The sequence below is a fragment of the Microbacterium enclense genome (assembly GCF_001456955.1).
Taxonomy (GTDB): Bacteria; Actinomycetota; Actinomycetes; order Actinomycetales; family Microbacteriaceae; genus Microbacterium; species Microbacterium enclense.
Genome location: NZ_KQ758467.1, coordinates 1 through 113,948 on the forward strand (window position 1 = coordinate 1; position 113,948 = coordinate 113,948).

Sequence of the window (113,948 nt, forward strand, 5' to 3'; positions counted from 1 at the left end):
CCGGTGGGTATCCCCGTCGATGAGGCCCAGTTGCGCCGCATCGTCGAGGAGGAGATCACCGCCTACAAGCTGACGCCCGCCGTCCGCACCCGCGTGCGCGTCGAGCGTCCCGACACCAAGGAGTCCCGATGAATGCGACGCGTCGCGGTCTGAACCGCTTCGTCCTCTTCCTCGTCGCCGTCGTGCTGCTGGGCCTGGCGACCCTCGCCCTGCTGGTCGGGCTCGTCCCCGGCGGCACCGACACCTGGACCACCGTCATGGGCGGGTTCCAGGGCTGGCTCGAATCCCTCGGCCGGGAGTCCGCCGGGTGGGGTGCGGTCGCCGCGATCGTGGTGATCGCGATCGTCCTCATCGTCATCGCCTCCGCCGCCGTGCGCGGTCGCCGGCAGGCCGCGCTGCAGTCCACCGGCAGCGCGAATGCCGAAGGCCGCATCACCGTCACCGACGGGTTCGCGTCCGAGGCGCTGAAGAACGCCCTCGCCGAACGCGACGAGATTCTCTCCTCCCGCATCACCGCCGGCGAGGTGGGCCGCGAGTCGGTGCTGCACGTCGCCGTCACCCCGCGGCAGAACACCTCCCCCCGCGAGGTCGCCGCGCACGTCGACACCCTCGTCACCAACCTCGCCGCTCTCACCGGCCAGAACCTGCGCGCCTACATCTCCATCCACAGCGGCCTGCGCGCCAAACTCGCCCGCGAGAACACCCGCGTGCACTGACACCCCCACGAGGAGACGTCAATGACCACCATCGATGCCACCATCGAGCCACCCGATCTCGACGCCGCGGCGACCCTGGCCGCGACGGCGGCGGGCTCTGTCCCGGGCGTGCACGCGCTCGGCAGCCTGCTCGGTCGCGCCTCGGACGCCGTCCGCGAGCGGGTCGGGCTCGCGAGCACCGCGCCCGGCGTGAAGATCGACACCGACCGCGCCGACTCGGTCACCGCGACCGTCTCGCTCGTCGTGGACTACCCGCACAAGCTGCACGAGGTGTCCGACGCCGTGCGGGCGGCCGTGCGGTCGGCCCTCGAGCCGCTCGGACGCGGGACGATCGACGTGAACGTGGTGGTGACCGGCGTCTTCGGACCGTTCGACCGCGACGTGGTCGCGGAGGCGGAGGAGCGGGCGGATGCCATCGCTGCTCGCGCAACGGAGGTCGCCGACGACGTCAAGGACCGGACGGATGCCGCCGTGGCTCGCGCTCGCGAAGCGGCTGGTGACGTGAAGGATCGAACGGATGCCGCCGCGGCCCGCGCGTCCGAGACCGTCGACGACCTGAAAGCCCGCGGCGCGGCGGCCGTAGATGATGCCGCTGCCCGGTCGAAGGACGTCGCGGCCAGCGCTTCGGCGACCATCGATGCCGCGGTGTCCAAGACCAAAGACGTCGCCGCCGGCGCGGCAGCCGCGATCGACGAGACGGTTCAGGCCGCGCGCGAGCGCGTCGCCGCCGCCGACGCCGAGGTCGACATCGCCGCGGCGGACCGCGTGACCGACGGCCTCGAACCCGCGCGCCCCGCCGATGACTCGACCGTCGTCGACGCGACCGCCTCCCCGGCGGTCGACGAGCGTGGCGACGTGAGCGACGTCGTGGCGGAAGCGCTCGAGGACGCCGCGATCGACATCGCGATCGCTGCCGACGAGGTGCGCGCCGACGACAAGACCCCGGCGACCGACAGCGTGCAGTCGGTGGTGGAGGACGAGCGTCCCCGCCCCTGACAGCCCGTGACGAAAGGGCGCTCCGGCTTCGGCCGGGGCGCCCTTCGCCGTCTGCGACGGCGTTCCCCGTTATCGCTGACCCGTTCTGGATCCCCGCGCTGTTCGTCATGGCTCGCCTGACCGGACATGTTCTCACTCGTGCAGCGCAACGCGGGGTGAGCGAAGCTCTCATCAAACAGGTCGTGCAAAACGGGGTGCGAACGGCGGGTAACAAGGGCACGTCGGTGTTCACTCAAGGTTCTGGCAGGAACAAGATTCGAGTCGGTGTCGACAATAGAACGGGCGACATCATCACCGTGACGAAAGGCTGACTATGCGAATCACGTACGACGCAGACGCGGACGCCGCGTACATTGCGGTGGTCGATGATGTTCCTGCCGGGGCGGCGACTCAGCAGGTGCATTCCATTGCCACGCCTGGGGGTCGTGGCGAGGTCGTGCTCGACTTTGACGCGCATGACCGTCTTCTCGGAGTCGAGGTCCTCGGTGCGCGGGCGGTGCTCGCGCCGGAGGTGCTCGATATTGCATCCGCTCCCTGACCAGTGCTGACTCGAGGGCGCTCCGACTTCGGCCGGGGCGCCCTTCGTCGTGAGCAGATGGCCAGCTCGGAGCGGGCGCGGCGGAGCCGGTTGTGCGCCGCGGTCGTCGGCTGTGCGTGCATAACTCCCGCAGAACGGGCGACCCACCTTCGACCTCCCGCGGAATGACGCGGTGAGTGCCGTCCGCCGCTCGGGAGTTCCAGAGTTGTGTACGGCGCAGCCACGCCAGATCTGCGCCCGGCGCCCCGGCCCGACACCGGCGCCCCGACCCGGGACCGGTGTCCCTGCCCCGAGGAGCCGGCGCCCAGCCCGAGTCTGCGACGCCCGGCTCCGCGTCAGCCCGCCGTCGCGTTGTCGTAGGCGCGCTGCGCGGCGGCCTGCGCGTCGGCCAGCGCCTGCTCCGTCGTCTTGTCGCCGAGCAGCGCCGCGGTGATGGCGTTGTTGAGCTCGTTCTGGATGTCCTGCCCGGCGGGCGACGAGCCGAACGACTTCCCGTTCTCGACGACCTCGTAGTACGTCGAGATCACCTGGTCGAAGCCCGCGTCACCGGTCGGCACGACGAACTGCTCGCGGATCATCTCGTCGGCCTCGGGCGAGCCCGTGAACAGACCCGTGTTGAGTCCACCCTTGCCCTCGATGGTGGCCGCGCGTGCCGCGCCCGCGGCCATCCAGGCATCCGTCGAGGTCAGCTCCGTCATCCAGGCGCAGGCTGCGGCGGGGTTCTTCGCCCCCGCGGGGATCACGAATGCGGTACCCGAGGCGAGCGAGAACGGCTGGCCCTCGGCATCCCGGAACGGAACCGCCTGCAGCGAGATCTGGTCGCGGTAGGCGCCGAGCACGTTGGGGTACCACTGGTTCGCGACCTGCGCGCCGACCTGGTTCTGCACGAACTGGTTGGCGTCGCCGAAGGTGTCGAACGAGTCGGTGAAGCTCTTCACCGCGGCGTAGCCTCCCTGCGCGTCGGTGATCTGCTTGAGCGCGTCGATGCCCGCGGCGTTCGCGGGGTCGTCGAGCGTGGGCGTGCCGGTGTCGTCGGTGAGCTGTCCGCCCATGCCGAGCACCCAGAGTCCGCCCTGTCCGGTGGCGACGGGGTCGAAGCCGAGGCGGGTGGGGTTGCTGCCGGAGGCCTGGTAGATCTTCCCGATCGCCGTGAGCAGGCCGTCCATGTTCGACGTGTCGAACTCCTCGGGCGTGACGCCCGCCTCGTTCAGCACGTTCATGTTCAGCAGGATCGCCGGCGGCTGGTAGAACTGCGACACCGCATAGACGGCATCCTCGTACGTGACGTCGTCGACGACGTTCCGGTACCAGCGCTCGGTCGGGTTCACGCTCTTCGCCTCGAAGCATGCGTCGAGTGGCATGAGCAGTCCCTGCGCGGCATACGTGGTCACGTAGCGCCGGTCCATCTGCACGACGTCGGGAACGTCGCCGCTCGCGATACGGGTCGTGAACTTCTGGGCGTCGAAGGCCGTGGCATCCAGGGTCACCTCGACGTCGGCGAGCTGTTCGGCCGCGTAGTCGAGACGGGACTGGCCGACATCGTCGGCGTTCTCGAAGCCCCACGCGGCGAGGGTGCCGGCCGGCGCGGCCGAGAAGTCGACGTCGGCGGCCTGCTCTTCTGCGCCGCCGCCACCGCAGGCGGTGAGGAGGAGAGCGGATGCCGCGACCGCGGCGACACCGGCGAGGGAGCGCTTGCGCATGATGGGGTCCTTTCGAAACGGGGGGATCTCAGCCCTTGCGGCCTTGGGTGGCGACGCCTTCGACGAAGTACCGCTGGCCGAAGGCGAAGATGATGAGCATCGGGAGGGTGACCAGCAGCGACGCGACCATCACGTACTGGTAGTCGCCCTGTCCGCCCGCGCTGGGGCTGTACTTCGTCATGGCGTAGGCGATGCCGAGTGGGGCGGTGAACTCGTCGACGCTGCCGGCGTTCAAGTAGATGAGCGCCGCCTGCAGGTTGTTCCAGCTCGCCTGGAACTCGAACAGGAACACGATGATGAACGACGGGATCGACAGTGGCATCGCGATGCGCCAGAACAGGCCCCACGCGCTGCAGCCGTCGAGCCGCGCCGCCTCGAACAGCTCGCGGGGGACGCCGAGGAAGAACTGCCGCTGCAAGAAGATGTAGAAGGCGCTGCCGAAGAGGTTCATGCCCCACAGCGGCACCCAGGTGCCGAGCAGCCCGGTCTCTTTCCAGATGAGGTAGATCGGGATCATCGTCACCGCGCCCGGCAGCATCATCGTCGCCAGCACCAGGCCGAACAGCAGCCCGCGGCCGGGGAAGCGGAAGTATGCGAAGCCGAAGGCGACGACGGAGCTCATCACGGCGACGGTCGTGGCCGCCAACAGAGCGATCGCGACGCTGTTGAACATCCAGTTCAGCAGCGGCAGCTGGTTCCAGACCTCGGCGTAGTTGCCGGGGGTGAACGTCTTCGGGATGAGGGCGTTGTCGAACACCTCGCCGCGCGGCTTGAGGCTCGCCGCGAGCAGCCACGCGAAGGGGTAGAGGAACAGCAGCGCGAACAGCACCAGCACCGCCGCCAGGATGACCCGGCCCGCGAGCGTCTTCGGCTGACTGAGCGCCCGGCGCCACCGGGGCGGCCGGGCGGCGGAGGCCGCGAGCTCGGGACGGGCCTGAGCGACGCCCGGGGTCTGCAGGGTGTTCGTCATCAGCGGTCCCCCTCGTAGTAGACGAAGCGGTTGCCGAGGCGCACCTGCACGAGCGTGATAAGCAGGATGATGACGAACAGCAGCCACGCCATGGCCGCGGCGAAGCCGAAGTTGAACTGCCGGAACGCCTGCTGGAAGAGATAGATGGCGTAGAAGAGCGACGCCTCGGGCGAGGCGTTGCTCTGATCGCGCCAGAACAGCAGGTACGCCTGGTCGAACACCTGGAACGCCGCGATCGTCAGCACGATGACGTTGAAGAACATCGCGCCCGAGATCATCGGCAGCGTGATCGAGAAGAACCGGCGGACCGGCCCCGCGCCGTCGATCTGCGCGACCTCGTAGAGGTCGACGGGCACGTTCTTGATCGCCGCGAGGAAGATCACCATCGTGCCGCTGACGGTCCACAGCGCCATGATCACGATGCTCGGCTTCACCCATGCGGGGTCGACCAGCCACTGCGGACCCTGGATGCCGATGGCTCCGAGCGCCTGATTGATCGCGCCCGAGTTGCCGTTGAGCAACAGGAAGAACACCGCCGCGGTCGCCACGGCCGGCGTCATCTTCGGCAGGTAGTACAGCGTCCGGAAGATGCCCGCGCCCCGGCCGACGCGGCTCAGCAGCAGCGCGAGGAAGAGGGCGAAGGCGATCTCGAGCGGCACGGCCATCACGGCGTAGAACAGCGTGTTGCCGAGCGACACCGCCACGCGCGGGTCTTCGAACAGCTGCGCGTAGTTGCTCGCGCCGACCGGGCGCGCGGCGCCGGTGGCGAGGTTGTAGCTCGAGAACGAGATGACGAGGCTGTAGATCATCGCCCCGGCCGTGAAGATCAGGAACCCGAGGATCCAGGGCGAGATGAAGAGGTAGCCCGCGATCGCTTCGCGGCGGTTGTACTTGACCTTCTGGCGGGGAGGGCGGCGGTGCTTCCGGGGAGAGGCGGTGGTGTCGGCGTCGACGTCAGAGGTGGGGGAGAGGGTCACCGGTGCGGCCGGTCGGGGGCGGTGGCGTCGATCATGGGGGTCTCCTCTCGCGAGCGCCTTCGACATCGAGAAGCGCTTCGCCAGGGTCGAGAAGTGCTCCGAGAAGGTCCAGGGCATTGCCAAAGTCGCGGTGGAGTGGCATAAGCGGTTCGGGCCGTCACCGCGGCGCGGGGTCACCGTGTGAGGTGAGAGGCCGCGCTGAGCCGTGGTGGGGGAGGCGGCTCGACCACCGGAGGCTGCGACGGATCGCCGCGTGCGCGCGGCGGGGTCAGAGCGCACGCAGATAGCGCCGTGTCATCCACGCCTGTACGAGACGACCGAGCGGGGCGCCGACGTGGGTGAACCAGCGTCCGGGCCTCGAGAACGCGGCGATCTCGAACACGACCTCCCCCGACTCGCGCAGCGTCAGCGTGAACCTCTCCTCTCCGCGCTCGGGATGACCCGGCAACGTGCCGTACGCGAAACCCGCCGAGGTCGCCGTGCGCTCCGTCCACACCACGAGGCACGGGATACGGAAGCTCAGGATGCCGAGTCCCAGGCGCATCGTCACGCGGGTGCCGACGCGGAACGGCGTCTCGGATGCGTCGACGCGCGCGCCCGCCCGGCGCTGCGCCTCACCCGCGAGCAGCCGGTCGGCGGCGCGCTCGAAGTCGCCGCGGCCCTGCCCGATCACCCGGCGCGCCCGCACGTGGTGGTAACCGGCCGGCATGTCGCCGGCGGTCGCGCCGACCTCGTCATAGGTCAGCTCGTCCATGGGGCCACGGTAGCCGGGACCCGGCGTGGGGCGGGGCGGCATGCGGCGGGATGAGCGGAGGAGATATGGCGAAGGGAGGGCGTGGGAGCGCTCACGCATCCTCCGCTCGTCCCACATCCTCCCGCCATCACGCCCGCCGGCGATGTCGGCGCCCCCGCCTACGCTGGAGCCATGCCCGCCACCCTCGCCCGGAGCACCGCGTGATCGGCGTCGCCGACCATCTCGCCGCGGTTCTCGACGCCGTCGTGCCCTTCGCCGCCGAGCAGCGCGACGTCGCCGCGGCCCGCGGGCGGGTGCTGCGGCATCCGGTGTTCGCGGGGGTCGACGTGCCGGCCTTCGATTGTTCCGCGATGGACGGCTTCGCGGTGCGCGACCTCACCGCGCCCGCCACCCTGCGCGTGATCGCCGACCTGCCCGCCGGCACCGATCTCGACCCGCGCATGGATGCCGGTGATGCGGCGCGCATCATGACCGGGGCGCCCGTGCCGACCGATGCCACCGCGATCGTCCCGTTCGAAGACACCGAACGGGGTCTCGCCGGCGGTCTCGACCCGGTCTCGGTCCTCGCCGCGCCGCGCGGGCCCGGCGCGCACATCCGCCGTCGCGGCTCGGACGTGCGCGCGGGCGAGCTCGTCGTCGACGCCGGTAGCCGGCTGACCGCGATGAGGATCGGCGCGATCGCGGCATCCGGCATCGGCACCGTCTCGGTCTCGCGCGCCCCCCGGATCGCCGTCGTCTCGACCGGCTCCGAACTCGTCGCTCCGGGCTCCGGGCTGCGGCGTGGCCAGATCCCCGAGTCGAACAGCGTGCTGCTGGCGGGACTCGCCGAAGAGGCCGGGGCCGAGGTCGTGCTGCGCACGAGCGTCGGCGACGACGGCGACGGACCGCGCCAGGCGATCGCCGCAGCCGAAGCGGCCGGCGCCGACGTCGTCGTGTTCTCGGGCGGGGTGAGCGCGGGGGCGTACGAGGTCGTCAAGAACACGCTCGGCGACCTCATGCGCTTCGACCGCGTGCGCATGCAGCCGGGCAAGCCGCAGGGGTTCGGCCGCACGGCCGGCGGCATCCTGCTCTTCGGCCTCCCCGGCAACCCCGTGAGCGCCGCCGTGTCGTTCGAGCTCTTCGTGCGGCCGGCACTGCGCGCCCTCGAGGGCGACGCCGACCTGGGCCGCGAGACGGTGCGCGTCGCGCTCGCCGCCGGTCGTCGCGCCCGGCCCGACAGGGTGCAGTACGTGCCGGTGCACCTCGACCGCAGCGATCCCGCCCGCTGGACCGCCACGCCGACCGCGCACGGCACGCGCGGGTTGGGCGAGGCCGACGGGCTCGCCGTCATCCCGCCGGGCGAGCACGACCTCGTCGAGGGCAATGAAGTCACGGTGACCCGGTGGTGAGCGTCGACGCGATCCTGCTGGCCGGGGGCCGCGGGACGCGCGTCGGCGGCGCGATCAAGCCGCTGTTCGAGGTGAATGGGTCGACGCTGCTGGCGTCCGCGGTCGGCGCGGTGCGGGCGGGCGGCGCGGAGCGCGCCGTCGTCGCGGCGCCCGTGCTCGCCGAGGGACTCGACGTGCGGTGGGTTCGCGAAGACCCGCCCTTCGGCGGCCCGGTCGCCGCCATCGTCGCCGCTCTCGAAGAGGTGGATGCCGACGAGGTCTACGTCGTCGCCTGCGACCTGCCGACCGTCGACGCGGCGGTGGCGCTGCTGTCCGACCCGCTCCCGGCCGATGCCGACGGCGCGTGCCTCGACGACGGCCGGCCGCAGTGGCTCATCGGCCGCTACCGCACCGCGGCGCTGCGGGCAGTGGCATCCACCCTTCCCGACCGCGGGCGCGACGCGTCGATGCGGGCCCTGCTCGGTCGGCTGACCGTGCTGCCCGTGGCGGTCGACCCCGCGCTGACGCACGACGTCGACACGTGGGACGATCTGCGGAGAGCCCGAGGAGGAGCCATGACCGAACCCCGTACCCTGCCGCCCGAGGCGCTCAACGAGTGGAGCGCCGCGCTCGCCGAGCGTTTCGGCCTGGCCGAGGGCGACATCCCCATCTCGCTGGTGCTCGACCTCGCACGTGACGTCGCGAACGGTGTGGCGCGCCCCGCGGCCCCGCTCAGCGCGTTCGTCGCGGGACTCGTCGCCGGTCGCGCGGGCGGTTCACCCGCCGACACCGAGGCCGCCGTCGCCGCGGTGGTCGAGATGGCCCGCGGGTGGCAGGACCGCTGATCACCCGTGCCTGAGTGGCTCGTCGTCGTCGCCGGCGTGCTCCGTGTACGGTTGCCCACCCGTGCGCCCGTCAGCTCGGTGCCCCGATCACGTCGATCGCGAGCCCGGGCGCCGCGGCCTCCAGGCGAGAGTCGTTCGTCCACAACGCCGTGCACCCGGTCTGTCGGGCGACGGCCAGGTGCACGGCGTCCGCGGTCTGCAGGCCGCGATAGCGTGCACGCAGCATCGCCGCGTCGAGGAACGTGTCGGGCTCGACCGGCAGCAGTTCGAAAGCATCGAACGCACTCCACATGGTCAGCTGCGCCTGCGCGTCGCCGTCTCTCATCGGTCTCACCAGCGACTCGAGCATGACGAGCGGGCTCAGAGCGAGCGGGAGCTCCGCCGACGAGAGCACCGCGCGCGCCCTCTCCCCGAGGGCGTCGTCACGCTCGACCGCGTAGATGATGAGGCAACTGTCGACATAGATCACGCCCCGGCGGCTCGATTCTCGGCGACGATCGCGTCGATGTCCTCGACGGGTCGCGCGCGTTCGGGCGTGAGCGGGTGCTCGCGCAGCCAGGCTGCGAACGCGTTTCGCGGTCGCTCCGGTGCGTAATCCATCGGAACGATACGCGCCACCGGCACGCCGCGCCGGGCGATGGTGACCTCGATCCCCGACTCGACGTCGGCGATCAGCTTCGACAGGTTGTTCCTCGCCTCGAGGACGTTGTACATCATGGCGGCATCCTAGCCATCGACCTGGCTAGGAGGTGACTACCGTCCCACGTATTCACCCCGGGGTCGAAGTCGCATCGCCGGCTCCTCGTACTCCGCGGCGATGTGCGCGATCCACCCAGCGATGCGCCCCACGACGAAGATCGTGCTCGCCGCGTCATCCGGCAGACGAGCTCCGGATGCCAACGCCGCCAGCGCGAGATCGACGTTCGGCCGCAGCCGGGTGCGGTCGGCGACGACCTCGGCGAGGCGGTGCACGGCATCCATCGTCGCGTCCCCGTCGGGGAGCCCGGACAGGAGCGGGAAGAGCGCGTCGGCCCGATCGTCGACGCCCGGGTAGAGCGGGTGGCCGAAGCCGGGGATGCCATTGCCGTCGCGGAGAGCCTCCGCCAGCGCCCGCTCGGGCTCGAGGCCCCGGCGCACGCGGGTGAGCAGGCGCGCGGTGCGCGTTGCGGCGGAGATGTGCAGGGGGGAGTCGGCGGCCCCGAGGGCGGCACTGACGGCGGCGTATCCGTCGGCGCGGGCGGAGGCGGCGACGCGGGCGGCGAACGTCGACACGGCGAGATCGTGATCGATGAGCAGGACGAGGGCGGCGTTGACGGCGCCGTCCGCCGATGCCGGCGCACCCCAGGCGCGAGTCAGCGACCGCGCGATGTCGGGGTGCGGGTCGCCGCCGAGGGCGACGGGAAGACCCGTGAGCAGCGTCCACCCGATGCGGTGCAGCGTCGCCCGCGAGGTGTCGTGGCGCAGGGGATCGTCGGCAGCGAACCCGGTGACGGCCGCACGCAGGCGGTCCATGGCCCCCGCGTGCGGGGGGAGGGCCGCGACCATCTCGCGCGCGCTGCCGATGGCGGGGTCGGGGGCGTCGACACGCTCGGCGTCCCACAGCCACGCGACGACCTCGGCGAACGGACGGTCGATCAGATCGCGCGCCAGACGACCGCGGTACAGCAGTTCGCCGTCTTCGATGTCGGCGATGTCGGTTCGAACCACCCCCAGCGGCATCCCCGTGGTCGGGTGTGCCGGGGCGGGTGCGGCGGTCCGCCGGCGGCCTGCCGCGAACGCCTCGACCTCGAGCGCATCGAACGTCGAGCCGTGTGCGTCGCGCGCGCGGCGCAGGAGGCCGCGCGAGACGTAGGCGTAGACCGTCTCGGGCTTGACGCCGAGGCGGGCGGCGACCTGGGCGGCGGTGAGTCGGGGGAGAGGGGATGCCATCTTGATCCGATCAACGTTGACGGTGTGAGCGTCATGTTCGCACACTGAGCGCATGAGCGACCTGATCGATGTGCCCCGCGGACTCAACGGCGTCGTCGCGGCCGAGACGACCATCAGCGACGTGGACGGCGACGCCGGGTGGTACCACTACCGCGGCCACTCCGCGGTCGACCTCGCCCGCGACCGCTCCTTCGAAGACGTCTGGCATCTGCTCGTCGTCGGCGACCTGCCCGACGCCGCGCGCAGCGCCGCCTTCGCGGAGCGCATCGCCGTCGCACAGTCCGACCCACGGATGCCGGAACTCGTCGCCGCGGTCGCGACGCGCACCGACCGACCGCTCGCGGCTTTGCGCACGGTGTGGACGCTCGTGGCATCCGAGCGCCGTTCGCCCGCGCTGTTCGACCTCGACGAGGCGCAGCGGCTCGAGGAGGCGATCCGTTTCGCGGCGATCACGCCGATCGCCCTCGCGGGCGCGGCGGCGACCGGTGGCGGCGTCGTCGCGGACTACCTCCGGGCGGTGACGGGCCGGATCCCGGATGCCGCGCACGTGCACGCGCTCTCGGCCTACCTCATCGCGGCGATGGACCACGGCTTCAACGCCTCGACGTTCACGGCCCGGGTCATCGCGTCGACGGGGGCCGACATGGCATCCTGTCTCTCCGGCGCGCTCGGCGCGCTGTCGGGGCCGCTGCACGGAGGAGCCCCGGCCCGCGCACTCGACAGCCTCGACCGCGCGGGCGACGACCCCGAGCGGTGGATCGCCGGCGAGCTGGCTGCCGGGAGACGGCTCATGGGGTTCGGGCACGCGGTGTATCGCACGGCCGACCCGCGCTCGGAGCTTCTACGCGAGGTCGCGCGGGGGCTCGGCGGCGCGAGGGTCGCGCAGGCGTTGGCGTTCCAAGAAGAGGCCGAGCGGCAGCTGGCCCAGCGTCGGCCCCAGAGGCCGCTGCACGCGAACGTCGAGTTCTACGCCGCCGTCGTGATGGAGCAGTGCGGCATCCCCCGCGAGATGTACACGCCGACCTTCGCGCTGGCCCGCACGATCGGATGGACGGCGCACGTGCTCGAGCAGGCGCGTGATGCGAAGATCATCCGCCCGTCGGCGCGGTACGTGGGGGAAGGGTTCACGGGCTGAGAGAAGTCGCGCGCGACGACCGCGAAAACGAAGGCGTCGGTCGGTGGCAGGAACTCCCCGACGGTAGCCGCACGCCCGGGAAGCTCCGGCCCTCGCACCCCGGTGCCGCGGGCCCCGTTCCCGCCCACGGACGATCGGTCGGATGCCGCGGACGAACGGCCCGGCGCGCGCCGAGGCGTCGCGCGAGCATCGGAGGATGACCACCACCGCCCCCGTTCCCACGCCCGTCACCGGTCCGTCCGTCCTGCGGTACGGCGGCCTCATCGTCGTGATGCTGCTGAGCTTTCTGCTGGTCACCGCCGAGTTCCTGCCGAACGGGGTGCTCACCGAGATGGCCGCGTCGCTCGGTGTGACTCCGGGTCAGGCGGGCCAGACGGTCGCCGTCACCGCCCTGGCGGGTCTGCTCTTCGCCCCCACCGTCGGACTGCTGCTCCCCCGCCTCGACCGCCGCACGCTGCTGGTCGGCGCGGCCGCTGCGGCGACCGTGTCGAGTCTCGTGGTCGCCCTGGTGCCGAGTCTGCCGGCGATCCTCGTCGCGCGGTTCCTGCTGGGCGCCGCGATCAGCGCCTTCTGGTCCATGTCGATCACGGTCGCCGCGCGACTGGCGAGTCCCGACCGCATCGGGCGCGCCGTCATGTTCGGCTCCGCCGGCGTCTCCCTCGCGACGGTGGCCGGAGTTCCCCTCGGGGTCGCGCTGAGCGAGGCGCTCGATTGGCGCTCCGTCTTCCTGCTCGTCGCCGCGCTGACGGCTGCCATCGGCGTCGCGGTGCGCGTCGCGCTGCCGCCCGTTCCGCCGGCCGCCGCGTCGAGCCTCGGCATCCTGATCGACACCCTCCGGCGCCCGGGGGTGGGCAGCGGCATGATCGGCCACGTCCTGGTCGTACTCGGCCACTTCGTGGCGTACACCTACATCCGTCTCTCGCTCGAACGCATCCCGGATGTCGACGCGGGCACGATCGTGCTGATGCTCGCGCTGTTCGGCGCCGGCGGCCTCGTCGGCAACATCCTGGTGGGGATGATCGTCGACCGCGCCTTCGCACGTCTCGCCGTGGGAGGGCCGCTCGTCATCGCCGTCGCGATCGCGATCGTCCTGCTGCTCCCGGGGGCGGTGACGCTCGTCGCGGCCGCCGTGGCGGTGTGGGGCTTCTTCTTCGCGTCGTGGCTGATCATCGTCAACACCTGGGTCGGCCACCGCATGCCCGACCGGCTCGAGGCCGGCGGCAGCCTCATGGTCACCGGGTTCCAGCTCGGCATCGTGATCGCGGCGAGCGTGGGCGGCATCCTGGTCGATGCGACGAGCGTCATGACGGTGGATGCCATCGGCATCGCGCTCCTCGTCGTCGGGGCCCTGCTGTTCGGGTTGTCGCTGCGGGCCCCGCGTCCCGCGCGGGCCTGAGCCGAGCTGGCGGGTTCGGGGCGGATTCCGCCGGTCGGGGCAGGAATTTCCCGCCCCGATCGGCCGAATCCGCCCCAAACCCTGCACGAGCCGCCGCGCCCGCCTCGCGCCGCGGCGAGACAAGGCGCGGCGCCACGCCGAGGCCGCGAATCCGCGCCGGAGAAGCGTCAGCCGACGAGAGTCCGTCGGCCGGCTCGCCACGCCGACGGCGCCACGCCGGTGTGCCGTCGGAAGGCACGCCGGAAGCCTTCGTCGGAGGCATAGCCGAGGGCGCGCGACGTCTCCGACACCGGCGTTCCGGCATCCAGCAGCTGCTTCGCCCGGCGCATGCGCACCTCGGTCACGTGCGCCGCGGGCGACGTGCCGAAGACCTCGCGGAACCGTGCCGCGAAGACCGAACGCGACATCGCTCCCAGCGCCGCGAGCTGATCGATGCTCCACTCGCGTCCGGGATCCGCGTCGATCGCGGCGACGACACGAGCGAGGAACGGGTCATCGCTGCGCGGAGGCCACGTCGCGTCGCCGTCGCTCGAGGCCCACAGGCGCAGGGCCGTCAGCAGCACGGTCGTGACCATGAGCTTGCAGATGGTGTCGTCGCCGGTGCGCCCGCCGGTGTCGTGAGCGATGCCGAGGTGCGCGGCGAGTCCCGCGGCGGCGGGCTCCGCGTGCGCGAAGCCGCTGACGAACACCAGCGGTGGCAGCGCTCGCGTCTCGGCCGTCGGGGTCAGTTCGAGCGGGACGACGGTGACCTCGGCCCCCGACCGGGAAGCGAGCGCGAGGTCGTGGCATCCGAGCGACAGGAAGGCGTCGCCGGCGAGCAGCGTGCGCCCGCCGTCGACGGTGGTCGCCGTGCCCGCCGCCGCGTCGACCGTGCAGGCCGAGCGGTGGGTGGCCCCCGTGAGCTCGCCCGCCCGCACGTAGACGAGCGCGGCCGCCCCACGCGGCAGGATGAGGCGTTCGCCGACGGTCAACTCCTGCTGCCACCCGCGGCCGGGATGCACGTCGATCGTCGACAGGGCGCGTTCGAGAGCGGGCTCCGGCGTCATGTCACCGCGAACCGCGACGGTCCGGGCGATATTCCGCGACGCGCGGGGGCTCACCCGTGCCGTCACCCGGTGCTGCCTCAGTTCAGCAGTTCCAGCCCGCTGAAGAAGCCGATCGAGATCGACAGCAGCCCCGCCGCGACGCCCGCGATGAATCCGGCCGCGGCGAGCTCGCGCGCCATGCGGGCGTTCAGACTCAGGATGCCGCACACGAACGACACCCCCGCGAGCACCCACATGCCGATCTGGATCCACGCCAGGTTGTCGAGCTCCGAGATGGTGCTGGCCGTGACGACGAAGAGGTACCACGCGATGACGACCACGCCCGTGACGATCGCGACGACGGAGGCGACGCGCAGGTCGCCCTTGGGCGTCGGGGGCGGGGGCGGTTCGTCGCGCGGCGGCACGTCGATCGCCGGTTCCAGCGAATCGGGGAGATCGTCGTCTGCCATGCACCGATCCTCCCAGGTCGCGCGGCCGATCGGGGGGTGCGTTGCCGACGGGCGCGGGCTGTGCAGCGGTGCCTCCTCTCAGCCCCGCCCCCGCCCCACCCGCCTATGCTCCTCACGATGAGAACCATCGGAGTCGACCTCGCCGCCGCCGCCCCCGGCACCGCGCTCGCCGAGATCGTCTGGACCGACGACGCCGCTCGCCTGACGCGGCTCGAGATCGGAATGCAGGATGCCGACATCGTGGCATCCGTCTCCTCCGGCGACGCGTGGCTGGGTGTGGACTGTCCGCTGGGGTGGCCCGACGCCTTCGTCGACTTCATCCGGGCGCACCACGTCGAGCCATCGCTCGGATCCGTCGACGGGGGCGCCGACTGGCGACGGACGCTCGTCTATCGCCACACCGACCGCGTCGTGCGCGACCGCATCGGCCGCTGGCCGCTGAGCGTGTCGACCGACCGCCTCGGCGTGACGGCGTTGCGCGGCGCGGGCCTGACGTCTCGTCTCGCCGAGGCCGGCTTCCCTGTACACCGCGCGGCGGAAGGGCGCCTGTTCGAGGTCTACCCCGGCGGCTCGCTGCGGCTGTGGGGGTTCGACACGACGGGGTATCGAGTGGATGCCACGCGCCGCGCGATCCTGATCGACTCCCTGCGCGAGCGGGCCCCGTGGCTCGACCTCGGCGCCTTCCGTGCTCTCGCCGTGACCAAGGCCGACGCGTTCGACGCGGTCATCGCGGCGCTGTCGACGCGGGCCGGAGCGTTGGGGCTGTTCGAACCCCCGGCATCCGGAATGCTCGGGGTCGCCCGGCGCGAGGGGTGGGTCGTGCTGCCGGACGGTCCGCTCGAGGCGCTGATCGCGGCACGCTGAGGCCCGGCCGCTCCGGAATGCCCGTTCCCGGACCGCTGATCGCGAGGCTGCCTCTCGCCGCCGGTCGGTCGCACGCCGCAACCGGCCGGCCGCCGTCTCGCGGCGCCGGCATGCGCACCAGCGAACCGGTCGAGCCGCAAGGCTCCTTGTGCTCGCACTCGGAATGGCCTCTCATGGTCGACATGACCGAGGACGCGCAGACGATCAGCTCGAAGCAGTTCCACGACGCGGCCGGAGTGGCCGACTGGCGGGTCGTCAGTTCCGGTGTGCAGGCGGTCTTCCGTGCATCGTCGCTCCGTCACGCGGCGAGTCTCGTGGAGCCCGCATCCGCAGCGGCGGAGGAGCACGGCATCCTGCCCGACATCGACGTGCGGCCCGAGGCGGTCGTCGTGCGGGTGCCCCTGTGGGCGACCGGTGGGATCGCGCCCGCGGCTCCTCTCTTCGCGGCCGCGGTGTCGCAGGCGGCCGGCCGGCTCGGACTCCGCGCCGACCCGACCGCGGTACAGTCGCTGAGCATCTACGTCGCGCAGCACTCCGAGGCCGACGTGCGGCCGTTCTTCCTCGCTGTGCTCGGCTACGACCCCGTCGGCGAGACGGATGCCGTCGACCCCCTGCGCATCGCGCCCGATCTCGCGTTCAATCCCCTCACCGGCGACCGGCCGAAGCGCGGGCGCACCCACCTCGACGTGTTCGTCCCCGCCTCCGACGCGCAGGGACGAGTGGATGCTGCGCTCGCCGCGGGCGGCCGCCTGGTCGACGACTCGCAGGCGCCGGCGTACTGGAGCATCGCCTCGCCCGACAACCACGGCGTCGACATCGCGTCGTGGCTGGACACGGACGGGTGAGCGGTGCGCGATCGGGGTGCTCGGCGCGTGTTCACTCCACCGGGGCGGTGAAAGCGTCGAAGCTCAGCACGCCCGTGGCGAGGAAGAACGGCGCGGGCGGCGGCGGCCGGCGCCCGCGGCGTAGTCGGGTCAGGGCGAGTTCGAGCCACGATCGACGACGGCGTGTGCCGGTGACGAACACGGTGAGACGTCCCGCGCCATCGACGTGCGCGGCGGGATCGCACACTCCCGCGCCCATCCACGCCGGAACGTCCGGGGCGTCGGTGTCGAGGATCCTCTTGGGCTCGCTCCAGTCCGCCCTGTCGGGGGAGAGCCGCGGCGCCGACATCGCCCAGAGGCCCTGGGGCGGGTACGGCCGAGTCCCGTGCAGGTTCGTGCCCCTCGCGAGGATCATCAACCACCGTTCGCCCGTGCGCGTCAGTGCCACATCGAAGAAGCCCTCCGCCGAGGTGGCGAAGACACGAGGTTCACTCCAGTCGGTCACTCCGTCGGCGCTCGTCGCGCAGCGCAGCTCGTAATCGGGCTGCTCGCCGGGGGCCACCTCGTGCGGCGCCGCGAGGAACCACATCATGTGCCGTCCGGCGTCTCGCGCGACGCGGGGCTCGAGCAGGCTGGGCCTGCCTCCCGCGCCGCGAAGGAGCGGGTCACCGGTTCGGCGCCAGCGGCCGTCGAGGCGTTCGAGCACGCCGATGGCGTATGAGCTCCCCGCTCCCACGTGACGTCGGCCGCTGCGACCGGCGTAGTAGATGCGCTCCGGGTGGGTGTCCGTCGCGGGTAGATACGAGGGGGTGTGCATACCGCCGCCGTCCCAGGCCGACCGCGGCGGGTCCGGCGCGAGAGCGGCGGCGCGACCGCGTCTGTCGGTCCGCACTCGCCAGGACGCCTCCGCGAGCGACCCGTCGATCGACCCGTCGGCGACGTAGAGCCGATTGCGGAAGCTCGAAGAGTAGCCGCCCAGGTAGAGGCTGCGCGCCTCGCGGGTGACGACGACGTCGCCGCTGCCCACGCCGAGGAGACCCCTTGGCATCGGGCCGTCGACCATGTCCCACAGCACGCGACTCGAGAACGGCTGCTTCACGGGGGCACTCTACGCGCGCGGGTGCCAGAGCATGTCGACGTCGTCGACGTGTCTTGTCGTCGTGGATTCGCTCTGCTAATTTACAACCAAATGGTTGAACAACAGAGCGACGCCGACATCGACCGGGTCTTCCACGCCCTCGCCGATGCAACGCGGCGCGACATCGTGCGGCGCACGCTCGTGACCGAGCAGTCGGTGACGCAGCTCGCGGCGGCCTACGCGATGTCGTTCGCGGCGGTGTCGAAGCACATCGCCGTGCTCGCCGAGGCGCGGCTGATCACCAAGCGCGCGGAGGGGAGGGTGAGACTCGTGCGAGCCGATCCCGCCGCCCTTGCCCGAGCGCAAGAACTGCTGCGCTCGTACGAAGACCTCTGGCGCGGCCGCATCGACCGGCTCGACGCGCTCCTCGCGCAGCCCGACGCCCCGGCATCCACCGCCCGCCCGACCCGTGCCGCGCGGACCGCCGAGCCCGACGCCCCGGCATCCACCCCACCCACCGAGCCCTGAACCGACTAAGGAGTCCGTCATGCCCGTCACATCCGTCGAGAGCGACGCCGAAGCGCTCACCATGACCCTGGTCGCCGACTTTCCGGTCGGTCCCGAGCGCTTGTGGGCCGTGTTCACCGATCCGCGCCAGCTCGAGCGTTTCTGGGGTCCTCCGGGATGGCCGGCCACCTTCGACGCCTTCGACTTCCGCGTCGGCGGGCAGGCGAAGTACCACATGACCTCGCCGCAGGGAGAGCGGGCCGGCGGGGCGTGGGAGTTCACCGCGATCGACGAGCCCCGCGGCTTCGAGGCGATCGACTCGTTCGCCGACGAGAACGGCGACCCCATCGAGGGGATGCCGTCGATGCGCATGGTCTTCACCTTCGAGGCGACTCCCGATGGCTCGCGGCTCACGAACGTCAGCCACTTCGCCTCGGCCGACGCCCTCGAGCAGGTCGTGGCGATGGGGGCCGTCGAGGGCTCGACCCTCGCGATGAACCAGCTCGACGCCGTGCTCCTCGGCCTGCGCGAGTTCGCGCAGGGCAAGGGCACACAGCTCGAGATCCTCGACGATCAGCACGTGCGCATCACCCGGCTCATCGACGGCCCCCGTGCGCTCGTCTGGCGCGCGCACGTCGACCCCGACCTCATGCGGCAGTGGATGCTCGGCCCCGACGGCTGGCGCATGAGCGTCAGCGAGGTCGACGTCTCCGTCGGCGGGCGCTACCGCATCGCCTGGGAACCCGAGGCGGGCACCGAAGGCGAAGGCTTCGGCTTCGACGGCGAGACCCTGCTTATCGACGAGCCCCGACGCATCGTGCAGACCGAGCACATGACCGGCACCGACTACCCCTCCACCACGAACGACCTGTCGTTCTACGAGGAAGACGGCGCGACCCTCGTCACGCTCCTGATCGAGTATCCGGATGCCACCACTCGCGACATGGTGCTCGCCACCGGCATGGTCGACGGCATGGAGCAGAGCTTCGAGCGGATGGAACGCGTCGTCCTGGCGTGAGCCTGGCGGATGCCGCGGCGTCGCGGCCGCCTCCCCGCGACGCCTTCGTGACCGAGCCCGACCGCGGCGGCGCGTATCTCCTGCGAATCGCCGCCGAACCGCTGCGCGCGACGCGCGAGTGCGCGATCTGCAGGAGTTGTGCAGCGGACGGCGGCTGTCCCGGCGCCGCCGTGCGGCGCCGCCGACGTGGATCGCGGTGGGTGCCTGCCCGATCCCGGCGGCGCACAACTCCTGCACATCGCCGCGAAACCGACGCGCGTGTCGCCCGAGCGCGCATTCTGCAGGAGTTGTGCAGCGCGGCGACTGTCCCCGGGGTAGACGAGCAGCGAGTGAACGAGTGGGGCGGGGGAAGCGGTCAGGCGGGGGGGCTCACGCGCCGTAGCGACGGGGCCGATCGGCGTCAGACCGCCGGCGCCGCCCGCCGCACGAGCTCGCGGATCTTCTGCTCGACCTCGGCCGTCACCTCGAGCACCGCGAACGACACCGGCCATAAGGGGCCGTCGTCGAGCTGCGCCGTCTCGTCGAAGCTCACCGTGCCGTAGCGCGTCTTGAACTTCGACGCGGGCTGGTAGAACACGACGACCTTGCCGTCTTTCGCGTACGCCGGAAAGCCGTAGAACGTCTTCGGGTTCAGGTGCGGCGCCTCCTCGAGCACGATCACGTGCACGCGCTCGGCGATCGCGCGGTCGGCGCCCTCGAGCTTCTCGATCGCCTCGAGGCAGGCCTCGTTCTCCTTCTGCAGCTTCGCCAGGCCCTTCAGGCCCTTCATGGTCTTGAGCTCCTCGGCGCGCTGCTTCATCGCCGCGCGTTCTTCGTCGCTGAATCCGGTGGCCATGGCATCCGTCCTCTCGGGTCTCACGGCAGGGTAGCGCGCGTCGGGGCGGACGCATCCTCGGTGATGTGCGCAACCTCAGCCGGGTGCGGTCGTGGGCGACGGAGTTCGTGCACATCGCGGAGGTTGTGTGCGGCCAGCGCGCGGTCGATTTTCGGCGGCGCCGTCGGCACGGGGGCCGCAGGGTGTGCGCGCATCCTCGGTGATGTGCGCAACCTCAGCCGGGTCGGGTCGTGGGCGACGGAGTTTGTGCACATCGCGGAGGTTGTGCGCGGCCCCCGGCACGGAGGCTGTCCCACGCTCGCGCGTCCTCAGGCCTGCCGCAGCCCTTCCTCCAGCGCGACCCACGCCAGCATCGCGCACTTCACGCGCGCCGTGTACTTCGAGACGCCCGACAGGGCGGCGGCATCGGCGAAGCGCTCCTCGTCGAGGGGGATCTTGCCGCGCGAGCGCAGCGCCTCGCGGAACTCCCCGATCAGTGCCTCGACGTCGGCGCGTGGCATCCCGTCGTCTCCGCCGTCTTCCTGCAGCAGCGCGACGAGCATGGATGCCGACGACTGCGAGATCGAGCAGCCCGCGCCCTCCCAGGTGACGGATGCCACGCGGTCGCCGGCGACGTCGACGCGGAGGGTGATCTCGTCGCCGCAGATCGGGTTGCGCTGGTGCACGGTCGCGCTGTGGGCGCCCGGCTCGGCGAGACCGAAGCCACGACGGTTCTTCGCGTGATCGAGGATGAGCTCCTGGTAGAGCGATTCGAGACCGCTCATGCGTTGACTCCCGCCGTGCCCGCGCCGACGCCGGCCTCGGCGCCCGGAGCACCCGTCGGAGAGGCGACGCCGAAGAACCCGCGCACACCCGACACGGCGTCGAGGAACGTGTCGATCTCGGCCTGGGTCGTGTGGATCGCCGCGCTCGCGCGGACGGATGCCGTGATGCCGAACCGGCGGTGCAGCGGCTGCGCGCAGTGGTGTCCGACGCGCGCGGCGACGCCGCGGCTGTCGAGGAACTGCCCCACGTCGTGCGCATGGACTCCCTCGACGGTGAAGGCCTGCAGGGCGACACGGTCGGCGGCATCCGTGTCTCCGAGAAGGCGGATGCCGTCGATCGAGCGGAGTCCATCGCGCATGCGCTTCTCCAACGCCGCCTCGTGGGCGCGGGCTGCGTCGAGGTCGTGCGCACCGAGCCACCGCAATGCCGCCGCGAAGGCGACCGCCTGAGACACCGGCTGCGTACCGGGCTCGAAGCGCTGCGGCGGCGGCAGGTACTCCGCCTTGTCGAGGGTGACGGTCGTGATCATCGAGCCGCCGAAGGTGAAGGGCGGCAGCGACTCGAGCACCTCGTCGCGGCCCCAGAGGGCGCCGATGCCGTACGGACCGTGGATCTTGTGCCCCGAGAAGACGGCGAGATCGACCCCGGATGCCGGGAGGTCGAGCGCGAGGTGCGGCGCAGACTGGCACGCGTCGAGCACCGTCAACGCGCCGGCGCCGCGGGCGAGGGTCACGAGCTTGGCGACGGGGTTCACGATGCCGAGCACGTTCGACACGTGCGGGAAGGCGACGACCTTCGTGCGCTCGCCGATGAGGTCGGCGGCGGCGTGCATGTCGAGGGTGCCGTCGTCGAGCACGGGGATGTGGCGCAGGCGCGCGCCGGTGCGGGCCGCGAGTTCTTGCCAGGGGATGAGGTTGGCGTGATGCTCGGCCTCGGTCACGACGATCTCGTCGCCCTCGCGCAGGCGCCCGGCGTAGCCGAGCGACCCGGCGACGAGGTTGAGGCCGGCGGTGGCGCCGCTCGTCCAGACGAGCTGCTCGGGTTCGGCGCCGACGAACTCGGCGACGGTGACACGCGCGTCTTCGAACAGCTCGGTCGCCTCGGCGGCGAGCGTGTGCGCGCCGCGGTGAACGGCGGAGTTCGCGCGCTCGAGGAAGTCGCGTTCGGCGTCGAGCACGGCGCGCGGCTTCTGGCTCGTCGCGCCGGAGTCGAGATAGACGAGCGGGTGGCCGTCGATCTCGGTCTCGAGGATCGGGAAGTCGGCGCGCACGGCGTCGACGTCGAAGGGGAGTGTCACTGTTCCAGGCTACGCGTGATGAGCGCGGGCCGGCCGGGCCGGGTCTGTGCGCTCGACGTGCGGAATCCTGCGGCTCGTCACGGGGGACCGTGTTCGACACGGGGACGACGCCTCTCGCGCGGTCAGGTTGCCGTGGACCGCTGTCGTCCGGTCGCCTAGCGAGGAGCGCGCGGTGCCGGACTCCGGAGAAAGAGTGCGCGACCGCTTCGGGTGATGGTGAATGCGGTACCTCGAGGGCCGAATCTCCGGAGTTCGGCACGCTGGGTCGCGGTGAGCCTTCGCCGCCGGCCCTGTACGTGCTCGCGACCGAGTCTCCTGCCCCTGCTCGGATGGCGCGCCCTCGGTGGGTGAGCTGAGGCCTCTCCGCTCGACCGCTTCCGTCCTGCCCAACGCGCCTGACCAGGCGGGGTTCACCGTCCTGACCCGGCGAGGGTGCTGCGGGGGACGTGTCGCGCGCGTGGCCGGCAACGCTCCCGGCGGTGCGGCGGCACACGCGAACATGCCCTCGCGGATACTTCTTTGTTCTTGCAAATGTTGAATTCGTATTTGTGTGCCGACTCATCTGTCGTTATCGACGACTGGCGATCGAAATCGAAATGTCGCGGCAATTTTCATGCGTTAATCTGCCCCGCGTGAACGACGGTGGCAGTGCAGAAAAGACTCCTTCTCTCGATATGCTCATGCATATTCACGGGTGGCGCGCCCGGCGAAAGGGCGAGGGGTGGGAGATCGGACCGCGGGGCGCGCCCGTTTCCGTCCGACCCCGTTCCAAAGGGGCTTTCGACGTGATCGTCGGCGGCGAGAGCCTCGTTCTCCCCGATGAGCGCGCTGTCGTCGATTTCCTCTCGCAGGTCGCTCTCAACCGGGCGCGCGAAGGGTCGGCGCCGTCGTGAGGCGGGTGAAGTTCGAAACCGTTCATCCGCTTCCGCGGCCGCGAAAGAGGCGGACCCTCACGGTCGCTCCTCGCTACGAGCACATATATGTTGTGGGCTCGCGAAACCGGATGGGCGAAGATGAGGAGTTAACTCTTTTTCACAATCGGGGCTGCCGTGACTAGACCCTCCGTCGGATCGGAGCACGAGATACTCTGCGCGCATCTCTCGAGAAATCTCGCCGTCCAATTGCACAATGCACGCACGAGTATGGGGTACTCCCAAGAGGAGGCGGCTTTCATCGCCGGTATCGCGCCGCCCGCACTCGGCCGTATCGAGAGAGCGCGGTTTTCTCACTATCCATGGGCGAATCCCACGCTCGAGACGATGGTCCGCCTTCACTCGTCTTTGAACTTGAATCCCCACCGCTGGATTCGCCGCCTCCCCGGTGGTGACTCCACGACCGTGGATCGCTGACGGCCCCGTCGTGAAAGCACCAGCAGGAGGTCGATATGTGGCATCGCGGGTGAAGTCGCCCGGCGGATGGCGAGAGACAGCTGATCCCGGCCATCGGCGGGTGGGCGCGGCGCCGTCCCCCGCCGAGACCTGACCCGCGCTTCAGACCGCCAGCCGATACCCCATCCCCTGCTCGGTGAGCAGGTGCACCGGGTTCGAGGGGTCGGCCTCGAGTTTCTTGCGCAGCTGCGACATGTAGAGGCGCAGGTAGCCCGAGTCGGCGACCTGTTCGCTCGCCCAGATCTCCTTGAGCAGCGTCTGACGCGTCACGAGTGAGCCTGGGTTGCGGACGAGGAACTCCAACATCCGCCACTCCGTCGGAGTGAGGTGCACGCGGGTTCCCGCCCGCAACACCGCTTTGGCGGCCAGATCGACCTCGACGTCGCCGAAGCGGACGACCGACTCGCCGCTCGCGGGCACCGATCGCCGACCGTGCACCCGCAGGCGGGCCAGCAGCTCGTCGATCTGGAACGGTTTGGTGACGTAGTCGTCGGCGCCGGCGTCGAGGGCCTCCACCTTGTCGGCCGACCCCGTGCGACCCGAGACGACGATGATCGGCGCGGTCGTCCACCCACGTAGGGCCTCGATCACCTGCACCCCGTCGAGGTGCGGCATCCCGAGATCCAGCAAGACGATGTCGGGGTGGGACTGGGCCGCGAGGGTGATGGCCGCGGCGCCGTCGGCGGCGGCGACCACGTCGTAGCCGTGCGCGGCGAGGGTGATGCGCAGCGCGCGGACGAGCTGCGGGTCGTCGTCGGCGATCAGGATCTTCACGGGGCGTCCTCTCGGAATCGGGATGCCGCGGGCGCGCCGCCCGGCTCGGGTGGGGTGCGGTCGGCGGACACGGGCGGGCCGGATGCCGCGGTCCCCTCGCCTCGGGCCGCAGGCGAGCGGTCGTTGGTCACGGATCGCCCGAGCGGCGTCGTCGGCGTGGCCGAGCTCACCGTGTACGGATCACCCGCGGGCCGGTCGGCGGCCACCGGCAACGCCACGACCATAGTGAGCCCGCCGCCGGGGGTGTCCTCCGGCGTGAGCGTGCCGCCCATGCCCTCGGCGAAGCCGCGCGAGAGCGCGAGGCCCAGGCCGAGACCGGCGGTGTTGTCGGTGTCGCCCAGGCGCTGGAACGGCGAGAACATGTCGTCGCGGCGCTCCGCGGCGATCCCGGGGCCGTGGTCGATCACGCGAATCTCGGCGATGCCGCCCAGCCGGCTCGTCGCGATTCGCACGCGCTGCCCATCGGGGGTGTACCGGTCGGCGTTGGTCAGCACGTTCACGATCACGCGCTGCAACCGCACCGGGTCGGCGCGGAGCGCGGGCAGGTCGGGGTCGAGGGCGAGCTCGACGGCATCCGGGCCCAGCTTGAGTTCGTCGAGGGCGGCGAGCACGACCCCGGCGGCGTCCACTTCGGTCAGCGACACCGCAAGCACTCCGGCCTGCACACGACTCACGTCGAGCAGGTCGGTCACCAGCACCGACAGGGTCGCCAGGCTCTCGTCGGCGGTCTCGAGGAGCTCCCGGCGGTCGTCGTCGGAGAGGTTGTCGCCCGCGGCGCGGAGACCCCCGAGCGAGGCGACGGCGGCGGCGAGCGGGCGGCGCAGATCGTGGCTGACGGCCGACAGCAGGGCGCTTCGTACCTGATCCGTCTCGGCGAGGGCGCCGGCCTCGGCGGCCGTCTCGGCGAGGTCGGTGCGTTCGAGGGCGGCGGCGAGCTGCGCGACGACGACGTCGAGCAGGCGGCGCTCGCCGGCATCGAGATCCCGCCCGTGCAACTCGAGCACCGCGCGATCGGCGCCCACGGGAACACCCGTCGACCGGCCGTCGCGCACCGGCTCGCCGTCGGTGGCGAGCGTCGACCCATCGGATGCCACGAGCCGCACCCCCGCGAGACCGAACGCCTCGCGGGCGCGACTCACCAGCGCCGGCACGGCGCTCTCGCCCCGCAGGACGCTGCCCGCGACGGTGGCGAGCAGCTCGGCCTCGGCTGCGGCCCGGCGGGCGGCGCGGGCGCGACGGGCGGCCTGGTCGACGACGATGCTCACGAGCAGCGCGATGACCACGTACAGCCCCAGCGCGATCGCGTGCACGGGATCGCTGATGGTCACCGTGTACAGCGGCTCGATGAAGAGGAAATCGAGCGTGACCCCCGACAGCACCGCCGCGAACATCGCCGGCCAGATGCCGCCGATCAGCGCTACGACCACGACGAGCAGCTGGTACGCGAGCACGTCGGTGGTGATGGAGTCGTCGGAGCCCGTCGACAGCAGCAGCAGCGAGATGAGCGGCCCGCCGATGAGCGCGGTGACGAAGCCCAGGAGGCGACGCTTCGCGCTGAGCGCGGGGCCGGTGAGGCGCGGCAGGGTGAACCGTCCGCCGGCGCGGGCGTGATTGACGATGTGCACATCGATGTCGCCCGACAGGCGGATGACGGTCGCGCCGATGCCGGGGCCGGTGAGGGCCGCGGCCAGACGACCCCGGCGGCTCACGCCGATCACCAGCTGCGAGGCGTTCACCGAGCGGGCGAACTCGACCAGGGCGACGGCGGGGTCGTCGCCGACCACCTGGTGGTAGGTGCCGCCGAGCGTCTCGGCCAGCGCGCGCTGCTCTTCGAGCGAGCCGGGGGAGCCGCGACGCAGGCCGTCCTGCGTCGACACGTGCACGGCCACCAGCTCGCCGCCGGCCGAGCGCGCGGCGATGCGCGCGCCGCGACGCAGCAGCGTCTCGCCCTCGGGGCCGCCGGTCAGGGCGACGACCACGCGCTCGCGCGCCTGCCATGACCCCTCGATGCCGTGCTCCGAGCGGTACCGCTGCAGTGCGGAGTCGACCTCGTCGGCCAGCCACAGCAGCGCGAGTTCGCGCAGAGCCGTGAGATTGCCGAGGCGGAAGTAGTTCGACAGGGCCGCGTCGATCCGCTCCGCCGGATACACCGAGCCCGCCGCGAGCCTGTCGCGCAGCGACTGCGGGGCGAGGTCGACGACCTCGATCTGGTCGGCGGCGCGCACCACGGCATCCGGAACCGTCTCGCGCTGCGCGACCCCGGTGATCTTCTCGACCACGTCGTTGAGGGAGGCGATGTGCTGCACGTTCACCGTGGTGATGACGTCGATGCCGGCGGCGAGCAGCTCGTCGACGTCGTTCCAGCGCTTGTCGTTGCGGGAGCCGGGCGCATTGGTGTGCGCGAGCTCGTCGACGAGCGCGATTCGCGGATGCCGCCGGAGCACGGCATCCAGGTCCATCTCGTCGAGCGCGACCCCGCGGTGGGCAACGGCGCGGCGGGGGACGGTCTCGAGACCCGCGGCCTGGGCGGCGGTGGCGACGCGGCCGTGGGTCTCGACGATGGCGATGACCACGTCGTGCCCTTCGTCGCGGAGGCGGCGGCCCTCCTCGAGCATCTCGTACGTCTTGCCCACGCCGGGCGCCATGCCCAGCAGCACCCGGAGGCGCCCGCGCTTCACGCGTCCGCCCCCGCACTCGTGCGTCGGGAGGTCCCTGAGCCTGTCGAAGGGACCGGTGCCGAGAGGGTTCCGGTGGCTTCGACGGGCACAGCCACCTGGGTTGTTTGCTCAGCCACTTCCATCGCTCGCGAGGTTCCTGAGCCTGTCGAAGGGACCGGGACCCTCGCCGGTGCCGCGATGCACACGCGAACCCGCCGCCGCGCGGGAAGCGCGACGGCGGAAGGGGACGCGACGACGGGCATGTCAGCGATTCTCGTCGCTCAGAGGGCGTCGAGCGCGCGGTTGAGCTCGAACACGTTGACGCGCGGGTCGCCGAGGAAGCCGAGGTCGCGGGGCAGCGTGAGCTCGGTGACCAGCGCTTCGACGTCGGCGACAGGGATGCCACGGGCGTCGGCGATCCGCGCGACCTGGCGTTCGGCGTTCGCGACGGAGATGTCGGGATCGAGGCCCGAGCCCGAGGCGGTGACCGCATCGGCGGGGACCGTGCCCGAGCCGTTCAGCGCCTCGAAAGCGGAACGGTTCGCGGCGATCGAGTCGATGAGATCGGCGTTCTCGGGGCCGAGGTTCGAGCCCGTCGAGGCGGAGGAGTCGTAGCCGGCGGCGGACGGACGGGACTGGAAGTACTGCGGGAGCGCCTGTCCGTCGGCATCCTGGAACGATTGCCCGATCAGCGGGGAGCCGCTCACCGAGCCGTCGGCCGTGCGGACGAGCGACCCGTTCGCCTGGAACGGCAGGGCGACCTGACCGATCGCGGTGACCAGCAGCATGTAGCCGACGCCGAGCACAGCGGTGAAGACGAGCATCGCGCGGACGGCGACGCCGGCGGTACGCAGGGAGGCGCGCATGACGGGGCCTTTCAGAAGCCGGGGAGCAGGCTCACGACGAGGTCGATGAGCTTGATGCCGATGAAGGGGACGAGGACGCCGCCGAGCCCGTAGACGAGCAGGTTGCGGCTGAGGATGCTCGAGGCGCTGGCCGCGCGATACTTCACACCGCGCAGAGCCAGGGGGATGAGCACGATGATCACGATCGCGTTGAAGATGATGGCGCTGAGCACCGCGGATGCCGGTGACGACAACTGCATGATGTTCAGCACCGCGAGCCCGGGGAAGACCCCCATGAACATCGCCGGGATGATCGCGAAGTACTTCGCGATGTCGTTGGCGAGCGAGAAGGTCGTCAGGGCGCCGCGCGTGATGAGCAGCTGCTTGCCGATGCGCACGATGTCGATGAGTTTGGTCGGGTCGGAATCGAGGTCGACCATGTTGCCCGCCTCTTTGGCGGCGGAGGTGCCCGTGTTCATCGCCACGCCGACATCGGCTTGCGCGAGCGCGGGCGCGTCGTTCGTGCCGTCGCCGGTCATGGCGACGAGGTTGCCGCCCTCCTGCTCGCGCTGGATGAGGGCGAGCTTGTCTTCGGGCGTCGCCTCGGCGAGGTAGTCGTCGACGCCCGCCTCGGCGGCGATCGCCTTCGCGGTCAGGGGGTTGTCGCCCGTGATCATCACGGTGCGGATGCCCATTGCGCGCAGCTCCTCGAAACGCTCGCGCAGACCGTCTTTCACGACATCTTTGAGGTGGATGACGCCGAGCACACGGCCCTCGCCGGTAGGGGTCTCGGCGAAGGTGGCTGAGCCTGTCGAAGCCACCGGTTCTGCGCGGGTTCCGGTCCCGTCGATGGGCTCAGGGACCTCGGTGCGGGCGGAGGCGGCTGAGCTCGTCGAAGCCGCCGGGCCGTGCGTGGTGCCGGTCCCTTCGACGAGCTCAGGGACCTCGGTTGCGAGAGCGGTCGCTGAGCCTGTCGAAGCGTCCGCGGGGGTCCACGTCGCCACGACCAGGGGCGTGCCGCCGGACTGCGAGATGGCATCCGTCTCGCTCTGCAGCTGCGCGCGCAGCACCTCGGCAACGGGGGAGCCGGATGCCGCGAGCCAGGCCACCACGGCGGATGCGGCGCCCTTGCGTACCCGCGTGCCGTCGGCGAGGTCGAGGCCGCTCATGCGGGTCTGCGCCGTGAAGGGCACGGGCTCGGCGCCGCGGGGCATCTCGGCGACGATGCCCTGCGCGGCCGCGAGCTCGACCACCGAGACGCCCTCGGGCGTCGGATCGGCCTGCGACGACAGCGACGCGTACTCCGCAAGCAGCGCGGCCCCGACACCGTCGAGCGGTACGAACGCCGAGGCGCGGCGGTTGCCGTAGGTGATCGTGCCGGTCTTGTCGAGCAGCAGGGTCGTGACGTCTCCCGCGGCCTCGACCGCGCGCCCCGACATCGCCAGGACGTTGCGCTGCACCAGGCGGTCCATGCCGGCGATGCCGATCGCGCTCAGCAGCGCGCCGATGGTGGTGGGGATCAGGCAGACCAGGAGCGCCACGAGAACGGGGATCGACACCGGCGACTCGACAGGCTCAGGGACCACAGCGGAGGCGATCGGGTTGAGCACCAGTACGACCACGACGAACACGATCGACAGGCTCGCAAGCAGGATGTTCAGCGCGATTTCATTCGGTGTGCGCTGGCGCGACGCGCCCTCGACGAGAGCGATCATGCGATCGACGAACGTCTCTCCGGGCTTGGACGTGATCTTCACGACGATCCGGTCGCTGAGCACGCGGGTGCCGCCCGTGACCGCGCTGCGGTCGCCGCCCGACTCGCGCACGACCGGGGCCGACTCGCCCGTGATGGCGGATTCGTCGACGGTCGCGATGCCGTGCACGATGTCGCCGTCGCCGGGGATCAGCTCGCCCGTCTCGACGAGCACGATGTCGCCGACGCGGAGGTCGCCCGACGGGACGTCCTCGGTGGCCGCCCCGGATGCCGCGGGATCGTCGGCGGCGTAGGAAACCACCCGGCGGGCCGAGGTGGTCGTGCGCGTCTTGCGCAGGGTCGCGGCCTGTGCCTTGCCGCGGCCCTCGGCGACCGACTCGGCGATGTTCGCGAAGAACACGGTGAGCCACAGCCACACGGCGATGCCCCACGTGAAGCCGAACGGGAGCTGATCGGCGGCGGACCCGCTACCGGACGCTGAGCCCGTCGAAGCGTCGCCCAGGAACGGCTCCGCGACCGCGATCAGCGTTGTCAACGCCGCGCCCACCCACACGAGGAACATCACGGGGTTCCGCCACTGCGCGGCGGGGTCGAGCTTCTTCGCGGCGCCCGGGAGGGCGGCGACGATCTGCGCGGCGCTGAATGCGCGGCGGGGTCCTTCGGCAGGCTCGGGGGCCGCGTGGCGCGGAGCCGGGGCCGGCCCTTCGACGGGCTCGGGGACCGCGGGAGCGAGGGGTGTGGACATCAGAGCGCAAGTCCTTCGGCGAGGGGTCCGAGGGTGAGGACCGGGAAGTAGGTGAGGGCCGTGACGATCGCGGCCACGCCGGCGAGCAGACCCGCGAACTGCGGGCGGTGCGTCGGCAGGGTGCCGGCGGTGGCGGGCACGGCATCCTGGGCCGCCAGCGCCCCGGCGAGGGCCAGCACGAACACGATCGGCAGGAAGCGTCCGAGCAGCATGGCCACGGCGAGGGCCGTGTTGAACCACGGGGTGTTGGCGGTCAGACCCGCGAAAGCGGAGCCGTTGTTGTTCGCCGCCGAGGTGAAGGCGTACAGCACCTCGCTCAGGCCGTGCACGCCCGGGTTGAGTATCGAGGTGCCCTCGACATCGTCCCGGATGCCAGGAACGCCGAAGCTCAGCGCGGTGCCCGCGAGCACGAGGGTGGGCGTGACGAGGATGTACAGGCTGGCGAGCTTGATCTCCCTCGGGCCGATCTTCTTACCCAGATACTCCGGCGTGCGGCCGATCAGCAGACCGCCGACGAACACCGCGATCACGGCGAGGATCAGCATGCCGTACAGGCCCGAACCGACGCCGCCCGGTGCGATCTCGCCAAGCATCATGTTGAGCATCGGCATGCCGCCGCCCAGCGCCGTGTAGCTGTCGTGCATCGAGTTCACGGCCCCGGTCGAGGTCAGCGTGCTGGTGGAGCCGAACAGCGTCGAGCCGAAGATGCCGAACCGCACCTCCTTGCCTTCCATCGCGCCGCCCGCGAGCATCGGCGCGGTGCCGGCCCCGGCCATCTCGGCCCAGGTGAGCAGGGCGGTGGATGCCGCGAAGATCGCGGCCATCACACCGAGGATCGTGTAGCCCTGGTGGTCGTCGCCCACGATGCGGCCGAACGCGCGGGGGAGCGAGAACGGGATGACGAGCATCAGGAAGATCTGGAAGAGGTTCGTCCAGGGCGTCGGATTCTCGAACGGGTGCGCGGAGTTGACGTTGAAGATGCCGCCGCCGTTCGTGCCGAGCAGCTTGATCGCCTCCTGCGAGGCCGCCGGCCCACCCGGGATGGACTGGGCCGCGCCTGCGAGGGTCGTGGCATCCGTGAACCCGTTGAGATTCTGGATGACGCCGCCCGCCAGCAGCACGATCGCCGCGACGACCGAGACGGGCAGCAGCAGGCGGAAGGTGCCGCGCACGAGGTCGACCCAGAAGTTTCCGATCACGCCGCTGCGGCGGAAGGCGAAGCCGCGCACGAGGGCGACGGCGACGGCGATGCCGACGGCCGCGCTGACGAAGTTCTGCACGGTGAGGGCCGCGAACTGTGCGGTGTAACCGAGGGTGGTCTCACCGCCGTACGACTGCCAGTTGGTGTTGGTGACGAACGAGATCGCGGTGTTGAACGACAGTGCTTCGCCGGGGGCTTCGAGGCCGAGGGAGTACGGCAGCACCGTCTGCAGGCGCAGGAGGGCGTAGACGAGCACGACGCCGACGAACGAGAACAGCAGCACCGACCGCAGGTACGCCTGCCAGGTCTGGGCGCTGCGCGGGTCGACGCCGATCAGGCGGTAGGTGCCGCGCTCGACGACGAGATCGCGCTCGCCGGTGTAGATGCGGGCGATGTAGTCGCCGAGCGGGCGGTACGCCAGGCCGAGGGTGGTGATCAGGGTGAGGCTGGTCAGGACGATGGACCAGATGGTTCCGGCATCCATGTCAGAACTTCTCGGGGCGCACGAGCGCAACGACGAGATACACCACGGCGGCGACCGCGAGTGCGGCGGCGAGGATCGAGAAGAACATCACGGTCGCTCGACCCCGCTTCCCGCGGGGCGGGAGCGGCCCGGCGCGGAAGTGCGGGGCGACGAGGGGCGGGCTTCGGGCCCGAGCCGCTCGACCCCCTTGGCGACGAGCGCGACCAGCGCGAACAGCGCGACGGTCACGGCGAGGAAGACGACATCGAGCACGACGACTCCAGGTTCGGAGGTGTCCGCGGCGGACCGCGGGCGCCGCGGGGCGGCACGTGTGTCGATACAACTCCGCCGGGCCGTGGCATCCGGGCGTCCTTACGGTTTCCCTACGGCTCGCCGACGGACCCATACGGACTGCTGACGGGGTGGGTGCGACGAGGGCCGAGCACGACTCCTGCGGAGGAAGCCGCGAGAGCGGGCGAGCGCGTCGGAAGGGCCGATGTGCAGGAGTTGTGCCCGGGGTGACGGACCCGCGGCCGGCGCCGCGGCATGCCGGCGAGTCAGGGGCCGCGCCTCCGCCCGCGCCTGCCGGCGGAGCCGTCGGGCGGAGCGGCCGCCGCCGTCGGGCCGGTCGCCCGCACAACTCCTGCACAAAGCACCTCTCGGCGCGGCAGACGACCCGGATACCGGCACCTGCAGGAGTCGTGCGCGCGCCGCGGGGGAGCGAGGCGGCGCAAGATGGACACATGCCTGCATCCGACGACCCCGGTGTGCGGGTCTCGGCCGGGCTCGTGATCCCGGCGTCCGAGCTGTCGTGGCGGTTCTCGCGGTCGTCGGGTCCCGGAGGGCAGGGCGTGAACACCGCCGATTCCCGGGTGGAGCTGATGTGGGATGCCGCCTCGTCGGGCGCACTGACCCCGGTGCAGCGGCAGCGGATCGTCGAGCGGCTGGGCAACCGCCTGGTCGCCGGCGTGCTCACCATCGCGGCGTCGGAGCACCGCAACCAGCTGCGCAACCGCGACGCCGCGCGCGCCCGCCTCGCCGCGATCGTGGCCGAAGCGGTGCGTGCTCCGGCGCCTCCCCGCCGCGCGACGAAGCCGACGCGCGGCTCGACCGAGCGCCGCCTGCAGGCGAAGCAGCGTCGCACCGATGTCAAGCGGATGCGTCAGCGGCCGACCGACTGACGTCGGCTGCGTGGAGGCCACTCTCGGCCCCGGCGCGGGGCTCAGCCGGTCCTCAGCCGCGGGGCCCGGCCTCAGCCGCAGCGCCCGCCTCAGCCCGCCGCGCCGCCGTCCGCTCGGCGGCGGCGCACCTGCTCCTCGAGGTCGGCCAGGTGCATCTCGCGCTCCAGGTCGGCGATCTGCTGCTCCGTGCTCCGCGCATCGTGCGGGTGCGGTGCGGGCGAGGGGTCGGGCGTCTTCTGCCACCGCCGCGGGTCGCCGAATGTCATCGGCGTCGAGCGCTGCTCGTACTCGCGACCGAGCGTGAACCACAGGATCGAGCCGATCAGCGGCAGCAGCACGATGAAGAACACCCAGACGAACTTCGGCATGTGTTTGACCTGGTCGTCACGGCGGGTGATGGCATCGATGAGCGCGATCACCATGACGGTCAAGGTCAGCAGGGCGAGGATCGGCATGACATCCACCCTGGCGTGAGCACGCGGCGGTGTCCATGTTCGGTGCCGCGGGCGGCGCGTGCCGCGCTCCGGAGAGAAGGGCTGGCAGAGGCACGCCTCGGCCCTTTTCGGCCCGGTTCGCCGCGAGGTTCCGGAGCCCCGCACACCCCGGCCTGCGGCGGGGCGAGCGCGACCCAATATGCGGAACCGTGCACGACCGGCCCCGCAACGCCGACGCCCCCACCACGAGGGCGGGGGCGTCGGCGCGGATTCAGGATGCCGAGCCGGGCGGCGGCGTCTTCTTCCCGCGCGGGGCCGGGGCGTTGGCCACGGGCTGCCCGCCGCGCTGCTGGCCGGGGAGCGGCCGGGAACGGCGGCCGTAGATCAGCTCCGACGAGTCGAGCAGCCACGGCACGAGGGTGATGGTGACGCCATGCACGAGCATGAGCTGGTGCGCCAGACGCCGCGACCGGCGGTTGTGCAGGATCGACTCCCACCAGTGCCCCACGATGTACTGCGGCAAGTAGACGGTGACCACGGCGGAGCCGTTCTTCTCGCGGTACCGCTTGATGAACGCCGACACCGGCGAGGTGTACGTGCGGTAGGGCGAGTCGATGATGACGAGGGGGATGGGCACCTCGTGCTCGGCCCAGTCCTTCTGCAGCTTGGCCGACTCCTCCTCGGTGATCGCGACGTGCACGGCCAACGTCTTGTCGTGCTTGGCCGCGAGGGCGTAATCGATCGCCTTCGACGTGGGCTTCTGCAGGCGGTTGACCAGCACGATCGCGACGTCGCCCGACGAGCCGAAGTGCACCGTGTCATCCATCTGGATCTCGTGCTCGACATCGCGGTAGTACCGGTTCACGCCGACCATGAGCACGGCGAGGATCGGGATCGCGATGAACACCAGCCACGCGCCGTGGGTGAACTTGGTGACCGTGACGATCAGCAGCACGAGCACGGTCATGGCCGCGCCGAGCGAGTTGATCCACAGGCCCGAGATCGCCGACCGGCGCTCGATCGCGGCGGATTGCTGCTTCGCCGCCTCGGCCGGCAGGTCGCGAAGGCCCCGCAGCACGCGTCGCCAGTGCTTGACCATGCCGATCTGCCCGAGCGAGAACGACACGAACACACCGATGATGTAGAGCTGGATCAGCGTCGTGAGGTTGGCCTGGTACACGATCAGCACGCCGATGGCGACGATGCCGAGGATGATCATGCCGTTGGAGTACACGAGCCGGTCGCCGCGGGTGTTCAGCGCCTTGGGGGCGTAGCCGTCGCGGGCGAGAACGGCGCCCAGCAGCGGGAAGCCGTTGAACGCGGTGTTCGCGGCGAGCAGCAGCACGCACGCGGTCGCGGCCTGGATGACGAAGAAGAAGATGCTGCCCGCACCGAAGGTCGCGGCGGCGACCTGCGCCATGAGGCTCGGTTGCGGGTTGTTGACGCAGTCGAAGCCGATGAGGTGGCAGGGGTTCTCGGCGTAGTGCACCTTGGCGATCAGGGCGAGGGCGGTCAGACCGGCGAACAGCAGGATGGCGATGCCGCCCATGAGCGTCAGCGTGGTCTGGGCGTTGCGGATCTTCGGCATCCGGAACGCGGGCACGCCGTTCGACACGGCCTCCACGCCCGTCAGTGCCGAACAGCCGCTCGAGAACGCGCGCAGCACGAGCAGGATGAGGGCTGCCTGTGTGAGCGACTCCGCCTGCACGTCGTACTCCGCACTGGAGGCGACGGGCGCGTCGCCGGCGAGGGTGCGGATGAGGCCCACCACGATCATCACGGCGACGGAGCCGATGAAGAGGTACGTCGGGATCGCGAAGACGCTCGATGCCTCGCGCACGCCGCGGAGGTTCACGATCACGATCAGGATGACGAAGCCGACGGCGATCTCGACGCGGAACGGGTTCAATTCGGGCAGCGCCGAGATGATGTTGTCGACACCGGATGCCACCGACACGGCGACCGTGAGCACGTAGTCGACGAGCAGGGCCGCGGCGACGATGACGCCGGGGATCTCGCCGAGGTTCTTGCTCGCGACTTCGTAGTCGCCGCCGCCCGAGGGGTACGCCTTGATGAGCTGGCGGTAGCTCAGCACCACCACCACCAGCAGCAGCACGACCGCCACCGCGACCCACGGGCTGAGCGTCAGCAACGCGGTGCCGCCGATGAGCAGGATCATCAGCAGCTCCTGCGGGGCGTAGGCCACGGAGGAGAGGGCGTCGGAGGCGAAGATGGGCAGAGCCATCTTCTTCGGGAGGAGCTGTTCGTCGAGTTTCTCGGACGTCAGGGGCTCGCCGATCAGGATTCGTTTCGCGATCGGAGTCTCTTCGACGTCCCCGCGACTTTCGTCAGTCACGGCGCGCGACATTACGCGCACTGGGAGTTCTGCGCAATCCGGCGCGCTCGGCGTTCATCGGATGGTCGCTCGCGGGGAGAGAGGCGAGGTGGCTGAGCGTGCCGAGGGGTCGCTCCCGCGGATTGCGGGGGTGGCTTCGACAGGCTCAGCCACCGGGCTGAGGCTCAGCCACCGTGCCCGGGCTCAGCCACCGGGCTGAGGCTCAGCCGCCGCGCTCTGGCTCGGCCGTCGCGCTCAGCCGCGGCCGTCGCGCTCCGGCGCGGCCACCGCGCTCCGGCGCAGCCATCGCGCTCCGGCGCGGCCATCGCACAGGTTCAGACGCCGGTCGCGCGGGTGGTGATGAACGCCGCCAGCGCGTCGGCGCCCCCGTGATCGTGGGCGGTGACGGTGACGACCGCGTCGCCCGCGAACACGATGAGCTGGCCGTGCGCGCCGTGCAACCGCCAGCCGTCACCGGGGCCGTCCCACCCCGCGAGGGCGTAGCGGCGGTACCCGTCGGCGTCGCTGCCCGTGGGCACCCAGCCCGCGTGCATGGCATCCACGATCCCGGGCGAGACCAGGCGGCGGCCGTCGAATGCGCCGCGGTCGCGGATCAGCTGGCCGAGGCGCGCCATCTCGTCGGTGCGGAGGGCGATTCCTTCGCCGCCGAGCACGCGACCGAGGGGGCAGCGGCGCCACGAGACGTCGCCGAGGCCGAGGGGGGCGAACAGGCGGGGACGCAGGTACGCCTCGATGTCGCCGACCCGCTGAGCCAACGCGTGCATCGCGGTGTAGGTGCTGGCGTTGGAGTACTGGAAGACGCGACCGCGTGACGGTCGGGAGAGGAACTCGGCCGCGAGGTCGGGCCAGTCGGTCATCATCGTTTCGGAGTACGGGAAGTCGATGCCGCTGGTCATCGTCAGGAGATGCCGGAGCGTGAGGTCCCGGGTGGTGGGCAGCAGACCGCGCACCGGGGTGTCGAGGGTCACCAGCCCCTCACCGGCGGCGAGCCCCACGGCGAGCACGGCCACGGCCTTGGCGACGGAGTGGATCTCCTCCCGCTCATCGGGAGTCCACCGCCGGGTCGCGCTGTCGTCGCCCACCCGCACGTGCAGGCCGTGCGCGACGAAGTCCGTCTCGTCGATGCGGGCGGCGATCGTGTCTCGAAGCTCCTCGGCGCGGGTCATTCCCACAGTGTCTCCCGACGTGCGGGCGCTTCCCTAAGCTCGCGATGTGGACAACATCCTCGGATCCGGACTGCTCGCCGTGGGGGCGGGTGCCGTCGTCGCGGTGCTCGCGTTCGTCCCGTTCGTGGCGATCAGCTACCGCCGTCGCGGGGGTCTCACCCTCCTGCGCACCGCGGCATGGGCCGGTGCGGCGGTGTACTTCTGGGCGATCTGGACCTACACGCTCATTCCGCTTCCCGAGTCCGACGACTACCGCTGCCGCGGCGTGAATCTGCGGCCGTTCGAGTTCGTCGACGACATCCGCGCCGCCGTCGCCGTGTCGGGGCGCTATCTCACCGACCCCGTCGTGCTGCAGGTGGCGCTCAACGTGCTGCTGTTCCTGCCCCTCGGCTTCTTCCTGCGGGTGCTCGGGGGTCGTGGCATCCTGATCGCGGGCCTCGCCGGGCTGACGATCTCGGCGGTGATCGAGACGACGCAGCTCACGGGTGTCTGGGGCATCTTTCCGTGCGCCTACCGCGTCTTCGACGTCGACGACCTCATCGCCAACACGTCCGGGGCGTTGCTGGGGTCGGTGCTCGCGTTCGCCGTGCCGGCGCAGCACCGCGGAGTGCGGAAGACCCCGGATGCCGAGAAGCCCCGCCCGGTGACCCGTCGCCGTCGCGTGCTGGGCATCGTGTGCGACGTCGTGGGCATCTGGCTCGTCGGCTTCGCGGTCGGCGTCGTCGTGCAGGCGGTGATCAGCCTCGTCCTGGGGGAGGCGGCGACCTTCGCGACCGACGACGTCGCGTCGCTGGCCGGCACGGTGGTCTCGGCCGGGCTCTGGCTGGGCGTCGTGCTGACGACGGGACGCTCGATCGGCGACATCGCCACGCGGGTGCGCTTCACCGACGGCGTGCTGCCGCGGTGGGTGGCGCGCCCACTGCGCTTCCTCACGGGCGTCGGCGCGTACACCGTGCTCAGCGCCCTGCCCGCCCCGTGGTCGTCGACGGCGTTGGCGCTGGGCCTCGCGACCGTCGCGCTGCTGTTCGTCTGGAGGGACGGACGTGGACTCACCGGCTGGATCGGACGGCGCCGGCTCGTCGACGATCGCGCGGGTGTGGTGAGTCCGACGGTCGACCGCGGCACGGCGGTGCGACGACGCTGAGGAAGGCCGGTCGAACCCGCGGCGCGCCCGAACGCCGGACTGGTTCGACGTCGGTGCACCGGGGCCGAGGCGCCTGACCGTCCGCCTAGGCTGGAGGGGATGTCGTCGAGAGCAGGGCGCGCCACGCGCGTGGGTCGCGGTGTCGCCGCGGCCGCCGTGGCGACCTTCGTCGCGACGCTGTCGCACGCGGCGGTCGGGGGCGAGCTCCCGCCGTTCGCGAACATCGTCCTCGCGCTCTGCCTCGCCGCTCCCGTCTGCGTGATGCTCGCGGGACGGGCGCTGTCATGGGGGCGGCTCGCTGTCGCGGTGGTGATGAGTCAGGCGCTGTTCCATGCCCTGCTCGTGCTCGACCTGCAGGGCGGCGCGGTCGTCGGTGCGGGGCACCACGCGACGGCGGCGCTCCTGCAGGCAACTCCCGCGCACGCGCCGGCGGCCCATGCGGACTCGCCATGGATGTGGGCCGCGCACGCGCTCGCCGCCGTCGTCACGGTGCTCGCCGTCGGACGCGGAGAACAGGCGCTGCGCGCCGTCGCGCGATTCTTCGTGCGGGCGTTACGTGTTCTCCGCCCCGTGCGCGGTCTCGGACCGACGGATGCCGCGCCGCCCGCGCCCGCGCCCCTCTCGCTCCCGCGGGCGCTCACCGTGCTGTCGACGATGAGGCACCGGGGTCCGCCGCTCGCGGCGTGACATCCCGACCCTCATTCCTCGCGCTCGACGCCCCCTCGGCGTGCGCATATTCCGAAAGCAGCATCCATGTCTCGCAAGACCACTCTTCGTCGTGCCCTCGTGGGCCTGGCCGCCGGCGCCGCACTCGCGCTGGCCGCGCCCCTCGCGGCATCCGCCCACGTCACCGTCAACCCGAACACCGCCACCCCGGGCAGCTACGCCACGGTGAACTTCCGCGTGCCGACCGAATCGGAGACGGCATCCACCGTCAAGCTCGAGGTCACGCTCCCCACCGACACCCCGCTGAGCGCCGTGCTCGTGCAGCCCGTCCCCGGGTGGACCGCCACGGTCGAGAAGGGGGCGCTGCCGGCCCCGGTCGAGGTCGACGGCAACACCCTCACCGACGCTCCGCTGAAGATCGTGTGGCAGGCCGACCCGGGCGTCGGCATCGGTCAGGACCAGTTCCAGATCTTCTCGGCCGTGCTCGGCCCGGTGCCCGACACCGGTCACCTCGTGCTGCCGGCGGCGCAGACCTACTCCGACGGCGAGGTCGTCGACTGGGCGGCCACGCCCGACGAGGTCGCCGCCGATGACACGCTCGAGCCCGCCCCGGTGCTCTACGTCAACGACGCCCCGCCCACCGGCGAGCACAGCCACAGCCACGGAACCGCCTCCGCCGCGCCCGCGATGGAGGATGCCACGGCCGCGGCGCCCAGCGACTCGTCCGGCGTCGCGCTGGGTCTGAGCATCGCCGCGCTGGTGGTCGCCGCCGCCGGGGCGGTTCTCGGCGCCCTCGCCTTCGCCCGCCGTCCGAAGCGCGGCTGATCGTGGCCTCCCGCGATCTGGTCCGCCGGGCGCTGGCCGGGGCGGTGGTGGTCGCTGCGGCGCTGACCGCCGCCTTGGGCGGGGCATCCGCGGCATCCGCCCACGACTCGCTCGTGTCGTCGACGCCGGCCGAGGGCGACTCGGTCTCATCGCTGTCGGAGGTGCGTCTGGACTTCAGCGCCAACCTGCTCGGCGCCGACGGCGGCAACATCGTCATCGTCGTCGGTCCCGACGGGCGGCACTACGAGGGCGCCTGTGCGGAACTCGCGGGGCCCACCCTGACGGTGCCCGTCGCCCTCGGCGCGCCGGGGGAGTACTCGGTCGAGTGGCGGGCGGTGTCGTCGGACGGGCACCCGGTGTCGGGCGTCATCCCCTTCACGTCCACGGGTGAAAGCGTGTCGGCCGGTTCGGACGCGTCACCGTGCGCCAGCGCGAGCGGCGTCGCCGAGGCGGCCGAGCCCGACACCGCGGGCGGGATGTCGGGGCTGACCCTGGGCCTGGTGCTGGGCGGCGGCGTCGTGGTGCTCATCGGTGTGCTGATCGTCGTCATCCTGCGCACGCGCACGCGCGAGGACTGACCCGCGGATGCCATGACCCGGCGCTCTGCACGGGCGCCGGGTCATGCCTCGACAGCCCTCCATCACGTGCGACCTCAGCCGCCGACCCCCGGTCCGAAAGCGCTCACGTAGGCCCGGCGGAGCTCGTCCGTCGCCGGCCCGGTCAGGCATTCCGAGGCGAAACCACCGGTCGAGGCGACGAGGTAGGCGTGGCCGACGACGAACAGGTCGCCGCCTGTTTCGGGATCGCTCATCTGAGGGATCTCGGCGCTCGCGCCGGGATCACCCAGGAAGGTCGTCGTCACCGTGAGGGTCACGACACCGTCGTCGATTCTCGTCGCGGTGGCCTCGTAGGCCGTGTCGTTCGTGCGCAGAGCGGCATCCGACGGCGCGTCGCACGTGATGGCCCCGCCGGTGGGCCCGGGGGCCTGGACGGCCGGTGTCGCCACGAGGCCGGCGATGATGACGGCCCCGGCTGCCGTTGCGGCAGCGCCGAGAGAGGCGCCGGCGATGAGGAAGCGGGGGCGCCGGCGTCGTGAGGGGACGGGGTCGTCGCGCTCGGCCGCGGCGACGACGCGTCGGATGCGGGCGTCATCGAGCGGGGCGGAGGCGGCGCTCGGATCGGCGCGGCGCATGAGCGCTTTCAGGTCGTCATCCTCGGTCATCGTGCTCCTCCCTCCAGAGGTGCGGCGGGAAGAGGCGGGCAGACCGCCTCCATCTCTTGTCGGAGCTTCTTCTTGGCGCGGTGCAGACGAATGGTGGCGGCGTTCACCGACGCCTCGATGACGGTCGCGATCTCCTGCGGACCGAGCTCTTCCCACGCCCACAGTCTGAGCACTTCGGCGTCCGTTTTCGACAGGCGGGCGAGCGCGGCGCGGAGGCAGTCCTCCCGGGGGTCGGCGGTCGCGTCGAGAGCGGTCTCCGAGGGCGGATCCACGGTGATGATGCGGTCGACGACGCGCTTCTGCCGGCGCGCGGAACGCTCCGCGTTCCGCAAGCAATTGCGTGCGGTGACGTACAGCCAGGGCAGGGCGTCGTCGGGCACCTCATCGAACCGGCGCCACACCACGAGCATCGTCTCGGAGAAGACGTCATCTGCGGTCTGCGGGTCGGCGCGGCGGCGCAGGAATCGCAAGACGGCGTCTCCGTTCGCGCGGACGAAGGCCTCGTACGCCCGAGACCGTTCGAGGGAGTGATGGTGCACACGTCGATCATGTCCGACCGGCCGCTCATCTTTCGCGCCGACGGGCGAGAAGGTTTCGACGATCTCGGTGAAAGAGAGGACTCGGTGCCGGCCATGAACGGAGAAGGTGCGGCGTTCACGGACACCCCGCTCCGAAGAGACATGCGCCATTCACTCGGAGCATGCCGAATCGCGATAGCGTCCGTCGTCGCCCCCGCTGCGGCGCCTCAGCACCCTTCCGTCCCTCACCTGCAGAAAGTCATCCATGAAGACTCCCGTCGCCCTGCCCTCGTTCGCTGCGCTCGCGCTGCTCAGTGGGTTCCTGCTCTCGGGCTGTGCTGCACCGGCCACGCCCGTCGACGTCTCGTCCGCGTGCGCCTCCGTGTCGACCACGACGACTCCGCCGACGTGCGAACGCCCGTACGACACGGGGGTGTCCGTACGTATTCCCGAGACGGCGGCCGGTGCGGTCGGGGCCGTCGCGCGCGGGGGAGAGGTGTTCGTCACGAGCACGGGAGCCCGCCTCGCGATGAGCGACAGCGCGCGCGACCGCGTGCTGGAGGGCAACGCCTATGCGAGCACCATCTATCAGGCGCAGATCTCGAACGGCACGGTGACGGAGGTGACTCCGGTCCTGACCGTACCCTCCGGTGCCACACTCGCACGTGCCCTCGGCGGGGCCGTGCTCGTGGGAGAGATCACCCCGTACGCGGGCGCCGACGTCTATGACACCGCGGGGTCGCTTCCCGTGGTCGTGGCGCTCGACGCAGCAGCCACCGGTGACCTGTTGCACGGCACGATCGCGAATGCGACATCGGCCGTCGCTCTGAGCGATGGCACGTGCGCGCCCGCGCTGACGGCGGCGGGCTCCAAGAACCCACTCCAGGGCACCTTCACGTCGTCGCTGCAACTCTCCCGCGACCCCTCGATGCACACCTCGTTCGACGACGAGCTCGTCCTGCACTGGGCCGACTCCTCCAGCGGAATGGGTGCGGGGTTCTTCCCGTCTGTGGCGACCTTGATGGATGCCGATCCCTTGGCCGCCACCTGGGAGGTCGGCCAGCACGGCAATCCCGTCTCCGGACCCGGCCTCGTGCTCCAGCGATCGTCAGCCGCCATCGACACGGGACGCTCCTGTTCCTGAACCGCGGCCGCCGTCAGCCGTCACCGCCCTCATCGCCGGCGGCTTCCTGCCAGCGCGCCTTCCACGATGTTCCAGACGGGAGCCCTTCGTGGGAAGACCTCCCGCGGTGGGGCACGATCGAACAGAAAGATGCTGCACATGCACGTTCCCGTCTGGGGCACCAGCGGCCGATACATCCGTCTGCCTTCCCTCGTCCTCGCCGCGGTGATCCTGGGCGTGAGCGTGGTGGGCATGCGGACGGGGGAGTTCCGCGGCTCAGGTATGTACGACCTTCGCGCTCTGGCGCTCGGTCTGCTGCGCGTGGACGATCCCGCACTGCTCGTCGTCGTGCTCGTTGCCACCTTGTTGGTGTGCGGCTGGGCCGAACGGGTGATGGGCGGTGTGCGGATGCTGTTCGCCTTCGTCGGTGGCGGACTCATCGCATCGGTCGTCGGTGTGCTCGTGGGAGAGCTGGAGAGCACCGTTCTCACTGCCTTGCCGCTCAACTCGGAACCGACCGGTGGGGCGAACCCCGTCGCGGCGCTGCTCGTCGTCGCCATGGCCGCCAGCTGCTTCACGGACGCGCTCTGGCGCCGACGGATCCGCCTCCTCGGGGCACTGGTCGCCGTGACCCTCTTCCTCTACGCGGCCTCCGCGGGTGACCTCTACGCCGTGGTCGCACTCCCCGTGGGTATCGCCCTGGGCAGGCTGACCGGAGGAGCGAGGAGCACATCGGGTGTGCAACGCAGCTCGCATCACGAGACGCGGGTCCTGCTCGCGGCTCTGACGACCGTGGTCGCGGTGGGGCCGGTGATCGCCACCGTGTGGGGGACCGGCGCCGGATTGCTCTCCGCCTACGGGTGGCTGTCGTACGACCCGCTCGTGCTCGCCGGCGGAACGGTCTGCGTCCCGGGTTCGTTCGCCGTCCCCTGCCCGGACGGCGCCGCGTACGACGAACTCCAACCGAACGCCGGGTGGATCGCCGCGATACCGCTTGCGGTCCTGCTCGTCGCCGCATGGGGCATCCTGCGAGGAAGGCGGAGCGCCCTGTGGATCGCCATCGGGATGAACATCCTCCTGTGCGGTGGGATGACGTACGTCTTCGTCGCATCGGAGCCGGACACGCTCGCCCTCTTCGCTCAGGTGCAGGGCGTGGATGCCGCCTTCGTGTGGCAGACGCTCGTCGGCCTCGTGGTGGGGGCCATGGTTCCCCTGGGGGTCGCCGTCACCCTCTTCCTGTGTCGCCGCGCAGTGCCGGTCTCATCCACCCGCAGGGCGGAGAATATCTTCGTCTGCACGATCGTCGTGGCGGCCGCGGGGGTATCCCTTGCCACGCTCGCGGGCAGCCTCTCACTCTCGGGGGACTTCACTCCTCGGCCGAGCGTCGGAGAGATCGTGGGCGATCTCCCGATGCGATTGCTTCCCCCCTCCCTGATACCCGCTGCCGCCGTCACCTACGTCCCCGAGTCAGCGGCCGCGCAGGCCCTCTGGTACCTGCCGTCCCTCATCTTCTGGGCAGTGTGTGCGGGGGGCACCTTCCGTCTCATGGTCACCCCACAGGCGGTTCGCGGAGCCGACGACAGGGCCCGTGCCGACGAGATGGTGCGCCGAGGATGCAGCTCGCTGGGATTCATGGCGACGTGGCCGGGAAACCTGTACTGGTTCTGCGCAGACGCCGATGCGGCGATCGCGTATCGCGTGCACGGGCGCGTCGCCGTCACGCTCGGCGGAGCATTCGGAGCCGACCGCAACGATCCCCGCATCGGACACGCCTTCGTGGAGTTCTGCGGTCGGAACGGGTGGACCCCCGTCTTCTACAGCGTCGATCAGAGTTTCGCGGAGGCCCTCGCTCCGCTGCAGTGGCAGCGCGTCCGTGTCGCGGACGAAGCGACCATGGATCCGCAGTCGTGGACCCCGGCGGGCAAGAAGCGTCAGGACGTGCGAACGGCGACCAACCGCGCCCAGCGAGAGGAAGTACACGCGCAATGGATCACGTGGAACGAGCTGAGCGTCGTCGACCGGCTGCAGATCCGGGCGATCTCAGAAGCCTGGGTGGCCGACAAGACCATTCCGGAAATGGGGTTCACGCTCGGTAGCGTCGATGAGGCCGCCGACCCCGCCACGCGCCTGATGCTCGCGCGCGACGCAACAGGTCACATCGTCGCCGTCACGACGTGGATCCCCATCTTCGGCGCCAAGGGACTTTCCGGCTACGCGCTGGACGTCATGCGACGCCGACATGACGCCATGAACGGTGTGATGGAGTTCCTCATCGGCTCCGCCGTCGACGTCACCCGCGAAGAGGGCTGCACCGTTCTGAGCCTGTCGGGCTCTCCCCTGGCTCCGCACCGGGAGCAGCAGGTCGCGGCTCTGCCCGCGCTGGACCGCCTCCTGGAGATGCTGAGCGGCCTGCTCGAGCCCGCCTACGGCTTTCGGTCGCTCGCGAATTTCAAGAAGAAGTTCCAACCGGACTTCTCCCCCCTGTGGATGGTCTATCCCGATGCCGTCCAGCTGCCGGGCATCGCTCTGGCGCTTCTGCGCTGTTATGTCCCGGGCCTCAGCCTCACGCAGGCAGCGCGTGTCGCAGCGCGAGCCCGTACGTCATCGACGTGACCTGTGCCGTGCCGTTCCGTTCTGTGCCGCCCCGCGCCGGCGCCCGGCGGCGCGCGGGTTCCAGCCACGGCGATGCTCTCAGGAAATCTCGAGGAAAAACGGCCGGTTCGGCGAAAGAGCGGACGAGGTCCCGGCCATGAAACACATGTACGCCGCGATGCTCACTCGTTCACCCGGAACGGGGCGCGGTACCTCTGAAAGGTGCACCCCCATGCGCAAGCGAATCCTCACCGCCGTGACCGCCTCGATCCTCACCGCGGGCCTGCTGACCTCGGGCGCAGCAGCCTTCGCCGCCGCTCAGGACGACACCGGCGGCGGCGACGAGATCCCCTTCATCCACGGTGTCCCCACCCCCGATGAATACCTGGATGCCGACACCGACGCCGACGCCGGCACCTTCATCGAGGGTGTCCCCGCCCCGCTGATCGTCACCCCGGCGGAGCTCGCGAAAGGACCGATCACCCTCGAGCTCGGACAGGCGTTGATCGTCGTCCCGGATGCCGATCAGGACGGAGTCTGGAGCGGTACGGGCGGATCCGACGATGACACCGTCCTGCACTTCGAGGCCGCCGTCATCGGAGCGACAGACGACGATGCCTCCTTCAACGCCGGTTTCTCCGCCGAGAAGGCCGGCACGACCAAGGGATGGATCGCCGGGCCCGACGGGCAGCGCACCACCTTCGACGTCACGATCGCCGCGTCCTGACGATGCGCCTGGGGGCGACGGAACGGTCCGTCGGCCCCAGGCGCCTCCGGCGCCCGCGGGTCTACAGGTTCTGCCCCGGCACCGAGAACGTGTCGCACGCGTTCACGCCGGTGTCGTAACCGACATCGAACCACCGCGTGCGCTGCTCGCTCGAGCCGTGCGTGAAGCTCTCGGGGTTGACCACTCCGCCCGACTCTGCCTGGATGTGGTCGTCGCCCACGGCGGCTGCGGCCGAGAGGGCGTCGGTGATCTGCTGCGCCGTGGGCGGCTGGAGATAGGGCGTCCCGTTCTCGTCGACCTGCTCGCCCGCCGCGGCGACCCACGCCCCGGCGTAGCAGTCGGCCTGCAGCTCGGTGCGCACGCCGTTGCTGTCGGGTCCGGTGCCGTTGTTCGGGTACTGCTGCATCACGCCGGTGAGGTTCTGCACGTGGTGGCCGTACTCGTGCGCGAGCACGTAGAGCTGCGCGAGCGGACCGGCGGTCGTGTCGAACTGGTCGCGCAGGATCGAGAAGAACGTGGGGTCGACGAACACGGCCTCATCGGGCGGGCAGTAGAACGGGCCCGTCGAATTCGACGCCGTGCCGCACGAGCTCGACGTCGCCCGGTCGACGATGATCAGCTGCGGCTCGCGGTACCCGTCGAGGCGCTCGGCCCAGAACTGGTCGATGTTGAGCGACGCCGCAGCCAGGCGGCAGGCGTCGTCGCGGTTGGCATCCTGTCCGGTCTCGCAGCTGGCGATCTGCTCGCCGCCGGTCTGTGGGCTCGCCGGGGCCCCACCACCGACGAGACCGCTCAGGTCGGCTCCCGTGAACGCCTGGATCAGCAGCACCACGATCGCCCCGAGGCCGACCGTGCCGCCGCCGATGGCTGCCACGGTTCCACCTCGGCGCTTGGCGGTGTTCCCGCCGACGCGCGCATTGTCGTTGAATGTCACGACGGTCACGGTAGTCGTTCGATTTCTCGTCGCGACAGGGGCTGGACCGCAACGCGTTCTTCGGTATCGAATGGCGAGCCGAACCATCTCCACCGCGATTGCGGCACCTCGCGGGAGTGAGCCGAAACATCTCCTCTCCGGCGCCCCGTCGGCGCAGTCTCGGGCGTCCTGCGCAACCCCTCGGAGACACCACAAGGCGGGCGTAGCCTCGGCACCCGAGAAGCAGCGCGGCCCCGGCGTCCGCTCCTCGAGACGAGACACGGAGAATGCCATGCCAGTCACACGCCGTACCTTCCTCGCCGGAACCGGGGCGCTCGCGCTGCCCTTCGTCCTCGCGAGCTGCGGGTTCGTCCAGTCCGCCCCCGCCGAGAGACGCCAGGGCACGCTCACCTTCACCACCTGGGGAACGGATGCCGAGCTCGCGGGCTTCCGCGCCGCCATCGCCGCCTTCGAGGCCGCGAACGACGGCGTCACCGTCGAGCTCAACGCCGTGCCGTACGAGCAGATGTTCACCAACATCGACGCGCAGCTGCAGGCGGGGAACCCGCCCGACATCTTCCGCGTGCCGTACTACACGTTCGGCGCCTACGCCGGTCGCGGGCAGCTGCTCGATCTGAAGCCGCTGCTCTCGGCCGACCGCGAGAGCCAGTTCACGCCCCAGGCGTGGGCCGCCGTGCAGAACGGCGAGGGCACCTTCGGTCTTCCGCATCACACCGACACCTCGGCGATCCTCGTGAACCTCGACCTGTTCCGGCAGGCCGGCATCGACGCCTCAGAGATCCCCACCTCGGCGGAGGACGCCTGGACCTGGGACGAGCTCGACGCCCTCGGCGCGCGACTGCGCGCGGGCCTGCCCGCCGACCGCTGGCCGTGGGCCTACAACTGGCAGGGAAACGGCGTCACCCGCTGGCTCAGCCTGCTGTTCCAGTCCGACGGCGCCTTCCTCGAGTCCGATCAGAGGACCCCCGCGATCGACTCCGACGCCGCCCGACAGGCGGTGGAGTTCTCGAGCTCGTTCTTCACCAAGAACTACGTGCCCGCCAACAACACGATCGCCTCGTCGAGCTACGCGGCGGAGTCGTGGTTCTCGCAGTCGGTCGCGATGGTGTGGTCGGGAGCCTTCCAGATCCCGGATGCCGAGCAGACCGCCGACTTCGAATGGACGGCGACGTTCGCGCCGCGCAACGTGCGCGCCGGCAGCGACTTCGGTGGCAACGCGCTCGTCGCCACCGCGAACACGCAGCAACCGGAACTCGCGGCGGCCTTCCTCGAATTCGTCACGGATGCCGACCCCATGCGCGACTTCTGCCGCGCGGCATCCCTCCTCCCCACCCGCGTCGATCTGCTCACCGACGACCTCACCTTCGACGTGCGCCCCGATCTCGGACCCGTGTTCGCCGGCCAGGCGTCGCTGGTGCAGCCGCAGGACGTCGCGCAGGTCGCGAGCCCGTCGATGTCGGCGATCATCCCGGTGCTGAAGGAGCAGCTCGACCTCGCCTTCACCGGCGCCCAGGATGCCGCGACGACGGTGACCAACCTGCAGTCGGGGATCGGGGCGGCCACCGGTGGCTGACACCGCGGTCGCCGGGCCGCGCGTGTCGGGGCCGGGTCGTCCGGCGTCGGGGGAGCGGCTCCGCCCCCGCCGCCCCGGCGCCCGGCGCGAGACGCTCGCCGCGTACGGGTTCATCGCCCCGAACTACCTCCTGCTGCTGGTGTTCGTGCTGGTGCCGCTGGTGGGGGCGTTCCTCGTCAGCCTGCAGCGCACCGACGGCTTCGGCGCGGGCGCGTTCGCCGGTCTCGACAACTACGCGCGGCTCGTGAGCGACCCGCTGTTCTGGCGGGCGCTCGGCAACACCGTGCTGTTCACGCTGCTCGTGACGCCGCTGTCGATGCTCCTCGGCCTGATCGCGGCGACGCTGCTCAACGCGGCCCTGCCCGCCCGGCCGCTCTGGCGCTCGCTGCTGATCCTGCCGATGGCGGTGTCGGGTGTGGCGACCGCCCTGATCGGGGTGCTCGTGTTCGATCAGAACTCCGGCATCCTGAATCGCATCCTCACCGCCGTCGGGCTCTCGCCCGTGACCTGGCAGTCGGATGCCGTTCCGGCGTTCGCGACGATCGTGCTGGCGACGGTGTGGTGGCGCACGGGCTTCAACATGCTCATCTACCTCGCGGGGCTGCAGGGCATCGGCCCCGACCTGTACGAGGCGGCCACCCTCGACGGGGCGAACCGGTGGCAGCGCTTCCGCAACGTCACGGTGCCCCTACTGGGGCCGACGTCGTTCTTCCTCGTCGTGCTGAACGTGATCTTCTCGTTCCAGGTGTTCGACATCGTCTTCGTGCTCACCGGCGGAGGACCGGGAGGGGCGACCAGCGTGCTCGTCACCTACGCCTACGAGACGGGCTTCGTCACGCGCGACCAGGGGTACGCCGCGGCGATCGGCATGGTGCTGTTCGTCTTCGCGCTCGTGTTCGCCGCCGCGCAGTACCGCGCCAGCCGCACCAAGGACGTGGTCGAATGAGCGTCGACGAGCGGGTGGCATCCACCTCTCCCGTGGCCCCGCCGATCGCTCCGCCGAGGCGCTCCGCCCGCTCGCGGCGCGGAGGCGTCGTGCTGCGCACGATCATCGTCGCGGTGATCGGGCTGGCCGCGGTGTCGCCCCTGTACTGGATGCTCGCGGTCGCCTTCTCGTCACGCGCCGAGTTGCTCGGTGGGCGCGAGCTGCGGCTGTGGCCGCGCGATGTCACTCTCGAGAACTTCGAGCGGGTGTTCTCGTCGTTCCCGGTGGCGACGTGGTTCGGCAACTCGGTGGCGATCGCGGTGGTCGTGACGCTCATCTCGGTCACGACGAGCCTGCTCGCGGGCTACGCGTTCGCGCAGCTGCGCTTCTGCGGGTCGACGGCGCTGTTCTTCCTGGCGCTGGCGACCCTCGTGCTGCCGGTGCAGGTGATCATGGTGTCGCTGTTCCGCATCATCACCGCGACGGGGTTGTACGGCACCTACTGGGCGGTGATCCTGCCGGTCTCGGCGTCGGCGTTCGGGCTGTTCCTGGCACGGCAGTTCATGCTCGGCATCCCGCGCGAACTCATCGAGGCCGCGCGCCTCGACGGTGCGGGGCACCTGCAGACCTTCACGCGAGTCGTGCTGCCGCTGTCGAAGCCGCTCATCGCGGTGCTGGTGTTCATGAGCCTGCTGTCGTCGTGGAACGACTTCGCCTGGCCCCTCATCGCGCTGCGCGAGAACCGGCTGTTCACCCTGCCGATCGGCCTGCTGTACCTGCAGGGGCAGTTCGGCAGCGACTACGGCGCCACGATGGCGTATGCCCTGCTGAACGTCGTGCCGATCGCGATCGTGTTCCTCGTGTTCCAGCGGTACTTCGTGGCGGGCTTCGCGCGCAGCGGCATCAAGTGACCGGATGCCGGGTGCTCCCGGCGGCTTCGACGGGCTCAGCCACCGCGCCGGTGACCAGTGCGGAGGGGAGGTCCCTGAGCCTGTCGAAGGGGCCGGGGAGGGGGTTCGGTGGCTTCGACCGGCTCAGCCGGCGTCCGTGATCCCCCGGCGATCAGCCGAGGAATTCGCGCGCCGCGACCACGAGGTTCTCGACACCGCGATCGATCGTGGGCTGCATCAGCGGGGCGAAGAACGGCGAGTGGTTCGTCGGGATGTCACGCTCGATCGTGCCGCCGGCCAGGGCATCCGCGAAGGTCTGCGGATCGACGCCGCCCCAGAACCAGAAGACCAGGGGAGCGCCCGACTCGCGGGCGAACCACGACACGTCTTCGCTGCCGGTGAACATGCCCGGGTCGACGACCGAGGCCTCTCCGAACGAGCGCCGGAAGGCCGCGGTGAGGCGCGCCGTGGCATCCACGTCGTTGATGGTGGGCGGCAGGGTGTGGTCGGTGCTGATCGTGGGTTCCTGCTCAGCACCGGATGCCGAGGCCTCGGCGCGGATGATGCGCTCGACCTTGCTCATCACGCGCGCGCGGGCGGCGTCGTCGGGGTAGCGCAGGCTGAGTTCGAGCTTGGCCTCGGCAGGGATGATGTTGTTCTTCAGACCTGCGTGGATGGAGCCGACGGTGACGACCGCGACGTCGCGCGGGTCGACCTCGCGCGACACGACCGTCTGCAGGCGCATCACGGTCGCGGCCGCCATGACGACCGGGTCGATCGTCGAGTGGGGCCGTGAGCCGTGCCCACCGCGGCCGTGCAGCACCACGGTGAGACCGTCGGATGCCGCCATCTGGGTGCCCGGTCGCACGCCGATGACGCCGGCGGGAAGCGGCGTGACGTGCTGGCCGAGCACGATGTCGGGCGTGGGGTAGCGCTCGAGCACGCCGTCGGCGATCATCGCCTGCGAGCCCGCCCCGTACTCTTCGGCGGGCTGGAACACCGCCACGATCGTGCCCGACCACTCGTCGCGGGTGGCGACGAGCCGCTCGAGCGCGCCGATGAGCGCGGTCACGTGCATGTCGTGGCCGCACGCGTGCATGACGGGCACGGCGTTGCCGGCGGGGTCGGTGCCGCGGGCGGTGCTGGCATAGGCGAGGCCGGTCTGCTCCTCGACGGGAAGGCCGTCCATGTCGGCGCGCAGCCACACCACGGGCCCGTCGCCGTTGTCGATGCGCGTGACCACACCCGTGCGCCCGACGCCCTCTTCGACCTCGAGCCCCAGCTCGACGAGGTGTCGCGCGATGACACCGGCCGTGCGGGTCTCTTGGAACGACAGTTCGGGGTGGGCGTGCAGGTCGGTGTACAGGCTCTCGAGGTCGACGCTCATGCCCCGAGCCTAGTTCGCACCCCCGACGCCGGCGCGGGTTCGCGTGGCGTGACGGTCCGCCGCGGCGTCGGCGTCGCGGCGCCGAGACCCGTCGCGACACGGCGCAGGAGAATCGCCCCTCGGCGCCCGGGCGCCGCGCCGTCACCCGCCGCGCCTCGCACATCCCCTGCGTCGCGTCGCGTCGGCGCCGCGGTCACCCCAACCGCTACCTGATGCCGCGAGCGCCCGCAAGCCGTCCGATCCGGTCAGGTCCGGCGGCGAGGCTGACGGCATGACGACGACACACTTCGACTACCTCATCGTCGGCGGCGGGATGGTCGCCGACACCGCGGCCCGTGGCATCCGCGAGCTGGACGCCAACGGATCGATCGGCATCCTGAGCGACGACGTCGACGAGCCCTACACGCGCCCCGCCCTCAGCAAGAAGCTGTGGACCGACGACGAGTTCACGTGGGAGAAGGTGCCGCTCGGCACGAGCGACGACACCGGCGCCGACATCCGGTTGCGCACGCGCGCGACCGCGATCCGTCCCGATGCGCACGAGGTGGATGCCGACGACGAGACGTTCTCGTACGGCAAGCTCCTCATCGCCACCGGCGGAAAGCCCGTGCCCCTGCCCGTCGAGGATCACTCGAACGGCGCGCGGGCCCTGACGTTCCGCACCGCCGAGGACTACCGGCGTCTGCGCGCGCTCGCCGAAGAGGTCGACCGCGTCGCCGTCGTCGGCGGCGGCTACATCGGCTCCGAGCTCGCGGCCGCCCTCGTGCAGAACGACGTCGAGACCGTGCTCGTGCACACGGGCGCCGTGCTCGGCGACGCCGTGTTCCCCGCCGCCCTCGCCGAGCGCTTCGAGAAGCTCTTCCGCGACGCGGGCGTCGAGATCGTCGCGGGGTCGAAGGTCGCCGGCGGAGAGGTGGATGCCGCGGGCGCACGCCTCGAGCTCGACAACGGCGACGAGGTGCGGGCGGATGCCGTGGTGAGCGGTCTCGGTATCGAGGTCGCCACCGATCTGGCCGAGGCGGCCGGGCTGAAGGTCGACGACGGCGTCCACGTCGACGCGCAGCTGCGGGCGTCGGCCGACGACGTCTACGCCGCGGGCGACGTGGCCAGCTACCCCGACCGGCTCCTGGGCCGTCGCCGCGTCGAGCACGTCGACAACGCCAACGAGCAGGGCAAGGCCGCCGGCCGCAACCTTGCCGGCGCCGCCGAGCCGTACACGCACACGCCGTACTACTACTCCGCCGTCTTCGGCATCCGGTACGAGGCCGTCGGCACCCTGGACTCCTCGCTCGAGACCGTCGAGGACTGGATTGACGCCGATCGCGGCGTCGTCTACTACCTCGACCACGACCGGGTCGTCGGAGTGCTGCTGTGGAATGTCGAGGATGCACGGGATGCCGCCCGGTCGGTGCTCGCCGAATCGGACACGCTGACCCGCGACGACCTGGTCGGCCGCATCCGCTGAGCGCGGCGACGGTCGGGCTACCCTGGACGAACGCTGCAGACCGCGGCGAGCGAACTCAGGAGCACCCATGGCGGCCGCCGAACTGCGTCTCTCCCTCCCCGAGGACCGTGCGCGCGACGCAGTCGCGGGCGCCTTGACCGAACAGGGGTTCGACGTCGACGCGTCGTCCGCCGCGCTCGCCGCATCACGCGACGCCGACGGCGCCGCCGCGGCCGCCATCGACATCCACCTGTCGGAGGTTCCCGAAGGGACGCTCGCCGTCTTCGCCTCGGCGGGAGATGACGCCGACGCCCAGGAGGCCGCCCGCCTCATCGGAGCGCGGCTGGCGCAGCAGGGACTGCTCGCCTTCGCCGCGCCCGCGGCCGGTGCTCTGCCGCCGATCCCCGCGGCTCCGCTGACCGCGGGGTCGGCCGCACCCGCCCTGTCGGGGTACCCGGGCGCTTCCGCCACCGCGCTGGCCGATCGGCCGGTGGCTCCGGGGTCTGCGCAGACGCCGCGGACCAACGTGCTGGCGATCGTGGCCCTCGTGCTGGGTGTCATCGTCCCGGTCGCGGGCATCGTGACGGGCGCGGTGGCGCTGTCGCAGATCAAGCGCACCGGTGAGAAGGGTCGCGGTCTGGCCCTCGGCGGCATCGTGGCCGGCGGGGTGCTCACGCTCTTCCTCACGACCGTCGTCATCGGCGCTCTGCTGCTCTCGGCGTTCACCGCCGCGGGCCGGTCGGCCGACCCCTACGCACCGCCGGAGGAAGGGGGCGTGTCCGTCGCGCCCGACGAGCAGGCCCCGTTCGATCCTTCGGCCCTCGTCGTCGGCGCCTGCCTCGACGACCTGCCCGGCGGGTTCGTCACCTCCGACAACATCGTCGACTGCGCGGTGCCGCACTCCTACGAGGCCTTCGGCGGCTTCGACGTGCCGGGGTCGGCGTATCCCGGCGACGATGCGATCGAGGTCGCTGCGCTCGACGGCTGCGAGGCCGCCTACACCGGGTACGTCGGGGTGTCATACCAGGACTCACGGCTCGACTACTACTACGTGGGGCCGACCGAGCAGACGTGGGCCGTGGGCGACCGCGAGATCTTCTGCCTGCTCTACGACCCCGAGGTCGAGCAGACGACGGGGTCGCTGGCGGGCTCTGGACTCTGACGCCGGGGCGGCCGGGGCCGCGTCGTCCGAGTGGGCGATCGAGTGCTCGTCTCCGCCGTCAGGCGCGTCGCCCGTTCTCCCCGTCCGTCGTCGGCCACGCTCGTCGATGGGGTGCGCGTCGCACCCGCGCGCGTCGCCCGAGCGGGTGAATCGCCTCGTGAGATCAGGTGGCGACCCGTCCCTCTCGCGCGTACGGAGTGCGGCCCCGCACGTACCGTGAGCGGTGCCGCGCGTGGGCGCGGCATTCTTCCCGCGGAGGTACCCGATGGCCGATGCTGCGCCACTGTTGCTGAACGTGCCTGCCGACCGAGCGCGCGAGGTGGTCGCCACCACGCTGTCGGAGCAGGGGTTCGATGTGCGTCAGCGCGGCGGCATCCTCGAGGTCGAGCGCGATGCGCACCCGGTCGACGCTGGCGCGGTCGCATCACGGGTGACCTTTCTCGTGCGCATCGACGCGACGGCGGGCGGAAGCGTCGCCCATTTCGGCGAGGCCGGAGGCAGCGCCGTCGCCACCGCCGCCGCGCGGGTGGCCCGGGCGCGACTGGCCGAGCGGGGACTGGTGGCGGAGGGGGCGACGGATGCCGCTCCGCCGCTCCCGAGCGAGGACGCGGCGACCACCGACGAGCTCTCGCCCGCGCATTCGATCGTGTCCGCCTCCGGGTACACATCGACCGGCGGCGCGTCGACATCCTCGTCACGCGTCGCGGACTCGCCCTTCAGTGTGGTCGCGGTGCTCGCCTTCGTGCTCGGGTTCGTCGCCCCCGTGGGTGGCGTCGTCGCGGGCGTGTTCGCGCTCGGCATCCTGAGACGCACACGGGAACGCGGGCGCGGTCTCGCCGTCGCGGGGATCGCGGTCGGCGGGGCGCTGACGGTGCTGATGGGGGTCGTCGTCATCGCGAGTGTGTCGTGGTTGCTGGGCGCAACGCCTTCTGCGAGCACGGTGACGCTGCCGTCGCAGTCCGCGGCGAGCACGCCGCCTCCGTCGGAGGCGCCGACGCCGTCTCCCTCGGGGGCGTCCGCACCCGCCTTCGAGCCCCAGGTCGGCCAATGCTTCGCCCAGCGCGGCCGCGGCGAGGTCGGCGATGCCAGCCTCGTCGATTGCGCGACACCGCACACGTACGAGCTCTATGCCCGGTTCCCCGTGGCGGGCGAAGCGGACGTCTTCCCGGGAGACGAGGAGGTCGCGCACAGCGCCGAAGCCGGTTGCGTCGAGGCATTCGCCGGGTTCGTCGGCCGGGCCTACGACCGATCCGCACTGGACTACGTCTATTTGAGCCCCACCCGCAAGACCTGGGCCATCGGTGACCGCAGCGTGTCGTGCCTCGTCACCGACCCGGCCGGTCCGGTCACCGCGACCCTGCGCGACGCCGCGCGCTGAGACGCCGGACTCGACGCCTCGGGGGCGTCGCCCGGCGCGCTTCGAGGGCGCCGTGCCTCGAAGGCGTCGGACCCGTGCCCAGGGCGCCGTGCCTCGCGAGCTCCGCCCGGCGTGCGCCGTGGACGCCGGGCAAGGGGGGCGCCGCCCGGGTGCCGTCGTCAGTCGTGCGGCGCAGCGGTGGAGCCGCGGTCGACCAGCTCGAAAGGCAGCGTTCCCCGACCGGGTGCGGGCTGTGCGCCGTCGAGTGCGCTGAGCACGGCCTCGGCCGCGCGTTCTCCTTGACCGCGGGCGAACTGGTCGACGGTGGTCAGACCGAACCACCGTCCGAGCTCATGGCCGTCGACGCCGATGATGGAGACGTCGTCGGGTACACGCAGGCCGAGCTCGCGCGCGGCGAGGATGGCCCCGATCGCCATCTCGTCGGAGGCGGCGAACAGAGCCGTCGGGCGATCATCGCGCGCCAGCAGGCGCGCCGCCGCCCTCGAACCGCCGTCGATCGTGAAGTCGGCCGGTTCGACGTCGTACTGCGTGATCCCCGCCTCGGCGAGGGAGTCCTCGAATCCGCGGCGCCGCAGCGTCGGCACCGACGACGCCGCGTCGGTCACGGCATCCGCCCCGATGTGCGCCAGGCGGCGATGACCCAACCCGAGCAGGTGCGCCGTCGCCAGGCGACCGACGGCGAGGTCGTCGACGGTGAGCGTGGTCAGCAGGGGGTGGGGGCCGGCGATCGCGACGATCGGAACGCCGAGGCCGCGCAGCGACACCGACTCCTCGGCGTCCAGTTCGAGGGCGATGGTGATGACCGCGTCGATGCGGCGGCGCCGCAGATGGTCGTCGAACACCCGCCTCCGCTCGGCGGCGTCGGCGCTCACGCTGTAGAGCGTGATGTCGTAGCCGCGGCGCACGAGCGCGTCGGAGATCCCCGCGAGCACCGTGCTGAAGAACCATCGGTCGAGGAAGGGTACGACCACCCCGACCGCTCGCGTGCGCCCGGTCGCCAGACTCGACGCGGCGGCCGAGACGACGTAGCCGAGTCGGCCCGCGGCGGAGAGCACGCGGTCGCGCGTCGCCGTCGAGACGGCTCCGCGCCCGCTCAGCGCCCGCGAGACCGTGGCCGTCGACACGCCCGCCGCGCGCGCGACGTCGTCGATGCCGACCACGGTCTCGCAGGGGGATGCCGCGGCTTACGCCGCCGCGATCCAGACCGTCGTGTCGGTGGGGAGCCGGTGGCCGTCGAGCGGGCCGCTCGCCACGAGCACCTCGCCCGCGGGCAGCTCCACCGCATCGTCGCCGAGGTTGGCGATGACCGTGAGGCCGCCGTTGCGGAACGCCACCACGTCGTCGCCGAAGCCGTCGAGCCACTCGATGTCGCCCGCGCCGAGGTTGCGGCTGCGGCGCTCGGCCAACAGCGCGCGGTAGAGCGTCAGCGTCGATGCGGGGTCGTCGATCTGCACGTCGTGCGCGAGCTCGGCCCACTCCGCGGGCTGCGGCAGCCATGACTCGCCCGTGGTGTTGAAGCCGTACGCCGGGGCGTCCGCCGTCCACGGGATCGGCACGCGGCATCCGTCGCGCCCGTAGCGCTCGCCGTTCGTGCGGAACCACGTGGGGTCCTGACGGGCGTCATCGGGCAGGTCGATGACCTCGGGCAGGCCGAGCTCCTCCCCCTGGTAGAGGTAGGACGAGCCGGGGAGGGCGAGCATGAGCGAGGTCGCCGCGCGGGCGCGGTGCAGGCCCTTCACGGGGTCGGGCTGCCCCGGCGACTTCGGGCCGATGCCGGCGCCCTGCGGGTTCTCGGCCGTCAGCGCGAGGCGCGACGCGTGGCGCACGACGTCGTGGTTCGACAGCACCCACGTGCTGGGCGCGCCGACGGCGCCGTACTCCTCGAGCGACTCGGTGATCACGGCGCGCAGGGCCGCGGCATCCCATTTCGTCTCGAGGTAGTGGAAGTTGAACGCCTGGTGCATCTCGTCGGGCCGCACCCACAGGGCGGTCTGCTCGACCGTCGGCAGCCACGCCTCGGCGCAGAGGGCGCGGTCGCCGTCGTACGCGGCGAGCACCTCGTGCCACTCGCGCCACACGTCGTGCACGCCGGGCTGACCCCAGTACGGGACCTCCTCGGCGTCGCCGCCCATGGATCCGCCGTCGGGGTCGGGCGTGAAGTCGGGCAGGCCCTCGGCCTTGATCAGGCCGTGCGCCACGTCGACGCGGAAACCGTCGACGCCCCGGTCGAGCCAGAAGCGCAGGATGTCGCGGAACTCCGCGCGCACCTCCTCGTTGGTCCAGTCGAAGTCGGGCTGGCTCTCGTCGAAGATGTGCAGGTACCACTGCCCGGGGGTGCCGTCGGCCTCGGTCACGCGCCTCCACATGCCGCCGCCGAAGACGCTCTCCCAGTTGTTCGGGGGGAGTTCGCCGTTCTCGCCCTTGCCCTCGCGGAAGATGTAGCGCGCTCGCTCGGGGCTGCCGGGAGCCGCCTTCAGCGCCTCCTGGAACCACACGTGCTGATCGCTGGAGTGATTGGGCACGAGGTCGACGATGACCCGGATGCCACGCTCGTGCGCGGCGGCGAGCATCGCGTCGAAGTCGGCCAGGGTGCCGAAGATCGGGTCGACGTCGCGGTAGTCGGCGACGTCGTAACCCGCGTCTTTCTGCGGCGAGGTCTGGAAGGGGCTGAGCCAGATGGCATCCACCCCCAGGGTCTGCAGGTCGTCGAGGTGCGCGGTGACGCCGGGCAGGTCGCCCAGACCGTCGCCCGACGCGTCGGCGAACGAGCGGGGGTAGATCTGGTAGATGACGGCGGTGCGCCACCACTCCGAGCCGGGCGCCGAGGCGAGGTCGGTGCGCGCGTCTTCCTGCGTGAAAGTCATGCGGGCAACGTTAGTGCAAGCGCTTGCATACCTGTCAAGCACCCCCTCGCCGGCGCCGCCGTCGCCGCCGCCGCCCGCCGCTGTCGGCTGTCGCTGTCGCTGTCGCGGTCGCCGTCCGCCATCGGCGGTGAGTTGCGTCGTATGTTCGCGCGTCGTGCGTTCCGGCGAACACGTGGCGCAAGTCACGGCCAGGCCCCGTGCGGGGACGCGCCGGCGTTTCGGCCGTCGGCGGTGAGTTGCGTCGTGTGTTCGTTCGGGGTGCGTTCTGGTGGGCATACGGCGCAAGTCACGGCTGGGTACGGCCGGGGACGCACTGGCGTTTCGGCCGTCGGCGGTGAGTTGCGTCGTGTGTTCGTTCGGGGTGCGTTCCGGTGGGCATACGGCGCAAGTCACGGCTGGGCACGGCCGGGGACGCACTGGCGTTTCGGCCGTCGGCGGTGAGTTGCGTCGTATGTTCGTTCGGGGTGCGTTCTGGTGGGCATTTGGCGCAAGTCACGGCTGGGCACGGCCGGGGACGCGCCGGCGTTTCGGCCGTCAACGGTGAGTTGCGTCGTGTGTTCGTTCGGGGTGCGTTCCGGTGGGCATTCGGCGCAAGTCACGACTGCGGGCGGCCGGGCACGGCCGGGGACGCACTGGCGTTTCGGCCGTCGGCGGTGAGTTGCGTCGTGTGTTCGTTCGGGGTGCGTTCCGGTGGGCATACGGCGCAAGTCACGACTGGGGGGCGGGCGCCGCGGCGGGCGCGGGCGCGGGCGCGGGGGCGCGATCGGGCAGGGGCCCGACTGGGGGCGGGCGCCGCGGCGGGCGCGGGCGCGGGCGCGGGGGCGCGATCGGGCAGGGGCGCGGGCGCGGGGGCGCGGTTAGGCTGGGGCCGTGCCCGACGCCTCCGCCCTCACCCGCGCCGAATCGCTCATCACGAGCATCCCCGACTATCCGAAGCCCGGGATCATGTTCCGCGACATCACGCCGCTTCTGACGGATGCCGCGGCCCTGCGCACCGTCGTCGAGGCGCTGGTCGAGCCCTTCGAGGGGCGCTTCGACGCCGTCGCGGGGGTCGAGGCCCGCGGGTTCCTGCTCGCGGGGGCCGCCGCCATCGTCGCGAACGTGGGGCTCATGCCGATCCGCAAGGCCGGGAAGCTGCCCCGGCCGGCGGCCAGCGTCGAGTACGACCTCGAGTACGGCTCGGCGACGATCGAGATGCACGACGACAACGCCGCCGGCGCCCGCGTGCTGCTGCTCGACGACGTGCTCGCGACCGGAGGCACGTTGGCCGCGGGGCGGGAACTGCTCGAGGCGGTCGGCAGCGAGGTCATCGGCATCGCGACGTTGCTCGAGATCGACGGCCTCGGCGGTCGCCAGGCGCTCGGCGGCGACGTGCACGCGGTCTTCCGCGTCTGATCCCCGCGACCGCGGTCTTCCGCGTCTGACCCCGCGACCGTGGTCTTCCACGTCTGACCTCGCGACTGCGGTCTTCCACGTCTGATCTCCGCGACCGCGATGACGCGGTGGTCTGCGCAGGCTCAGCCGATCGTCGGAGCTCAGCACGGCACCGGGCGGCGAACGGCCGACCCAGCCGACCCGGGCGGCGAACGGCCGACCCGGCGCCCACGGATGCGGTGCGTGACTCCGACGATTCGCAGCGTGCCCGCCCGGGCCGCCTCGTGATCACGGGCGCGGCGGCGGCATCCACCGATCCTCCGGAGCCCGGCACAGCGCACCGCCCGTACGCGAACGCGGCACGCGAACGCGCGGGCCGTCACCGAGGCGGCGCCTCAGCCGGCGACCGCCGCTGTCAACCCGCTTCGTGACTGCTGCGCACCGAACCTACGGTCTGCGGAATGAGCACTGAGACCTCCGAGCCATCGACCCTCCGGCGCGGGATCGGCGGCCCGCTGCTGTTCGCATTCATCCTCGGCGACGTCCTCGGAGCCGGGATCTACGCGCTGATGGGCGTGCTGTCGGAGCGGGTCGGCGGCATGCTGTGGGCGCCCCTGCTGGCGGCCCTTCTGCTGGCCCTGCTGACCGCGGGGTCGTACGCCGAGTTGGTGACGAAGTATCCCCGGGCGGGCGGTGCCGCCGTGTTCGCGGAGCGGGCCTTCAAGAACAGACTCGTGTCGTTCCTGATCGGCTTCAGCATGCTGGCCGCGGGGGTCACGAGCGCCGCCGGGCTCTCGATCGCGTTCGCGGGCGAATACCTCTCGACCTTCGTCGACCTGCCCGTCATTCCCGTGGCCATCGTCTTCCTCGCCGTCGTCGCGGCGCTGAACGCCCGTGGCATCCGGGAATCCCTGGGGGCCAACGTCGTGATGACCGTGATCGAGGTCAGCGGCCTCGTCATCGTCATCGTGGTCGTCGGTGTCCTCCTCGGTGGCGGCGGCGGCGACGTCGCCCGGGTCGCACAGCCGCCGGAGGGGACCGGCGTCGCCACCGCGGTGCTCGCCGGCGCGATCATCGCCTACTACTCGTTCGTAGGGTTCGAGACCTCGGCCAACATGATCGAGGAGGTCAAGGAGCCGTCGAAAATGTACCCGCGGGCGCTGTTCGCCGCCCTCGGCACGGCGGGCCTCGTCTACGTGCTGGTCGGACTCGCCAGCAGCATCGCGCTGCCGCCCGAGGAGCTCGCGGCATCCAGCGGGCCGCTCCTCGCGGTCGTCGAAGCGAGCGGCGTCGGCGTTCCGTCGTGGCTGTTCAGCCTCATCGCGCTGATCGCCGTGGCGAACGGCGCGCTGCTCACGATGATCATGGCCAGCCGCTTGACCTACGGCATGGCCGAGCAGGGTCTGCTGCCGCGTGTGCTGTCGCGCGTGCTGCCGAATCGTCGCACGCCCTGGGTGGCGATCCTCGCCACGACCGTCGTCGCGATGCTGCTGACGCTGGTCGGCGATCTGAGCCTGCTGGCCGAGACGGTGGTGCTTCTGCTGCTGTTCGTCTTCCTCAGCGCCAATGTCTCGGTGCTCGTGCTGCGCCGCGACAGGGTCGAGCACGCGCACTTCCGCGTGTGGACCTTCGTGCCCGTGCTCGGCATCGCGTCGTGCCTGCTGCTGCTGAGTCAGCAGAGTCTCACCGTGTGGATCTTCGGCGCCGTGCTGCTCGCCATCGGTGTGGGCCTGTACTTCCTGGCGCGGTGGGGGCGCGCGCGGGGGGAGCGGACGGCGTCCGCGCAGCGGTGACGCGCGGCCCCGGGTCTCGGAGTCGGATCGTCGGGCGTCGGCCTCAGCGGTAGTGCGTGACCCACTGCCAGATCGCCGGGCGCCGCGGCGACGACGTGGTGCGGAGGAGGTCGACCGCCCGTAGCGCCGGGACCGGCTCGGAGACGGATGCCGCGGAGGCACGCTCGGCCCGCGCGACGCCGCCGTTCTCGCGGAGCTCCCCGGCGAGGCTCTCCACCTCCGCGGCGCTCGGCCGCGAGGCGGGGTCGGGATCGGTCATCGCCGTCAGCAGCGTGCGCCAGCCGTGCCCCAGGGTGGCGGGGATGTCGGGGTCGTACGCGAGGGGCGCGAGCACGAGTTCCTGGATCGGGCCACCGCGCAGCGGAGGCTCGCCGGTCAGCGCTTCGAGAGCCAGCAGCCCGAGGGCGTACACGTCGGACTCGGCCCGCGGCGGCTCTCCGCGCACCTGCTCCGGCGTCAGGTACGACGACGGTCGGCCGGGAGCGGGGGATGCCGGGTGTGCTCCGCCGAGATGCGTGATGTCGAAGTCGGTCAGCACAGGTGCGAAGGAGCCGTCGATGTCACGGCGAGGGCGCAGGAGCACATTCGATGAGGACACCCTGCCGTGGACGATGCCGACCCGGTGGATCATCGCCAGGGCCCCGGCCAGATCCTCCACGACGCCGGCCGCCGTACCCGGCGGGATCGGGCCTGCGGTCTCGATGCGGCTCGCGAGCGACGGTCCGGTGATGAACTCCATGATCACGTACGCATTGCCGTCGCCGATGACCTGGGCGTCGTAGAGCGTGACGAGAGAGGGATGGTCGAGCGCAGCGAGGGTTCTCGCGCCGGAGAGACGCCGGCGCCGCGTGCGATCCACGGGGAAGACGGCCACCGCGACGTCGCGGGCGAGGATGTCGTCGCGCGCACGGAACAGATGCCGAGCGCCGTCGCCGTCTCCGAGCGGCCCGGTCAGCCGGTACCGCCCCGCGAACACGTCGCCGAGGAAGGGCACCGGCCACGTGCCCCGGGGACGCCCGCGGCCGCGGTCGCGGGTGATCTGCTGACTCACACGATCGGGTCGCCGTTGTCGCGGGTGCGACGTGTGGTGACTCGTTCTCCGTTGGCGGGATCGACGGTCGTGCGCGTGGTCGAGTCGACCGAGCGGCGCCGCAGAAGGAAGACCAGGCTGAGGACGAAGATCAGCGCGCCCGCCGCCATGAGGATGTACCCGATCACGGTGAGGTCGGCGACGCCCCCGAGGTCGAGATCGACGGCGAAGGCCAGGATGGCTCCGATGACGAAGAGGGCGATGCCGCTTCCGATACCCATGAGGAATCCTTTCGAGGTGAGCCTGCGACGGAGTGCCGTGGGCCACCGTCCGTGTCGCTCAAACGGTACTGAGCTAACTATCTCGGCGCCGACCCGTGGCACGATGGCTGAGGGGGGTGCATAATGGACGATCTTCGCCGTCGGGCTGATGCTTTCGCCGCGCTCGGCGATCCCGGTCGCCTGCGCATCGTCGACCTGCTCTCGGTCGGCGACATGTCGCCCAGTGAGATCGCGGCCGCGCTCGGGATGAAGTCCAACCTCGTCGCGTTCCACGTCAACGTGCTGCAGGACCGCGGAATCGCGCGGCGCGTCCGATCGGAGTCCGACGGTCGCCGCAGCTATCTGCAGCTCATCCCCGAGGCGTTCTCGACGCTCGCGCTCGCCCCCCGCCCGGTCGAGGGTCGCGTCGTCTTCGTCTGCACCGCCAATTCCGCGCGGTCGCAGCTCGCGCAGGCCATCTGGGCCGACCACAGCTCCATCCCCGCCGCATCCGCGGGGACCGATCCCGGCGAACGGGTGAACCCGGGCGCCATCGCCGCCGCCCGCCGACACGGCATCCCGCTCGACGAGGCTGCCACGCCGCGGGCCCTCGGCGACGTCGCCGCAACGGGCGACTTCGTCATCAGCGTCTGCGACCACGCCCACGAGAAGCTGGCCGGGCGCGACGACGTGCACTGGTCGATCCGCGACCCGGCGCGCATCGGCAGCGTGGCGGCCTTCGATGACACGGTCGTCGAACTGCGCTCGCGCATCGCGCGCGTGGCGTCTCGGCTCACGGCGGCCTGACGAGACGAGGAAGAGCGGATGCCAACGGGCCCGGGCCGCGGGGTCCGGTCCCTTCGACGGGCTCAGGGACCTCGCGTGCGGGTGGGGCGTGGCGGGGTCCGGTCCCTTCGACGGGCTCAGGGACCTCGCGTGCGGGTGGGGGGCGGGCGGGGCCCGGTCCCTTCGACGGGCTCAGGGACCTCGGTGCTGCGGGCGCGCGGAGCCCGCGGGTTTCGGCGGCTGAGCCTGTCGAGCCCCGCGAGCCGCGCCAGGGCGCCGCGCTACAGGTCGAGCCCGAACGCCCGCAGGTCGAGGAACCGCCCCGGCTCCACCTCGATGGGATGCTCCCTCTCGGTGAGCCGGGAGAAGCCGAGCTTGAGGTACAGCGCGTGCGCGCCGAGCATCTCGGGGCCGCTGTTCATCACGACGCGGCGCGCGCCGCGACGGCGGGCCAGTGCGATCACATGGCGGGTGAGGGCCTCGCCCACCCCGCGTCCGCGGGCTTCGGGCGCCACGGCCAGCTGCCGGAAGTCGAGCTCGTCCTCCCGTGCCAGCGGCGACAGGCGTTCGCCGGGGCGGGGCACCCAGACGCTGCCGACGATCTCGTCGCCGTCGACGGCCACCCACACCTCGCCCTGCGCGACCCGGCCCTCGACGTCGGCGAGTGACACGAGGTAACCCTCCGAGAGACCCTCATAGCTGTGGCGATACGCCTCGGCGGTGAGCCGCCCGGCATCCGCGTACTCTTGCGGCGCGACGAGTCGGATGGTGAGCGACGAGACGGATGACGGGGCCATGGCATCCATTCTTCCCGCCGGGCCGGGCCGTGGGCCGGGCCGCTCTCCGGAAAGACGGCGCGTCAACGCGACAGTCGGGGCGGGAATCCCGGCCGGCCGCGTACATCGTCCGGAGCCGGGCACGGCGAACAGTCGGTGCGCACGCGCCCTGCCCCAGCCGCCTCAGCGCATCACGCTCGCACCCAGCTCGACGGGGCTGCCCTCGATGTTGCCGACGATGCCGCGGATGACGCCGGTGCCGTCCTCACGTCGGAGGCCCTCGTACCAGGCCTGCGTCGCGGCGACGTCGAAGGCGTGGGTCTCGTGCGCGCGCTTGCGGGCGCGCAGCACCAGGTCGCCCGCCCGCTCGGTGCGGATCCGCTCGTATCGCCGCAGCGAGTCCTCGACGCCGAGTGTCGAGGTGGCGAACACGATGCCCAGCGCGAAGCTGTCCTCGAGCGCCGAGCAGGCGCCCTGCCCGATGTCGGGCGCGGTGTTGTGCGCGGCGTCGCCGAGGATCGCCACGCGTCCGCGCACCCAGGTGTCGAAGGGGTCGATGTCCCAGATCTCCACGCGGTTCAGCGACTCGTCGGGGTCGATGCCGTCGAGCAACGCCCGCACTCCGGGCGCACCCCACGACCCGAAGGCGGCCTCGAGCGCCGCCACGCGATCCTCGACCACGCCGGAGGGACCGGGCACGTCGACGAAGAAGTAGAAGCGGTCGCCCGCGACGGGCATGACGGCGCACCGTTTGCCGTCGCCGACGTAGGTCGTCCACTGGTCCAGCGGGCCGATGCGCTCGTCGGCCGTCACCAGGCCGTTGTAGTTGACGTATCCCGAGTAGGAACGCTCGGGACGGATGCCGCTCGGCTCGGTGACGTAGTCGCGCACGATGGAGCGGGCGCCGTCGGCGCCGATCAGCAGGTCGGCGGTGTCGGTGGTGCCGTCGGCGAAGGTGGCGGTGACCGTCTCGCCGTCGTCGGCGATGTCGACCAGCTGCCTGCCGAGGCGGATGTTCGCGGCGCCCACGGCATCCATCATCAGCTGCTGCAGGTCGGCGCGCGCGACGGGATACGGCCGTTGGCCGGTCTGTTCGGTGACGGGGGAGAGGCTGAAGCGGCAGAGTTCCTCGCCGGTGTGTCCGTCGTAGTAGGCCATGTCGTCCATGCGACCGCCGAGGGCGGCGACCTGCGGGCCGAGGCCCAGCCAGTTGAGCACCTTCACGCCGTTCGACCACAGCGACAGCGCCGCCCCCACCGGGCGGTTCTCGCGCATGCGGTCGTACACGACGACCTCGTGGCCGAGCTTCTGCAGGGCCAGGGCGGCGGAGGTCCCGCCGACGCCGGCTCCGATGACGATGACCTTCATGGAGCGTCCTCCTCAGCTGCCGCGGTAGGTCGAGTAGGCGAACGGGCTGAGCAGCAGCGGCACGTGCAGGTGCGGTTCGCCCGAGACGGTGAAGGCGATCGTCGCGATCGGGTGGAACGACGCGACGCCGCGCGAGCGGAAGTAGGCTCCGGTCGCGAACGTCAGCGCGTAGTCGCCGTCGTCGAGCCGGTCGGGGCCGAGCGCGAGGCGGCCGTCGTGATCGGTCGTGCCCTCGGCGACGGGGGTGCCGTCGAGCATCGTCAACGACACGGTGACGCCGACCGCGGGCGTGCCGGCCGTGGCATCCAGGATGTGGGTCGTCAGGTGGGTCATGCGGTGCTTCCCGAGACGTGAGCGCCGTGCACGTCGTCGGCCGAGCGCCCGGTCATTCCGCGGGCTCCGGTTCGGCGGGGGCGTCGTCGGCGAAGGTCGTGCGCAGGCGCAGCAGCGCGATCTCGGCGAGTTGGCGGGTGGCCTCGATGGTCTCGGCGTCGGGGTCGTTCTCGAGCCGCCGCTCCAGCTCGGCGCGCATTTCGCCCGGTGTGCGTCCGGCGGCCCGGATCAGGAAGACGCGCCCGAAGCGCTCCTCGTACGCGGCGTTTCCCGCGGCGATCGCGGCGACGTCGTCATCGGCGGCTTCGGCCATCGAGCCCTGTTCGCGCTGGGATGCCGCGGCCTCGGCGCCGTCACCCGACACCTTCCCGCCGATGCGGGGGTGGGCGTGCAGCGCCGCCTCGAGATCCTGCGGCGACCAGGCTCCGGCGAGGTCGCCGGCATAGGAGGCGAGGGCGTCGACGTCGGCGTAGGGACGGCCGGCGACGACCGCGTCGACCCAGCCCGGGACGTCGGCCCACACGCGGGCCACGGCTGCGGCATCCGCGTCGTCGAGGGCATGGAAGTGCTGCAGGTGCATGTCGGTCAGGCTAGGGGTGCCGCGTTACGGGGCTGTGGCGGGATGTGTCGGCGATGTTGCTGTGGGGAACATTCCAGGCGGCCCGCGCCCTGATCGGCGGGGACCGGACTGGTTGGGATCCGCCGCCCGGCGTGCCGTTCGCGCTGCACGCGCCGGGCCGAGAGGTGATCGAGGTCACGAGAACAGGGGATGCCATGAGAACAGGGCGATTCGGCCGTTATCGGCCTGTTGCGGTGTCATGTCCTGTTCTCGTGACGCCGCATCGCGCGAGGCGGTGGCCGGGCGGCGAGCCGCGCGGTGGCCAGGCGGGGCGGGACGGGGCGCAGGGCGCGGGGGCGCAGGGCGGCGCGCCGCGCGTGGCCGGGCGGGGCGCCGGGCCCGACGTCAGGCGTGCACGATCAGCCAGTGCGCCACGGCATCCACTGCGCCGGTGTTGTGCAGGCGGTGGGGGACGGAGCAGGGGTAGCTGATGGCGTCACCGGCGCGCAGGATCACGCGCTCGGCCTCGAAGTCGATGGTGAGCTCGCCCGAGACGACGGTGCCGACCTCGTATCCCTCGTGGTGGAACAGTCCGTCGGCGCCGTGGGCCGAGGTGCCGGGCGGGTAGACCGACTCGAAGTAGTCGACGCCGGGGGCGGAGCCGGGCGTCAGCCGTCGGAACGAGACGCCGCTGTCGAGCACGATGTCGGGCGACTGTCCGGAGCGCTGCAGCGTGAAGCCCGAGGGCCCTGCGGGTTCGACGGGGCGATCGGATGCCGGGTCGAAGGCCGCGACGAGCGGAACGCCCAGGGCGTCGGTGATGGCGATGAGCCGCGAGACGCTCGGCTGCATCACGCCCCGTTCGATCTGCGAGACCGCGCTGGGGGAGATGCCGAGGGTCTTCGCGAGAGCGCGGGCGGAGAGGCCGCGCGCCTGACGCAGATCGCGGATGCGGGCGCCGACGGATGCCGAGGGCTCGGGCGCCGCGGCGCGATCGGCCTCGGGCGTCGCGTCGAGGTCGGGTCCGGGCTCCGGGTCGGAACCGGTCCCGACCGCCGCGACGGCGCGGATCTCGACGGCGTCTTCGGCGAGGGGCGGCTGCGGCATGCCCCGAGTCTAGGGAGGTGATCTGCGTGAAGGACCGACTTCACATGCCTGTTACATGAGCGAAACCACCGCGGACATGTGAACCCATAACTTCACATCAGAGCTCCACTCCGGCCGCGGACTCCACGTCGTGGCATCCATCGTCCTGAGAGGAAATGACGTGTCTTCCACCCCGCTCACCGGCCCCCACGATCTCGTGGAGGCCGCCGGCCACCCCCACGGGGGAGGCAACATGAAGCCCCACTACGACGAGCGCCTCGCCAACGAGGACCTCGCGCCGCTGCGGAAGCAGAAGTGGTCGAGCTACAACATCTTCGCGTTCTGGATGAGCGACGTGCACTCGGTCGGCGGCTACGTCACCGCGGGTTCGCTCTTCGCCCTCGGCCTGCAGTCGTGGCAGGTGTTCGTCGCCCTGATCGCCGGCATCGTCATCGTGCAGGTCTTCGCCAACATGGTCGCCAAGCCCAGCCAGAAGACGGGCGTGCCCTACCCCGTCATCAACCGCGTGGTCTTCGGCATCCGGGGGGCGAACATCCCCGCGATCATCCGCGGCCTGATCGCCATCGCCTGGTACGGGGTGCAGACCTTCCTCGCGGCGGAGTCGCTGAACATCATCTTCCTGAAGTTCGTGCCGGGTTCCGCGGCGCTGCTCGACGTCTCGTTCGCGGGGCTGTCGGCGCTCGGCTGGATCTCGTACGCGATCCTGTGGGTCGCGCAGTTCCTGCTGTTCTGGAACGGCATGGAGGTCATCCGCCGCTTCATCGACTGGGCCGGCCCCGCCGTCTACGTCGTCATGATCATCCTGGCCGTCTACCTCGTCTCGCAGGCCGGCGTCCAGAACATCTCGTTCACCCTCTCGACGACGCAGCTCGACTTCTGGGCGTCGATCCCGGTGATGTTCGCCGCGATCGCGCTGGTGGTGTCGTACTTCTCGGGCCCGATGCTGAACTTCGGCGACTTCGCCCGCTACGGCAAGAGCTTCGCGGCGGTGAAAAAGGGCAACTTCTGGGGCCTGCCGATCAACTTCATGTTCTTCTCGCTGCTGACCGTCATCACCGCCTCGGCCACCGTGCCGGTCTTCGGCGCGCTCATCACCGATCCGATCAAGACGGTCGAGCAGATCGACACGCCCTTCGCGATCCTGCTCGGCGGCCTGACCTTCGTCACCGCCACGGTCGGCATCAACATCGTCGCCAACTTCATCTCGCCCGCCTTCGACTTCTCCAACGTCGCCCCGAAGAAGATCTCGTGGCGCGCGGGCGGCATGATCGCCGCCGTCGGGTCGACGTTCCTCATGCCCTGGAACTGGTACTCCAACGCCGACGCCATCCACTACTCCCTCGGCGTTCTGGGCGCGCTGATCGGGCCCCTGTTCGGCATCCTGATCGCCGGGTACTACATCTCCGCCCGCCAGCGGGTGAAGGTCGACGCGATGTTCACGATGGACGCCGCGGGCCCCTACTGGTACCGCAACGGCTTCAACCCGAACGCCGTGAAGGCCGTCGTCGCCGCGGGCGTGCCGACCGTCGCGATCGCGATCTTCCCGAAGATGTTCGCCGACCTGGGCCTGTTCAACCTGTCGGCGATCAGCGACTACAGCTGGTTCATCGGCTGCGGCCTCGGGTACGTGCTGTTCCTGCTCTTCGAGCGTCTCGACCCCCGCATCCCGACGTTCGAGGGCGAGACCGAGGGCATCTCCGACGGCACCGCGGATGCCGCGGACGCCCCGACCGAGACCGAGGTCCCGGCGTTCGCGCAGTCGGCGCAGGACGCCGCGGCTCCGGTGCCGGGTTCGCTCGCGCCGTCGGCGCAGGACGCCGCGGCTCCGGTGCCGGGCTCGCTCGCGCCGTCGGCGCAGGACGCCGCGGCTCCGGTGCCGGGCTCCGGAGTGATGGCGCGGGAGGCGCAAGGTTCGCTCCCGCAGGCGGCCCAGGAGGTCGTCGTTCCGGAGCCCGGCACGTCGTCGCGACGCCGGCCGACCGCCGGAACCGCTCGCGAGGCGCTCGCGTGAGGATCCTGCTCATCAACCCCAACACCTCCCGGGCGATGACCGCGAAGATCGCGGACGCCGCCCGGGGGGTGGCGGGACCCGACGTGCTCATCGAAGCCGTGTGTCCCGCGAACGGCGCTGCGGCGATCGAGAGCCACACCGACGAGATCGCCGCGGCGGCCGCCGTGATCGAGGCGATCACGGCCGACCTCGCCAGCGCCGACCCCGCCGACGCCTACGTGATCGCGTGCTTCGGCGACCCCGGCCTCGACGCCGCGCGGGAGGTGGCCGAGGTCCCCGTGGTCGGCATCGCCGAGGCGGCGATGCACCTGGCCGCGGTGTCGGGCCGGCACTTCGGTGTCGTCACGACCCTCAGCCGCACCCTCGGCCGTGCTCACGACCTCGTCGCGCGGTACGGCATGGAGCGCTCCTGCGTGTCGCTCGCGGCGACCGGCATCCCGGTGCTCGACCTCGAGGACACCGGTTCCGAGGCGGTCTCGCTGATCGAGCGGCACGGCGCCGAGGCCGCCGCGGGCGGCGCCGACGTCATCGTGCTCGGCTGCGCCGGCATGGCCGACCTCTGCACCGAGCTGACGGCGCGCATCGGTGTGCCGGTCGTCGACGGGGTCGCGGCGGCGGTGGGCATGGCATCCGGAATGGTGCGCATGGGCCTCGGCACGAGCAAGCGCGACGAGTACGCGAAGCCGCCGAGGGCATTCGTCGCGGGCCTCGGTGCTCCGGCCGTTGCCGGCGCGGGTGCGCCGGTGGCGGCGGGCGTGGCGGGTGCGGCGGGTGCGGCGGTGGCGGCGGGCGTGCCGGTCGCTTCGACTGAGGGGCTTGGGGCGGGATCGGCCATTCGGGGCGGGAAATTTCCGCCCCAGGGTGCGGATGTCGCCCCGAACCCCCACGTCACGGTCGTCGGCTCGGCGGCATCGACGCCTCCTCCCCAGGCGGCGGATGCCGCGGTGTTCGCGTGAATGTTGATGACGGTTACATTGGCGAAACGAGGGACGCATAGCGTGAACGACATGAGCACACGGATCGCCGCACGACGGGTCTACCTCGACGGTGCGTTCACCGCCGCCACGGTCGTGATCGGCGACGGGGTCATCTCCGCCGTCGAACCGTTCGACGCGACGGCCGACACCGTGCTGCCCGGCGACGCCGTGCTGCTGCCCGGACTCGTCGACTCGCACGTGCACCTCGACGAACCCGGCCGCACCGAGTGGGAGGGCTTCGCCACGGGCACCGCCGCCGCGGCTGCCGGCGGCATCACCACGGTGGTCGACATGCCGCTGAACAGCTCACCCGTCACGACCTCCGTCGAAGCATTGGATGCCAAGCGCGCGGCCGCCGTGGGCAAGCTGGCGGTCGACGTGGCGTACTGGGGCGGCGCGGTCCCCGAGAATCTCGGGTCGCTCGGCGCGCTGGCCGCCGCGGGGGTCGTGGGTTTCAAATGCTTCCTGTCACCGAGCGGCATCGACGAGTTCGGGCACCTCGACGCGGACCAGCTCGAACGGTGCCTCGCCGAACTGGCGGAGTTCGACGGCCTGCTCATCGTGCACGCCGAAGACCCGGCGCACCTTCACGCCGACGGCGCTCTCGGCCCGCGCTACCGCGACTTCGAGGCCAGCCGCCCACCGCTCAGCGAACGCGCGGCCATCCGCCGAGTGATCGACGCGGCCGGGCGCACCGGTGCCCGCGCGCACATCGTGCACGTCTCCGACGGCGGTGCGCTCGACGACGTGCGCGCCGCGAAGGCCGAGGGCGTGCGCCTCACCATCGAGACCTGCCCGCACTACCTCACCCTCGATGCCGAAGACGTGCCCGACGGTGCCGGCGCGTTCAAGTGCTGCCCGCCCATCCGCGGCGGGAACAACCGCGATCTGCTCTGGGCGGGTGTCGTCGACGGCACGATCGATGCGATCGTGAGCGACCATTCCCCGGCCACCGTCGAGCTGAAGGGCAATCCCGACTTCGGCCTGGCCTGGGGCGGGATCGCGGGCCTGCAGACGGGGCTCTCGTCCGTTCACACGACCGCGCGCGAGCGGGGCCTGGCCTTCGAGACCCTTCTGCCGCTGTTCACGACGGGCCCGGCGCGCATCGCGGGCCTCGGCGGGCTCGGTGTCATCGAGCCCGGCGCTCCGGCTCACCTCGTCGCCTTCGCCCCCGATGAGACGTTCGTCGTGGATGCCGCGGCGCTCGAGTACCGCAACCCCGTCTCGCCGTGGCACGGCAAGACGCTCACCGGCGTGGTGCGCGAAACCTGGCTGCGGGGCGAGTCGACCTATCGTCGCGGTGCGCCCGTGACCGAGCGCGAGGGCCGAGAGATCCTGCGCGCACCCGCGGCGGTGCAGGCGTGAGCGCCGTGACGACGCCCGACCCCGGCGCCCAGCCCGCGGCACAGGTCGCTGAGCCTGTCCGGGAGCCCGGAACCCGAGTCGTCGCGGCGTCGGCGCAGGTCCCTGAGCCTGTCGAAGGGACCGGGACTCGCGTCTCGGGGGGTGGCTTCGACGGGCTCAGCCACCGTGGTTCGGTTGCAACCGAGGTCCCCGTCCCCATCCTGCAGCCCGGCGTCGGCCCGATCCCCGGCGGCCACTACCTCCGCGCCACGCCCGAGACGGTCCTGTGGGGCCGCCTGCCCTGCGCCCACGACGCCGCAGTGCTCGAGATCCGCTCGGGCGAGAGCGTCACATTCGACACCGTGAGCCACGAGGGCATCCTCGACGACCAGGGCAAAGACCCCGCCTCCTACTTCGCGAGCCACGGTGTGCCGCGCGACCAGGTGCTGGATGACGCCATCGAGATCGCGGCATCCGTTTCTCGAGACCCCTTCGCCGACGGTCCCCACGTGGTCGTCGGACCGGTGCACGTCGCCGGCGCCCGTCCGGGCGACCTGCTCAAGATCACGGTCGAGACGCTGGTTCCCCGCGTGCCGTACGGGGTCATCTCGAACCGCCATGGCAAGGGCGCACTCGTGGGCGAACTGCCGCGCGGCGAGCACAACGTCAGCGTGTTCGCCGCGGTCGCCGAGCGCGATGGCATCCTGCACGGCACCCTTCCGATCGTCGAGGGCGGCGAGCCGGTCGTGGCCTTCCCGCTGGCTCCGTTCCTCGGCACGATGGGCGTCGCGGTCGCCGGCGGCGAACGCCCGCACTCCGTGCCCCCGGGAACCCACGGCGGCAACATCGACATCAACCTGCTCGTCGAGGGCACGACGCTCTTCCTGCCCGTGCAGGTCGAGGGGGCGCTCGCGTACGTCGGCGATCCGCACTTCGCCCAGGGCGACGGCGAGGTCGCGCTCACCGCTCTCGAGGCGTCGCTGCGGGCCACGCTCCGCTTCGAGGTGATCCCCGCGGATGCCGCGCGCGCGGCGTTCGGCGAGGTCACCGGACCGCTGGTGCGCACCCCCGACTACCTCGTGCCCACCGGAATGGACCCCGACCTCGACGCCGCGATGCGCGCCTGCGTGCGTTCATCGCTCGCGCTGCTGCATGGCCGCTGGGGTGTCGACGAGCACCTCGGGTACGCCTACCTGAGCGCCGCGACCGACTTCGACATCTCGCAGGTCGTCGACATCGTCTCGGGCGTGCACGCGCGCATCCGCGAGGCCGATTTCGCGGCCGTGCCGTCGATGGAGCCGCGGGCGCTGGCATCCACCCCGTCGGCCGAGGGAGACGTCGAGTGAGCACCATCCCCACCGACCTGCGCGAGGCGTTCGAGGCCTACGAGCGCGCGATCGTCGCGAACGACCTCGACGCGCTCGACGCGTTCTTCGCGCCCGGACCCGACACGCTCCGCGGTGACACCGCCGGGCTTCTCGTCGGCCACGACGCCATCAGCGGGTTCCGCTCGCTGCGCGGCGGCGTCGCCCCGCGCGTGATCGCCGACATCCACTACCGGCCGCTCGGGCCCGACACCGCCCTGCTCATGTCGGTCTCGCAGTTCCGCGGCGGTGGGCGCGGTCTGCAGACGCAGGTGTGGCAGCAGATCGACGGGCAGTGGCTCATCACCGCCGCCCACGTGACCCCGCGCACGCCGCCGCTCGATCGCACGATCTGGCGCAGCGTCGGCGACCCCTTCCTGCAGGGCGCGTGGGAGGGTCCGCTCGAGGGCCTCACCGTCGCCGTCAAAGACCTCTTCGCCATCGCCGGCTTCCGCATCGGCGCGGGCAACCCGACCTACCTCGAGGAGGCCCGGCCCGAGAAGGCCACCGCCCCGGCGGTCGCCGACCTGCTGCGCGCCGGTGCGTCGCTGCGCGGCATCGCCCGCACCGACGAGTTCGCCTATTCCATCGCCGGCGACAACGCCCACTACGGCACTCCGCCCAACGGCGCGGTCGTCGGAGCCCTTCCCGGCGGATCGTCGAGCGGACCGGCATCCGCCGTCGCGCTCGGCCACGCCGACATCGGACTCGCGACCGACACGGCGGGGTCCATCCGCGTGCCCGCGTCGTACCAGGGCCTGTGGGGGCTGCGCACGACCCACGACCTGGTGCCGCGCCAGGGCATGCTGCCGCTCGCGCAGTCGTTCGACACGATCGGCTGGCTCACCCGCGACGGCGAGACGCTGCAGCGGGTCGCCGAGTGGTGCCTCAGCTACGACGGCTCCGCCTCGACCGAGAACGTCTACGGCGCGTCCGGCGACGACCTGCCGTGGCGCTTCCTCGTGCCCGACGAGATCCTCGACTGCGCCGATGCCGCCACCCGCGACGCGTTCTCGAAGCTGCTGGCCGGGCTCGCGGCATCCGATGACCCGCCGTCGTTCCGGGCTGTGCACACGGGTGACCTGGATGCCGGGTTCACGGCGTTCCGCACGGTGCAGGGCGCGGAGGCCTGGCGCAACGACGGCGAGTGGATGCGCGCGCACCCCGGGGTCGTGGGCCCAGGGGTCGCCGAACGCTTCCGCGCCGCCGCGCAGATCACCGCAGCCGACGAACTCGCCGCCCGGGAAGCACTCGACCCCATCGCCGCGCACCTCGCCGACCTCGTCGACGGTGCCGTGATGATCTTCCCCACCGTGCCCGGACCCGCGCCGCAGCGCACCGCCGACGTCGACGCCGTCCGCGCGGCGACCCTGCGCATGACCGCGCCCGCCGCCATCGCGGGGCTGCCCTCCCTCTCGGTGCCCCTGCTCACGGTCGACGGTGCCCCCGTCGGCGTCTGCCTCGTCTCTCGCGCGGGAACCGACATCGCCCTCGTGCGCCTCGCCCGCCGTCTCGCCGCCCTCGTGGCATCCGCCCGCTCTCGCACCATGGAGACCCCGTGACCCTGCCCCTCCCCGGCCCGATCGACCCGCCCGCCCGCCTGCTGATGGGCCCCGGCCCCATTTCGGCGTACCCCAGCGTGCTCCGCGCGATGGGGGCGCCGCTCGTCGGCCAGTACGACCCGTTCATGACGGCCACCATGAACGAGACGCAGGAGCTGTACCGGCGGGTGTGGGCGACCGAAAACGACGCCACCCTGCTCATCGACGGCACCTCACGCGCCGGCATCGAGGCCGCGATGCTGTCGCTGATCCGCCCCGGTGACCGCGTGCTCGTGCCGGTGTTCGGACGCTTCGGACACCTGCTCGCCGAGATCGCCGAGCGCGCGCTCGCCGAGGTGCACACGATGGAGGTGCCGTGGGGGCAGGTGTTCCCGGTGTCGGCGATCCGCGAGGCCGTCGAGCGGGTGAAGCCGCACCTCGTCGCCTGCGTGCAGGGCGATACGTCGACGACCATGCTGCAGCCGCTCGACGAGATCGGCGAGATCTGCCGCGCGCACGGCGCCCTCTTCTACACGGATGCCACGGCCTCGCTCGGCGGCAACCCGTTCGAGATGGACGCCTGGGGACTGGATGCCGCCACCGCGGGCCTGCAGAAGTGCCTCGGCGGGCCGTCGGGCTCGGCGCCGATCAGCCTGTCGGAGCGCGCGGTCGAGGTGGTGCGTTCGCGAGCCCGCGTGGAGGCCGGCATCCGCGAGGACGGCGACGCCGTGGCATCCGATTTCATCCGCTCGAACTACTTCGACCTCGCGATGATCCTCGACTACTGGGGGCCGCGGCGCCTGAACCACCACACCGAGGCGACGACCATGCTGTACGGCGCCCGCGAGTGCGCGCGGGTGCTGCTGCTCGAGGGCCGGGATGCCGTGATCGCGCGCCATCAGCTGCACGGCGACGCGATGCTCGCGGGCGTGCAGGGCCTCGGGCTCACCGTCTTCGGCGACGTGGCGCACAAGATGACGAACGTCGTCGCGGTCGAGATCCCCGAGGGCGTGACCGGCGACGCGGTGCGCGCCGAACTGCTGAGCGACTTCGGCATCGAGATCGGCACGTCGTTCGGACCGCTGCACGGCCGGGTCTGGCGCATCGGCACGATGGGCTACAACGCCCGCACCGACGCCGTGCTCACCACGCTCGCCGCCCTCGAGGCGGTGCTGCGCCGACACGGCGCGTCGGTGCCGGCCGGCGGCGGTGTCGAGGCGGCGCAGGGCGTGTACGCGGCGGCGCGGTCGTGATGCTCTCCGCCGCCCCTGCGCTCGCTTCCGCCGGGCTCCCTGGCGCTGCGCTCCTCGCGGCCGCTGCCCCTGACGACGCTGCCCTCGCCGCCCTTGCCTCCGCTGACTTGCGCCTCGTGCTCGCCCGGCGCCCGTCGCGGCGGGCAGACGCCGCAAGTCATCGTGCTCGTGCGGAGGTCGTTTCCGGTGACTTGCGCCTCGTGCTCGCCCGGCACCCGTCGCGGCGGGCAGACGCCGCAGGTCATCGTGCTCGTGCGGAGGTCGTTTCCGGTGACTTGCGTCTCGTGCTCGCCTCGCGCCCGTCGCGGCGGGCATACGCCGCAAGTCACCGGCGACGTGCGGGGACGCCGCAGCGCCCGCACGTTACGCGAGACGCCGGCGAGCGAGCGATCGAGCGGCGCGCATGACCACCGCCACCCGTCTGCAGGTCGCGCCCGAGCGCATCGCGTCGGCCGCCCGCCGCGTCATGGGTCGCTGCGAGGAGCTGGCGCGCGTCACGGCGAGCCCCGGCAGCATCACGCGCGTGTACCTCTCGCCCGAGCATGCGCGTGTGAACCGCCTCGCCGCCGAGTGGATGCGCGAGCTCGGCATGACCACTCGTCAGGATGCCGCGGGCAACCAGGTCGGACGCCTCGCCCCGGCCGGAGTCCCCGACGCCCCCGCCCTGCTCCTGGGCTCGCACCTCGACACGGTCCCCGACGCCGGGCGCTTCGACGGCATCGTCGGCGTGCTCATGGCGCTCGAGGTCGTGCGGCTCGTCCGTCGCGTCGACGACGAGGGCGCGGCATCCAGTCCTTTCCCGTTCGCGCTCGAGGTGATCGCCTTCAGCGACGAAGAGGGCACGCGGTTCGGCAAGGCGCTGCTCGGTTCCTCGGCCGTCGCCGGGGAGTGGGACGAGTCGTGGTGGGACCTGACGGATGCCGACGGCTACACGTTGCGCGAGGCGTTCCGCGAGTTCGGCCTCGACCCCGGCCGCATCGGCGAAGCGGCGCGGCGTCCCGAGCAGCTCGTCGGTTATCTCGAGGCGCACATCGAGCAGGGCCCCGAGCTGCACCGCAGCGGGCAGGCGCTCGCCGCGGTGTCGTCGATCGCGTCGGCGCGGCGCTTCCAGCTCGTCGTCGAGGGCGAGGCCCGTCACGCCGGCGGCACGCCCTACGACATGCGGCGCGACGCCCTGCTCGGCGCGAGCGAGGCCGCGCTCGCCGTCGAGCGGATCTGCCGCGGCGAGCACCACATCATCGGCACGGTCGGGCAGCTCGAGGCGTTCCCGGGCGCGGTGAACGTCGTGCCCGGCGAGGCGCACTTCTCGCTCGACCTGCGCGGCGAGTTCGACACCACCCGCGACCACACGTGGGACGAGATCTCGCACGAACTGGACGCCATCATGGGCCGGCGCGGACTGCGCTGGACGGCCCGCGAGGTGCACAGTGCCCCGGCCGTCTTCTGCGCGCCGCTGCTGCAAGACGTCGTGCGCGCGGGCATCGGCGGCGACGCCCCCACGCTCTTCAGCCGCGCCGGCCACGACGCCATGTCGATCGGCGCGATCACCGAGGTCGGCATGCTGTTCCTGCGCAACCCCGACGGCATCAGCCACCACCCCGACGAGGCCGTCACCACCGCCGACGTCGCGGCGGGCCTTCGCGCCTTCGCCGAGGCGGTGCTGCACCTGGGCGCGGAGCCCCGCTGATCCCGGGGCGGCGCACCAGCGAGGGCCACCGACCACGGACTGGACCTCGCCGCTCCCGCCCCCGCTCGAAGAGGATGGCTTCATGACCGACGCTCCCGGCATCCTGCACCTGCTCGCCTTCGCCGCCGAACCCGGCGGCGGCAACCCCGCGGGGGTCGTGCTCGACGCCACCGCGCTCGACGACGCGCAGATGCAGCGCATCGCGACCGACCTCGGACACCCCGAGACGGCATTCGTGACCGCCCGCGACGGCCGCCGCGTACAGGTGCGGTACTTCTCGCCCGATGACGAGGTTCCGTTCTGCGGGCACGCCACCATCGCGACGGCCGTCGCGCTCGCCGACGCCGACGGGCCCGGCGCGTTCGTGTTCGACACCGTCGCCGGGCGCGTCGACGTGACGACGGAACGGGGCGAAGGCGGACGCATCGTCGCCGGCTTCACCAGCGTCGAGCCCCACGTCATCGATCTCGAGCCCGAGGTCGCCGGCCGCCTCCTCGGCCTTCTGGGCCTGTCGGCCGACGACCTCGACGAACGGATGCCGCTGGCGCAGTCGTTCGCGGGCAACCTGCATCCGGTGGTCGCGGTGCGCGACCGGAGCACATTCGACACCTTCGGCTTCGAGCCCGCGCCGATGCGGGCCCTGCTCGACGAGCGCGGGTGGAAGGGCACGGTCATCGTGGTGCACGTCGACGGCGACCTCGTCGACGGCCTCGTCGCCGAGGCTCGCAACCTCTTCCCGGTCGGCGACATCACCGAGGATCCCGCGACGGGTTCCGCCGCCGCCTCGCTCGGCGCGTACCTGCGCGACCGTATCGGCTTGCCCGCACCGTTCCGCTTCACCGTCCGTCAGGGGCGGCACATCGGCCGGCCCAGCGTGCTCGAGGTGGAGGTTCCGCCGGTCGGTGGCATCCACGTCCGGGGCGGGGCGACGCCGCTCTGACCGCACGCACGACGGCACGACGGGCATCCGCGGGGTCGACTGCGGGGAGTGCCTCTCCCGACCTTCTGCTCGAGGGAGCGAACCGGTCCGGCTCGCGGGCTCGGCGGCCGGTGATGGTCGCGCTCTCAGCTGCGGCTGGTCTCGATTCGCATCACTCCCCGCCCGCCAACCTCCACACGCGATCCCGCGAGAACGGCAGCTCGTACCCCCGCCGCCCGAGCGCGCGCGACACGGCGTTGCCGATCGCCGCCCCCACGGGGTTGTAGGGCGACTCGCTCATCGACTTCGCGCCGAACGGTCCGAGGCTGTCGTCGGTCTCGGCGAAGTACACCTCGGTCTCGGGCACATCGGCGAACTGCGGCACCCGGTAGGTGCGGAACACGGGGTTCTGCACCACGCCGTCTTCGACGGACACCTCCTCGTACAACGCCCCGCCGAGTCCCTGCGCGGCGCCGCCCTCGACCTGCCCGCGGCACTGCGCCGGGTTGATGACGACGCCGGCATCGGCCGCTTGCACCGACTGCAGCACCTTCACGGTGCCCGTCTCGGGGTCGACCGCGACGCGCGCCGCGTGCACGTTGAACGCGAGCGAACGGAAGTCGCCGAACTCCGCCCCGTCGGCGGTGAGACCCTCGGTGGTCGCATACCCGGCGGGAGCGGCCGCGACGATCCGCTCCCACGTCACCGTCTCGCCACCCACACGGACCCCGGATGCCACGAGCTCGACATCCGTCTCGTCGAAGCCGGAGGTCGCCCGGCCGGCCACCTCGGTTTCGTCGGCGGGGAGGCCCGCGGCATCCCCTCCCGCCAGTTCCGACGCGATCTCGACCATCCGCCGCCGCAGCGCCGTGCAGGCGCCGAACAGCGCCTTGCCCGCGACGACCGTTCCGGCCGAGGCGAAGGCGCCGGTGTCGTGCCGCACCGCGTCGGTGTCGGCCGCCCACAGCTCGAGACGATCGAGGGGGGCGTCGAGCACGGTCGCGGCGATCTGCCGGTGCACGGTGGAGGTGCCGTTGCCGAACTCGGCCGTGCCCACCCGCAGCAGGTAGGTGCCGTCGGGTCGCAAGGTCGCGGTCGTGTGCGCGATGTGCCCGCGCGGGGCCATGGTCGCGATCATCGCCGCCGCCATCCCCTCGCCGACGAGCCAGCCCTCGGAGGCATCGACGCCGTTGCCGCGCTCGAGGGCGTTCTGCGCGAGGTCGAGGCACTGGTCGAGGCCGTAACTGCCCCAGATCAGGTCTTCCTCGTACTTCTCGTCGTCGTCGGGGTGCAACGGGTCGCCCTCGCGCACGGCGTTGATGCGGCGCAGGTCGAACGGGTCGATGCCCAGCTCGACGGCCAGGGCATCGAGCGCCGACTCGACCGCGAACACCACCTGCCCCAGGCCGTAGCCGCGGAACGCCCCCGACGGCGGGTTGTTCGTGTACACCGCTTCGGCGTCGATCCACTTCACGGGCACCCGGTAGAGCGTCGTCGACTCCGCGCACGAGTGGAACAGCACGCCGATGGCGTGATTGCCGTAGGCGCCGGTGTCGCTGAGCACGTCGAGCTTCATCGCGGTGAGGGTGCCCCCGGCATCCGATCCGAGGGTCACGCGCACGCGCATCGGATGCCGCAGCGACGCGCGAACGAACTGGTCGGTGCGCGAGAACTCATAGGCGACCGGCCGGCCGAGCTTCAGGACGGCCAGGGCCGTGAGGTCTTCGGTGAACAGCTCCTGCTTGCCGCCGAAGCCGCCGCCGACGCGGGACGCGAAGACGCGCACCCGGTCTCGGTCGAGGTCGAAGATGTGGGCCAGCTCGTTGCGCGCGAGGAACGGCACCTGCGTGGAGGACCGCACGACCAGTCGCCCGTCGTCGTCGAGCCATCCCACCGAGCCGTGCGTCTCGAGCGCCGCGTGGGTCACGCGTGACGAACGCCATTCGCCCGTCACGGTCGTGTGGCTGGCGGCGAGCGCCGCGTCGACGTCGCCGCCGTGGCCGGTGTGGAAGCCGGCGACGACGTTGCGCCCCGCTTCCATGACGCGCTCCTCGGGGGTGCGGTCGGGGTGCAGCAGCGGCGCGCCGGGCGCGCGCGCCTCGTCGGGATCGAAGACGGCGGGCAGCACGTCGTAGGCGACGACGACCGCACGGCATCCGGCATCCGCTGCCTCCGCCGTCTCGCCGACCACCGCGACGACGCGCTGTCCGACGTGGCGCACGACGTCGTCGAGCATGCGCGTGTCGTCGGGGTCGTCGGTGCGGTGCTCGTGGCGGCCGGTCGAGTAGCGCACGTCGGGCACGTCTCGGTGGGTGAAGACGGCCACGACGCCGGGGACGGCGAGGGCCGCGGCGGTGTCGATCGACACGATCCGCGCGTGGGCGTGCGGCGAGGTCACGACCCGCAGCACGAGCGGCGGGCCACCGGGGACGGGCTCGTCGAAGGTGAACGGTTCGCGGCCCTGCACGATGCGGCGCGCGGCCTCGGGAACGGTCGAGCTGCCGACCCGCCCCGCGCGCGCTCCTGCGTCATGACCGGCGCACGACCCCGCGGCGCCGTCGCCCGCGCACGACTCCTTCGGTTCGGCCCGAGCGGGGGCCGCGGACGTCTCAGCGTCGTGGCCGGTGCACGGCTCCTGCACGCCGGTCCGGTCGGGCGCGGGGGAGACCTCGAACGCCGCTTCTGCAGGAGTCGTGCGCACGGTCGCACAGGCTCCGCCCGTCTCGCGCACGGGCCCCAGCACCGACTGCCGGATGGCTTCGCGAATCGGCCGGTACCCGGTGCACCGGCAGAGATTGCCTTTCATGCGGCGGTCGAGGTCGCCGAGGTCGTCAGCGGTGAGGGTGGATGCCGTCACGCTCATGCCGGGCGTGCAGAAGCCGCACTGGAAGCCGAAGCCGTTCGCCAGCGCCTCCTGCACGGGATGCAGCTCGTCGCCGGGGGCGAGGCCCGCGGCGGTGGTGACGACGCGGCCGTCGAGACGCATCGCCGGGACGATGCACGAGTGCGTGGGCTCACCGTCGAGCAGCACGGAGCACGCCCCGCAGTCACCCGCGTCGCAGCCCTTCTTCACCTCGACGTGGCCGGTTTCGCGCAGGAGCGTGCGGGCGCACTGGCCCGGCTTCGGCTCCGCGTCGATGGGGATGCCGTTGACCTGGAATCTCACGCGATGGCTCCTCGCCGGGGGCTTCGTCGACGGTTGGTGTGCCGCGCTCCGGTGATCGTGTCGGGGTGGGGCGGGATGCGGTGCGCCACAGGCTTCGCGACGGCTGTTCTTCCGGATCGCGGCACGGCCTCGACCCGCCTCCGGCCCCGCCCGACCGCGCTCACGCCGCGACCTCGCGCGCGAAGCCCTGCCGCACGCGCTCCGCGAGCACGACGCTCACGCCGCGTCGCCAGTCGGCGCTTCCGAGCGGGTCGGTGTAGAACCCGGGGGCGCTGGCCACGGCATCCCGCAGCTCGCCCGCGCCGGGCAGGCGCCCGAACCGGATGACGCGGGGCCGACGCACCGCCGCGGTCACCACGAACACCGCGGCGCCGTCGGCGTCGACGCGGGCCGTGACGACCGCGCCCGAGCGGCCGAGCTCGGCCAGGGCGATCTTCTGCAGGGCGACGCGGCCGGTGAGGGCGCGCATCGGCACGTCGAGAGCTCGCAGCACCTCGCCCGGCGCCAGCGAGGTCGCCTGATTGTCGATGACGAGGTCGGCGACGGCGATCCGGCGCTCGCCGCCGTCGGGCGTCCACACCAGGGCCGTGGCATCCAGGGTCGAGAGCATCGCGATCATCGCCCCGGCGGCGAAGGCCTGGCAGACGTTGCCGCCGACGGTGGCGGTGTTCCAGATCTTGAAGGATGCCAACAGCGCGTCGGCCGAGGGACGCGCGAGGGCCAGCGACGTCCAGGCGGCGGGGGCCTCGTGCTCGACCCACGCCAGCAGGCGCGCGATGGTGCAGGTCGCGCCGATGCGCAGGCCGTCCTCGGTGAGCTCGAGGTCGGGCCAGCCGAGGGTGGTGAGGTCGACGAACCCGGTGGTCCCGGGCTGGGGCTCGCTCATCAGCCAGGTGCCGCCCGCGATGACGACCTCGCCGGGCGACAGTGCGAGGTCGTCGCGGGTGCGGGCCGAGCGGAACGAGGTGACGGTGGTGATGTCCATGCTCAGCCCGCCAGGATCCGGCCCGACCAGCGCCCGTCGGTGAGCGTGTACTGCTGGCGGACGCTCTGGCCGAGCATGTCACCGCGCCAGAAGGTCAGCGTGAGGGGGCGCAGGCGGAAGCCGGCCCACCGCTCGGGCGGGTCGAGCACCGGGTGGGCCTCGTCGAACTCGGCCCAGAGGTGCCGTCGGTCGTATGCGGGGAGGCGGGCGTTGTCGTGCGTGTTCAGCCAGGCCAGCAGTTGCAGGTAGCGCGAGCGCTGGCGGTAGATGTCTGCGGCGGCGGCGCGGCTCGTGCGCTCCACGATCCCCCGCACCGTCACCTGGCGGCCCAGTTCGGGCCATGCCACCGACATGGCCGCCACGGGGTTCGCGGCCAGTTCGGCGACCTTCTCGCTGCCCGAGTCGGTGTGGAAGTACAGGCCCGTGGCATCCCGATCGCTCACCAGCACGTGTCGGAGAGAAGGGATGCCGTCGCGGCCGATCGTCGAGAGCGCCGCGAGCGGACGCAGCTCGCTGTCGTGCGGCGGCAACCACCGAACGAGCAGTGCGAGGGGGTCGGCGACGAGCGCGTCGATGTCGTCGACGTCGGAACCGAACGACGTGCCGGCCGTGATCATGGGTACCTCCGGGAGGCTGCGGGTATCGCCGAGGGTACGGAGCGCGCGTTTCCGTGATGTTGCCGCTATGAACATTCGCCGAAACACAGCGTTCCTACACTCCCGCCATGACCCTGCTGCCCCTGATCGACGCGTGCCCGAAGCACATGGAGTACGGACCCTGCGGCGGCGTCGGCTTCGACGGCTCGTGCGAGATCGACGCCGCGCGCCGCTGCGCGTTCCTGCACCGTCCGACCGTGCCCTGGACGGGTGTCGACCGCTCGACGGTGCCGTCGCCGGCGCCCCGCACGACGGCGGCTCGTTCGACACTCGAGGCTCTCGGCACGGCAACCTGGGTCGTGGCCGACCTGCCGGCGCGGGCGCTGAGCGTGGCATCCATCGACGCGTGCGCGGGAGTGCTCGCCGGAGAGGTGGATGCCGTGCTCGCCGGCGACGCGGGAACCGCGCGGGTGCAGTTCCCGCCGGCCTACCGTGCGCACCTGCTGCAGCGGCGGGGGCTGCGGGTGTGGACGGGGCTCAACATGCGCGACCGCAATCGCGTGGCGATCGAGGGCGAGCTCGCGGCCCTCGCCGTCGAGGGGGTAGCCGGGGTGCACTGCGTCACCGGCGACCACACCCGCACCGGACACCGACCCGACGCGACGCCCGTGTTCGACCTCGACTCGACCGAGGCGAGCGCGCTCGCCCGGGCCGCGGGGCACGTGGTGTCGGTCGCGGCATCGCCCGCGGCCCCTCCCGTCGACCGCCGGGCGGCGCGACTCCGCGAGAAGCAGCGGGCGGGTGCCGACGTGTGCTTCGTCAACCACGCCGGCGGCGCGGGGCCTGTGCGCCGGTTCATCGACGAGGTGGGCGACGGCATCCGGTACATCCCGTGCGTGCCCGTCGTCGTCGACCACGCCTCGGCCGACCTGCTGGAGTCGTTCACGACGCTCGTGCTGCCCGAGGGGTTCATCGAGCGCATCCGCGGAACGCGTGACCCGCGCGCGGAGGGCATCGCTCAGGCCGTCGCGCTCGCGGAGCAGATGCTGGCGATCCCGGGCGTCGTCGGTGTCAATCTCTCGGGTGGTCGCGACGGCGCGGAGGAGTCGTTCGCGGAGGCGCTCGCGGAGGTGGCGCGCCGACTGCGGTGACCGGGGGCGGCGGGCACGGTGCGGCGCCGGGTCGGCCGGACGCGCCGGGTCGGCCGGACGCGCCGGGTCGGCCGGTTGCGGTGGCCGGGTCGAGCCGGGCCGCGCGGACCCTGCGGCCGCTGTGTGCCTCGCTCCGGAAATGCGGCGGTTGGCGGGCGGCGGTGGCGCGTGTTTTCGCGGGTCGGGACGGGGGTCGGGCGGTTTCTCCGGAGCCCGGCACGCGGTGGCGCCGGGTCGGCCTGTTGCGGTGGCGGCGCGGGTTGCCCGGTCAGGGTCGGTCTGGGCCGTGCGGGGTGCGATCGTGGCGCGGGGCGCGCGGCCGCTGTGTGCCTCGCTCCGGAGATTCGGCGGTCCGCGGGGCCGGTCGCCCGTGTTTTCGCGGTCCAGACTGGGGAGCCGGGCGGTTTCTCCGGAGCCTGGCACGCGAAAGCGCTGGACTGCCTGACACGCGAAAGCGCCGGACTGACTGGCACGCGAAAGCGCCGGCCCGCCCGGTCGCGGCGGCACCGGCCCGCCCCGGCACGCGCCAACGGCGGGCCCGGCCGGTCAGTGCATCAGCATCCCGCCGGTGACGTTGATCGCCTGACCGGTGAGGTAGGCACCGGCGGGTGACGCGAGGAAGTGGGTCACTCCGGCGACGTCCTCAGGTACCCCGAGTCGTCCCAACGGCGACTTCGCGCTCCATGCCGCGATGTCGGCCTCCGACCGCGTGTCGGCGCCCATGTCGGTGAGCACGTAGCCGGGGCAGACGGCGTTGACGGTGACGCCGTGGCATCCCCATTCCTGCGCCCCGGCGCGGGTGAGCGCGACGACCGCGGCCTTCGAGGCGGCGTAGTGGGCCTCGCCGCCGCCGCCGAGCTTCGCGGCCATGCTCGCGATGTTGACGATCGAACCGCCGCGCGCCTCGAGCATGACCGGGGCGACCGCCTGCATCGCGACGAGGGTCGCGCGGGCGTTGATGTCGAGCACGCGGTCCCAGTCGTCGACGGTGATGTCGAGCAGTGGGATGTGCTGGAAGATCCCGGCGCAGTTGACCAGCACGTCCGCCCCGCCGAGCATCGCGATGGCCTCGCCGACCGCGCGTCGCGTGTCGAGAGGATCACGCAGGTCGACGGCGACGAAGACGGATGCCGCAGCGGTGGGCTCCCGTCGGTCCAGCACCGCGACCCGGGCGCCGTCGGCGAGGAAGCGTTCGACGATGGCGGCGCCGATGCCGCCCGATCCGCCGGTCACGATGACGCGCTGAGACATGGCATCCCTTCTCCACAGGCGTCGGGTACGCCTCCAGCCGCACGCTACGGCCGCGGGTGATCGCGCGCGCGACACCGGTGTTTCCGCGGCGTAACGCTTGTGCGCCCGCGGCAGCTCGGCTGCGTGCGGTCTCGTACGCTCGGGTCTGCCGTCGTCGCCGTCAGCCCGATGCGACGCGGTGGATCCCCGACCCCCGACGCGAGAGAGACCCGCGTGACCGACGCCGTGCACCCCGCCATCACCGATCCCGCCGTGCGTGCGCACCTCGCGCGTCTCGCCGCGCAGGTGGGCACGATCCCCTCGGGAGCGACGGATGCCGAGGGCGATGACTCCGCAAGGGTCGCGGAACTGCGCGCGAACCCGTCGTGGGTGCGCCTCCCCGACGACGAGATCGTCGAGTCGATCGACATGGATGCCGACGGCCTCGCGCTGCGCCTGTACCGTCCGCGCGCCGGTCACCGCGGGACGCTCGTGTTCGCTCACGGCGGCGGCTGGGTCGCCGGCACCCTCGACAACAACGACGCCCTGTGCCGCGCGCTCGCCGCCGTGACCGGTACGCAGGTGCTGAGCGCGGACTATCGTCTGGCGCCCGAGCATCCGTTCCCGGCGGGACTCGACGACCTCGACCGCGCGCTGCGCTTCGCCGCGAGCGGGGCGGACGGCTTGGTCGATCCCGCTCTGCTGGGCGTCGCCGGACACAGCGCCGGCGGCAACCTGGCCGCCGCGCTCGCGTTGCGCTCGCGCGAGGGCCGCGCTCCCGGCATCCGGTGCCAGGTGCTGCTGTGTCCGGTGCTCGACGCGCCGGACCCCGACCGGCCGAGCTATCGCGCCCACACCGAGAACCTGCCGCTGACGGCGAAGGGGATGCAGTGGTACTGGCGGCTCTACGTGCAGGATGCCGGGGACTCGGCGGCGCGGTCCCTCGACGCGGCCCTGGCCGACGGCGCCGCGAGCCCGGTGCCCGGTGGAGCGACGGCCACGACGCGGGGAGGGTGTGGAACGGCTGCGATCGTCCCCGTCGAAGCCGCGCCGCTGCGCGCCCCCGACCTCGCCGGATCCGCCCCGGCGGTGATCGTCGCGGCCGCCGTCGACCCACTCTCGGACGAGGCCGAGGAATACGCCGACCGGCTCGCAGCATCCGGAGCCCCCGTCGAGTTCGTGCGGCGCGAGGGCGTGCCGCACCTGTTCCTCGTGTTCCCGTCGACGCCGGCGCGCGACGAGGTGCTGACGCAGATCGCTCCGGCCGTTCGCCGGGCGTTCGCCTGAGCGGCGCGCACCCTCGTCCCACTGGTGGTGGGTTGCGGGCTGCCGACCGGCCATTCGTGGGACGCGCACCGCGACAAGTGAGACGAGCAGGCCCGCAAACAACCCGCCCCACGCCCGGAACACCGCGGAAACACGCCATTGTTACCGTCATCAACATGTCGCTCCTGGTCACGAACGCACGTCTCATCACGGTACCCGCGGGCACCGACGACCCCGGCTACATCGAGCGCGGCTACATGCTCGTGCGAGACGGACGCATCGCCGCCATCGGCGCCGGCGACCCCGACCCGGGGATCACGGCCGACGAGATCCTCGACGTCGACGGCAAGTTCGTCGCGCCCGGCTTCGTGTCGTCGCACAGCCACCTCTTCACGAGCGGCTCGCGCGGCCTCGGCGTCGACCAGACGCTCTACGGCTGGTGCACGTCGATGTTCAGCGTGCTCAACAACGCCTCGCCCGACCAGATCTACTGGGCCACCCTGCACGGCTCGCTCGACTTCCTCGCCAACGGCGTGACCACGGCCTACAACTTCACCGACCCGCTGCTGCCCTGGGAGCCGATGGTCGAGGGCAAGCGCGCCGACGGCGGCGGCATCCTGCGCGATCACTCCTGGCACACCCGACAGGCCGACGGATGCCACGACGCGGGGCTCCGCTTCGTCGACTCGATCGCGCTGGATGCCACCGTCGGCACCGACGACGAGATCTTCGCCCGCTTCGAGGCCTCCCTCGACCACGTGCTCGCGATGAACCCCGACATCGCCCTCGGCGCCTCGATCATGGGACAGGTGCAGTGGTCGACCCGGCCCGACGCCGCCGAGATCGAGGTCGCCGTCATGGACCGCTTCGGCGTCACCAACCAGGCGCACTTCCTCGAGACGTACGAGGCGATCGAGCACCAGCAGACCAAGTTCCAGCTGTACAAGAACGCCGGCGCCCTGCGCCCCGGCATGATGTTCGGCCACTTCATCCAGACGACGCCCGAGATCATTCAGGATGCCGCCGCCGGCGGCGCCAGCATGTCGTGGCAGCCGGCGTCGAACGGACGTCTGGCGTCGGGCATCGCCCACGTGCCCGAAATGCTCGACCTCGGTATGAAGGTCGGCATGGGCCTCGACGATCAGGCCTGCACCGACGTCGCCGACCCGTGGCAGAACATGCGGATGGGCATGTTCATGCAGCGCGCCCGCACCCACGATCCGCTGTCGATGATGCCCGAGCGCGTGCTGCGCCTGCACACCCTCGGCGGGGCCGAGATCATGGGGGTCGACGACCGCGTCGGCAGCCTCGAGGTGGGTAAGTTCGCCGACTTCGTGGTGGTCGACCCGCGGCTGCCCGACGTCGGTCCGCTGTGGAACCCCGTGCGCAGCTACGTGCTGGCCTGCGGCCTGCGCAACCTGCAGCAGGTCTACGTCGGCGGCAAGCTCGTGAACGAGAACGGCGTCTCGACCAACCCGCTCGCCGCCGAGGCGACGCACGTGCTCCACGAGGAGCTGCCGGCCCTGGCCGAGGAGTTCGGCGTCATCCTCTGACCCGCTGCCCCTCGGGGCCGCCGCCCCAGCGGTTCCGACCCGCGCACAACGGCGGATGCCATGCCCGACCCGCCGCGCCCCGACCGTGCCGAGTGGGCGTGTCGTCGCCGAGACCGGCTCGTCTCGCGAGCCGAATGGCGGAGTTCGTGCCCGACACGCCGCCGTCGGCCGGCCCCGCACGGCGTGTCGGCGACGACTTCCGCCGTTGTGCACGCCCGGCCGGCCTTGGCTCAGCCCTCGCCGCGTCGCGCCACACGCAACAGCGCCTCACCCGCGATTGTGCACGTCCGGCACGCCTTGGCTCAGCCCTCGCCGCGTCGCCCCACCCGCAACAGCGCCTCACCCGCCGCGGCGACCGTCGCCGCACACGCGAGCGACACCGCGATGGTGATCAGCGCCGCGGCCGGGCCCGTGGCATCCAGAGCCGCCCCGGCGATCACGCCGCCGATGGGCACGCCGAGCGACATCGCCGCGGTCGGGTAGGCGAGTGTCTCGGTGACACGGCCCTCGGGGGCGCGAGCGGACGCCACGAGGATGCCCGACACCATCACCGGCGACACCGCCAGTCCGAGCAGCAGGATCACCCCGAACAACACCGGAGCCGAGCCCTGTGCGAAGGGCAGCCCTACGGCGACCGCGGCGGCCAGGGCCGCGAAGCCGATGTAGCGGGCCGCGGGCGAGAGCTTCCAGGTGCGCGCTCCCGTGACGACCGATCCGATCGCGATCGCCACGGCCAGGGCGCTGAAGGCCGGGCCCGCGAGCCAGGGTCGCTCGCTCATCTCGGCCCACCCGACCAGGCTGACGTCGAAGGCTCCGAACATCCCGCCGAGCGCGATGCAGGCCACGGCGATCGGAACCACGCCGGCCGGCGGCAGCACGATCCCGCGCCGTGGCCCCCGCGGCGCGGGCGCGGGCTGCGTCCCGCGTTGCGCGGCGAGCCACACGCCGCCGACGACGCCGAGCGCCAGCGACCCGAGCATCGCGATGGCCGGGTCGACAGCCGCGGCCACGGCGGTGATGGCCGGTGGCCCCGCGATGAAGACCATCTGGTCGGCGATGGTCTCGAGCGCCAGCGCGGGCGTGCGCTGCGCGGGCGGGGCGAGCACCGTCCACCGCGCGCGCACGGCCGAGGTCAGGTCGGGGGTCGACGCCCCCGTCGCGAGCGCGGCGACGAGCCAGGTCCAGAACGGCGCCCCCGTCAGCACGAGGGCGAGCAGGGCGGATGCCGCGAGCACGAGGCATCCGAGCGACACCACGATGACGCGCGCCTGGCCGTGCCGATCCATGCGCGACGACCACAGCGGGGCGGCGATCGCCATGCCGATCACGAGCGGGGCGACGACGATCCCGGCGGAGGCGAAGCTGCCGGTCGCGGCCGAGACGAGCAGGATGATGCCCAGCGACAGCGTCGCGCGGGGGAACCGCGCGAGGATGCCCGCCGCGACGAAGCTCCGCGCCCCCGGCAGGCGCAGCACCTGCCCGTAGGCCCGGATGCCAGAGGCCTCGGCCGTCTGGCTATTCACAGCATCTCCTCGCGCTCGCGTGCGACACAACGCAGGAGATCCGCCGACCACTCCGCCGCCGACGCCGCGAATACGTGGCGCCGCGAGCCGTCCTAAGAGGACTCCTGCGTCGTGTCGCGGTGACGCACGAGCCGTGGTCACCGCCGCTGCTGAGGGAGCGCAACCCGCTCGTGACGTTGTCACAGCGGTCCGACCGGACCGTACGCAGGAGAACCGCCGCCATTGCAGCGCGGAGCCGGCGTGATGACGGCCGCCGTGGCGCACATCTCCTGCGTTGTGTCGCGGGGCCGCCCGTTCCCCCGTCGGAGGCTCGGATCTGCAGGAGTCGTGCGCGCCGCGCCACCATCACGCGGTGTAGTCGAATCGGCTGATCTCCTCGAGCGCCTCGACGACGAACGACACGCTGTCCTCGAACATGCGCGCGCCGGCCTCGGCGTTTGCGCCGGTCGGGTCGCCGAGCACCCCCGTGGGACCGAAATCGTTCGACAGCCACCCGAACGTCACCGGCTTGGAGTTGAAGCCGATGTGGCGGAACTCGCCGATGTGCGCGGGCACCGTGGCGTGGAACTTCGCCGGGTCGACCAGCTCGGGACGCAGGTGCATGATCATGCTGGTCTCGCCGTAGCCGGCGTGAATGCCGGTGCCGTGCTCGTCGGGCGTGCCGTCGGTGCCGTCGAACGAGGGCACCCGTGCGGCCGGCATGAAGAACGTGCGCAGGCCGAAGCGGCGCCGCAGCTCGCGATTCGCCACGTTCAGCAGCGCGACGTTGCCGCCGTGGCCGTTGACGAACACCAGCGTCCGGGCTCGCGTGGTCAGCAGCGACCGCCCGATGTCGACGACCGTCTGCAGCATCGTCTCGGGTGTGAGCCACAGCGTGCCCGGCGCCCACGAGTGCTCGTCGGACTTCGTGATCGACAGCGTCGGCAGCTGCCAGACGTCGAGCCCCTGCGCCGCAGCGCGCGCGACGGCGGCCGTCGCGGCCGCCTCGGCGACGATGGCATCCGTCGCCAGGGGAAGGTGCGGGCCGTGATGCTCGATCGCACCGGTCGGCAGCACGACGATCGAGTCCTCGGTGAGGGCCTCGGCTGCGGCGGGGCCGCTGAGCTCTGCCAGAAGACGGCTCACGAGATGATCGCTCCCTTGCGTGCGCCCGTGTAGTCGGGGTTGAGCTTGCCGGGGTTCAGCAGCCCGTTCGGGTCGGTGACCCGGGCCGTCTCGATCGTCTGCTCGACGTTGAAGTCGACGTTCCACTGGTGCGGGTTGTGCACGCCGACGCCGATCGCGTTCAGCTCGGCGATGCCGCGGTACACGTCTTGTTCGCTGACGTAGGGCGCGGCGAGCATGCCGATGGGGAACGCCTTCGTCGACTCGATGTGCAGATGCGCGCCGGGGAAGACCGCCTCCACGGCATCGATGTCCTCGGCGAGCGGAGCGCCCGCGACCTCGAGGTGGAACACCTCGTGCGCCTGGCTCTTCTGGTACCACTCGATCGGGTGGTTGTAGCTGAGCATCGACAGCCGGATGCTGGCCTGCGGCCCCTCGCGCACGGCCTCCACGCGACCGCCCGCGCCCTCGATGATCGCGGTCACGGCGTCGACCTGGGCGGCATCCAGGATCACCCGCAGGCTCGACCGCCCCTCGGGGATGGCCTCGTCGGCGGGGAGGGATGCCGAGATCTCGGGTCCGTCGCCCGACACCAGACGCGGCGAGGGGGCGAGGTTGCCGATGGTCTGCACGACCGAGAGCGTGCCGGCGAAGTCGGGGAAGCTCGCCCACAGCCCGCGCCACTCGCGCAGCGGCTCGAGGCGCACGGTCGCGCGCACGATGACGCCCGCGGTGCCGTAGTTGTGCACGTACTTCTGGGCCTCGTCGCCCTCGACGTGGTGGATCTCGTCGCTGCCGTCGGCGTGCACGACGTCGAGGGCGGCGACGAAGCCGCGGTCATTGGAGCCGTACGCGATGGATCCGGTGCCGCCGGAGCCTCCCGAGAGGAACCCTCCGATGGTGGACTGCGCGGTCGAGGGGTACATCCACAGCGCCTGACCGGCTGCCCACGCGGCCTGTTCGAGCAGCACCATCGGGGTGCCCGCCTCGGCGGTGATGTAGCCGTCGCCGACCTCGACGATGGCCTTCGCGCGGGTGGTGTCGATGACGAGGCCGCCCTGCATCGGGATGGCCTGTCCGTAGTTGCCGGTGCCCTTGCCGCGCACGGTGACGGGAACACCGTGACGGGATGCCGCGGCCACGGCCGTGGCGATCTGCTCGGCGTTCGCGGCGAAGACGACGAGGTCGGCGAGGCCCAGCGGCAGCTGCGCCGCGATGATCGGCGACATCGGCGAGCCGTCGACGCTGGCGCGCTCGCGCACGCGCGGTTCGGTGCTGACGGCCGCGGGGCCGAGGAGGTCGAGCAATTCGTCTTCGAGGGAGAGGACGCGGGTGGCGGTGTCGCTCATGGGTGTGTCTCCGGATGGAACGGGTGGGGGCGGATGCCGGTGGTGCGGTGGGTGTCGGTCCCTTCGACGGGCTCAGGGACCTGGGTGGGTGCGGAGGTGGCTGAGCCTGTCGAAGCCGCCGGTGGTGCGGTGGGTGTCGGTCCCTTCGACGGGCTCAGGGACCCGGGTGCTGCTCGAGGCGGAACGATCCCACCGGACGGCCCGGCCCGCGCGAGGCGGACCGGGCCGAGCGGGTCAGAACGAGATCGACGTGTCGATGAACTCGTTCGTGTACAGGTCGGCGGGGGTGTAGCCGGCCGCGGGCGGGGTGCCCAGGTCGGTGTAGACCTTGCTCGCCTTCGTGAAGAAGTCGTCGAAGCGGCTCTCGTCGAAGTTGCCGTAGGTGGAGTCGGGGCCGTTGCCCACGAGGCCGAGGTCGACCTGCGTCTTGACGGAGTAGTCGGCGACGCCCTGCGTGTAGGTCCAGCCGGTGGCGTACTGGTCGACGAGCTCGAGGATGAGCGCGTTGGCCGCGGACGGGTCCTCGTAGTACGCGACGCCGGCCTTCTGCAGCACGGGCACGAGCTTGGTGAGGCAGGGCGACAGCTCGTCGAACTGGTCGGCCTTGACCGACATCGACGACTGGTACGTCTGCCATCCGGCGTCGTGGATGAGCGCGAAGTCGACGGGCTTGCCCCAGGCCGACACCTCGTTCTGGTACACGTACGGCTCGGCCGAGGCGAAGCCCTGCTGCATGTCCTTGCCGCCGGCGGCGACGAAGTTCGACGGGGTGCCGTCGTACGAGCCGTCGAGGATCGACGCGTCGGCGAGACCGGCGCTCTTGAGGTACTCGATGTAGGCCGAGCCGTCGAAGTAGCGCCACACGCCGCCGTTGGCGGAGAGGGCGCCCTTGACGTCATCCACCGTCTTGACGTCGGGGTAGGTCGCGGGGTCCCACATGACCATGGTGGGGCTGATGTCGAGCGGGGCGAAGACGGCCTTCGTGGGCGTGGTGCTCGACAGCTGGATCGCCTCGTCGGTGCTGACGTACCCCAGGGTGATCGCGTCGTCCTGGTACATCTGCGCCGAGACGGTCTGGAAGCCGATCGCGGGGCCGCCCGCGCGGATCTCGACGTTGACGCCGGTGTACTCGCCGTCCGACATCAGGGGACCGCTGACCGCCTTGGTGTTGGCGTCGATCGTGTAGTCGTCCTTGAGCAGCTCGTAGAGGTGACCGTGCTCGGCTTCGGGGTTCCAGTCGGTCTGGATGACGACGGTCGAGGGGCAGTCGGCCGAGAGGTCGACCGAGCCGATCTCCATGTCGGCGGCGGTGGGCGCCGTCTCCGCGGCGCTGCCGGCGCACGAGGTCAGGGTGAGGGCGATCGCGACGGCGCCGGTGACGGCGGTGCCGCGGACGAGAGTGGAGCGCTGCATGCTGGTTCGCTTTCTGTGACGGGGGTGGTGCTCTCGGGTGCGGGTGTTTCGGGTACGCCGGACACCGCCGCGTGCGCGCGCGGCGTCCGGAGGGGGCGGATCCCGGATGCCGCGCGGCTGGGCTCGCGGCATCCGGAGGGGAGGGTGCGGGTCAGAGGGTGCTGTCGTACCAGCGGCCGACGGCCACCTTCGACAGCCAGCCGAAGAAGGCGAAGATGGCGACGCCCAGCAGGCAGGCCGCGAGGATGGCGGCGAACAGCTCGGCGCTCTGCAGGCGCGACTGGTAGTTGGCGATGAGCGAGCCGATGCCCGGTTCGCCGCGGCGGAAGAAGTAGTCGCCGACGATCGCGCCGATCACCGAGAGTCCCGCGGAGGTGCGCATGCCGACGAAGATCGACGGGAGTGCGGCCGGGAGGGTGAGCTTGGTGAGCACCGTCCACTTGTTGGCCTTCTGCAGGCGGAACAGCTCGCGCTGAGACTTGTCGACCGACTGCAGGCCGAACAGGGTGTTCGACACCATCGGGAACAGGGCGATGAGCACGCAGACGATGACGCGGGCGAGGAACTCATAGCCGAACCAGAAGCCGACCAGCGGCACGAGGGCCAGGATCGGGATGCACTGGAGCATCACGGCGTAGGCGTAGGTGGAGCGTTCGACCCAGCGGGCCAGCGACATCGCGATGGCCCACCCGATGCCGAGCACCATGGCCACGAAGAGTCCCGTGAGCGCGACGCCGGTCGTGCGGAAGAGGGCGATCCAGATGTCGGCCCCGACCTGCGGGTCGAAGAAGCCGAGGGTGAACATCTCGTGGGGCATGGGCATGAGGAAGCCCTTGCCCGACGCGGCCAGCCCGATCGAGACGGCGTACCAGACGCCGAGCAGCACGACGAGCACGGCCAGCGGAGGTCCGATGACGGCGGCCCGGGCACCGAATCCGCGTCGGCCGGGGTTCACGCGGGCGCGCGGGGGCGTGGGCGGGGGAGTGGATGCCGTGGGCGCGGGCGACGGGGCGACGACCGGCTCTGCAGACGTGGTGCTCATGAGTGTCCTTCCCGAAGGGCGTGGGAGACCTCGCCGACGAGCTTCGCGTATTCCGCGGTGTAGCGGATCTCGGGGTCGCGGGGCATGTCGAAGGGGACCTCGAAGGTGTCGACGAGGTGGCCGGGGCGTCCCGACATCACGACGACCTTGGTGGAGAGGTAGATGGCCTCGGACACCGAGTGGGTGATGAAGAGGCCGCCGAACTTCTGCGCGACGAAGATCTTGATGAGTTCGTCGTTCAGGCGTTCGCGGGTGATCTCGTCGAGGGCTCCGAACGGCTCGTCGAACAGGAAGAGCTCGGGGTCGAGGGTGAGGGAGCGGGCGAGCGAGGCGCGCATCTTCATGCCGCCCGACATCTGCTTGGGCAGGTGCTTCTCGAAGCCCTTCAGCCCGACGAGGTCGATCGCCCACTGGGCCTTCGGCGTGCGCACGCGCTTGGGCTGCCAGTTCAGCTCGGCGAGCAGTTCGACGTTCGACTGCACGTCGCGCCAGGGCAGCAGCGTCGCGTCCTGGAAGACGTAGCCGATGCGATCGGTGTTGACGACGGCCGTGCCCTCGCTCGCGGTCTCGAGCCCCGACGCGATGCGCAGCAGGGTCGACTTTCCGCAGCCGGACGGGCCGACGACGCTGACGAACTCGCCGCGCGAGACGGTGAGATCGACGCCGGAGAGGGCGGTGGTGCCGTTGGGGAACGTCATGGCGACGTTGCGGAAGTCCAGGATCGGCGCGGTGGGATCCGCGACGGACACCGGGGCGGGAGAGGCCAAGGTCACGGGGCGCTCACTTTCCGTTGGGGGCGGGTTACGACGCCGTCGCGGGTGCGGCGGGGCGGAGGGGAACGGATGCCGCGGTCTCGGTCGAGACGGTGGTGCGGCTGACGAGGCGGCCGCGGTGGATCACGATGCGGTCGGCGCTGGCGAAGGCGACGGCGTCCCCCAGCGAGGCGGCTTTCACCGCGACGAGGTCGGCGCGGGCGCCGGCGACGGGACCGGCGAACGGCAGCCCCATGACATCGCGGGCGCCGACGGTCACGGCATCCATCGCGTCCTCCGGCGGCAGGTGGCCGGCACTGACGAGGAGCGAGGCGGTTTCGAGGTGGTCGCAGCGCCCGACGGGGTTGAACGGGTCGCGCACGTTGTCGGCGCCGGCCGCGACGCGCACACCGGCGGCCTTGAGCCGGCCGATCGGTGCGATGCCGCGGGGGACGGCCCGGTCCAGACCCCATCCCTGCAGGTACAGGTTGGTGATGGGCAGGGCGATGATCCCGATGTCGGCGGAGCGGATGCCGTCGGCGAGCGCGGTCAGGTCGGCCTCGGCCATCATGCTCAGGCGCACGCAGTGGCCCGCGGTGCGGGGGCGGTGCCAGCCCGTGACCTCGCGGGCGTAGGCGGCGAGGGTGTCTGCTCCCGCGAGGCTCTCGTCGGTGTGCAGGTCGAGGCCGACGTCGCGCCGGCGGGCGAGGGCGATGAGGCGCTCGAGGTCGGCGATCGGATCGTCGGCGAGGTGCGGCGCGCCGCCCACGAGGTCGACGCCCGCGTCGAGGGCCGCCTCGAACACGTCGTCGTCGACCGTGGGTCCGCCGAGGGCGACGAGTTCGATGTCCATGAGGCCCGCGAGCTCGTCGCGCAGGCGCACGAGGGCGCGCACGCCGGTCAGGGCGTCGGCGCCGCGGAGCAGGTCGACGTGCGTGCGCACCGCGGTGATCCCGGACGCCAGCATCCGCAGGGCCGTGGAGCGCGCCCGATCGAGCGTGTCGTCTTCATCGAGTGTCAGGGCGAAGGCGTGCCAGCTCTCGATCGCGTGCTCGAGATCGCCGAACGGGGGCTGGACGGCATCCCACGACTGCGACTTGTCGAGGTGCGCGTGAGGTTCCGCACCGGCCGCGGTGAGGAGGTAGCCGTCGAGGTCGAGCACGTCGCCGTCGGTGTCGGGGAGCGGGCTGCCCGCCGGAACGACCGCCAGCACCTCTTCGCCGTCGAGCGCGATGTCGACGACCGCGCCGGAGGCGAGGCGCGCGCCGCGCAGAGCGGCGATCGAGGCGGGTGGAGCGGCGGACACGGGGGCCTCCGGGAGGGCGAGAAGACAGGCGTCGAGACGGGAACCACGACAGCGGGGCGAGCCGCCGGAAGCGGCTGCGTCAGTGTTGGTGTGACCAACATCCGGCGATGCTCCGATGCTAGGAACCGCGCGTTTCCGCTGTATTTCCTCGGCGTGACCCTCGTGACAAAGTTGTCGGGGCGCGCTCTCGTGCTTCGTTCGCGTCGCGAGCCGCCGGCGGACGTCAGCGTCGGCGCGCGAAGATCTCCCGGGCATCGGCGTACACCGCGGCCACCCGGTCGACGTGCGTTGCGAAGTCGAGGGCGAGCGCGCTGTCGGCGGCGCCACGCGCCAGGCGATCGCGGAGTGCCGGGTCGAGGGCGAGACACCGCAGCGCCCCGGCGAGGGACTCCGGGTTCGCCCCCGTCGTGACGATTCCGTTCTCGCCGTCGCGGACGAACGACCCCGCCGCCTGCGGGGTGGCGATCACCGGTCGGCCCGAGAGCAGGCTCTCCGCGATGACGAGGCCGAACGTCTCGGGCCAGAGCGAGGGGAAGACCAGGGCCGTGGCCGACGCGATGAGGGCCGCCTTCGCGTCACCGTCGAGCCAGCCGGCATAGATGACACGGCCGGTCGCGGCGGCCCGCTCCACCGCCGACCGTTCCGGGCCGTCGCCGGCGATGACGAGCTCGGCGTCCACGCCGAGGAGCTCCCACGCCTGCAGTAGCAGCGTGACGCCCTTCGCCGCCTGGAGCTTGCCGAGGAAGACGAAGCGCGGGCGGACGGACGGCGTCATCGGCGGTAGTGCAGGAGCCGGTGCCGGCCACCCGTGCGGAAGCACACGCTGGTCGACTCCATCGCTCGGCATCCCGAGAGCGCGGTGGCGCGCGAGCGTCCGCTCGCTCGGGAACACGAGAACGGTGGCGCGGCGGGCGGCCGACCAGATGGCCCGCGCGCGGAGCCGCTGCACGTCGCCCAGATCGTCGGGCTCGCGGCCGTCGCGGATGGTCGTCGAGGTCGTGTCGACGAGGCAGTAGTCGTGCACCGTGTGGACCACCGGTGCGTGTCGCGCGCGCAGCGCCTGGGCGCCCAGTCCCTGGAAGCGATGAACGTGGACGACTCGCCCCGTCTTCTGCGCATCGAGCACGGAGGGCACCGGAGTCACGGCGCCGATCAGGTCGAGCGCGTGGAATGCGACCTTGGCGGCGGCTCCCCCGCCGTGCTGATCGGGGCGGTAGGGCCGGCGTACCCGCACCGAGCGGACGCGGATGCCGGCGCGTTGCGCCCGTTCCACCGTGCGGCGGTCCGTCCAACCCGTGACGATCTCGACGTCGGCGCCCCGGCGTACCTGCTCCGTCGCGAGCGCCAGGACGTACGACTCGGCGCCACCCAGGGGAGCGACCAAGCTGCTCTGCACGTGGGTGATGTCCACCGAGTGTCCCTTCTCGCGCGGGCGTTCGACCCGGCCGAACTCTACGGGCGCTCGCGCGGCCGCTCGTCGGCGGCGGCGAGCGGTGCTCGGGACTCCGCGACGCGCTCACCCGCCGGGGGAGGGGTGGCCGCGTTCGCCTTCACCCCCGGTGCGGGCGGTGTGCCGGAACGCCTCGCGAACGGTCGCCACCCGGAGAGTGGGAGCTCGTCGGAACCCACATCGACGGGAGGTCGCACGTGCGGATCGTCAGCGTCGCCCCCGTCGTGCCGTTCGATGGCATTCCGCACGCCGGAGGACACTACTTCCTGCGGCACGTGCGGGCCCTGCGCGCCCTGGGGCACGACGTCACCGTCGTCGCACCCGCCACCGCCGAGAACCGCGCGGCCGCGGCGAAGACGGCGGGGGAGTTCGCGAGCGTCCTCGTCGAGATCGCCGATGCGGCCCGCGGGCTGGGCCGCATGGGCGCCGTCGTCGAACGCCAGCAGCAGCGGTTCTTCCCCGTCCGGCCCGTCCGTCGGGTGCGGCGGGCGTTCATGTCGTCCGCCGAGGTGCACGCCCGCTTCTTCACCGCCGACGTGATCGAGTTCCAGTGGACGGAGACGGGGTGGCTCGGCCGGGGGATCACGACGCGCGCGCGGCGGATCGTGGTCGCCCACGACGTCCTGCTGCAGACGGCGGAGCGCTCCGTCGCCGCGGGCGGCGCGCCCTGGCATCCGCGTGCGCTGGTCGCCCGCTCGCGACTGCTGACCGTGCGTCGCGATGAGCGCCGGGTGTACGCCGACGCCGACGCGGTGCTCGTCTTCAGCGGAAAAGATGCCGCGATCGCCCGGCGAGCATCGCCTTCGGCGTCGGTCCACGTGGTGCGACCGCCCTTGGGCGAGCCGCTCGCGGCGACGAGGGTGTCCGTTCCGTCCGACGGCTCGGTGCTCTTCGTCGGCGCCTTCGACCGCTCCGTCAACGCCGAGGCGGCACTGTGGATCATGCAGGAGATCGCTCCCCGCGTGCACCGGCGGCATCCGGGAGCGGTGTTCGTCTTCGCCGGAGCCCACCCCACCGCCGAGATGGTGCGTGAGAGCGCGCGTCGGCCCGAGGCCGTGAAGGTGACCGGTCGCGTCGAGTCGCTCGAGCCGTTGTACGCCGGCGCGGCCGTCGCCCTGGTTCCGCTTCGAGCGGGGGCGGGCGTGAAGTTCAAGACCGTGGATGCCATGGTGCGGGGCATCCCCGTCGTGTCGACGTCGATCGGGGTCGAGGGGATCGTCGACGACTCGCTGTCGGTGTTCGCGGTCGCCGACGAGGCTGACTCGTTGGCCGCGGCGGTCTGCGCGGTCTTCGACGACGTGCCGGCGGCTCGGCGCCAGGCGGAGGCGATCCGACGCGTCGCCGTCGAGGAGTTCTCCGTCGACCGGTTCCGCCGTGCGTTGGCGGAGATCTACGGTCCCGCGAACGCTCCCGTCGAAAGGTGAGCCATGCCCGTCTCCTCCCCTCCGCGCGTCATCGGCGCCACGGTCACGTACGGCTCCCGTGCGGCCTCGTGCCTGGCGACGGTCGGCGCGATGCGCGCCGCGGGGGTCGTGGCCGTCGTCGTGGTCGACAACGGGTCGGTCGATGACGCGAGGCGGCAACTCGATGCGTACGCGCGAGCGCACGCACCCGTGGTGCGTTACCACCGTCTGGCGCGAAACGAGGGCTCTGCGCCTGCCTTCGGTTTCGCGATCGAGCGTGCCCTGGAGTCGGATGCCGACTACCTGTGGTTGCTCGACGACGACAACCTGCCGCACGGCGACGCGCTGGCGATCCTGTTGGCGGAGGAGCAGGCGATGCGCGCAGCCGGAATCGATCTGTGCGCTGTCGCGCCGACTCGCGCGCCCAGCGACGATCCTCGGGAGATCGCCGCGGTCCGTCGCGCGGAACAGGCCCGGGAGCAGCCCCGAGAGGACCGGTCGTTCGCGGGCGTGGAGTTCGCCCTGTTCGCCCGGCGCGCGCTCGAGCGGCTCGGGCTGCGGCGTCCGCGGATCTCGCGCGACGCGGCTGTCGTGACCTACGCGCCCTACGGCGGGCTGCTGGTGCGCCTCGACGTGCTGCGGCGGATCGGTCTCCCCGACGCCGACCTCGTCCTCTACGGCGACGACCTCGAGTACACGTCGCGCATCGTGCGCGCCGGGGGCTGCATCCGCCTGTCTGCTGAGGCGGTCGTGGTGGACCCCCGGGGAGGACGATGGATGCCGCCGGGCTTCGAGGTGCTCGCGATGTTCCGCTCCACCGATGACGCCCTGCTGTACTACTCGATGCGCAATCGCATCCACCGAGAGCTGCGGACGGGACGACGCCACTCCCTCGCGCGGTGGACGAACGCGGGACTCTTCTGGGCCCTGTGCCTCGTGTGCCTGGCGGTGACACGGCGGCCGCAGAAGCTGAGGGTGCTGGGCCGTGCGGCGGCGGACGCGTGGGCCGGCCGCCTCGGTCGACGCGTGGAGCTCGCCGGGTGAAGTCTCGTGGCCCCCTGGCCACCGGACGGGTGAACCCGGGAGTCGGCTCGTCACCGACTGACAGGACTGAGGTGCGAGAATCGTCGAGGCTTCTCGCCGTCCGCCCCGCCCGCCCCCGTCGTTCCGGAGACCCCCTGTCCGTCTCGCGCCCGGCTGACATCGCGCGCGGCCCCGGCACACCCACTCCGGTGCTGCTCGCCACGCAGTTGCTGTTCAACGTCGGCTTCTTCGCCGTCGTCCCTTTTCTCGCGCTGGTGCTGAGCGACGACTTCGCACTCGCCGCGGCCGCGGTCGGTCTGGTGCTCGGAGTGCGCACGTTCGCGCAGCAGGGCATGTTCCTCGTGGGCGGGGTGCTCGTCGATCGTTTCGGCGCGCGGCGCACGATCCTCACCGGCTGCGCGGTGCGCGTGCTCGGCTTCGCAACCCTGGCGATGTCGCTGCTCGCGCCGACGCCGCAGCTCGCGGCGTTCGTCGCCGGAACGGTGCTGACGGGGCTGGGCGGCGCCCTGTTCTCGCCGGGGATCAACGTCCTCGTCGCGGATGCCGAGCAGCGCCGCGCCCCCGCTCGATCCGGCACCCGCGCCTCGCTGTTCGCGTGGCTGAGCGTGGCGGGAGAGCTCGGGGCGGTCATGGGCCCCCTGGCCGGGGCGGCGCTGCTCGGGTGGGGGTTCGTCGTGGTCGCGTTCGCGGGCGCCGCGTTCTTCGTGCTCATCGGCGTGCTCCTCGCCGTCGCGCTCCCTGGGCGAGCGGCCTCCGGACCGGCGCGCGGCATCCACGGCCGGTGGTGGTCGCTGCGCGATCGCCGTTTCGTCGGCTTCTCGGCCCTGCACGCCGCCGACCTGCTCGCCTTCAACCAGCTCTATCTGGCGCTGCCGCTGCAGCTCGCTCGCGCCGACGGGGGCGCGGGTCTGGTGGCGCTGATGTTCGCGTGGGCGTCGGCCCTGACGCTGGTGCTGCAGCTGCCGGTGTCGCGGTGGTGCCTCCGACGGGGCGCCGCGCGTGCGCTGCGGAGCGGATACGTGGTCTCGGCCGCCGGCTTCGCCGTGGTCGCCGCATCCACGGTGCTCCCGCTCGACGCCGCCGCGCAGATCGTCGCGGTGTTCGTCGCCGCCGGGCTCGTGATCCTCGGGCACCTCACGACGAACCCCACCGCCCAGGGCCTCGCCCCGCGATTCGCGGGAGCTCTTCCCACCGGCTCGTTCTTCGGTCTGCTGTCGACCTGCGGCGGCATCGCCGTGCTCCTCGGCAACATCGCCGTCGGTGCTCTGCTCGGCTGGAGCGCCGCCCCTGCCGCCGCGTGGCTGCTCCTCGCCGCCCCACTCGTCGTCGCCGCGATCCTGGCACCGCCGCTCGCGGCATCCGCCGGACGGACGGGGTCTACAGCTCCAGAGTGATCCGCTCGCAGGCCGCCCGGGAGACGCACACCATCATCGTGCGGTTCGCCGCCTGCTCCTCCGGTGACAGCACCGAGTCGCGATGCTCGACGTCGCCGTCGACGACGGCGACCTCGCACGTGCCGCAGGTGCCGACGCGGCAGCTCGAGGGCACGATGGCGCCGGCCTCCTCGACCACGTCGAGCACCGATCGCTCGGGCGGCACCGTCACGGTCACCCCCGACAGCATGAGATCGACCTCGAACGGCTCCGTCCACACCGGCGGGCCCAGCACCTTGGCCTCGAACCGCTCGAGGTGCAGGCTCCCCCCGGGCCAGGCGGCCATGGCATCCTCGAGCCCTTCGAGCAGACGAGCGGGCCCGCACGCGTAGACGACGGTCCGGGCGACCGGGCTGCCGAAGCGCTCTCCGAGATCCAGGCGGCGCCCCTCGTCGGCGGCGTAGACCTCCACGCGCTCGCCATAACGCTCGGCGAGCTCGTCGACGAATGCCATCGTGGCCCGCGAGCGTCCGGCGTACAGCAGCGTCCAGGACGCCCCCGCGGCTTCGGCCGCCTCGATCATCGGCAGGATCGGGGTGATCCCGATGCCGCCCGCGACGAAGACGTACGTGCGGCCGGCCGTGGGCGCGAAGAGGAAGTGGTTCGCGGGCCCGCGCACGCGCAGCGGCGCCCCTTCGTGGGCGTTCTCATGCAGCCAGACCGAGCCCTCGCGCTCACGCAGCACGCCGATGCGCCAGGTGCCGCGCTCGGCGACCGAGCCGCACAGCGAATACTGCCGTTCGAGGCCGCCGGGGAGCACGACGTCGATGTGCGCGCCGGGCGACCAGTGCGGCAGGGTGCCGGTGACCCGCTCGAGGTCGAGCAGCACGATGCCGTCGGCGGCATCGCGCCGCGCGCGCACGACGACGTCGAACGTCACGCCCCCGCTCACGCGTCGACCTCCGCCCGGTCGTCGCCGCCGCCGTGCACGAGATCCTTCACGATCAGCAGGCGGTACGTCGTGCCGTCGGGGGAGTGCCATCGGTGCGGTGTGCCCGAACGACAGTAGATGGAGTCGCCGACCCGCAGGGTGCGCTCGCCGTAGACACCGAACGAGATGACGATCGAGCCCTCGAGCACGGTGAGGAACTCGTCCTCCTCATGAACGTAGTGGTCGCCCGGTACGGCGTTCGATCCGGTGAATTCGAGCGGCTCGAACCGGCGCGGCCCGGTGGCGAGCAGCCGCGCCGTGCCTTCGGCGTAGGGGCCGATCACGCCCTCGTCGGCCCCGACGAAGGAGGGACGCGTGTCCTGGTCGGTGCGCGGCGGCTCGGAGGCCGCGATGAGCTCGACCCGGCTCGTGCCGAGCGCGCGCGCGAGGCGTTCCAGGCTCGCCATGCTGGGGCGGGCGAGACCCCGCTCGAGCTGGCTCAGGAAGGGATGCGAGAGCGTCGCCGCCTCGGCGAGCTGGGTCAGTGTCAGCCCGCGCGCCTTCCGCAGGCCGCGCAGGTGGGCACCGAGCAGTTCGTCACCGGTGGGGGCGTCGTCGACATCGATCGCGGGGGCCATGGTGGTCATCGTCGCACTCTCTCGTACAGCTGGGCGACGATCTCATCCTCGTCGGCGGTGGTCAGTCGGCCCTCGTCGACGACGACGCGTCCGCCGACGATGACGGTGCGCGGCCGGCGGCCGGGAGAGGCCCAGAGCAGTCCTGCGACCGGATCGGCGACGCCGGCGTCGGCGACGCCCGAGACGTCCCACAGGCACAGGTCGGCGGCCGAACCGGGAGTGAGCCGCCCGAGCTCGGGGCGGCCCAGTCCGTCGGCGGAGCCGGCGGTGGCCATGTCGAGCACCTCGGATGCCGGCAGCTGCGGCCCCACGAGCGCCGAGACCTGCATCGCAAGGCGCGCGTCGGCGAGCAGGTGCCCCGCGTCGTTGCTGCCGCCGCCGCTGGTTCCGAGGCCCACGGCGAGCCCGGCGTCGCGCAGCCGACGCACCGGGGCGATGCCCCACCCCATCGGCACGTCGCAGCCGGGCGCGTGAGTGGCGGAGACCCCCGACGCGGCGAGGCGGGCGATCTCGTCATCGGTGACGTCGCAGAGGTGGGCGAGGGTGACGTCGGGACCGAGCCAGCCCCACTCCTCGAGCAGGTCGAGGGGCCGTGCGCCGTAGCGCTCGAGCGCGATCTCGACGTCGACGACCTCGTTCGCCTGCGTCCGCCGGCGCAAGCCGTGCTCGCGCGCGACCTCCCCCAGCAGGTCGAACGTCTCACGCGAATCGCTGTGCACGCCCGCCGGCCCGACGGCGACCTGCAGCATGCCGTCGCTCGAGACGCCGCCGTGGATTCCCGGGAGCAGGGCTCGCACGATGGCGTCGGCCGAGGCGGCGGCCTCCTGCGGGTCATCGCGCGCGGCGCCCCGCACGAACACCAGGCGCGCTCCGAGCGCAGCGGCGGCGTCGGCCGCGGCCCGTGCCATCCCTACCGTGTCGGCGCCGCACGGCCACGTGAGGTGGTGATCGGCGACGGTGGTCACTCCGCAGAGGAGGGCTTCTGCGAGGCCCGCGCGTGCGGCGAGACCGGTCAGTTCGGGGTCGACGCCCGCCTTCGTGTAGGCCGCGGCCATCGCGGGCAGCCACTCGCGCATCGGGATGCCACGGGTGCCCGGGAGCGTCCGGAACGCCGTCTGCAGCAGATGGTGGTGGGCGTTGACGAGACCGGCGGTGACGACGCACCCGGTGGCATCCATCTCGATGGCGTCGGTGAGATCGGCGGTCTCGACGATGACCCCGTCGACGCTCACGACGTCGCCGGTGCGCACGCGTCCGCCGCCGTCGACCACGGCCACCGCGCCGCGCACCACGAGAACGCTCACGCGGTCCTCACCGCGCAGGAGTCCGCGACGCGATGCAGGCCGGGCCGCCGCGACTCGCGCAGGGGCCGGGCGTCGGCGGCGTTCCGGGATGCCACGATCTCGGCGATCACCGACAGGGCGGTCTCTTCGGGGCTCGAGCCGCCCAGGTCGAGGCCGAGTGGGGAGTGCAGTCGCGAGAGCTCGGCATCCGTCACCCCTGCTGCTCGCAGCAGCTGCGCGCGGCGCGCGACGGTCGCCCGCGCGCCCATGGCGCCGACGAAGCCGACGGGCATCCGCAGCGCGGCGCGCAGGGCCGGCACGTCGAGACGTTCGTCGTGGGTCAGCACGCACACCGCGGTGCGGACGTCGGGGGCGGGAAGCTGCGCGAGGTAGTCGTGCGGGGCGGCGACGACGAGCTCGGACGCGTCGGGGAAGCGTTCGGGGGTGACCAGCAGGGCCCAGTCGTCGCAGACGGTGACGGCGAAGCCGGCCGCGGCTCCGAGCCGGCAGAGTGCGGCGGCGTGCTCGCCGGCGCCCAGGATGACGAGGCGGGGTGCCGCCGGGCGGTGCAGGTGCAGATCGCCGCCGTCGAGGGGCAGGTGCACCGCCGCTTCCCGGCCCGCGCGGGCGTCGACGAGCGCCGGCATCACACGCGCCGGGTCGAGGGGATAGGCCACGACATCGACGGCCCCTCCACAGGCCAGCCCCGCAGCGATGGGGGTCACGGTGCCGTCGTCGGTGAAGCCGAACCGTGCGCGCCGCACCGAGCCGGTGCGTAGAGCGTCGAGGCCCAGCATGACGGCGTCGTTCTCGACGCAGCCGCCCGAGATGGAGCCGATCACCCGGGCCCCACGGGTGACGGCGAGGGTGGCTCCGACCCCCCGTGGGGCGCTGCGGACCACGCGGGTCACCGTCACCGCCGCGACGGGCTCACCCGCCGCGAGCAGCGGCACCAGGTCGGCGGCCAGATCGAGCATGCACTCGACCGTAATCGGGGCATGTTTCGCGCGCGCTACGCTGTCGTCACCATGCCGGCCATCCCCTCCGACGCCCCCTGCGGGCTGGTGCTCGCCGCGGGCGCCGGGCGCCGGTTCGGCGGCCCGAAGGCGCTCGCTCGCACCGCCGCGGGGACGCCGTGGGTGGCCCTCGCCGCCCGCGCGCTGCGCGAGGGCGGGTGCAGCGAGGTTCTCGTGACGCTCGGCGCATCGGCCGACGAGGCGGTACCCCTCCTCCCCGGGGGTGTGACGGTGGTGCGCGTCCCCGACTGGCAGACGGGCGTGGCGGCCTCGGTGCGCGCGGGCATCGAGGCGGCGGCATGCGGGTCCGCTCCGGCGGTCGTGGTCCTTCCCGTCGACACCCCGGATGCCACGTCCTCCGCCGTGGCGCGACTCGCTCGTCGCGCAGCACGCGGGTCGCTCGCGTACGCCACCTACGACGACGCCCCCGGACATCCGGTCCTCATCGGCCGGGATCACTGGAGCGCCGTGGCCGCGTCGGTGCGCGGCGATGTCGGTGCTCGTCCGTATCTCGTGGCGGCGGGGGCGGATGCCGTCGAGTGCGGCGATCTGTGGTCGGGGGTCGACCGCGACGAGCGCTGAGGGCGCGCGCCTCTCGACGCGGCAGCGTCGTATGCGGCGAGTCGAAAAGCTGGCTATCTCGTCAGTCTCACGGTCCTGATGGCGAGAGCACGTGGCATCCATCACGACTCGATCACGCCCCGAACCTATTTTGTTGCACCTATGGACAAACCCCACCCGGAGGGATATTTTTTCGGAGCCGTCATAATCCGACGGATCGCAGAGCCGGGAACGACGACGTATCCGATCCGACGCCGGGGAGGGCGCGGGTACGACCACGGGGTCCCTGCCGTTCAGAGAGGAACGCAGTCACATGCTGAAGAAGATCATGACCGGTGCGGCCATCGCGGCGCTCGCCGTGGGGCTCGGAGCGTGCAGCTCCACCCGCCCGGCGGACGGCGGCAGCGATGCCGCCGGCGGCGCCACCGGCGAATGCAACGTCGGCATCGCGATGCCGACCCGCAGCCTCGAGCGCTGGATCAACGACGGCGAGCAGTTGCAGCAGAAGCTCACCGACGCCGGCTGCACCGTCGACCTGCAGTACGCCGACAACAAGACCGACCAGCAGATCAGCCAGATCCAGAACCAGATCTCGGGCGGAGCGAAGATCCTCGTCATCGCCGCGATCGACGGCTCCACCCTCGGCCCCGTGCTGGAAGAGGCGAAGTCGCAGAACGCCACCGTCATCGCCTACGACCGTCTCATCAACGGCAGCGAGAACGTCGACTACTACGCCACCTTCGACAACTACAAGGTCGGCACCCTGCAGGGGCAGTACATCGAGGAGCAGCTCGGCCTCAAGACGGGCGCGGGACCGTTCAATCTCGAGCCGTTCGCGGGCAGCCCCGACGACAACAACGCCAAGTTCTTCTTCGCCGGCGCGTGGGACGTGCTCCAGCCCTACGTCGAGAAGGGCCAGCTCGTGGTTCCCAGCGGCAAGTCGCCCGCGAACGACGACGCGTGGGCGTCGATCGGCATCCAGGGCTGGGCGTCCGACAAGGCGCAGTCCGAAATGGACAACCGCCTGTCGTCGTTCTACGGCGACGGCAAGAAGGTGAACGTGGTGCTCTCGCCCAACGACAGCCTCGCGATCGGCATCGAGGCGTCGCTCAAGTCCGCCGGCTACACCGCCGGCGCCGAGTACCCGGTCATCACGGGCCAGGATGCCGACAAGGCCAATGTCAAGGCGATCCTCGACGGCGCGCAGTCGATGACGGTCTGGAAGGACACCCGTGCCCTCGGCGACCGCGTATTCACGATGATCCAGGAGATCAAGGACGGCCAGGAGGTCGAGGTCAACGACACCGAGACCTACGACAACGGCAAGAAGGTCGTGCCCTCATACCTGCTGACCCCCGAGGTCGTCGTCAAGGATGACGTGCAGTCGAAGCTCATCGACTCCGGCTTCCTCTCGGCCTCCGACGTCGGTCTCTGATCCCTCACGGCTGGGCGGATCTCTGGTCCGCCCAGCCGCTCGATCCCGACGGAGGGACACTCCATGACCGAACCGATCCTGCGCATGTCGGGGATCTCCAAGTCCTTCAACGGCGTTCCGGCGCTCGCCGACGTGTCGATCGACGTCCACCGCGGCGAGGTCCACGCGATCTGCGGTGAGAACGGCGCCGGCAAGTCCACGCTGATGAAGGTGCTGAGCGGGGTCTACCCGGCCGGCAGCTTCGAGGGGACCATCACCCTCGAGGGTGAGCCGATGGCATTCCGCTCCATCAACGACAGCGAGGCCGCCGGCATCGTCATCATCCACCAGGAGCTGGCGCTGAGCCCGTACCTCTCGATCGCCGAGAACATCTTCCTCGGCAACGAGAAGTCGCGCCGCGGCGTCATCGACTGGAACGCCACCAACACCGCCGCGGCCGAGCTGCTCAAGCGGGTCGGGCTCCGCGAGAACCCCGCAACCAAGATCTTCGAGCTGGGCGTCGGCAAGCAGCAGCTCGTCGAGATCGCCAAGGCGCTCGCCAAAGAGGTCAAGCTCCTCATCCTCGACGAGCCGACGGCCGCTCTCAACGACGATGATTCCGCGCACCTGCTCGACCTGATCGACCAGCTGCGCACCCAGGGGATCACCTGCATCATCATCAGTCACAAGCTGAAGGAGGTGCTCCGCATCTCCGATCGCATCACGATCATCCGCGACGGCCGCACGATCGAGACGATGCACCGCTCCGATCCGGGCACGGACGAGGGGCGCATCATCCGCGCCATGGTCGGCCGCGACCTCAACAGCCTCTTCCCGCCGCGCGAGCCGGACATCGGCGAAGAGCTGTTCCGCGTCGAGAACTGGACCGTGCACCATCCCGTCGACACCGAGCGCGTCGTCATCGACGATGCCTCGTTCATGGTGCGTGCGGGGGAGATCGTCGGGTTCGCCGGTCTCATGGGCGCGGGTCGTACCGAGCTCGCCATGAGCATCTTCGGCCGCATGTACGGCACGGGGATCTCAGGGGAGGTCTACAAGAACGGCCGGCAGATCGACGTGAAGACGGTGGATGCCGCCATCAAGCACGGCATCGCCTACGCCACCGAGGACCGCAAGAAATACGGTCTCAACCTCATCGGCGACATTCAGGTCAACGTCTCGGCATCCGCCCTCGCCCGCCTCGCGCGCCTCGGCGTCGTCGACCGCCACCGCGAGTACAAGGTGGCCGACTCGTACCGCTACAAGATGAACATCAAGGCGCCCAGCGTCGCGGCCATCACCGGTCGCCTCTCCGGCGGGAACCAGCAGAAGGTCGTGTTGTCGAAGTGGATGTTCACCGGGCCCGACGTGCTCATCCTCGATGAGCCCACCCGCGGCATCGACGTCGGGGCGAAGTACGAGATCTACGGCATCATCAACGAGCTCGCGGCCCAGGGCAAGGCCGTGATCGTCATCTCGTCGGAGTTGCCCGAGGTCATCGGCCTCTCCGACCGCATCTACACCATCTCCGAGGGACGCATCACGGCCGAGGTCAGCCGCGACGACGCCACGCAGGAGACCCTCATGCGGCACATGACCGCCGGAAGGAACTGACAGACATGGCCACCGCATCCACCCAGACGGTCGAGGCGCCGACCCAACCGGGGCCGCGCCGCCGCGGCATCCTGGCTCGCATCAACTTCCGTCAGTTCGGCATCCTCGCCGCGCTGGTCATCATCATCGCTCTGTTCCAGGTGCTCACCGGCGGACGCCTGCTGCTCCCCGGGAACGTCAATAACCTGATCCAGCAGAACGCCTACGTGCTGATCCTCGCGATCGGCATGGTCATGGTGATCATCGCCGGCCACATCGACCTGTCGGTGGGCTCGGTCGTGGCCATGGTCGGTGCGATCGCGGCGATCGCCATGAACCAGTGGGGTGTGCCGTGGTACCTCGCGGTCGTGCTGTCGCTCGTCGTCGGCGCGATCGTCGGTGCGTGGCAGGGGTTCTGGGTCGCCTTCGTCGGCATCCCGGCCTTCATCGTGACGCTCGCGGGAATGCTGCTGTTCCGCGGCCTCACGCTCGTGCTGCTCACGGGCGGCACGATCAGCGGCCTCCCCGACGGCTTCACGGCCATCGGAGCCGGGTGGCTGCCGCCCGTGCTCGGCTATCTCGGCAATTGGGACGCGCTGACGCTCGCGCTCGGCGCCGTCGCCAGCGCCGCGCTGGTCGTGCAGCAGGTGCGCACCCGCGCGACGCTGCGCCGACTGGAGTTGCCGCGCGAGGTCGGATGGTCGTTCTGGGCGAAGAACATCGCGGCAGTGGTCGTCATCATGGCGGCGTCCTTCACCCTCGCGACCTACAACGGCACTCCGATCGTGCTGATCATCCTGGCGGTGCTGGTGCTCGCCTACACCTTCGTGCTCAACCGCACGACGTTCGGCCGGCACATCTACGCCATGGGCGGCAATCTGTTCGCCGCGGTGATGAGCGGTGTGAAGACGAAATGGGTCAACTTCTTCATCTTCGTCAACATGGGTGCTCTCGCCGGGCTCGCCGCCGTGGTCAGCACCGCGCGCGCGGGCAGCGCCGTCGCCGCGGCAGGTCAGAACTACGAACTGGATGCCATCGCGGCGGTGTTCATCGGCGGCGCGGCCGTGCAGGGCGGCATCGGCACCGTGGTCGGGGCCGTGGTCGGCGGCCTCGTGATGGGCGTGCTCAACATGGGTCTGTCGATCCTCAGCGTCGACGCGGCCTGGCAGATGGCCATCAAGGGGATCGTGCTGCTGCTCGCCGTCGCGTTCGACATCTTCAACAAGCGCCGCAACGGAGGTGTCTGAGCCGAGGGGGAGCGGCCGTGGGGCGCCGCTCCCTCTCATCGACGCCCGCGGGCGGGCCCTTCGCGTGTCGGCGTGCGTCGGACCCACACGGTGCTCGATGAGCGCAGTGGGATGATGGGGGAGGTGCGCCCCTCATGACCCCTGCTGTATTCGAGCCGGCAACGCCGCTCGCCCCGCCGGCCGGTCGTACGACGAACGACCTGATCCGTCAGCAGAACCTCTCGTCCGTCCTTTCGCTCGTCCACTCGAGGGGAGCGCTCTCACGCGCGCAGCTCGGCGCCACGACGGGCCTGAATCGCTCGACCGTGACGGGTCTGGTCATGGAGCTCACCGAGCTCGGCCTCGTGCGCGAGGCACCCGGCGGTGAACGCACGGGCAAGGTCGGTCGCCCGACCCTCGACATCGAGCCAGAAGACCACGTGGCCGCTCTCAGCGTTCGCGCCGAGCCGCTCGCGGTGACGGTGGCCCTCGTCGGGCTGGGCGGGGTCGTGCACGCGCGACTGCGTCACGACACGGCCGGCGCCCCCTCGCCGAAGCGCTTCGTGCAGATCGTGAGCTCGTCGGTCGAGGCGATGCGCGCCGACATCGACCGGCACTACCGCGTGGTCGGCGCGGGTCTGGCGGTGCCGGGACTGGTCAACGCCAACGGTTCCGTCCTCGTGTCGCCGACGCTCGGGTGGAAACGCGACCCGGTCTCAGCCCGTCTGAGCGATGAACTCGGGATGCCGGTGGCCGCGGGCAACGACGCCAGCATCGGCGCCCTCGCCGAGTCGCGTTTCGGCGTCGGGGTGGGCGTCGGCAATCTGCTCTACCTCGGCGGTGCCATGCATAGCATCGGCGGGGGCCTCATCATCGACGGCACTCTCCTGCGCGGCACCTCGGGCTACGCGGGCGAGCTCGGGCACACGGTCGTGGATCCGCGCGGGCGGGCCTGCGTCTGCGGCCGCCGCGGCTGCCTGGAGGCCGAGGTCAGCCTCGACATCCTCGAGCCGCTGCTGGGGCGACGCAAGCTCGACGAGGACGAACTCGACGTCGAACTGGGCGTCGCTCGCAGCCCCCGCGTGCTGGCGGAGGTCACGCGCCAGGTCGAGCTGCTCTCGGTGGCGCTGACGAACTTCGTCAACGCCTTCGCCCCCGAGACGGTCGTGCTCTCGGGCTACCTCGGCTGTCTGCTCTCGGTGAGCCGCGAACGACTGGCCGATGCGGTGCGCGTGCATCCACTGGGCGCCGAGGGGCGCACCATCCGGCTCGAACGCGCACACCTGCGCTCGCGACTCATGCTCGTCGGCCCGGCCGAGCTCGCCTTCGCCGACCTGCTGTCGAATCCCGCCGGCTTCCGCGGCTGACCTCGGGCGTCAGCGCACCGGGGTCGTGCCTCCCGGCGGCGTCGCGTCCCGCCGGCGTCGGGTCCCGCTTTCGAGTGTCAGACGCGCCGTCCAGAAGCCGCGCGATGCGGCGCGTCTCGAGGACAGGCGGACAGGCGGCGGGAGAAGGCGGATCCAGCGGGAGTCAACCGCCGATCACGACGTTCAGCGGTTCCTCGCCGGCGCGCAGGCGGTCGATCTGTCGGCGCAGCAAGCGGGCGATGCGGGGGCGCATGGCATCCGTCGCCCCTCCGACGTGCGGGGCGATGAGCACGCCCTCGAGGCTCCAGAGCGGATGGTCCGCGGGAAGGGGCTCGGGGTCGGTCACGTCGAGCGCCGCCCGGATGCGCCCGCGCCGCACGTGCGCCACGAGCGCATCGGTGTCGACGAGCGGGCCGCGGCCGACGTTGACGACGAGGGCGCCGTCGGGCAGTGCCGTCAGGGCCGCATCGTCGATGACGTGGCGCGTCGCGTCGCCGCCGGGCAGGGAGGCGATGAGGATGTCGGTCTCGGCGAGAACGTCGTCGAGCTTGCCGAGAGGGAAGACCTCGACGTCATCCTGCAGGCGGCCGTGCGAGGCGACGGCTCTCAGCTCCACCTCGAAAGGCTTCAGGCGCGCGGCGATCGCCCGGCCGACGCCGCCGAAGCCGAGCAGGGTGACCCGCTGGTCGGCGAGACCCGTCGCGCCGCCGCCGATCCACTCGCCGCGGTCCTGCGCGCGCACGAAGTCGGGCAGGCGGCGCTGCGCCGCGAGGGCGAGCGCCACGGCCAGCTCCGCGGTGGCGGTCTCATGCACGCTCGACGCGTTCGCGAAGACGAGGCCGTCCGGCAGGCGACCTTCGACGTTGTCGTAGCCGATGGACTGGCTCTGCACCAGGCCGACCTCGACCGTCGACAGCGCCTCGATCACGCCGTCCATCGACATGTACGGCGGCACGACCATGTCGAAACGGTCGCGCGGGGCGGCATCCTTCATGTCCCACACGACCACATCGACGCCCTCGGGGAGGGGCTGCAGGTCGCTTCGGAGCTGAGCGGTGGGCACGGACACGATGAGGGGGGTCTCGGAGGTCACGCGCTTCACGCTACCCGGGCGTCCGGGGGTGTGGGAGGGCGGTGCACAACGCAGGAGTTCTGTGCCACCCGGCGGCGACGGGCCCGCGGTGGTGCGGCCTCGGGCGGATCTCCTGCGTTGTGCCCGAGCCGCGGCGCACGGTGACCGACGGTCGCACTTCGCCCCGGCCGTCAGCCCAGGGCTATCGCCCTGCGGCCGCTGGCCCCGCCCGTCAGCCGATGGCGACGGCCGCGGACCGCCGCCCGATGTGCACTCCCACGGGGACGTCGTATGCGAGGTACTCCGCCAGCAGGGCGTCGGCGTCGCGCTGGAACAGTCGACGCGACAGCGCGGC

General features: G+C 71.7%; 104 protein-coding genes (1 of these 104 running past the window's edge). 50 read left to right on the top strand and 54 right to left on the bottom strand.

From position 1 onward, the window contains the following. Positions 1-128: 128 nt before the first annotated feature. From AS029_RS00010 to AS029_RS00020, 4 genes are all read left to right on the top strand, one after another. Positions 129-716 (top strand): hypothetical protein, encoded by a 588-nt coding sequence (locus AS029_RS00010; RefSeq protein ID WP_058230583.1) that lies wholly within the window; start codon positions 129-131, stop codon positions 714-716. A gap of 21 nt (positions 717-737) precedes the next feature. Next, a complete protein-coding gene (locus AS029_RS00015) occupies positions 738-1,712 on the top strand; it encodes an Asp23/Gls24 family envelope stress response protein (RefSeq protein ID WP_058230584.1) in 975 nt (324 codons plus the stop codon). Between the two features lie 107 nt (positions 1,713-1,819). Beyond that, complete coding sequence (locus AS029_RS17450; RefSeq protein ID WP_167345206.1) at positions 1,820-2,023, top strand: DUF4258 domain-containing protein; 204 nt, start codon at positions 1,820-1,822, stop codon at positions 2,021-2,023. 2 nt (positions 2,024-2,025) lie between these two features. Further along, complete coding sequence (locus tag AS029_RS00020) at positions 2,026-2,250, top strand: DUF2283 domain-containing protein (protein ID WP_058230585.1); 225 nt, start codon at positions 2,026-2,028, stop codon at positions 2,248-2,250. A gap of 335 nt (positions 2,251-2,585) precedes the next feature. Here the strand turns inward: AS029_RS00020 and AS029_RS00025 are convergent, their stop codons facing one another. The 4 genes from AS029_RS00025 to AS029_RS00040 all read right to left on the bottom strand — a co-directional run bounded on the left by AS029_RS00025 (position 2,586) and on the right by AS029_RS00040 (position 6,651). Continuing rightward, positions 2,586-3,950, bottom strand: a complete 1,365-nt coding sequence (locus AS029_RS00025; RefSeq protein WP_058230586.1) for an ABC transporter substrate-binding protein — start codon at positions 3,948-3,950, stop codon at positions 2,586-2,588. 28 nt (positions 3,951-3,978) lie between these two features. Continuing rightward, positions 3,979-4,920 (bottom strand): carbohydrate ABC transporter permease, encoded by a 942-nt coding sequence (locus tag AS029_RS00030; protein WP_058230587.1) that lies wholly within the window; start codon positions 4,918-4,920, stop codon positions 3,979-3,981. Next, a complete protein-coding gene (locus AS029_RS00035; RefSeq protein WP_228375837.1) occupies positions 4,920-6,014 on the bottom strand; it encodes a carbohydrate ABC transporter permease in 1,095 nt (364 codons plus the stop codon). The genes AS029_RS00030 and AS029_RS00035 overlap by 1 nt, the downstream gene beginning before the upstream one ends. Positions 6,015-6,165: 151 nt before the next feature. Beyond that, positions 6,166-6,651, bottom strand: coding sequence for a DUF1990 family protein (locus AS029_RS00040; protein WP_058230588.1), 486 nt, complete (start codon positions 6,649-6,651; stop codon positions 6,166-6,168). A 200-nt stretch (positions 6,652-6,851) separates the two neighbouring features. On the opposite strand from AS029_RS00040, the gene AS029_RS00045 reads away from it, so the two are divergent. Together AS029_RS00045 and AS029_RS00050 are read left to right on the top strand one after the other, a co-directional pair. Next, positions 6,852-8,039 (top strand): molybdopterin molybdotransferase MoeA, encoded by a 1,188-nt coding sequence (locus tag AS029_RS00045; RefSeq protein WP_058230589.1) that lies wholly within the window; start codon positions 6,852-6,854, stop codon positions 8,037-8,039. Then, a complete protein-coding gene (locus AS029_RS00050) occupies positions 8,033-8,863 on the top strand; it encodes an NTP transferase domain-containing protein (RefSeq protein ID WP_074615784.1) in 831 nt (276 codons plus the stop codon). The genes AS029_RS00045 and AS029_RS00050 overlap by 7 nt, the downstream gene beginning before the upstream one ends. Positions 8,864-8,933: 70 nt before the next feature. On the opposite strand, the gene AS029_RS00055 is transcribed toward AS029_RS00050, so the two are convergent. Genes AS029_RS00055 through AS029_RS00065 form a run of 3 tightly spaced genes read right to left on the bottom strand, consistent with a single transcriptional unit; the run spans position 8,934 to position 10,792 of the window. Next, complete coding sequence (locus AS029_RS00055; RefSeq protein WP_058230590.1) at positions 8,934-9,332, bottom strand: type II toxin-antitoxin system VapC family toxin; 399 nt, start codon at positions 9,330-9,332, stop codon at positions 8,934-8,936. Then, on the bottom strand, positions 9,329-9,580 hold the full coding sequence (locus tag AS029_RS00060; RefSeq protein ID WP_058230591.1) for a type II toxin-antitoxin system Phd/YefM family antitoxin: 252 nt from the start codon (positions 9,578-9,580) through the stop codon (positions 9,329-9,331). The genes AS029_RS00055 and AS029_RS00060 overlap by 4 nt, the downstream gene beginning before the upstream one ends. A 36-nt stretch (positions 9,581-9,616) precedes the next feature. Beyond that, positions 9,617-10,792 carry a citrate synthase gene (locus AS029_RS00065; RefSeq protein ID WP_058230592.1) on the bottom strand — a complete coding sequence of 392 codons (1,176 nt, stop codon included), beginning with the start codon at positions 10,790-10,792 and terminating at the stop codon, positions 9,617-9,619. Between the two features lie 52 nt (positions 10,793-10,844). Between AS029_RS00065 and AS029_RS00070 the strand changes: the two genes are divergently transcribed. Both AS029_RS00070 and AS029_RS00075 read left to right on the top strand, forming a co-directional pair. Next, positions 10,845-11,927, top strand: a complete 1,083-nt coding sequence (locus tag AS029_RS00070) for a citrate/2-methylcitrate synthase (protein ID WP_058230593.1) — start codon at positions 10,845-10,847, stop codon at positions 11,925-11,927. A 196-nt stretch (positions 11,928-12,123) separates the two neighbouring features. Continuing rightward, on the top strand, positions 12,124-13,323 hold the full coding sequence (locus AS029_RS00075) for an MFS transporter (protein ID WP_058230594.1): 1,200 nt from the start codon (positions 12,124-12,126) through the stop codon (positions 13,321-13,323). A gap of 167 nt (positions 13,324-13,490) precedes the next feature. On the opposite strand, the gene AS029_RS00080 is transcribed toward AS029_RS00075, so the two are convergent. Continuing rightward, the gene (locus AS029_RS00080) at positions 13,491-14,369 is read right to left on the bottom strand and encodes a helix-turn-helix transcriptional regulator (protein WP_058230595.1); all 879 of its coding nucleotides are present in this window, start codon (positions 14,367-14,369) and stop codon (positions 13,491-13,493) included. A gap of 77 nt (positions 14,370-14,446) precedes the next feature. After that, positions 14,447-14,818 (bottom strand): hypothetical protein, encoded by a 372-nt coding sequence (locus AS029_RS00085; protein ID WP_058230596.1) that lies wholly within the window; start codon positions 14,816-14,818, stop codon positions 14,447-14,449. Between the two features lie 117 nt (positions 14,819-14,935). Here AS029_RS00085 and AS029_RS00090 point away from each other — a divergent pair, with 117 nt between their 5' ends. Next, entirely contained in the window at positions 14,936-15,682 is a 747-nt protein-coding gene (locus AS029_RS00090) for a DUF429 domain-containing protein (RefSeq protein ID WP_058231148.1), read from the top strand. A gap of 182 nt (positions 15,683-15,864) precedes the next feature. Then, positions 15,865-16,527, top strand: coding sequence for a VOC family protein (locus AS029_RS00095; protein WP_228375838.1), 663 nt, complete (start codon positions 15,865-15,867; stop codon positions 16,525-16,527). Positions 16,528-16,558: 31 nt separating this feature from the next. Here AS029_RS00095 and AS029_RS00100 read toward each other — a convergent pair whose 3' ends face one another. Continuing rightward, complete coding sequence (locus AS029_RS00100; protein WP_217630050.1) at positions 16,559-17,605, bottom strand: hypothetical protein; 1,047 nt, start codon at positions 17,603-17,605, stop codon at positions 16,559-16,561. A gap of 90 nt (positions 17,606-17,695) precedes the next feature. Here AS029_RS00100 and AS029_RS00105 point away from each other — a divergent pair, with 90 nt between their 5' ends. Together AS029_RS00105 and AS029_RS00110 are read left to right on the top strand one after the other, a co-directional pair. Next, positions 17,696-18,112: an ArsR/SmtB family transcription factor gene (locus AS029_RS00105; protein WP_058230598.1), complete on the top strand. Its 417-nt coding sequence runs from the start codon at positions 17,696-17,698 to the stop codon at positions 18,110-18,112. A gap of 19 nt (positions 18,113-18,131) precedes the next feature. Further along, the gene (locus tag AS029_RS00110; RefSeq protein WP_058230599.1) at positions 18,132-19,109 is read left to right on the top strand and encodes an SRPBCC family protein; all 978 of its coding nucleotides are present in this window, start codon (positions 18,132-18,134) and stop codon (positions 19,107-19,109) included. Between the two features lie 400 nt (positions 19,110-19,509). Here the strand turns inward: AS029_RS00110 and AS029_RS00115 are convergent, their stop codons facing one another. From AS029_RS00115 to AS029_RS00125, 3 genes are all read right to left on the bottom strand, one after another. Beyond that, entirely contained in the window at positions 19,510-19,944 is a 435-nt protein-coding gene (locus tag AS029_RS00115) for an iron chaperone (RefSeq protein ID WP_058230600.1), read from the bottom strand. 308 nt (positions 19,945-20,252) lie between these two features. After that, on the bottom strand, positions 20,253-20,708 hold the full coding sequence (sufU, locus tag AS029_RS00120) for a Fe-S cluster assembly sulfur transfer protein SufU (RefSeq protein WP_058230601.1): 456 nt from the start codon (positions 20,706-20,708) through the stop codon (positions 20,253-20,255). Further along, positions 20,705-22,006 carry an aminotransferase class V-fold PLP-dependent enzyme gene (locus AS029_RS00125; protein WP_228375839.1) on the bottom strand — a complete coding sequence of 434 codons (1,302 nt, stop codon included), beginning with the start codon at positions 22,004-22,006 and terminating at the stop codon, positions 20,705-20,707. The genes sufU and AS029_RS00125 overlap by 4 nt, the downstream gene beginning before the upstream one ends. A 632-nt stretch (positions 22,007-22,638) precedes the next feature. Between AS029_RS00125 and AS029_RS17115 the strand changes: the two genes are divergently transcribed. Next, positions 22,639-22,899, top strand: a complete 261-nt coding sequence (locus AS029_RS17115) for a hypothetical protein (protein WP_139167972.1) — start codon at positions 22,639-22,641, stop codon at positions 22,897-22,899. 156 nt (positions 22,900-23,055) lie between these two features. Further along, the gene (locus AS029_RS18060; RefSeq protein ID WP_167345207.1) at positions 23,056-23,355 is read left to right on the top strand and encodes a helix-turn-helix domain-containing protein; all 300 of its coding nucleotides are present in this window, start codon (positions 23,056-23,058) and stop codon (positions 23,353-23,355) included. Between the two features lie 141 nt (positions 23,356-23,496). On the opposite strand, the gene AS029_RS00130 is transcribed toward AS029_RS18060, so the two are convergent. The 7 genes from AS029_RS00130 to AS029_RS17455 form a co-directional block, all read right to left on the bottom strand. Next, complete coding sequence (locus tag AS029_RS00130) at positions 23,497-24,168, bottom strand: response regulator (protein ID WP_058230602.1); 672 nt, start codon at positions 24,166-24,168, stop codon at positions 23,497-23,499. Next, entirely contained in the window at positions 24,165-26,846 is a 2,682-nt protein-coding gene (locus tag AS029_RS00135; RefSeq protein ID WP_082642069.1) for a DUF4118 domain-containing protein, read from the bottom strand. The genes AS029_RS00130 and AS029_RS00135 overlap by 4 nt, the downstream gene beginning before the upstream one ends. A gap of 260 nt (positions 26,847-27,106) precedes the next feature. After that, entirely contained in the window at positions 27,107-27,691 is a 585-nt protein-coding gene (gene kdpC, locus AS029_RS00140) for a potassium-transporting ATPase subunit KdpC (protein ID WP_058230603.1), read from the bottom strand. Positions 27,692-27,702: 11 nt separating this feature from the next. Continuing rightward, the gene (gene kdpB / locus AS029_RS00145; protein ID WP_058230604.1) at positions 27,703-30,129 is read right to left on the bottom strand and encodes a potassium-transporting ATPase subunit KdpB; all 2,427 of its coding nucleotides are present in this window, start codon (positions 30,127-30,129) and stop codon (positions 27,703-27,705) included. After that, complete coding sequence (gene kdpA, locus AS029_RS00150; protein WP_058230605.1) at positions 30,129-31,814, bottom strand: potassium-transporting ATPase subunit KdpA; 1,686 nt, start codon at positions 31,812-31,814, stop codon at positions 30,129-30,131. The genes kdpB and kdpA overlap by 1 nt, the downstream gene beginning before the upstream one ends. Position 31,815: 1 nt before the next feature. Beyond that, positions 31,816-31,902 carry a K(+)-transporting ATPase subunit F gene (kdpF, locus tag AS029_RS17120; protein ID WP_058230606.1) on the bottom strand — a complete coding sequence of 29 codons (87 nt, stop codon included), beginning with the start codon at positions 31,900-31,902 and terminating at the stop codon, positions 31,816-31,818. Next, the gene (locus AS029_RS17455; RefSeq protein ID WP_167345208.1) at positions 31,902-32,066 is read right to left on the bottom strand and encodes a hypothetical protein; all 165 of its coding nucleotides are present in this window, start codon (positions 32,064-32,066) and stop codon (positions 31,902-31,904) included. Before AS029_RS17455 ends, kdpF begins: the two co-directional genes overlap by 1 nt. A gap of 470 nt (positions 32,067-32,536) precedes the next feature. Between AS029_RS17455 and arfB the strand changes: the two genes are divergently transcribed. Then, on the top strand, positions 32,537-32,974 hold the full coding sequence (gene arfB / locus AS029_RS00160) for an alternative ribosome rescue aminoacyl-tRNA hydrolase ArfB (protein ID WP_058230607.1): 438 nt from the start codon (positions 32,537-32,539) through the stop codon (positions 32,972-32,974). A gap of 89 nt (positions 32,975-33,063) precedes the next feature. Here the strand turns inward: arfB and AS029_RS17960 are convergent, their stop codons facing one another. From AS029_RS17960 to AS029_RS00175, 3 genes are all read right to left on the bottom strand, one after another. Then, positions 33,064-33,429: a PLD nuclease N-terminal domain-containing protein gene (locus AS029_RS17960; protein WP_058230608.1), complete on the bottom strand. Its 366-nt coding sequence runs from the start codon at positions 33,427-33,429 to the stop codon at positions 33,064-33,066. Between the two features lie 250 nt (positions 33,430-33,679). After that, on the bottom strand, positions 33,680-35,776 hold the full coding sequence (locus AS029_RS00170) for an APC family permease (protein WP_058230609.1): 2,097 nt from the start codon (positions 35,774-35,776) through the stop codon (positions 33,680-33,682). Positions 35,777-36,078: 302 nt separating this feature from the next. After that, entirely contained in the window at positions 36,079-36,930 is an 852-nt protein-coding gene (locus AS029_RS00175) for a serine hydrolase domain-containing protein (protein ID WP_058230610.1), read from the bottom strand. Positions 36,931-36,976: 46 nt separating this feature from the next. Between AS029_RS00175 and AS029_RS00180 the strand changes: the two genes are divergently transcribed. The 4 genes from AS029_RS00180 (at position 36,977) to AS029_RS00195 (ending at position 40,143) form a co-directional block, all read left to right on the top strand. Then, positions 36,977-38,074 carry a VanZ family protein gene (locus AS029_RS00180; protein WP_058230611.1) on the top strand — a complete coding sequence of 366 codons (1,098 nt, stop codon included), beginning with the start codon at positions 36,977-36,979 and terminating at the stop codon, positions 38,072-38,074. Between the two features lie 99 nt (positions 38,075-38,173). Next, positions 38,174-38,761 (top strand): hypothetical protein, encoded by a 588-nt coding sequence (locus AS029_RS00185; protein ID WP_058230612.1) that lies wholly within the window; start codon positions 38,174-38,176, stop codon positions 38,759-38,761. Between the two features lie 66 nt (positions 38,762-38,827). After that, a complete protein-coding gene (locus AS029_RS00190; RefSeq protein ID WP_058230613.1) occupies positions 38,828-39,565 on the top strand; it encodes a YcnI family copper-binding membrane protein in 738 nt (245 codons plus the stop codon). Positions 39,566-39,567: 2 nt separating this feature from the next. Further along, the gene (locus AS029_RS00195) at positions 39,568-40,143 is read left to right on the top strand and encodes a copper resistance CopC family protein (protein WP_058230614.1); all 576 of its coding nucleotides are present in this window, start codon (positions 39,568-39,570) and stop codon (positions 40,141-40,143) included. Between the two features lie 74 nt (positions 40,144-40,217). Here the strand turns inward: AS029_RS00195 and AS029_RS00200 are convergent, their stop codons facing one another. Together AS029_RS00200 and AS029_RS00205 are read right to left on the bottom strand one after the other, a co-directional pair. Then, a complete protein-coding gene (locus AS029_RS00200; RefSeq protein ID WP_058230615.1) occupies positions 40,218-40,787 on the bottom strand; it encodes a hypothetical protein in 570 nt (189 codons plus the stop codon). Beyond that, complete coding sequence (locus tag AS029_RS00205; protein ID WP_058231150.1) at positions 40,784-41,326, bottom strand: RNA polymerase sigma factor; 543 nt, start codon at positions 41,324-41,326, stop codon at positions 40,784-40,786. The genes AS029_RS00200 and AS029_RS00205 overlap by 4 nt, the downstream gene beginning before the upstream one ends. Before the next feature lie 244 nt (positions 41,327-41,570). Between AS029_RS00205 and AS029_RS00210 the strand changes: the two genes are divergently transcribed. The 3 genes from AS029_RS00210 (at position 41,571) to AS029_RS17125 (ending at position 45,747) form a co-directional block, all read left to right on the top strand. Then, positions 41,571-42,449 carry a hypothetical protein gene (locus AS029_RS00210; protein WP_058230616.1) on the top strand — a complete coding sequence of 293 codons (879 nt, stop codon included), beginning with the start codon at positions 41,571-41,573 and terminating at the stop codon, positions 42,447-42,449. A gap of 138 nt (positions 42,450-42,587) precedes the next feature. After that, positions 42,588-45,041 (top strand): bifunctional lysylphosphatidylglycerol flippase/synthetase MprF, encoded by a 2,454-nt coding sequence (locus AS029_RS00215; protein WP_167345209.1) that lies wholly within the window; start codon positions 42,588-42,590, stop codon positions 45,039-45,041. A 211-nt stretch (positions 45,042-45,252) separates the two neighbouring features. Then, a complete protein-coding gene (locus AS029_RS17125; RefSeq protein WP_058230618.1) occupies positions 45,253-45,747 on the top strand; it encodes a hypothetical protein in 495 nt (164 codons plus the stop codon). Positions 45,748-45,808: 61 nt separating this feature from the next. Here AS029_RS17125 and ypfJ read toward each other — a convergent pair whose 3' ends face one another. Then, positions 45,809-46,681, bottom strand: coding sequence for a KPN_02809 family neutral zinc metallopeptidase (gene ypfJ, locus AS029_RS00225; RefSeq protein ID WP_058231151.1), 873 nt, complete (start codon positions 46,679-46,681; stop codon positions 45,809-45,811). Positions 46,682-46,952: 271 nt separating this feature from the next. On the opposite strand from ypfJ, the gene AS029_RS00230 reads away from it, so the two are divergent. Genes AS029_RS00230 through AS029_RS00240 form a run of 3 tightly spaced genes read left to right on the top strand, consistent with a single transcriptional unit; the run spans position 46,953 to position 50,090 of the window. Beyond that, positions 46,953-48,254: an ABC transporter substrate-binding protein gene (locus tag AS029_RS00230; protein ID WP_058230619.1), complete on the top strand. Its 1,302-nt coding sequence runs from the start codon at positions 46,953-46,955 to the stop codon at positions 48,252-48,254. Beyond that, a complete protein-coding gene (locus AS029_RS00235) occupies positions 48,247-49,200 on the top strand; it encodes a carbohydrate ABC transporter permease (protein WP_228375840.1) in 954 nt (317 codons plus the stop codon). The genes AS029_RS00230 and AS029_RS00235 overlap by 8 nt, the downstream gene beginning before the upstream one ends. Next, the gene (locus AS029_RS00240; protein ID WP_074615786.1) at positions 49,197-50,090 is read left to right on the top strand and encodes a carbohydrate ABC transporter permease; all 894 of its coding nucleotides are present in this window, start codon (positions 49,197-49,199) and stop codon (positions 50,088-50,090) included. Before AS029_RS00235 ends, AS029_RS00240 begins: the two co-directional genes overlap by 4 nt. A gap of 151 nt (positions 50,091-50,241) precedes the next feature. Here AS029_RS00240 and AS029_RS00245 read toward each other — a convergent pair whose 3' ends face one another. After that, positions 50,242-51,456, bottom strand: coding sequence for an amidohydrolase (locus AS029_RS00245; protein WP_058230620.1), 1,215 nt, complete (start codon positions 51,454-51,456; stop codon positions 50,242-50,244). Between the two features lie 271 nt (positions 51,457-51,727). Here AS029_RS00245 and AS029_RS00250 point away from each other — a divergent pair, with 271 nt between their 5' ends. The 3 genes from AS029_RS00250 to AS029_RS00260 all read left to right on the top strand — a co-directional run bounded on the left by AS029_RS00250 (position 51,728) and on the right by AS029_RS00260 (position 55,440). Beyond that, positions 51,728-52,921, top strand: coding sequence for an NAD(P)/FAD-dependent oxidoreductase (locus tag AS029_RS00250; protein WP_058230621.1), 1,194 nt, complete (start codon positions 51,728-51,730; stop codon positions 52,919-52,921). Positions 52,922-52,988: 67 nt separating this feature from the next. After that, complete coding sequence (locus AS029_RS00255) at positions 52,989-54,062, top strand: DUF4190 domain-containing protein (protein ID WP_058230622.1); 1,074 nt, start codon at positions 52,989-52,991, stop codon at positions 54,060-54,062. A 295-nt stretch (positions 54,063-54,357) separates the two neighbouring features. Beyond that, positions 54,358-55,440 carry a DUF4190 domain-containing protein gene (locus AS029_RS00260; RefSeq protein ID WP_167345210.1) on the top strand — a complete coding sequence of 361 codons (1,083 nt, stop codon included), beginning with the start codon at positions 54,358-54,360 and terminating at the stop codon, positions 55,438-55,440. Between the two features lie 158 nt (positions 55,441-55,598). Here AS029_RS00260 and AS029_RS00265 read toward each other — a convergent pair whose 3' ends face one another. After that, positions 55,599-56,600, bottom strand: coding sequence for a LacI family DNA-binding transcriptional regulator (locus AS029_RS00265; RefSeq protein ID WP_058230624.1), 1,002 nt, complete (start codon positions 56,598-56,600; stop codon positions 55,599-55,601). Positions 56,601-56,624: 24 nt separating this feature from the next. Beyond that, entirely contained in the window at positions 56,625-58,304 is a 1,680-nt protein-coding gene (locus AS029_RS00270; RefSeq protein WP_058230625.1) for a glycoside hydrolase family 13 protein, read from the bottom strand. A gap of 870 nt (positions 58,305-59,174) precedes the next feature. On the opposite strand from AS029_RS00270, the gene AS029_RS00275 reads away from it, so the two are divergent. Both AS029_RS00275 and AS029_RS00280 read left to right on the top strand, forming a co-directional pair. Further along, the gene (locus AS029_RS00275) at positions 59,175-59,699 is read left to right on the top strand and encodes an adenine phosphoribosyltransferase (RefSeq protein WP_058230626.1); all 525 of its coding nucleotides are present in this window, start codon (positions 59,175-59,177) and stop codon (positions 59,697-59,699) included. Positions 59,700-60,139: 440 nt separating this feature from the next. Beyond that, positions 60,140-61,471: an APC family permease gene (locus tag AS029_RS00280; protein ID WP_058230627.1), complete on the top strand. Its 1,332-nt coding sequence runs from the start codon at positions 60,140-60,142 to the stop codon at positions 61,469-61,471. 43 nt (positions 61,472-61,514) lie between these two features. Here AS029_RS00280 and AS029_RS00285 read toward each other — a convergent pair whose 3' ends face one another. Together AS029_RS00285 and AS029_RS00290 are read right to left on the bottom strand one after the other, a co-directional pair. Continuing rightward, a complete protein-coding gene (locus AS029_RS00285) occupies positions 61,515-62,522 on the bottom strand; it encodes a serine/threonine-protein kinase (protein WP_058230628.1) in 1,008 nt (335 codons plus the stop codon). Next, positions 62,519-62,782 (bottom strand): DUF6458 family protein, encoded by a 264-nt coding sequence (locus tag AS029_RS00290; protein WP_058230629.1) that lies wholly within the window; start codon positions 62,780-62,782, stop codon positions 62,519-62,521. Before AS029_RS00290 ends, AS029_RS00285 begins: the two co-directional genes overlap by 4 nt. A 123-nt stretch (positions 62,783-62,905) precedes the next feature. On the opposite strand from AS029_RS00290, the gene AS029_RS00295 reads away from it, so the two are divergent. Continuing rightward, positions 62,906-63,568 (top strand): arsenate reductase/protein-tyrosine-phosphatase family protein, encoded by a 663-nt coding sequence (locus tag AS029_RS00295; RefSeq protein ID WP_058230630.1) that lies wholly within the window; start codon positions 62,906-62,908, stop codon positions 63,566-63,568. Between the two features lie 260 nt (positions 63,569-63,828). Here AS029_RS00295 and AS029_RS00300 read toward each other — a convergent pair whose 3' ends face one another. The 5 genes from AS029_RS00300 to AS029_RS00320 all read right to left on the bottom strand — a co-directional run bounded on the left by AS029_RS00300 (position 63,829) and on the right by AS029_RS00320 (position 67,690). Then, the gene (locus AS029_RS00300; protein WP_058230631.1) at positions 63,829-64,344 is read right to left on the bottom strand and encodes a GNAT family N-acetyltransferase; all 516 of its coding nucleotides are present in this window, start codon (positions 64,342-64,344) and stop codon (positions 63,829-63,831) included. A 162-nt stretch (positions 64,345-64,506) separates the two neighbouring features. Next, entirely contained in the window at positions 64,507-65,691 is a 1,185-nt protein-coding gene (gene hpxO, locus AS029_RS00305) for an FAD-dependent urate hydroxylase HpxO (protein WP_058230632.1), read from the bottom strand. Between the two features lie 12 nt (positions 65,692-65,703). Beyond that, a complete protein-coding gene (gene uraH, locus AS029_RS00310; RefSeq protein ID WP_058230633.1) occupies positions 65,704-66,024 on the bottom strand; it encodes a hydroxyisourate hydrolase in 321 nt (106 codons plus the stop codon). 52 nt (positions 66,025-66,076) lie between these two features. Continuing rightward, on the bottom strand, positions 66,077-66,604 hold the full coding sequence (uraD, locus tag AS029_RS00315; protein WP_058230634.1) for a 2-oxo-4-hydroxy-4-carboxy-5-ureidoimidazoline decarboxylase: 528 nt from the start codon (positions 66,602-66,604) through the stop codon (positions 66,077-66,079). Positions 66,605-66,988: 384 nt separating this feature from the next. Next, complete coding sequence (locus tag AS029_RS00320) at positions 66,989-67,690, bottom strand: helix-turn-helix domain-containing protein (protein ID WP_074615787.1); 702 nt, start codon at positions 67,688-67,690, stop codon at positions 66,989-66,991. A gap of 160 nt (positions 67,691-67,850) precedes the next feature. On the opposite strand from AS029_RS00320, the gene AS029_RS00325 reads away from it, so the two are divergent. The 8 genes from AS029_RS00325 (at position 67,851) to AS029_RS00360 (ending at position 78,807) form a co-directional block, all read left to right on the top strand. After that, positions 67,851-69,701 (top strand): NCS1 family nucleobase:cation symporter-1, encoded by a 1,851-nt coding sequence (locus tag AS029_RS00325; RefSeq protein WP_058230635.1) that lies wholly within the window; start codon positions 67,851-67,853, stop codon positions 69,699-69,701. Continuing rightward, on the top strand, positions 69,698-70,657 hold the full coding sequence (locus AS029_RS00330; protein WP_228375841.1) for an aspartate/glutamate racemase family protein: 960 nt from the start codon (positions 69,698-69,700) through the stop codon (positions 70,655-70,657). The genes AS029_RS00325 and AS029_RS00330 overlap by 4 nt, the downstream gene beginning before the upstream one ends. A gap of 51 nt (positions 70,658-70,708) precedes the next feature. Continuing rightward, positions 70,709-72,043, top strand: a complete 1,335-nt coding sequence (gene allB / locus AS029_RS00335; RefSeq protein WP_167345211.1) for an allantoinase AllB — start codon at positions 70,709-70,711, stop codon at positions 72,041-72,043. A 197-nt stretch (positions 72,044-72,240) separates the two neighbouring features. Further along, entirely contained in the window at positions 72,241-73,368 is a 1,128-nt protein-coding gene (locus AS029_RS00340; protein ID WP_058231155.1) for an acetamidase/formamidase family protein, read from the top strand. Next, positions 73,365-74,948, top strand: a complete 1,584-nt coding sequence (locus AS029_RS00345; protein WP_228375842.1) for an AtzH-like domain-containing protein — start codon at positions 73,365-73,367, stop codon at positions 74,946-74,948. Before AS029_RS00340 ends, AS029_RS00345 begins: the two co-directional genes overlap by 4 nt. Before the next feature lie 44 nt (positions 74,949-74,992). Beyond that, positions 74,993-76,180 carry a pyridoxal-phosphate-dependent aminotransferase family protein gene (locus tag AS029_RS00350; protein ID WP_175456621.1) on the top strand — a complete coding sequence of 396 codons (1,188 nt, stop codon included), beginning with the start codon at positions 74,993-74,995 and terminating at the stop codon, positions 76,178-76,180. Positions 76,181-76,583: 403 nt separating this feature from the next. After that, positions 76,584-77,867: an allantoate amidohydrolase gene (locus tag AS029_RS00355; protein WP_058230638.1), complete on the top strand. Its 1,284-nt coding sequence runs from the start codon at positions 76,584-76,586 to the stop codon at positions 77,865-77,867. An 82-nt stretch (positions 77,868-77,949) separates the two neighbouring features. Beyond that, entirely contained in the window at positions 77,950-78,807 is an 858-nt protein-coding gene (locus AS029_RS00360; protein ID WP_058230639.1) for a PhzF family phenazine biosynthesis protein, read from the top strand. Positions 78,808-78,958: 151 nt separating this feature from the next. On the opposite strand, the gene AS029_RS00365 is transcribed toward AS029_RS00360, so the two are convergent. The 3 genes from AS029_RS00365 to AS029_RS00375 form a co-directional block, all read right to left on the bottom strand. Continuing rightward, a complete protein-coding gene (locus AS029_RS00365) occupies positions 78,959-81,952 on the bottom strand; it encodes a molybdopterin-dependent oxidoreductase (RefSeq protein ID WP_058230640.1) in 2,994 nt (997 codons plus the stop codon). A gap of 160 nt (positions 81,953-82,112) precedes the next feature. Then, positions 82,113-82,937, bottom strand: coding sequence for an FAD binding domain-containing protein (locus AS029_RS00370; RefSeq protein ID WP_058230641.1), 825 nt, complete (start codon positions 82,935-82,937; stop codon positions 82,113-82,115). A 2-nt stretch (positions 82,938-82,939) separates the two neighbouring features. Then, on the bottom strand, positions 82,940-83,554 hold the full coding sequence (locus AS029_RS00375; RefSeq protein WP_058230642.1) for a pyridoxine/pyridoxamine 5'-phosphate oxidase: 615 nt from the start codon (positions 83,552-83,554) through the stop codon (positions 82,940-82,942). A gap of 107 nt (positions 83,555-83,661) precedes the next feature. Between AS029_RS00375 and AS029_RS00380 the strand changes: the two genes are divergently transcribed. Continuing rightward, the gene (locus tag AS029_RS00380) at positions 83,662-84,684 is read left to right on the top strand and encodes a methylenetetrahydrofolate reductase C-terminal domain-containing protein (protein ID WP_058230643.1); all 1,023 of its coding nucleotides are present in this window, start codon (positions 83,662-83,664) and stop codon (positions 84,682-84,684) included. Between the two features lie 546 nt (positions 84,685-85,230). Here AS029_RS00380 and AS029_RS00385 read toward each other — a convergent pair. Further along, positions 85,231-85,935, bottom strand: a complete 705-nt coding sequence (locus tag AS029_RS00385; protein ID WP_058230644.1) for an SDR family NAD(P)-dependent oxidoreductase — start codon at positions 85,933-85,935, stop codon at positions 85,231-85,233. Positions 85,936-86,148: 213 nt separating this feature from the next. Here AS029_RS00385 and AS029_RS00390 point away from each other — a divergent pair, with 213 nt between their 5' ends. Both AS029_RS00390 and AS029_RS00395 read left to right on the top strand, forming a co-directional pair. Continuing rightward, positions 86,149-87,201, top strand: coding sequence for an alpha/beta hydrolase (locus AS029_RS00390; protein ID WP_058230645.1), 1,053 nt, complete (start codon positions 86,149-86,151; stop codon positions 87,199-87,201). Positions 87,202-87,356: 155 nt separating this feature from the next. Continuing rightward, the gene (locus AS029_RS00395; protein ID WP_058230646.1) at positions 87,357-88,733 is read left to right on the top strand and encodes an amidohydrolase family protein; all 1,377 of its coding nucleotides are present in this window, start codon (positions 87,357-87,359) and stop codon (positions 88,731-88,733) included. A 302-nt stretch (positions 88,734-89,035) separates the two neighbouring features. On the opposite strand, the gene AS029_RS00400 is transcribed toward AS029_RS00395, so the two are convergent. From AS029_RS00400 to AS029_RS00435, 8 genes are all read right to left on the bottom strand, one after another. Then, positions 89,036-90,256, bottom strand: a complete 1,221-nt coding sequence (locus tag AS029_RS00400; RefSeq protein WP_058230647.1) for an MFS transporter — start codon at positions 90,254-90,256, stop codon at positions 89,036-89,038. A 345-nt stretch (positions 90,257-90,601) separates the two neighbouring features. After that, positions 90,602-91,381 carry a creatininase family protein gene (locus tag AS029_RS00405; protein WP_058230648.1) on the bottom strand — a complete coding sequence of 260 codons (780 nt, stop codon included), beginning with the start codon at positions 91,379-91,381 and terminating at the stop codon, positions 90,602-90,604. Beyond that, positions 91,378-92,709 carry an FAD-binding oxidoreductase gene (locus AS029_RS00410; protein WP_058230649.1) on the bottom strand — a complete coding sequence of 444 codons (1,332 nt, stop codon included), beginning with the start codon at positions 92,707-92,709 and terminating at the stop codon, positions 91,378-91,380. The genes AS029_RS00405 and AS029_RS00410 overlap by 4 nt, the downstream gene beginning before the upstream one ends. A 234-nt stretch (positions 92,710-92,943) precedes the next feature. Further along, positions 92,944-94,122, bottom strand: coding sequence for a hypothetical protein (locus AS029_RS00415; RefSeq protein WP_058230650.1), 1,179 nt, complete (start codon positions 94,120-94,122; stop codon positions 92,944-92,946). A 151-nt stretch (positions 94,123-94,273) separates the two neighbouring features. Continuing rightward, positions 94,274-95,164 carry an ABC transporter permease gene (locus AS029_RS00420; RefSeq protein WP_058230651.1) on the bottom strand — a complete coding sequence of 297 codons (891 nt, stop codon included), beginning with the start codon at positions 95,162-95,164 and terminating at the stop codon, positions 94,274-94,276. Beyond that, entirely contained in the window at positions 95,161-95,937 is a 777-nt protein-coding gene (locus AS029_RS00425) for an ABC transporter ATP-binding protein (protein ID WP_186807439.1), read from the bottom strand. Before AS029_RS00425 ends, AS029_RS00420 begins: the two co-directional genes overlap by 4 nt. A gap of 28 nt (positions 95,938-95,965) precedes the next feature. Then, a complete protein-coding gene (locus AS029_RS00430; protein WP_058230652.1) occupies positions 95,966-97,222 on the bottom strand; it encodes an amidohydrolase family protein in 1,257 nt (418 codons plus the stop codon). A 223-nt stretch (positions 97,223-97,445) separates the two neighbouring features. Further along, positions 97,446-98,633 (bottom strand): glycosyltransferase, encoded by a 1,188-nt coding sequence (locus AS029_RS00435; RefSeq protein WP_058230653.1) that lies wholly within the window; start codon positions 98,631-98,633, stop codon positions 97,446-97,448. A gap of 236 nt (positions 98,634-98,869) precedes the next feature. Between AS029_RS00435 and AS029_RS00440 the strand changes: the two genes are divergently transcribed. The 3 genes from AS029_RS00440 to AS029_RS00450 all read left to right on the top strand — a co-directional run bounded on the left by AS029_RS00440 (position 98,870) and on the right by AS029_RS00450 (position 102,513). Further along, the gene (locus AS029_RS00440) at positions 98,870-100,096 is read left to right on the top strand and encodes a glycosyltransferase family 4 protein (RefSeq protein WP_058230654.1); all 1,227 of its coding nucleotides are present in this window, start codon (positions 98,870-98,872) and stop codon (positions 100,094-100,096) included. 3 nt (positions 100,097-100,099) lie between these two features. Further along, entirely contained in the window at positions 100,100-101,119 is a 1,020-nt protein-coding gene (locus tag AS029_RS00445) for a glycosyltransferase (RefSeq protein WP_058230655.1), read from the top strand. Positions 101,120-101,307: 188 nt separating this feature from the next. Further along, positions 101,308-102,513 carry an MFS transporter gene (locus AS029_RS00450; RefSeq protein WP_058230656.1) on the top strand — a complete coding sequence of 402 codons (1,206 nt, stop codon included), beginning with the start codon at positions 101,308-101,310 and terminating at the stop codon, positions 102,511-102,513. Here the strand turns inward: AS029_RS00450 and AS029_RS00455 are convergent. The 4 genes from AS029_RS00455 to AS029_RS00470 are packed head-to-tail and all read right to left on the bottom strand — an operon-like array spanning position 102,497 to position 106,321. Then, positions 102,497-103,444, bottom strand: coding sequence for a PDR/VanB family oxidoreductase (locus AS029_RS00455; protein ID WP_058230657.1), 948 nt, complete (start codon positions 103,442-103,444; stop codon positions 102,497-102,499). The genes AS029_RS00450 and AS029_RS00455 overlap by 17 nt on opposite strands. Further along, the gene (locus tag AS029_RS00460) at positions 103,441-104,070 is read right to left on the bottom strand and encodes a helix-turn-helix domain-containing protein (RefSeq protein WP_058230658.1); all 630 of its coding nucleotides are present in this window, start codon (positions 104,068-104,070) and stop codon (positions 103,441-103,443) included. Before AS029_RS00460 ends, AS029_RS00455 begins: the two co-directional genes overlap by 4 nt. Continuing rightward, positions 104,067-105,365 (bottom strand): amidohydrolase family protein, encoded by a 1,299-nt coding sequence (locus AS029_RS00465; RefSeq protein ID WP_058230659.1) that lies wholly within the window; start codon positions 105,363-105,365, stop codon positions 104,067-104,069. Before AS029_RS00465 ends, AS029_RS00460 begins: the two co-directional genes overlap by 4 nt. Next, the gene (locus AS029_RS00470) at positions 105,362-106,321 is read right to left on the bottom strand and encodes an XdhC family protein (RefSeq protein ID WP_058230660.1); all 960 of its coding nucleotides are present in this window, start codon (positions 106,319-106,321) and stop codon (positions 105,362-105,364) included. The genes AS029_RS00465 and AS029_RS00470 overlap by 4 nt, the downstream gene beginning before the upstream one ends. Positions 106,322-106,372: 51 nt before the next feature. On the opposite strand from AS029_RS00470, the gene AS029_RS00475 reads away from it, so the two are divergent. The 5 genes from AS029_RS00475 to AS029_RS00495 all read left to right on the top strand — a co-directional run bounded on the left by AS029_RS00475 (position 106,373) and on the right by AS029_RS00495 (position 112,521). Then, positions 106,373-106,942 carry a nucleotidyltransferase family protein gene (locus tag AS029_RS00475; protein ID WP_058231158.1) on the top strand — a complete coding sequence of 190 codons (570 nt, stop codon included), beginning with the start codon at positions 106,373-106,375 and terminating at the stop codon, positions 106,940-106,942. 292 nt (positions 106,943-107,234) lie between these two features. After that, positions 107,235-108,356, top strand: coding sequence for a multiple monosaccharide ABC transporter substrate-binding protein (gene chvE, locus AS029_RS00480; protein ID WP_058230661.1), 1,122 nt, complete (start codon positions 107,235-107,237; stop codon positions 108,354-108,356). A gap of 63 nt (positions 108,357-108,419) precedes the next feature. Then, positions 108,420-109,949, top strand: a complete 1,530-nt coding sequence (mmsA, locus tag AS029_RS00485) for a multiple monosaccharide ABC transporter ATP-binding protein (RefSeq protein WP_058230662.1) — start codon at positions 108,420-108,422, stop codon at positions 109,947-109,949. Positions 109,950-109,954: 5 nt separating this feature from the next. Then, a complete protein-coding gene (mmsB, locus tag AS029_RS00490) occupies positions 109,955-111,175 on the top strand; it encodes a multiple monosaccharide ABC transporter permease (protein WP_058230663.1) in 1,221 nt (406 codons plus the stop codon). A gap of 134 nt (positions 111,176-111,309) precedes the next feature. Further along, the gene (locus AS029_RS00495) at positions 111,310-112,521 is read left to right on the top strand and encodes an ROK family protein (RefSeq protein ID WP_058230664.1); all 1,212 of its coding nucleotides are present in this window, start codon (positions 111,310-111,312) and stop codon (positions 112,519-112,521) included. 163 nt (positions 112,522-112,684) lie between these two features. Here AS029_RS00495 and AS029_RS00500 read toward each other — a convergent pair whose 3' ends face one another. Further along, complete coding sequence (locus AS029_RS00500; protein WP_058230665.1) at positions 112,685-113,614, bottom strand: NAD(P)-dependent oxidoreductase; 930 nt, start codon at positions 113,612-113,614, stop codon at positions 112,685-112,687. A 211-nt stretch (positions 113,615-113,825) separates the two neighbouring features. Beyond that, on the bottom strand, positions 113,826-113,948 hold the 3' end of the coding sequence (locus tag AS029_RS00505; RefSeq protein ID WP_194293687.1) for an FAD-dependent oxidoreductase. The gene runs 1,317 nt beyond the window's last position; the window shows 123 of its 1,440 coding nt (coding positions 1,318-1,440); the start codon falls outside the window, past its right edge; the stop codon is at positions 113,826-113,828.

What these genes read in the sequence shown, in the direction of transcription:
- AS029_RS00250 (WP_058230621.1), top strand. Translation starts at nt 51,728, where the DNA reads ATGACGACGACACACTTCGACTACCTCATCGTCGGCGGCGGGATGGTC.
- AS029_RS00110 (WP_058230599.1), top strand. Translation starts at nt 18,132, where the DNA reads ATGCCCGTCACATCCGTCGAGAGCGACGCCGAAGCGCTCACCATGACC.
- AS029_RS00350 (WP_175456621.1), top strand. Translation starts at nt 74,993, where the DNA reads ATGGGCCCCGGCCCCATTTCGGCGTACCCCAGCGTGCTCCGCGCGATG.
- AS029_RS00060 (WP_058230591.1), bottom strand. Translation starts at nt 9,580, where the DNA reads ATGATGTACAACGTCCTCGAGGCGAGGAACAACCTGTCGAAGCTGATC.
- AS029_RS00025 (WP_058230586.1), bottom strand. Translation starts at nt 3,950, where the DNA reads ATGCGCAAGCGCTCCCTCGCCGGTGTCGCCGCGGTCGCGGCATCCGCT.
- hpxO (WP_058230632.1), bottom strand. Translation starts at nt 65,691, where the DNA reads ATGAAGGTCATCGTCATCGGAGCCGGCGTCGGCGGGACCTCCGCCGCC.
- AS029_RS00410 (WP_058230649.1), bottom strand. Translation starts at nt 92,709, where the DNA reads ATGAGCGACACCGCCACCCGCGTCCTCTCCCTCGAAGACGAATTGCTC.
- AS029_RS00080 (WP_058230595.1), bottom strand. Translation starts at nt 14,369, where the DNA reads ATGACGCCGGAGCCCGCTCTCGAACGCGCCCTGTCGACGATCGACGTG.
- AS029_RS00115 (WP_058230600.1), bottom strand. Translation starts at nt 19,944, where the DNA reads ATGGCCACCGGATTCAGCGACGAAGAACGCGCGGCGATGAAGCAGCGC.
- AS029_RS00380 (WP_058230643.1), top strand. Translation starts at nt 83,662, where the DNA reads ATGACCCTGCTGCCCCTGATCGACGCGTGCCCGAAGCACATGGAGTAC.
- AS029_RS00015 (WP_058230584.1), top strand. Translation starts at nt 738, where the DNA reads ATGACCACCATCGATGCCACCATCGAGCCACCCGATCTCGACGCCGCG.
- mmsB (WP_058230663.1), top strand. Translation starts at nt 109,955, where the DNA reads ATGGCCACCGCATCCACCCAGACGGTCGAGGCGCCGACCCAACCGGGG.
- kdpB (WP_058230604.1), bottom strand. Translation starts at nt 30,129, where the DNA reads ATGTCCACACCCCTCGCTCCCGCGGTCCCCGAGCCCGTCGAAGGGCCG.
- AS029_RS00460 (WP_058230658.1), bottom strand. Translation starts at nt 104,070, where the DNA reads ATGACCACCATGGCCCCCGCGATCGATGTCGACGACGCCCCCACCGGT.
- AS029_RS00395 (WP_058230646.1), top strand. Translation starts at nt 87,357, where the DNA reads ATGTCGCTCCTGGTCACGAACGCACGTCTCATCACGGTACCCGCGGGC.
- AS029_RS00200 (WP_058230615.1), bottom strand. Translation starts at nt 40,787, where the DNA reads ATGACCGAGGATGACGACCTGAAAGCGCTCATGCGCCGCGCCGATCCG.
- kdpA (WP_058230605.1), bottom strand. Translation starts at nt 31,814, where the DNA reads ATGGATGCCGGAACCATCTGGTCCATCGTCCTGACCAGCCTCACCCTG.
- AS029_RS00230 (WP_058230619.1), top strand. Translation starts at nt 46,953, where the DNA reads ATGCCAGTCACACGCCGTACCTTCCTCGCCGGAACCGGGGCGCTCGCG.
- AS029_RS00095 (WP_228375838.1), top strand. Translation starts at nt 15,865, where the DNA reads ATGACCGAGGACGCGCAGACGATCAGCTCGAAGCAGTTCCACGACGCG.
- AS029_RS00105 (WP_058230598.1), top strand. Translation starts at nt 17,696, where the DNA reads ATGGTTGAACAACAGAGCGACGCCGACATCGACCGGGTCTTCCACGCC.
- AS029_RS00170 (WP_058230609.1), bottom strand. Translation starts at nt 35,776, where the DNA reads ATGTCGCGCGCCGTGACTGACGAAAGTCGCGGGGACGTCGAAGAGACT.
- AS029_RS00360 (WP_058230639.1), top strand. Translation starts at nt 77,950, where the DNA reads ATGACCGACGCTCCCGGCATCCTGCACCTGCTCGCCTTCGCCGCCGAA.
- AS029_RS00385 (WP_058230644.1), bottom strand. Translation starts at nt 85,935, where the DNA reads ATGTCTCAGCGCGTCATCGTGACCGGCGGATCGGGCGGCATCGGCGCC.
- AS029_RS17450 (WP_167345206.1), top strand. Translation starts at nt 1,820, where the DNA reads ATGGCTCGCCTGACCGGACATGTTCTCACTCGTGCAGCGCAACGCGGG.
- kdpC (WP_058230603.1), bottom strand. Translation starts at nt 27,691, where the DNA reads ATGCGCGCCTCCCTGCGTACCGCCGGCGTCGCCGTCCGCGCGATGCTC.
- AS029_RS00190 (WP_058230613.1), top strand. Translation starts at nt 38,828, where the DNA reads ATGTCTCGCAAGACCACTCTTCGTCGTGCCCTCGTGGGCCTGGCCGCC.
- AS029_RS00475 (WP_058231158.1), top strand. Translation starts at nt 106,373, where the DNA reads ATGCCGGCCATCCCCTCCGACGCCCCCTGCGGGCTGGTGCTCGCCGCG.
- AS029_RS00210 (WP_058230616.1), top strand. Translation starts at nt 41,571, where the DNA reads ATGAAGACTCCCGTCGCCCTGCCCTCGTTCGCTGCGCTCGCGCTGCTC.
- AS029_RS00495 (WP_058230664.1), top strand. Translation starts at nt 111,310, where the DNA reads ATGACCCCTGCTGTATTCGAGCCGGCAACGCCGCTCGCCCCGCCGGCC.
- AS029_RS00355 (WP_058230638.1), top strand. Translation starts at nt 76,584, where the DNA reads ATGACCACCGCCACCCGTCTGCAGGTCGCGCCCGAGCGCATCGCGTCG.
- kdpF (WP_058230606.1), bottom strand. Translation starts at nt 31,902, where the DNA reads ATGTTCTTCTCGATCCTCGCCGCCGCACTCGCGGTCGCCGCCGTGGTG.
- AS029_RS00065 (WP_058230592.1), bottom strand. Translation starts at nt 10,792, where the DNA reads ATGGCATCCCCTCTCCCCCGACTCACCGCCGCCCAGGTCGCCGCCCGC.
- AS029_RS00020 (WP_058230585.1), top strand. Translation starts at nt 2,026, where the DNA reads ATGCGAATCACGTACGACGCAGACGCGGACGCCGCGTACATTGCGGTG.
- AS029_RS00030 (WP_058230587.1), bottom strand. Translation starts at nt 4,920, where the DNA reads ATGACGAACACCCTGCAGACCCCGGGCGTCGCTCAGGCCCGTCCCGAG.
- AS029_RS00415 (WP_058230650.1), bottom strand. Translation starts at nt 94,122, where the DNA reads ATGCAGCGCTCCACTCTCGTCCGCGGCACCGCCGTCACCGGCGCCGTC.
- mmsA (WP_058230662.1), top strand. Translation starts at nt 108,420, where the DNA reads ATGACCGAACCGATCCTGCGCATGTCGGGGATCTCCAAGTCCTTCAAC.
- AS029_RS00035 (WP_228375837.1), bottom strand. Translation starts at nt 6,014, where the DNA reads ATGCCCTGGACCTTCTCGGAGCACTTCTCGACCCTGGCGAAGCGCTTC.
- AS029_RS00420 (WP_058230651.1), bottom strand. Translation starts at nt 95,164, where the DNA reads ATGAGCACCACGTCTGCAGAGCCGGTCGTCGCCCCGTCGCCCGCGCCC.
- AS029_RS17125 (WP_058230618.1), top strand. Translation starts at nt 45,253, where the DNA reads ATGCGCAAGCGAATCCTCACCGCCGTGACCGCCTCGATCCTCACCGCG.
- AS029_RS00215 (WP_167345209.1), top strand. Translation starts at nt 42,588, where the DNA reads ATGCACGTTCCCGTCTGGGGCACCAGCGGCCGATACATCCGTCTGCCT.
- chvE (WP_058230661.1), top strand. Translation starts at nt 107,235, where the DNA reads ATGCTGAAGAAGATCATGACCGGTGCGGCCATCGCGGCGCTCGCCGTG.
- AS029_RS17960 (WP_058230608.1), bottom strand. Translation starts at nt 33,429, where the DNA reads ATGCCGATCCTCGCCCTGCTGACCTTGACCGTCATGGTGATCGCGCTC.
- AS029_RS00445 (WP_058230655.1), top strand. Translation starts at nt 100,100, where the DNA reads ATGCCCGTCTCCTCCCCTCCGCGCGTCATCGGCGCCACGGTCACGTAC.
- AS029_RS00245 (WP_058230620.1), bottom strand. Translation starts at nt 51,456, where the DNA reads ATGAGCGTCGACCTCGAGAGCCTGTACACCGACCTGCACGCCCACCCC.
- AS029_RS00375 (WP_058230642.1), bottom strand. Translation starts at nt 83,554, where the DNA reads ATGATCACGGCCGGCACGTCGTTCGGTTCCGACGTCGACGACATCGAC.
- AS029_RS00240 (WP_074615786.1), top strand. Translation starts at nt 49,197, where the DNA reads ATGAGCGTCGACGAGCGGGTGGCATCCACCTCTCCCGTGGCCCCGCCG.
- AS029_RS00280 (WP_058230627.1), top strand. Translation starts at nt 60,140, where the DNA reads ATGAGCACTGAGACCTCCGAGCCATCGACCCTCCGGCGCGGGATCGGC.
- AS029_RS00290 (WP_058230629.1), bottom strand. Translation starts at nt 62,782, where the DNA reads ATGGGTATCGGAAGCGGCATCGCCCTCTTCGTCATCGGAGCCATCCTG.
- AS029_RS00185 (WP_058230612.1), top strand. Translation starts at nt 38,174, where the DNA reads ATGTCGTCGAGAGCAGGGCGCGCCACGCGCGTGGGTCGCGGTGTCGCC.
- AS029_RS00470 (WP_058230660.1), bottom strand. Translation starts at nt 106,321, where the DNA reads ATGCTCGATCTGGCCGCCGACCTGGTGCCGCTGCTCGCGGCGGGTGAG.
- allB (WP_167345211.1), top strand. Translation starts at nt 70,709, where the DNA reads ATGAGCACACGGATCGCCGCACGACGGGTCTACCTCGACGGTGCGTTC.
- AS029_RS00085 (WP_058230596.1), bottom strand. Translation starts at nt 14,818, where the DNA reads ATGGCAGACGACGATCTCCCCGATTCGCTGGAACCGGCGATCGACGTG.
- AS029_RS00300 (WP_058230631.1), bottom strand. Translation starts at nt 64,344, where the DNA reads ATGGCCCCGTCATCCGTCTCGTCGCTCACCATCCGACTCGTCGCGCCG.
- AS029_RS00075 (WP_058230594.1), top strand. Translation starts at nt 12,124, where the DNA reads ATGACCACCACCGCCCCCGTTCCCACGCCCGTCACCGGTCCGTCCGTC.
- AS029_RS00175 (WP_058230610.1), bottom strand. Translation starts at nt 36,930, where the DNA reads ATGACCCGCGCCGAGGAGCTTCGAGACACGATCGCCGCCCGCATCGAC.
- AS029_RS00040 (WP_058230588.1), bottom strand. Translation starts at nt 6,651, where the DNA reads ATGGACGAGCTGACCTATGACGAGGTCGGCGCGACCGCCGGCGACATG.
- sufU (WP_058230601.1), bottom strand. Translation starts at nt 20,708, where the DNA reads ATGAGCGGTCTCGAATCGCTCTACCAGGAGCTCATCCTCGATCACGCG.
- AS029_RS00320 (WP_074615787.1), bottom strand. Translation starts at nt 67,690, where the DNA reads ATGCCGCAGCCGCCCCTCGCCGAAGACGCCGTCGAGATCCGCGCCGTC.
- AS029_RS00270 (WP_058230625.1), bottom strand. Translation starts at nt 58,304, where the DNA reads ATGACTTTCACGCAGGAAGACGCGCGCACCGACCTCGCCTCGGCGCCC.
- AS029_RS00295 (WP_058230630.1), top strand. Translation starts at nt 62,906, where the DNA reads ATGGACGATCTTCGCCGTCGGGCTGATGCTTTCGCCGCGCTCGGCGAT.
- uraH (WP_058230633.1), bottom strand. Translation starts at nt 66,024, where the DNA reads ATGACCCACCTGACGACCCACATCCTGGATGCCACGGCCGGCACGCCC.
- AS029_RS00070 (WP_058230593.1), top strand. Translation starts at nt 10,845, where the DNA reads ATGAGCGACCTGATCGATGTGCCCCGCGGACTCAACGGCGTCGTCGCG.
- arfB (WP_058230607.1), top strand. Translation starts at nt 32,537, where the DNA reads ATGCCTGCATCCGACGACCCCGGTGTGCGGGTCTCGGCCGGGCTCGTG.
- AS029_RS00255 (WP_058230622.1), top strand. Translation starts at nt 52,989, where the DNA reads ATGGCGGCCGCCGAACTGCGTCTCTCCCTCCCCGAGGACCGTGCGCGC.
- AS029_RS00010 (WP_058230583.1), top strand. Translation starts at nt 129, where the DNA reads ATGAATGCGACGCGTCGCGGTCTGAACCGCTTCGTCCTCTTCCTCGTC.
- AS029_RS00090 (WP_058231148.1), top strand. Translation starts at nt 14,936, where the DNA reads ATGAGAACCATCGGAGTCGACCTCGCCGCCGCCGCCCCCGGCACCGCG.
- uraD (WP_058230634.1), bottom strand. Translation starts at nt 66,604, where the DNA reads ATGCACCTGCAGCACTTCCATGCCCTCGACGACGCGGATGCCGCAGCC.
- AS029_RS00370 (WP_058230641.1), bottom strand. Translation starts at nt 82,937, where the DNA reads ATGGACATCACCACCGTCACCTCGTTCCGCTCGGCCCGCACCCGCGAC.